Consider the following 113,200-nt stretch of genomic DNA (forward strand, 5'->3'; position numbering starts at 1 on the left):
CACGATGTCTTATGGGAGGAAATTGATCTTGATATTTCCGAAGCCGAGCATATGACCTCCCTGATGAAAATGGCATCGGATATGTTCACCCGCTTGCGTGCCGCGGGCCGCCCGGCATGTGTCAGACTGGTGCTCCGCGGCGAGGCGCCCCGCTTTTGGACGGAGGCGCCCGCAGGCATTGCGGAGGAGCTTCTTTCCGCTTTACAGGAGGTAGAGGCTGAAGAGGAATGTTTCATCTGGCCGCTTGCGATTGAGGATCGGACAGATGAAACAGACACCGTGCCGCCGGATCCGTTTTTTAAAGGGCTTCTTCAGGACATAGAACAATGCGCGGACATGAGCGGTGTATTTGAAGCGCTCGAGCGTCATCCCGTATACCGGCGGCAGATGACTTTATTTACGGATGAAGAGATACTGGACATTAAACGGCAGGCTCAAGCCGTTTTAAAGCGCCAGCTGAAGGAGCTTCAGCGATGAAAATAACGACGATGCTTATTTACCAGTACGGGAAATTTTCCAACCGAAGCTTCCAGCTGTCAGATTCGCCCGTCCAAGTGATTTACGGCTTAAACGAAGCGGGCAAAACGACATTGATGTCCTTTATCAAAAGCGTACTGTTCGGTTTTCCGAAATCAAAAAAATACGAACCGAAAAACGGCGGGGTGTACGGCGGCGTTGTGGAACTGAAGCATGACGATTACGGCGCTGTTAAAATTGAACGCACAAAAGGCGCTGCCGAAAAAGTCAGAGTGTATTTGCCTTCAGGCGAAATCAAGGACGGAGAATGGCTCAAACAGCTGCTTTCCGGTACGGATCGGGCGCTGTACGAAGCAATCTATTCGTTTGATGTATTCGGACTGCAGGAGATTCAAGCCTTTAACCGGGACAAAATCGGCGAGTTTCTCCTGTTTTCCAGCTTATTCGGATCTGAAGCGGCGGCAAAGCTTGACGGCAGACTGGCGAAAGAGCTCGACAGAATGTATAAGCCGAACGGACGGAACCCCCGTTTAAATCAGGAATTGGATACGTTAAAGCGGCTCAGCGCCCAGCTGAAACAGGCGGAAGCTGCAGAAGCGGGCTATCACAGCCTTCTGGAAGAGAAAAAAAGCGCCGGCGGCCTTCTGCAGGATGCCGAAGCACAATTGAAAGATGTAACTGAGGAAATTAAAACAGTAAAAGCGGCGATAGAGGCAAAGCCGCTCGCAGACAAAAAAACAGCGTTGGAAAGCGAACTTTCTTCTTATCCGGAAGCATTGGAGCAATTCCCGAAGGACGGAATGCATCAGCTTGAAAAATACGAATCGCATCTCCATCCGAAAGCGGCCCGGCTTGAAGGGCTTCGGGCAAAAACGGCTGAAATCAGGCGGCAGGCTGAGCTGCTCGCGCCAAATGAGGACCTGCTGCAAAAAGAACGGCAGCTGCAGGAGCTTTCCGGCGAGCAGCATATGTACGAATCACGCGGCGAACAGCTTGCCGCCATCCAATCACAAATCCGGCAGATATCGGCCCGTGTTTCTTCAGGGTTACAGCAGCTCGGCGGCAGACATGAGGAAGACGGCATTCTTTCGCTGAACACCGATTATGAATATGAATGGCGGCTGCAAGAAGCCGTGCAGAGCGCCGGACAGGCAAGAGAAAGAAAAAAACAGCTTGATGCGATTTTCGAACAAGCGCGTCTGGAGCTGGAAGACGCAGAACGAAAGCATGCCGTAACGGCGGAAAACATCTTGGCTCCCGCCGTCAGGCAAGAAAAAGAAGCCGCTTTACAATCATATAAGCAAATGGCTGATACTGATGGAAACGAATGGCAGGCGCATGTTCAGCAGCTGGAAAAACAGCGCGCCAAACAAAAAAAGCTCTTTCTCGGTGCGGGCATTGTGTTCATTGCGATTTTCGCTGTGTTAAAGGAATGGCTGCCCGCCGCCCTTTTTACCGGCGCTTTGATGCTGTATATGCTGTCTGGCATACAGAAGCAGCTGCCGTCAGAAAGAAGAGGGGCCAATCACAAAAAGCAGCCGCCGCCGATCTCAAAAGAAGAGGCTGACATTCTGCAGGAAGAGCTTTGGCGTGACGGCCGGCACCGCCAGCAGCTGATTGCGGACCAAGCCGTGCTTGAACAGAAAGAAGCGGCATATGAAAGAGTCATCCGCCAATATGAAGAATGGGAGGCCGAAATGGCTCCGTCTGAAAAACAGGCGGAACATTTTATGAAGGAACTGGGGTTTTCGGGCAGCCCGTCCCATCTTCTTGACGCATATCATGTGATGAAAGATGTCAAAAAAGAAATTCTGAACAAGCATGAACTGACCATTGAAGCGGGCCGGCTCCAAAAGCTGCAAAGATCATTTGAGGAACGGGTCAAAAAGCTGAGTCCTTCAGACGGCCGGGAGCTGTCCGTAAAAGAAAGATTGCGTGCTTTGCTGGCGCAGGCGGAACGGGCCCGTGAGGACGCAAAACGAAAGCAGGCTCTCGAAACGGATCTGCTGCATGCCCAAGAGCAAATGCGCGAATTAAACGAAGAAGTTCATTACTACGAACAGCAGGTGAAACAGCTTTTTATGGCGGCAGACGCAAAAAACCGCGGACACTTCTGTGAGCTCGCCAGGCTGAATGAAAGCCGCCGGGAAACAGAGAGGCAGCTGCGCGAAATCGATACGCACTTGTCCGGCATAGGCCAAAAACAGCTGGCGCCGTACATGAGCCGTACAGTGCCCGAACTTGAACATACACTCGCTCAGCAGGAAAAAGAGAAAGAAACACTCGAGGAAAAAAGCGCGCATCTCCGTGAGCAGATCGCTTTATTAACGGTGAAGCAAGAGCAGCTGGAGTCCTCGGGGCTTGTGTCCGATTTAAAACAGCAGACAGAAATGCAGAAGGAACGCGTTAAAAAAACAGCTAAAGAGTGGGCCGCATTGCAGACGGTCAGACATGTGATCAGAGAAAAAATGGAGCGGCATAAAAAGGTGACGCTTCCCCGTCTGTTAGAAACCGCCGGCGCATTGTACGGACCGCTTACGGACGGACGCTATCACAAATTGTATTTCTCAGAGGCCGATGATTCCATTATGGTCATGCAGAAAGACGGTACAGTTTTTTCTGCAAGCGAGCTGTCACAGGCGGCATGCGAGCAGCTTTACGCGGCAATCCGTTTTGCCCTTGCGTCAGAACGGGAATCTGCGGTATCACTGCCGTTTTTACTCGATGACAGTTTTGTTCATTTTGACAGGCAGAGGCTGCAGCGTCTGTTTGATGTGCTGAATCAGCTTACAGAAGGCGGGCGGCAGATACTTTATTTCACCTGCCATGAGCATGTGAGCCGGTCATTTCACAACGGACAAGTCATGCGGCTCCTGTCATAAAAGAGTTTATTTTCAAAAAAGAGGTATGTGCTATACTGGTATTATGTAAGATATGGAGGGAGCTTTTAATAGAATGGCAAAAGGTATTATGCTGCACGAGGTCGGCGAGCAGGTCGATCAATACTTTCTGATTAAATCTTCGACTAAAGGAATCGCAAGCAACGGAAAACCATTTCTGACGTTAATGCTGCAGGACCAATCGGGGGATATCGAAGCGAAGCTGTGGGATGCCAAGCCGACTGATGAAGCAACATACGCGGCGCAGACGATCGTGAAGGTAATCGGAGATGTACATCACTATCGCGGACGAAACCAGCTTAAGCTCAGAAACATCCGGCCGGCCGGCGAAAATGAAAATGTCAGCATTGATGATTTTCTGGAAACGGCGCCGATTCCGAAAGATGAAATGATGGAGACCATCACTCAATACATTTTTGAAATGAAAAATCCAAACATCCAGCGGATCACGAGACATCTGGTCAAAAAATATGCCGCTGATTTTATGGATTACCCGGCGGCTGCTAAAAACCACCATGAGTTCGTCTCAGGGCTTGCGTATCATGTTGTGTCGATGCTGAACCTGGCAAAAGCGATCGCCGATCTGTATCCGTCTCTTGACCGGGATTTACTGTATGCGGGAGTCATCCTGCATGACCTCGGCAAAGTAAAAGAGCTTTCAGGCCCTGTTTCCACAACATACACCGTGGAAGGGAATCTGCTGGGACACATTTCAATCATGGTGACAGAGCTTTCAAAAGCAGCCGAAGAGCTTCAGATTGACGCTGAAGAAGTGCTGATTCTGAAGCATTTGATTTTGAGCCATCACGGAAAAGCGGAATGGGGAAGCCCGAAACCGCCGATGGTGAAAGAAGCGGAAATTCTGCACTACATTGACAATCTGGATGCAAAAATGATCATGATGGACAGAGCGCTTGAACGGGTGAAGCCGGGCGAATACACTGAGCGTGTATTTGCGCTTGAAAACCGTTCTTTCTACAAACCGACTTTCCATCAATAAGAAAAAAAGGCCGATCCTTTACGATCGGTCTTTTTTACGTTCAGCTCTCATAACTTGTCTTTATCAGGCATAGCTTAAAATAAAGACTTTGGGTAAAAAGGGAGGAAACAACGTGCTATTTTTTCCTTGGTGGGTATACCTTTGCATTATCGGGATTATTTTCAGCGCTTATAAGCTTTTTACGACAGCTAAAGAAGAGGAAAAGCTTGACCAGTCGTTTATTGAAAAAGAAGGAAGAGTGTATATTGAACGGATGGAGCAGGAACGCGAGCGCCGTATGGCGGCGCCCGAAAATGAAAACGGAGATGCAGAAGAAAATTCCAATCATTCGATCGCATAAAAAAACTGTGCGGCTCACGGAGCCTGCACAGTTTTTTTTATTTAGATTGAGAAGATGATGATGTTGAAGTGTTAAACGTGTCTTTTAAGTCCTTGTCTTCAACTTTTACGTCAGCTTTTTTCATGACTTTTTGAATCGCTGCCTGCACGGCTGAGTTGTCGTTTAGTTTCTGTTTAAGAACTTCTTCTTTCAGTTCTTTTTTCATGTCATCATATTTGCCGCGTTCTTCTGTCTTTTTGATGATATGATAACCGAATTTTGTTTTGACCGGATCGCTGACTTGTCCGACTTTCAGGCCGAATGCTGCTTTGCTGAATGTTTCATCCATTGATTTTTTATCGAACCAGCCAAGGTCGCCGCCGTTGTCTTTTGAGTTGTCGGTTGAGTATTCTTTCGCAAGCGTTTCAAATTTCTCGCCTTTTTTCAGCTTTTTCTCCACTTCGTCAGCTGTCTTTTTGTCAGCGACAAGGATGTGGCTCGCGCGGATTTTACCTTTTAAGCCGTCGTAATATTCTTTCGTATCGGAGTCAGTCACTTTGATGTTGTCTTTCGCCGCTTTTTGTGCAAGCAGTTCGTATTTCACCTGATCTTTCAGGTAATCTTCGCCGTACTGCTGTTTAAGGGCGCTGTACTGATCGCCGAGCTGCGTTTTGTACTCTTTCAGCTTGGTATCGATTTCTTTATCCGATACTTTGTATTTTTTGGCTAATACTTTTTCTTGTACGAGCTGTGTCAGCACACTTGCGCCCGCGGTTTTTTTCATGTTCGTGTAGAGCTCGCCTTTTGTTACATTGCCGGCATCCGTCTTGGCAATCACGTCGTTGTCGCCGCTGCTGCAAGCGCTGAGAGCCAGGACGCTCGTTGCCGTAATAGCTGCTATCGCGATTTTCTTCATTCCTTTAAACACTCCTAATCATCCAAATTAAATTGCATATGCGTATCATAACATATTGTGGCTTTCTGTAAAAAGATTTTAAATAAAGGGCATTCGTCTAGTCAAACTTTTTCCTGATACATACAAATATATTGATCATGAAAAGGAGGTAATGAACCATGGGCGGAGGATATTCAAACGGTTTTGCACTGCTCGTCGTATTGTTCATTTTGCTTGTCATTGTAGGTGCAGCTTACATTTGCTAAGCGAAACGGATCGCTTTTTCCAAAAGCGGTCCATTTTCTTACCCAGGCGCCTAAGCGTTTCTGAAGTGAATTGCATATGATGTAATTGGAAAAATAAAACGTTTTGTAGGAGGTGCTTCTGGAGATGGGTGAAGTATTTGCAGGCGGTTTTGCATTGTTGGTTGTTCTGTTCATCTTATTGATCATCATCGGCGCTTCTTGGATTTACTAAAAAAAGATGGCTGTCCGCGTTAATCCGCCGGCAGCCATCTTTTTTTGCCTGTTTACACAGTAAAGGAGATCTCGACGAACGAAGAGATCAGTAAAATTAAAATAGATACATTAATAAAGCGGAATACCTTATCCTGCCGGTCTTCAGGAATCTCTCTGACAAGGCATAATGTATTTGTGAGCCTGTTTATAAAATAAAGAATAAACAGGGCAGCCACGATAAAATAGAATAAAATGATGGGAGATTCCCCCTCTCTCTGAACTGCTCCCATATTACATTACCAAATATTTATTGAAAAAGATAGAATGTAAGCTGAAAAATCAGCGGGACATCAGGACTCCGGCACTTTTTTTACTAAAATATCAAAGCCGTCGGATTCCTGGTCAATCAGACATGATTTCGGCGCTTTGACCAGGTGCAGCGCAAACAGAAGATCAGGCAGGCAATAGCCCGCATGAATGCTCGAAATCATATAAAAGTAATGGGCGTGTCTCGGGAATGCCAAGCCTGCATAAAATAACACCGGCGTAATGAATAAAAACGGGCTGATCGTAGAAATCAGCATCGTTGTTTTCGGTATGCCTTTCCATGTCGGCATCCGCAAAAAGTACATTTTCATTTCCTTTTTTCTTTTTTTGCAAAACATTGGCAGGACATGTATGACTTTATGTACAAATAAAGTAACGACGAGCAGAACGCAAAAAGCTAATACATGCCCGTCACTTAAACTGATATTCGGACGAAGCAGCCCGAATGCCAAGAAGTTGCATATAAAAAACAGGATCATAAAACCTACAGCAGTCAATAATAAACGAACCGCACCATAATCTTTAATCAGATTAATGGTTTTCCAGCAATTCATCAGAGTCATCCTTCCGTACAAAGATGGAATACAATCTCAAAATAATTTACTCTCTTCAGGAGAAAAAATCAATCCTTTTTTAAAGAAAAAAATAAACCCGGAAAGAGAAGAACAGAAGAGAGCGGTGAAACATGGAAATGTACGGTTTAACCTTTCTTCTCCATTCATTATCAGCTAAAATAAGATTAAAGATAGAAAGAAGTGAAACGGATGGATTCAATGGATCAGCGTATCGGGCGGTTAGAATATTACATACAATTGCTGGTGAAAACGGTGGATATGGATAAGTACCCTTTTTATGCGATGATGATTGAAAAAGGGCTGACCGAAGAGGAAGGTGAAGAGGTCGGGCGGATCTGCCGCGAATTGGAGGACGAGCTGGAGTCGCAAAAAGCGCAAGGCTTTGTGACGTTCGACAAGCTCCTTGCGCTTTTTGCGGGACAGCTGAACGAAAAATTAGATGTTCATGAAACGATTTTTGCTTTGTACGAGCAGGGGCTTTATACAGCGCTGATGGAAGAATTCATCGAGATTATGAAGCACTTTGATTAATTGCTGACCGGTTCCAGCTCTTCAGCCGTTTCATGGGCAGCCGATTCGCCCGCTTTTTTCTTCAGGCTTCCGTCTTCACTTTCAAAATCATTGTTTATGTTTGTCAATGATTTCTCGAATATCTCCATAAAATCTTCTCCGTAAATGTGGCGGATGACACAGGTCAATTCTTCCATCTCCGGAAACTTCCCGAATAAGTGGTAGAGCGGCTGTGAGCCTTTAAACACCGCGTTTCTCGACGGGTCAAACTCCTCTAGCAGACTTTCAAATACTTTTTCCCCTTCTTCTGTTAACTGAATGTACGTGTTCCGCTTGTCATTCAGCCGCTTGGAAAAATTCAGATACCCGCGTTCTTCAAGTTTTTTTGAAAAATTAAATGCAGTTGATACGTGCATAACGCCGAATTTGGCGATTTCCGAAATAGAAGCTCCTTTAAGCTGATAAGCAATCCATAATATATGATGTTCATTAATATTAAGATCGTACGGCTTCAGCCAATTCTGCCAGTCTTTCTCGATAGATTTCCACAGCGCTTTGGACAGCTGCGCCATTTTTTGGGTATAGATTAAAGCTTCTTTTAAATCGTAAGGCGGTTCAACACGATTCAATACAGATCACCTGCTTCACATTTTCTTTTCCTCTATTATGCCAATAAAATAAAGATTAATAAAGATGAAAATTTAAGAATTTTATAATAAATTCTAAATCCGTTGCTGTGAAAGGCTTTAAACCGCAAAAAAAAGTGCGGAACGCAATATGTCCGCACTTTTTTTGGTTGTATAGGATATTAGTTTTGTAAGGTTTTCTCCAGCTGCCTGATTTTCTCTTCAATATCAGCGATTTCCTTTTGGAGATCCTGCTGGTGCGGCTTGATTTCCTCCTGCCACCTTTTAATGCTTGTCTGAAGCTCTCCGCCTACGTCTTTAATGACTTCGGCGCTTTCTTTCGCCGTTTGGACAAGCTGGTCTTTCAGCGCCATTCCGTCTTTTTTTAACCGTTTGATTGTGTTCTCAATTGAATTGCAATTCGCTTTGATTTTGCCCCGCAGCTCTTTTCCGGATGAAGGAGCCGAAAGCAAAACCGCTGCGCCTCCGATCAATCCGCCTACGAAAAGGCCTGTTAAAAGGGAACGTCCGTCAGCCATTTGAAATCACCCCGTTTTTTTTCTCATAAGCTTTTACCATTTTTGTTCAGAAGAATAAACTTCTATACATAGCTTGCTTTATTTTAGCATATTTTTTAAGGGAAAAGGAGGGAGAAGGTTGTCTGTCTTCATGATTGTTTTATCTTGTATGGCTCTTGTCTTTGCGGCGGGCGCCGTTTATTACCTGAAACTGCTCGGCCAGGCCGCTTCTTATCCGCCGAAGCGGGTCGTCCGCCAAAAGGCCATTGTCTGCTCAGCAGGAACCGCCCTCGCATTGTTCCTTATCTTTTTCACAAAACTTCTCGTATGAAACATGCTGAAACACATTAAAAAACCTCTTCCGGCCGGAAGAGGTTTCAGTATGCGGCTATTTTGCCGTTTCAATCATATTGGACCGTTTTAAGATCGTCTGCACAATCGGATACATGATGATAATGGCGATCGCGTTCAGCGCAGCCGCCGGAAGGACGACCGCGAGCACCAATGCCGTGAATCCGCCCGGCAGGCCGACAATCAGAAGGGCCAGCGCCAGAAAGATCACACCGGAGATGAAAGTGCCGGCTATCGTAATGACGGCAGCCGCCGCTGTTTTCACGCTTTTTTTCACCAAAAGCGCCAGTGCGAGAAACAGAAACGCCGTTACCGGTTTTTCAATGATATTCGGAAGCTGTCCCCCCGGAAAAGATGTCGTGAGTGCGGAAATGATTCCCGTTACAATCCCGATCATCAGCACGTTCTGCACACGGGGGAATAACAGAATTCCCATGAACATCATCACAAGCATCATATCGGGTTTCATTCCGAATAATACCGGCGGCATAATGGAATGAAGCACCGCTCCGATTGCCGCAAACAGGGCCATAATGACTAATTCTTTTGTTTTCATACTAAGCTCTCCTCTGCTAAGCTTTTTCGCCATCCAATAATATGCTCGTCATTTATTGCGATGGCCGGAAAAATTGATATGCCAACAGTATATCAAAGGAACTGTCGGGTTAGAAGAAATTTATTCGTTTTCCTGCTGGAACTTTCTCATAAACTGAGCCAGTTTTTCACAATCAGCCAGGCTGACGGCGTTGTAAACAGACGCCCTGCAGCCTCCGACTGAGCGGTGGCCGGCGAGTCCGGTCATTTTTGCCGCTTTCGCTTCTTCAACGAATTTTTTCGTCAGACTGCTGTCGCGGAGGGTGAAGGTAATATTCATGTGAGAACGGCTGTCTTTTTCGGCATGGCCCGCGTAAAATCCGCCGCTTGCATCGATTGTGCCGTACAGGACATCCGCCTTTTCCCGGTTGCGCCGTTCAGCCGCTTCGACACCGCCGTTTTCAGCCAGCCATTCAAGGACGAGGCTCAGCATATAAATCGCAAATGTAGGCGGCGTATTATACAGTGAATCGGCTTTTGTGTGGGTGGAATATTTCAAAATTTTAGGAACGTTGGCGTTTTCGTTTTCAAGCCATGATTTTTTCATGATGACGACCGTAACGCCGGACGGCCCGAGGTTTTTCTGGGCTCCGCCGTAGATGACATCAAACTTTTTGACATCAAATTTTCTGCTCAGGATGTCGCTTGACATGTCGGCTGCGAGCGGAATCGGTGAATTCGGGAACTCTTTCCACTGCGTTCCGAAAATCGTGTTGTTGGACGTAATATGCAAGTAGGCGCCGTCTTTTATCTGTGAGAGGTCCGCTTTCGGTATATGGATGTGGTTTGAATCTGCGCTTGTTGCTGTGACGGATGTGTTTCCGAACAGTTTCGCCTCAGCGAGGGCCTTTTCAGACCATGCGCCCGTCACGATGAAGTGCGCCGTCTTCTCCGGCGTTAAAAAGTTCATCGGCAGCATTGAGAATTGAAGGCTTGCTCCGCCTTGGAGAAATAAAATATCATAATCGTCGGGGATATCCATCAGTTCTTTCAGAAGGGTTTTCGCTTTTTGATGCACCGCGTCATATTCTGTGCTCCGGTGGGACAGCTCCATGACAGACATGCCGGTATCATTGAAGTTGATAAATTCTTTCTGTGCTTTTTGCAGCACATCCAGTGGAAGGGCTGCGGGTCCTGCATTGAAATTCGTTGTACGTTCCATTTTTACGATCTCTCCCTGTTTTCCGCTTTAGTGTAAGAAATAATACAATTATCCTATCACAATTTTTAGATTTTTTTGATATGAAAAAATATTATTTTATGTATTTTATGTTTCGGGCGCAAAAAAACCTCATCCTTAAGATGAGGCAAGCCGTTTTCTGACGGTTGAAGCGATCTCCTGAAGATCGTCAGGCGTATAGTCTTCGGCATGTGTCTTCCAGACGGCTCCGAATCCGTCGCCTTTTCCGTAACGCGGAATGATATGCATGTGAAAATGGAACACGGATTGGCCCGCTTTTTCACCGTTGTTATTGAGAATATTCAGCCCGATCGGCTCGAATTCATCCCGGATGGCGCGCGCGATTTTCGGCACCGCTTCAAAATATTCTTTAGAAAGCTCAGGCGTAAACTCGTACACGTTTTCGATATGTGTTTTCGGAATGACGAGCGTGTGGCCTTTTGTGACCTGGCTGATATCGAGAAACGCAACGACGTGTTCGTTTTCATATACTTTTGAAGACGGAATGTCGCCGGCAATGATTTTGCAGAAAATACAATCGTCCGCTTTGTGCATAGATGGGTTTCCTCCCTGAAAAGAAATATATGTATATTCTCATCGTACCACAAAACTTGCCGAAATAAAAAACAGGATGAACGGCTGGCGTTCATCCTGATGCAGAAGTACGAGCTTTATCACAGAAAATTGAATATGCCTTTTGTAAGCACCTCATTTGTTTTTAAAATGAAGACTTATGGGTCTGCTTGATCATTCCTGGGACAAACACCTCATTTGATTATTTCATCATGACTGAAGAACATCATCAAAGCAGTGTGTGAAGAAATTGTAAGCATAAGACATGTTGATTTTCATCCAACTGTTCTAAGACGTCTTTTATAAACACCTCATTTTCAGTTGATTAAAGCTGTTTCCTTCTACACATATTATGATGTCCGCTGTCACGATAACTATGCAGGCTTTTTTACGTGAGAAAAAAAGGGAATCGTTTCAAATCAGCCTTTATTTTTGGTACTATGAAGAAAAACGAATCAGAAGGGGAGAAATTATGTCTCTGCTATCGGTAAAAGACTTAACCGGCGGTTATACGAGAAACCCGGTTTTAAAAAATGTTTCATTCACCCTTGAGCCGAACCAGATTGTCGGACTCATCGGATTAAACGGCGCGGGCAAGAGCACGACGATCCGGCATATTATCGGTTTAATGGACCCGCATAAAGGCTCGATCGAGCTGAACGGCAAGACGTTTTCAGAGGATAAAGAGGGCTATCGTTCGCAATTTACGTATATCCCCGAAACGCCGGTGCTGTATGAAGAACTGACGCTCAAAGAGCATTTGGAGCTGACGGCCATGGCGTACGGCCTTTCGAAAGAAACGCTTGAAAAAAGGCTTCCGCCGCTTCTGAAAGAATTCAGAATGGAAAAAAGGCTGAAATGGTTTCCCGCTCACTTTTCCAAGGGGATGAAGCAGAAGGTCATGATCATGTGTGCGTTTCTCGCGGAGCCTTCGCTTTATATTATTGACGAGCCGTTTCTCGGGCTTGACCCGCTTGCGATCAATGCATTGCTGGAGCGGATGGACGCCGCGAAAAAAGCCGGATCAAGCGTGCTGATGTCAACGCATATACTGGCGACGGCAGAGCGCTACTGTGACGCTTTCATCATTTTACATAACGGCGAAGTACGCGCAAGCGGAACGCTGGAAGAATTGAGAGAGCAGTTCGGCATGAGAGACGCCGCTCTTGATGATTTATATATTGAACTGACGAAGGAAGACGCCGGCCATGAATAATATGTCTACTATTTGGCAGTCCCGGCTTGAGGAGCATATAAAGGAAACCAGAATGTATATGAAATATATGCTCAATGATCATCTCGTCATTGTCCTGATCTTTTTTATTGCCGGCGCTGCGAGCTGGTACAGCAAATGGGTCAAAGACATTCCCGTTCATTTCCCGTCCTTTTGGGTGATGGCGGTGCTCTTTTCTATCGTGCTGACGGGTTCATACGTCCGGACGCTGTTAAAGGAAGCGGATCTCGTGTTTCTGCTGCCGCTTGAACCGAAAATGGGGACTTACTTTAAGCATGCATTCAAGTACAGCTATCTGTCACAGCTGTTTCCGCTTATCGCTCTGTCGCTTGTATGCATGCCTCTGTTTTTCGCTGTAAGTCCGGGGGCGTCGCTTGCGTCGTATGCCGCCGTTTTTATTCAGATGCTGGCGGTGAAAGCGTGGAATCAGGCCATGGAGTGGCGGATGACATTTATGAATGACAGAAGTATGAAAATGATGGATGCGGTCATACGCTTTATCTGCAACATGCTGCTTTTATACTTCGTCTTACAATCGTTTTATCTGTACGCTGCCGCCGTCTACATTGTAATGGCCGGCCTTTATGTCTATTTCACATCAGCTGCGAAACATAAATCGTTAAAATGGGAAGCTCATATTGAATATGAATTAAGAAGGAAGCAGCGGTTTTACAGAATTGCCAATCTGTTTACCGATGTGCCTCACTTGAAGAAACAGGCAAAACGCCGGGCGTATCTCGACTTTTTGCTCAGAATGATTCCGTTCGAGCAGCGGAAAACGTTCTCCTATATGTATGCGCGGGCCTTTCTTCGTTCAAATGATTATCTGGGCATTCAGGTCAGACTCACGATTATTTTTATCCTGATTATTATGCTCGTTTCCGCCAATCCGTTGATAACGGCGGCGTTAACCGTATTTACCGTCTTTATTACGGGGATACAGCTTTTGCCGCTGTTCGGGCATTTTCAACATCTGTCGTTACAGGAGCTTTACCCGGTCAATCAGAAAGTGAAGCTGAAAAGTTTCTTTTCACTGATGAAATCGGCGTTAACCGTGCAGGCACTGCTGTTTTCGGCAGCGTCGGCCTATGCCGCGGGAGTCAGCGGGGCGCTTTATGCCGCTATCGCTTCAGCCGTCCTGATCTTTGTGATTATGCCTTCGTATATGGGCGGCAGATTGAAAAAGTACGGCAGGCTGTAATCAAACGGGTTTTTGAAACCTTTACGAAAGAAGGAGACGCGGATGACCGGCGATCAGCAGCTGATACAGGAAGCCCTGCAATGGAAAGCGCGTTTTTTGCGTAAGGATTCCATGTTTGAACGTTTTTCTAAAGGCATGCAGGCGAAAATAAATGAGCGGATTCCCGGAAAAATTCATGCCGTCATCACAGAAAGCATTAAAAAAATGACCGAGGCAACAATGGCGGGGTCAAACCTGGTAAAAAGCAAGCGGGATACAAGCGGCATGTCGCTTACAGAAAAAGATGCCCTTGCCAGACAAACTATCGCATCCTATCAAAAGGTGGCGGCAGCCGAGGGCATCGGTACGGGGGCCGGCGGAATTTTTTTTGGGATGGCTGACTTTCCTTTGCTGTTGTCCATTAAAATGAAATGTCTGTTCGATCTTGCCTCCGTTTACGGCTATGATGTGAAAGATAGAGATGAACGATTGTTTTTGCTGTTTATTTTTCAGCTTGCTTTCTCAAGCGGTGAACAGCGGAAACGCATATATTCAATCATTGAACATTGGGATTCAAAAAAGCATGAAGTTGATTGGAGAGTTTTTCAGCAGGAATACCGCGACTATCTGGACGTGGTGAAATTGTTTCAGCTTTTGCCGGTCGTCGGAGCCGCCGTGGGCGGAGCGGCCAATTATAAACTGCTGTCACAGCTCGGCGAGACGGCAAGGCACGTTTATCATTTAAGAATCACAGCAGCCGGTACGTAATGTACCGGCTGTTTTTTATGCCCTATCGGGGGTAGCTCACTGCGGCGCCGATCAGCACCTTGGCGGCGGTCAGCATCGCTTTTTCATTAAAATCAAATTTCGGATGATGGTGAGGGTAAATAGATTCCGCATCGTCTAAAGCGGCGCCCGTAAAGAAAAAAGCGCCTTTTGTATGCTGCAGATAATAGGAAAAATCCTCTCCCGCCATCTGCGGCTCTCCTTCAACGACTTTCGTGACGCCGTCTGTTTCCGCGGCGGCTGCCGCAGCGTGCGCCGCTTCCTCCGGATGATTGACGACGGCGGGATAGCCGCGTTTGAAACGATACTCATAAGAAGCGGAGTGCATGGAACAAATCCCTTTTACGACGGCTTCTATTTCTGCTTCGAGCAGGCTGCGCACCTCTTCATCAAACGAGCGTACGGTGCCTGTGATGACTGCCTGATCAGCAATGGCGTTAAACGGATTTTCAGCGATGAATGAGCCCGCTGAGATGACAGCCGGCTGCATAGGGTTTACACGCCGGCTCACGATATGCTGAAGGGCCGTGACGATTTGAGAGCCGATTAAAACGGCGTCTTTCGTATCGTGAGGGATCGCACCGTGGCCGCCTTTGCCGATGACTTTAATCGTAAAGCCGTCAGCGGCGGCCATTACTGGGCCCGGGCGGCATAAGACCGTTCCGACGGGTTCAGTCGCCCATAGGTGTGTGCCGAAAATGGCATCGACATGTTCAAGGCAGCCGTCCTCAATCATTGATGTTGCTCCGCCGGGAGATAATTCCTCGGCGTGCTGGTGGATCATCACAAATGATCCTTTCAGTTTTTCCCGGTTGTGATAAAGCACTTTTCCGGCAGCAAGCAGAGCCGCCGTATGGCCGTCGTGGCCGCAGGCGTGCATGACGCCGGGAATTTGTGAAGCATAGGGCACATCTTTTTCATCCTGTATCGGCAAAGCATCAAAATCAGCTCTGAGCGCGACACAAGGTCCCGGTTCTCCGCCTTCAATATAGGCTGTGACGCCGTTTCCCCCCACGTTCGTCCGGATGGGAACGCCGAGCTTTTCATAAAACGAAGCGATGAATTCCGGTGTTTTTTTCTCTTTAAAGGAAAGCTCGGGATTCCTGTGAAGGTGACGTCTGATTTCAACCATTTCCTCATACAGCCCGTCAAGCTGAGCGTACAAGCTTTTTTGAAGTGTCGTTAATGTCAAAAGCGGTGCCCCCTCGTCTGCTTTTCCCATGATTGTATAGAAAATGTCAGAAGATTTCAATCTTTTTGCTACGGAAGAATGATGATGGCGGCAATCGTCGTGACGATAAGCCCGGCCGTCACCGGGATAAAGTTTTTTCTGGCAAGCTCAAACGGGTCAACTTTACAAATAGCCGCAGCGGGAATAAGTGCCCAAGGGACCAATGTTCCGCCCCCGACCCAGATCGCTGAAATCTGGCCCAGCGCCGTTAAAACGGCCGGATTCGTATGAAGCGCGGCGGAAAACAGCTTTGCCATCGATCCTGCAAGAGAAATACCGGAAAAGCCTGAACCGTCAAGCCCGGTAATCGCACCGACTGCGGTCAGGGCGATGCCGGCGAATTCCCCGGACATCGGAAAGGAATGGGACAGCGCCAGGCCAAGGTCATTGACGATACCCGCAGACCCTTTCGGCAGGGGGGTGTTCAACATACTTTTAAACCCCGCGTCACCAAGATAAAAGAACGCCGCGATCGGAATGACGGGGCCGAATACTTTAAAGCCGAATTGAAAACCGCCGATAAAATACTCAGTGATCTTTTCTAAATGCCGCTGCTTATGCACGATGAAATGAATGATCAGGAGAATACCGATCGCCGTTCCCCCGACGAGTGCCGTCGCATCATTTCCCTGCAGGCGGTAGACGATCATGCAGATAATATCGGCGAGGAAAACAAGCGGAATGAGAACAGCCAGAGTCACCCTGAGTTTTTTCGGGAGATACATGCTTGTGTCCAAAGAACCGGAGCTGTCAAAGGAGAGGGGGACCTGCGTTTTTTTTCGCTCCCGCATGATGAGAAAAAAAGCGGTGATTGTCGTCGTTAACCCCATGATTAAAACGAGCGGAATACTAGCCTGCATGACATCGCCCACAGGAACGCCCGCGGCATCGGCTGTCAATTTCGGCGCCGCCTGAATGACGTAATCACCTGATAAAGCGAATCCGTGGCCGAACAGGTTCATCGCCATTGCCGCGGCGATCGGAGAAAGGCCCGCCCGGATCGCCGCAGGAAGCAGCACAGCGCCGATCAGCGCCACACCGGGTGACGGCCAGAAAAAAAGAGAGATGGCAAACATCAGGCAGCCGATGATCCAATACGCGGCAGCCGGCCCCTTCATCAGCTTCGCAAACGGAGAAATCATCGCTTCATTAATACCTGTTTTGGTCAAAAGTCCGCTCATGGCCACGATAAAACAAATAATAAAAATCGTCGGCAGCAATTCCCCGGCGGCATACGTGAAGCTGTGAAACAGGCTGCTGACCGAAGCGGAGAATGAATGCGTCGTCCATAGCGCAATCACAAAAATACCGGCAAGTGAAATAAAGGTTGTATCTTTTCTGAGAAGCATAAAAACGATAATGGCCGCGATAAAAGCAACATAAAGCAGGTGTACCGAGTAGACGCCGATCCCCAATTGAACCACTCCGTTTATAAATAGGATTGCTACAGGTTATTCATAGGCGGACGGAAGGTGCAAAGGGGAGGCGGAAAATCGGGACTAAAAAAGCCGGAGAATCTCCGGCGGTTTTAATCTATAGCGTAATAAGCGGTTACATAAGACGGACGGGAGAAAATGGACGTCGTGTCGATGCCGGCTGATGTTCCGCGTTTTTTATGGGCTTCCTGATAAGAGTTTGACTGCTGCCAGCCCTGAAAGGCTTTTTCCTCTTCCCACAGGGTCAGGATGACATACGTATCGCCTTCAAGCGGCCTTAATACGCGGATGGCTTCAAAGCCGGGTTCATTTTCCACTTTGCCGGCGCGGTTTTTAAACCGGTTTTCAAACAGCGGACGGCCTTCCTGGGTAACGGCGATGTTATTGAGGACGGCGTAGCCCGGATGTTTGATTTCCCCGACACTGTCGATGCTTTCATAGGAATGGGGCGCCTGAAAAACGGTTTCGCCATTTGTCTCATGGATTAAAATCGCATTTTCCTCTCCTTGCATCAGCACCATATTCTCATTTGGGTGTTTCTTTGCAATCGTTTTTAAAAAATCGGCTGTCCCATATGTAATATAAACCTTCATATCAGCCACCTCCTGCTTGCTAGTATAACAAAAGAGTGGTATAAGTTTCTATTGGCGACTCATTCTGACATAATTCGAAACAATATTTCCCATACTACAAGTTAAGAAAGGCGAGGTGACTTATGCTGAAAAAGAAAAAAAGATTCTTTATTCCGGCTGTAATTGCGGCGGTAACCGCTTTTCTCGCGTTAATCGGATACATTATCATTATATTTCTCGGCCATTATGTCATCGATGAAAAGAAATTAATACTGCACGCATCTTCAAAAATCGTCGATCAAAACGGTGATGAAATCGCGAGTCTTTATACGGAAAACCGCGAACCGGTATCCATTCAGGAGGTTCCTGAAGATGTGAGAGATGCCTTTATCGCCGTTGAAGATAAACGATTTTACGAACATCACGGCATTGATGTAAAGTCTGTCGGCCGGGCGATGTTCCGGGATATTTTAGCGGGCGGCAAGGTGGAGGGCGGAAGCACGATCACCCAGCAGCTGGCGAAAAACATTTTTCTGACTCATGATAAAACATTTTTGCGCAAAACGAAGGAAGTCATTATCGCCATCAATCTTGAGCGTGATTACAGCAAGGATAAGCTGCTTGAAATGTACTTGAACCAGCTCTATTTCGGCCATGGCGTTTACGGCATTCAAGCCGCGTCTCACTACTATTTTAATAAAGAAGTAAAAGATTTAACCGTTGCAGAAGGCGCCGTTCTGGCGGCTATACCGAAGGCGCCTTCCCTTTATTCGCCGATTCAGCATCCCGGCAAAAATAAAGAGCGGCGCGATACGATTCTTTCCATGATGAACGATCAAGGCTATATCAGCGCAAAAGAAGCCGTCAGAGCCCAGGGCCGGACATTGGGGCTTCATATCAAGAAAACATCTGAAACGCCTTGGTTTGACAGTTATATCGATCTTGTCATCAAGGAGGCGGAATCCCGTTATTCGATGTCAGGCGAACAGCTTCTTCAAGGCGGCTATACGATTCGGACATCGCTTGATTCCAAACTGCAGAAAACGGCATATACGCTCATGAGGGAAAGCGGCTATTTTCCGGGAACGGATCAGGCGGCGGAGGGAAGCGCCGTCTTTATTGATAATAAAACCGGAGGCGTCCGCGCGGCGGTCGGCGGTCGCGACTATGTGACAAAAGGATACAACAGGGTAACGGCGCCGCGGCAGCCGGGCTCAACGTTTAAGCCGCTTGCCGTATACGGGCCCGCCATGCAGGAGGACAAGTTCAAACCATACTCGCTTCTTCAAGACAAACTGCAGTCTTACAACGGGTACGAACCGAAAAATTATGACGGACAGTACAAGGGGCAAGTGACGATGCAGGACGCGATCACCTACAGCATAAATGCGCCCGCTGTCTGGACATTGAAGCAGATCGGCGTGGATACGGGAAAATCGTATCTTAATAAAAACGGCATAAACATTTCTGACAACGGACTCGCGATTGCGCTGGGCGGTCTGTCAGAAGGCGTCACCCCGCTTCAGCTGGCCGGAGCTTATCATACATTTGCGGCAAACGGAATGTATACGAAGCCATTTTTTATAGAGAACATCACGGACGAAGACGGAGAAACGATTTCCGGGCCTAAAAACGGCAAAACGCGCGTCTTCAGCGGACAGACGGCATGGAATATGACGAGGATGCTTCAGCAGGTCGTAAAAGAAGGAACCGCTTCACAAGGCAGCTATCAGGGCGGCCTTGCGGGGAAAACCGGCACGACGTCATTTACCGGCGTCCCCGGCGCCACGAAGGACGCCTGGTTTGCGGGATACACTCCCGGACTGACGGGAGCCATCTGGATGGGGTATGACAAAACAGATAAAGCCCATTACCTGAAAGGCGGAAGCCAGTATCCTGTCAGACTCTTTAAAGATATCGTCACAAAAGCGGGGGAAAACGGCAAAACATTCGAAAAGCCTGAAAATGTGAAAGAACTGGGAAGCCCGATTGAACTGAAAGCGGTGAAGTCCCTGTCGGCCGGTTATACATTTAAGGCGATGGGACTGATTACGGTTCAATTAAAATGGGATGCTCAAAAGGATGATCGGGTTGTTTACCGAATATATGAAAAGAAAGACGGAAAAGACAAGCTTCTGGATTCGGTGAAAGGAAAAGGCAGCTTTGACATACCATACGCCAATCTGTTTTCAGGGGCTTCATACAAGGTCGTTCCATATAATTCACAGACGAATCAAGAAGGAGAGGGAACGGAATACGTTCAGCCGAAGCTTTTCTCTTCTTAATGATGAATTCGGCGATTTTTTGAACATTAGGCCTCAATTCTATACCATTTTGAAAAAACAAGGTATAGTGTAATGGGCGAAGAACACGAACGTATGGTTGCAGGAGGAAAGGTGGAAATTCAGATGAGTAAACGAGAAGCGTTTAATGATACGTTTTTAAAAGCGGCACGGGGAGAAAAAACAAATCACGTCCCTGTCTGGTACATGAGACAGGCGGGGAGGTCACAGCCGGAATACCGCAAGCTGAAGGAAAAGTACGGCTTAGTCGAAATTACGCATCAGCCCGAGCTGTGCGCGTATGTGACGAGACTTCCGGTCGAGCAGTACGGAGTGGACGCTGCCATTTTATATAAAGATATTATGACGCCTCTTCCTTATATCGGAGTGGATGTTGAAATTAAAAACGGAATCGGCCCGGTGATCGATCAGCCGGTGCGCTCTGCTGCGGATATTGAAAAGCTCGGCGAACTGAATCCCGAACAGGATGTTCCTTACGTGCTGGAAACGATCAAATTACTCGTAAACGAACAGCTGAATGTCCCGCTCATCGGTTTTTCGGGAGCGCCTTTTACGCTGGCCAGTTATATGATTGAAGGCGGGCCTTCTAAAAATTACAACAAAACAAAAGCGTTCATGCACAGTATGCCGCAAGCGTGGCAGATGCTGATGGACAAGCTCGCGGATATGATTATCGTTTATGCAAAAGCGCAGATTAACGCCGGCGCAAAAGCCATTCAGATTTTTGATTCCTGGGTCGGCGCGCTGAACCGCGAAGATTACCGGCAATTTATAAAACCGGTGATGGACAGAATTTTCCGGGAGCTTTCAGCAGAACAAGTTCCGCTGATCATGTTCGGCGTAGGCGCAAGCCACCTGGCCGGAGACTGGCATGACCTTCCTCTTGACGTCGTCGGTCTTGATTGGAGACTCAGCATAGATGAAGCCAGAAAACAAGGCATCACAAAAACGGTTCAGGGCAATCTTGATCCGTCGCTTCTTCTTGCGCCTTGGGAAGTCATCGAGAAAAAAGCGAAAGCGATTCTTGACCAGGGTATGAAAACGGATCGGTTTATTTTCAATTTAGGACACGGCGTATTCCCTGATGTAAACCCGGAAACGCTGAAAAGGCTGACGGCGTTTGTGCATGAATACTCCGCGGCTAAAATAGGGGAACAATCTTCCTGAGCAGATCGTTGGTGATAAGAAGATTTTCCTGTCAAAATCAAGATAGACAGACCATCAAAAGAGGTGTTTAACAAAATGAGCAGCAAAAAGAAAATGGGACTTCTCGTTATGGCTTACGGAACGCCTTACAAAGAAGAAGACATAGAACGTTATTATACACATATCAGACGCGGAAGAAAGCCGGAGCCGCACATGCTTCAAGACTTAAAAGACAGATATGAAGCGATCGGAGGCATTTCGCCGCTTGCAAAAATTACGAAGGAGCAGGCGGAGAAGCTCGGACAGCGTTTAAATGAAATCCAGGACGACGTCACATTCAAAGTGTACATCGGATTAAAACATATTGAACCGTTTATCGAAGACGCGGTGGCGGACATGCATAAAGACGGCATTACAGAAGCTGTCAGCCTGGTGCTCGCCCCTCATTTTTCAACATTCAGCGTCCAGTCATACAACAAACGCGCCAAAGAAGAAGCGGAGAAGCTTGGCGGCTTGACCATCAAGTCGGTTGAAAGCTGGTATGATGAACCGAAATTCGTTGATTATTGGGTCAGCCAGGTGAAGAAAACGTATGAATCAATGCCGAAAGAAGAACGGGATGACGCGATGCTGATCGTCTCAGCGCACAGCCTTCCTGAAAAAATTAAAGAATACGGCGATCCGTATCCTGACCAGCTGGAGGAATCCGCAAAACTGATTGCCGAAGGCGCCGGAATTACCGATTACGCAGTCGGCTGGCAGAGCGAAGGGAACACCCCTGATCCGTGGCTCGGGCCGGACGTGCAGGATCTCACGCGCGAGCTGTATCAAAAGCATCCTTATAAAGCATTTGTATACGTGCCCGCAGGCTTCGTTGCCGATCATTTAGAGGTGCTTTACGATAATGATTACGAATGCAAAGCTGTGACCGATGAAGTCGGCGCAAGCTACTATCGTCCGGCTATGCCGAACGCACAGCCCGAATTTATCGACGCGCTTGCAGCGGTCGTGCTGAAAGAGCTGGACAAGTAGAACTAAACGGTAAAGAAGGCGATAAAAATGAGTGGCGATAAAAAACATCTGGTCATCATCGGCGGCGGCATAACGGGATTAGCCGCCGCCTTCTACATGGAAAAAGAAATCAAAGAAAAACAGCTGCCGCTTGAGGTCACCCTGATTGAAGCGGGCCCGAGAGCGGGCGGCAAAATTCAGACGGCGCATAAAGACGGCTACATCATTGAGCGGGGGCCGGATTCTTTTCTCGAAAGGAAAAAAAGCGCTCCCCAGCTCGTCAAAGATTTAGGGCTTGAGCATCTGCTCGTCAACAATGCGACCGGCCAGTCTTACGTGCTCGTCAACGAGACGCTTCATCCGATGCCGAAGGGCGCGGTGATGGGCATCCCGACAAAAATCGCTCCGTTCATCTCCACCGGCTTATTCTCTGTTCCCGGAAAGGCGCGGGCGGCACTGGATTTTGTTCTGCCTGCGAGCAAGCCGAAGGAAGATCAGTCTCTGGGTGAATTTTTCCGCAGACGCGTCGGTGACGAAGTTGTTGAGAATTTAATAGAACCGCTTTTGTCAGGGATCTATGCCGGAGATATTGATAAGCTGAGCCTCATGTCCACATTTCCGCAATTCTATCAGACTGAGCAAAAGCACAGAAGCCTGATTCTCGGTATGAAAAAATCGCGTCCGCAGCCTTCAGGACAGCAGCTGACAGCCAAAAAGCAGGGGCAGTTTTTAACGCTGACGACAGGGCTTCAAACGTTAGTGGAGGAGCTGGAAAAGCAGCTTACGCTGACAAAAGTGATGAAAGGCACGAAAGTCACCCATATCGGCCGCGAGGAGAAAGGATATTCCGTGACGCTTGATAACGGCAAAGTGCTTCATGCGGAAGGATGCATTGTAACAGCGCCGCATAAAGCCGCGGCGAAAATGCTTTCTGATCTGCCGGCGGTTTCATGTCTTAAAGACATGCATTCTACGTCCGTCGCCAACGTCGCCTTAGGTTTTCCTGAGGGAGCCGTCAAGATGGAGCATGAAGGTACGGGATTCGTTATCTCAAGAAACAGCGACTTCTCCATCACGGCCTGCACATGGACGAACAAAAAATGGCCGCATGCGGCGCCGGAGGGCAAAACACTCCTCAGGGCGTACGTCGGAAAAGCCGGAGATGAATCCATCGTAGATCTTTCAGATAACGAGATCATTAACATCGTAATGGAAGATTTGAAAAAAGTAATGAATATCAAGGGCGAGCCGGAAATGACCTGTGTGACCCGCTGGAACGAAAGCATGCCGCAGTACCATGTCGGTCATAAAGAGCGCATCAAAGAGTTCAGAGACGCGCTGAGAGCTTCCTATCCGGGTGTATACGCGACGGGCGCGTCTTTTGAAGGGGTGGGCATCCCAGACTGTATCGACCAGGGAAAAGCTGCCGTATATGATTCACTGGCTTATTTATTTGAAACGTACCAGCCTCCGTTATCTTAAAACGGAGGTTTTTTTGCATGTTCCCGTTCTGTAAAGGGAACACCAATAAAAAGAAAAAACATTTGAATCTTCTTTGCGACTGTGATAAGTTATCTTATGTACAAAATGACTAAAACGTTCAAACGGTCAATTTAACGAGGTGGGAAACATGTCCGTCGATCGGAAAAAGCTCATTCTGGAAGCGGCAACGAAGTCTTTTACACAATTCGGCTACAAAGCAACGACAATGGATCTGGTGGCGAAGCTTGCAAATGTGGGAAAGGGAACCATCTATACGTTTTTCAAAAACAAAGAAGAACTGTTTGATGACATTTTCACCACTATTTTAAGAGAAATGAAGGAACACGCCGATGAAGCGATGAAACCGGAGCTTTCATTTCACGAAAATGTCCACCGGGCGCTTGTCGCGATTTTGGAATTCAGAAAAACACACCAGCTGACGATTAAAATTTTTCAGGAGAACGCCGAGATTGGTACAATAGCCGTTCAGGATGTCATTGCGAAAATGGAGCGGGCCATTCTGTCATATATTAAAGAAAAGATAGAATATGCCATTGAAAACGGGAGCATTAAACCGTGCGATCCGGAGCTGACCGCTTTTGTCATGCTTAAGCTTTACATCGCGCTGATATTTGACTGGGAAAAAAACCATCCGCCTCTTGAAAAAGAGACGATCGCCGAATTGCTGGAAATGTATGTTGGTCAAGGATTATCTAAATAGATGATCCTTCACTTTTTAGGTGCCGTGACCGTTTTGTCAAATGAGTCAGTTTGCGGAAGGAGGCAACAGGGTTGAATACAATAAAAAGCCAGTGGAAAGACATTGTAACGAGCAAGAAACTGTTAATCCCCATCATTGCCATATTATTCGTTCCGCTGATTTACAGCGGAGTGTTTTTGAAGGCGTACTGGGACCCGTACGGCACGGTGGATCAGCTGCCGGTAGTCGTTGTCAACCAGGATAAAGGGGCGGACTACGAAGGGAAACATCTTCAGATCGGTGACGATCTTGTGAAAGAATTAAAGAAAAATGATAATTTTGATTGGCATTTTTCAAGCGATCTTGATCAATCGTTAAAGGACTTATTAAATGCTAAATATTATTTAGTGGTCGAGATTCCTGAAGGTTTTTCGAAAAACGCCAGCACGGTAATGGATAAAAATCCGAAAAAGCTGGATCTGAAATATCATACGAACGCCGGATCCAACTATGTCGGGGCGACAATCGGCGAAAAGGCAATCGATAAACTGAAAGCCTCCGTGTCGAAAGAAGTGACAGAGCAATACGCAAAAGTCATTTTTGACAACTTTAAAGATATTGCCAAAGGACTCGGCAAAGCCAGCAGCGGCGCCAAGAAAATAGACGATGGCACGAAAAACGCGAAAGACGGCAGCGCCAAGCTGAAGGAAAATTTAGCGAAGCTTACTGAAAGCACCGCAACCATCAGCGATAAAACGCAGCAGCTTACCGACGGAGCGGCGAAAGTGACAAGCGGGATTCAAACGCTTAACAGCTCTATCGCAAAACTGCAGAGCGCAAGCGCCGACATTCAAGACAAATCGGGACAGATTGCTTCAGGAGGAGGCGAGGTGGCCAGCGGGCTTAAAACGAGCCTTGACGGGCATAAGCAGCTCCAGCAAAAGCTTCCGGATTTAACGAATGGATTAAGCGCATTAAACAGTAAGGCGCAGGAAGTATCGCAAAAAGCGGCGGCATTTGAAGATGCGATCAATTCAGTCAACCTCTCAGATATTGAAAAAGCGGTTGGGGAGCTTGAGCAGACTGAAAAGGAATTGCAGCAGTTTAAGAAAAAGCTTTCCGATCTGAAAAACAGCCTGGATGCCCGGGATGATGCGGTCAAAAAGGTGATTCAGGACAGTGATTTCTTAACGGGTGAGCAAAAAACGAAACTGGTTCAGCTTCTGAATGAGAAGCTTCCGAAGGCTGACCTTCCGGATTTAGACAATATCGTCAGCCAGCTTCCGTCCGGCGGAGATGTTCAGCTTCCGGATATGTCAGTTATAAAAAGCGCGCTGGAAGATGTAAAAGCGAAGGCTGATCAGCTGAAAGCACTGCCGCAGTCCACATCGAAACTGTATAACGGCGCGGCGGCGGTACAAGACGCGATTAACCAGCTGACAGCGGGAACTGACAAATTATACAGCGGAGCGCAGACCGTCTTTGAAAGCCAAAACAAACTGACGGCCGGTATCGGCGAATACAACAGCAAGTTCAGCCAGCTCAAATCAGGATCAGAAGCGTTAGTGTCAGGGAGCGGCCAAGTGTCAGGCGGCTTAACGAAACTGCTTGACGCACAAAACAAAGTCCATGACGGTTCGTCCCAAATTGAGCAGGGCCAAGCGTCACTCGGCACCGGTTTAAGCAAGCTTTTAGACGGCACCGGACAATTGTCCAGCCAGCTGAAAGATGCGGCCGATCAAACCGGAGACATTAAGACAGATAACAAAACGTACAGCATGATTGCCGATCCGGTAAAAACAGACGATAACGCGATTCATTCCGTGCCTAACTACGGTACGGGACTGACGCCTTATATCCTGTCTATGGGCTTATATGTCGGCGGATTGATGCTGACGGTCGTATTCCCTCTGACTGAAGCTTCGGGCCGTCCGAGAAACGGGTTTGAATGGTTCCTCAGTAAATTCAGCGTCATTCTGCTCGTCGGACTGATTCAATCTGTTATAGTCGCCACGGTTCTGTTAAAAGGAATCGGGCTTGATGTGGAAAGCACTTGGAGATTCTATCTCTTTACGATGATTACCAGCATCGCGTTCTTGTCCATGATTCAATTATTAGCGACCACGATGGGAAATCCGGGACGCTTTATCGCTGTCATCATTCTGGTGCTCCAGCTCGGGGCAAGCGGAGGAACCTTCCCGCTTGAACTTCTGCCTGGATTCTATCAAGTGATTCACGGGGCACTGCCGATGACGTACAGCATTAACGGATTCCGTGCCGTCATTTCAAATGGCGATTACGCCTACATGTGGCAGCAGGCATCGATTCTATTGGGCATTGCCGTTGTCATGATCGCGCTGACCATCGTGTACTTTACGGTGCAAAGCAAAAAAGAACACAAAGCGGAAGAAGAAATCACAGCATAAGAAAAAGAGGCCCTGGGCAAATGCTCGGGGCCTCTTTTTTCAGCTTTCGATCATCGTTCTATTAAAATCCCCATCTCACCAGCAATCCGGTATACGTCAATCCGCCGCCGAACCCGAATAATACCAGTGTCTGGCCTTCCGACAGTTTTTTCGCTTTCACGGCTTCATCCAAAGCGAGAATAATAGAAACCGATGAAGTGTTTCCGTAATATTCAACGCTTGTCAATGTCCGTTCAAGCGGGAAAGGAAGTTTTTCACAGATGGATTCGATCATCCGCATGTTGGCGCTGTGAGGAACGAACCAATCCAGATCGTCTTTTGAAAAGCCGGCTTTTTCTAAAAGGACATTGCATTCCTCAGGCACGGTTCTGACCGCCCATTTATATACTTCGCGCCCGTTTTGCACCATGTTTCCTCCGCCCTTAAGCGGCTCGCCGTTTAATTCTGCGCTCAGCCCCGTGCGATACAGCACGTCCGCGCCGCTCCCGGCCGTTCCTTGCACGGCTGCCAAAAAGCCCGGCGCTGATTCGTCGCGTTCCACCAATAAGGCGCCTGCAGCGTCTCCGAAAAGGACGCAGGTCGTCCGGTCAGTATAATCCGTTACTTTTGATAATGTTTCACCGGCAATCACGATCACTTTTTGATGAGAACCGGCGGTGATTAATGCGTCTGCGAGCTGAAGGCCGTATGTGAGTCCGGCGCATGTGGCGTTAATATCAAGGGCGCCGGTGTGAGGCCAGCCGAAATGAGCCTGCACGCGTGCCGCAGTGCTTGGAAACGCATAGTCCGCCGTCGTTGTAGCGACAAGGATCATATCGACATCATCAAGGATCCCGCTGTATCGTTCTGCAAGGTTTTTCACCGCTTCGATACATAAATCCGATGTGAATTCATGTTCGCCGGCAATACGTCTTTCCTTCATGCCGGTACGCTGGACGATCCATTCATCAGATGTATCGACGATGCGCTCCAAATCCGCATTTGTTAATCGGCGTGCCGGAGCATATGTACCGATTGCTGTAATTTTAGATTTTGACATGATGAATCACTCCTTTATAAGCAGATTATAACACCAGATATTAATACTTGGTACTAATTTTAATAAAAAAACCCAAACAGCATCCGCTGGTTGGGGAGCATGAGACATCTATTTATAAAACGGGCTTGTGTGATATTACCAATGACGGCAGCAGTGGCGGCGGTGATGGCGGCATGAATGATGATGCTTTCTTTCCTTTTTCTTCTTACAAGGTTCTTCTTCTTTTTTCTTCTTGCAGGGATCTTTGTCTTTTTTACAGCACCAGAAGGAGTCTGCATCAAACCAATCATCCTCAAACCAATCCTCAAACCAATCCTTATGAAACCTTTTCCGCTTATGCGATTTACGGCTGATCATACATTTCCCTCCTATCCCCATGCTCCCTTCATCTTATGAAAAAAGAGAAGGAAAAGATTGGACGGGTTGTGGATCAAAAGAGTATATTTTAAGAAGAATCAAATTGATAGGAGGAATGACCTGTGGCAGATATGAAACATACGATGGAACTGATTAAAAAACTGGTGTCGATTCCGAGTCCGACGGGCAATACATACGAGGTTATCGCCTATACAGAAAGTCTTTTAAAAGACTGGGGCGTCTCCTCTTACAGAAACCGCAAAGGCGGTCTTTTTGTCACGATTCCCGGCCGTGATGACAAGAAACACAGATTGCTGACGGCGCATGTCGATACGCTCGGCGCGATGGTAAAGGAAATAAAGGCGGACGGCCGGCTGAAGATTGACTTGATCGGCGGCTTCCGATACAACTCGATTGAAGGGGAATATTGCGAGATCCAAACTGCTTCCGGCAAAACCTATACAGGTACCATTTTAATGCATCAGACTTCAGTGCACGTCTACAAGGACGCCGGCAAGGCAGAGCGGAATCAGGAGAATATGGAAGTCCGCCTTGATGAGCCTGTCCGGACGAAGGGGGAGACCTCCAATCTCGGCATCAGGGTCGGCGATTTCATTTCATTTGATCCGCGCGTGCAGATTACACCGAGCGGTTTTATAAAATCCCGGCATCTTGATGATAAAGCGAGTGTGGCCCTGCTCCTGAACTTAATCCGCCGCATCACAGAAGAGAAAATCGAACTTCCGTATACGACGCACTTTCTGATTTCTAATAATGAAGAAATCGGCTACGGCGGCAATTCCAACATTCCGCCTGAAACCGTCGAATACTTGGCTGTTGATATGGGAGCGATCGGCGACGGCCAGTCTACGGATGAATATACCGTCTCTATTTGCGTGAAGGATGCAAGCGGCCCGTATCATTATCAGCTCAGAAAACATCTGGCCGGGCTTGCGGAGCGCTATGGCATTGATTATCAGCTTGATATCTATCCGTATTACGGTTCTGATGCCTCAGCAGCCATCCGTTCGGGCCATGACATCGTCCACGGGCTGATCGGCCCGGGAATTGACGCGTCACACGCCTTTGAACGCACGCACGAATTATCGCTTCTTAATACGGCGAAGCTTTTGTACCGGTACGTTCTATCGCCGATGGCATAAAAAAACCCTGCGCGGAAAAGTTCCGTGCAGGGTTTTCGTTTAACCTGAGATGGTTGTGTTTTGTTCTGTTTTGGCGAGGCTCATGACCTTCGCGCCTTTAGCGGGATCATACTGGCCTTCCCATTTTGACATCACAACGGATGCCAGCGCGTTTCCGGTCAGATTGACGACCGTACGGGCCATGTCCATAATCCGGTCAACACCGGCGATGAATGCAAGGCCTTCTGCAGGAATGTTGAATGCGCCTAGTGTCGCAAGCAGGACGACGAAAGAAGTCCCCGGCACGGCAGCCATTCCTTTGGAAGTGACCATCAAGACAAGCACAAGGGTAATCTGCTGCCAAATGGACAAGTCAACGTGGTATACCTGAGCGAGGAATATTGCGGCGATAGATTGGTACAGCACAGATCCGTCTAAGTTAAAGGTATATCCGATCGGCACAACAAATGAAACAATACCTTTCGGACATCCGATTTTCTCCATTTTTTCCATAACACGAGGGAGTACAGTTTCGGAGCTTGACGTACTGAACGCCAATAAAATTTCATCCTTCATATAGGCGAGGAATTTGAAAATGTTAACCCCGGCAAGCTTTCCGACGATTCCGAATACAACAATGAGAAAGAAAGCCAAAGCTACATATACTAAACCGACCAGTTTACCGAGTGAAAGCAGGGAACTGAGCCCAAATTTGGAAACGGTAACACCAATCAATGCAAAAACACCAAACGGAGCAACTTTCATGACCAGGTTCACAACGTGGAACATCGCATGAGAAACACCTTCAAAGAAGGCCAATACGGGCTTTCCTTTTTCACCGATTGCCGAGATGCCGAGTGCAAACAGCACGGTAAAGCAGATGATGGCAAGCAGATCTCCTTCGGCCAATGATTGGAAGAAGTTTGTCGGTACAATATGCAGGAATGTGTCCGCGATAGATTTATTATTTTGTTCTTTTTCTGTTTCAACATATTGACTGATATCTGTTTTTTGAGCCTCATGTATATTAACGCCTGTTCCCGGATGAAAAAGATTTGCCAAAGCCAGTCCGAGAATGATGGCGAAAGTGGTAATGATCTCAAAATACAAAATCGTTTTGAAGCCTAATTTTCCGACCTGTTTTCCGCTTCCCGCGCCGGCAACGCCGATGATTAAGCTGGAGACGACGATTGGAATCACGATCATTTTGATTAAGCGTAAAAACAAATCGCCGATAGGCTGTAAATAAGTTGGAACAGCAGGATTGCCATACCAGATGACACCGACTACAACCCCTAGTATGAGTCCGACGAAAATTTGCGTCGCTAATCCAAAACGTAATTTTTTCATAGATTACCTCCCGAAGAAAAAAGTGCAATAAGTATCTAAAAAGATAGCTATTAGAACAAATTATAATAGAAAAGAAAACAATTCGTCTATAAAAAATTATAGATTGAAAATACTGAATTGTACAAAACATACAGATAATTGCTAATAATGGTGGATAACGCCCTATTCAGAAAGTACGGCGCCGGCCGAAAAATAAAGGTGCCGCACACTTTTGACTGTGCGGCACCCTATTGTCACATATCCTTTATTTTCAAGCAATCGTCACAAACATTTCCATAGCATTCATGCTGTTCAGCTATTTCTTTGCCGCATTCCGCACACTTTTTACCGGGCAGATTTCTAAAAAATTCTGTTATTTTATCCAACATACCCATCCCTCTTTCGTTGTGTTGTCTCTACATTGTATTATAACAGTTAACGAAAATCAACGGCTGTTTTGGCACAATGTTTAAAACATGCAATTTATACGAAAAATAGGTATATTGAAGGAAAGGATCTTTTATCTTAAACATTCGGAGGATGCTATGAAAGTTACAGTTATTGGATGCTGCGGCGGGTTTCCGGCCGCAAATGAAGCAACTTCAGGCTATCTGTTTCAGTCCGGCGGTTATTCTTTGCTCGTCGATTGCGGAAGCGCCGTATTATCAAAGCTGTTTGCCTATGTACCGGCAGAAGAGCTTGATGCCGTGATTTTGTCCCATTATCATCATGACCACATCGCTGATATCGGACCGCTTCAATTTGCCAAGCAGGTCGGCTCATTTCTTGGAAAAGGGACGGATGCGCTGCCGATTTACGGGCATGATGCTGATATAGAACAGTTTGAGCGTCTTACATACAAAACGCATACAAAGGGAGTGGCCTATCAGCCGGACCGTCCGCTTTCTGCCGGGCCGTTCACGATTACCTTCCTGAAAACGGTGCATCCGGTCACTTGTTATGCGATGCGGATTACTGACGGTTCCGCTTCCGTTGTGTATACGGCTGATTCAAGCTATCAGGACTCGTTTATTCCGTTTGCGGAAAATGCCGATCTGCTGATCTGCGAGTGCAATTTTTACGCAGACCAGGACGGCACGTCAGCCGGCCATATGAACAGCTTGGAAGCCGGGCGTATCGCGAAGGAGGCGGGAGCGGGGGAGCTGATTCTCACGCATCTGCCTCACTTCGGCGAGCACCGCAAGCTGAAAGAAGAAGCGGAAACTGTCTTCGGGGGCGAAGTGAAAATCGCGGCCTCCGGATTGAAGTGGGAGAAATAGAGGAGGAGCACCATGTTATTTATTGATAACCAAAACATAACCGATCCGAGGATCAACCTCGCGATCGAAGAATATTGCGTGAAGCATCTCGACCCTGAACAGACATACCTGCTTTTTTATGTCAATCAGCCGTCGATTATTATCGGAAAGAATCAAAATACAATAGAAGAAATCAATACGAAATACGTAGAAGATAACGGAATCATTGTCGTCCGCAGACTGTCAGGAGGCGGCGCGGTTTATCACGATCTCGGAAATCTGAATTTCAGTTTTATCACAAAGGATGACGGAGACAGCTTTCACAATTTTAAAAAATTCACCGAACCCGTCATTCAGGCGCTGCGCCAGCTCGGTGTGGAAGCTGAATTAAGCGGCCGCAACGACATTGTCGCAGATGGCAGAAAAATTTCCGGCAACGCTCAATTCTCGACGAAAGGGCGGATTTTCAGCCACGGAACATTAATGCTGGATTCGGCCATTGACCATGTGGTGTCAGCGCTGAAAGTAAAAAAAGACAAAATCGAATCAAAGGGCATTAAATCAATCAGAAGCCGTGTCGCCAACATCAGCGAGTTTCTTGATGACAAAATGACGGCCGATGAATTCAAAAAGCACCTGCTTCACCATATTTTTAATACAAATGATCTTTCCAAAGTGCCGGAATATAAGCTGACGGATGAAGACTGGAAAGCGATCCGGAAGATTTCTGAAGAGCGTTATCAAAACTGGGACTGGAATTTCGGCAGGTCGCCGGCATTCAATCTTCAGCATTCCAAACGTTATCCAGTCGGATCAATTGATCTGCGCCTTGAAGTGAAAAAAGGAATCATTCAAGACTGCAAAATTTTCGGTGATTTTTTCGGTGCGAAAGATGTGAGTGAAGTCGAACAGGCGCTGATCGGAAAACAGTATGACAGAACCGCGATCAGGGAGGCGCTGGCCGGAATTGAGCTGAAACAGTATTTCGGCAAAATAGAGCTGGAAGACTTCCTCGAACTGATTTATTAGAACACTTGCCGAACCGCATGATTTGAATCAGCGCCCGTTTTTATGAAATGATAGAACCATAATAGATAGGGAGGGATCATGATGAAAGTATTTCTCATCGGAGCAAACGGACAGATCGGACAGCGGCTGACCGGGCTGTTTCAACAAGACGGCACCCATACGCTTCGGGCGATGGTCCGGAAAGAAGAGCAGAAAGAAGCGCTTCAAGCTGCGGGAACAGAAGCCGTTCTTGCGGATCTCGAAGGAAGTGCGGAAGACATCGCGAAAGCCGCCGAGGGCTGTGATGCGATGGTTTTTACCGCCGGATCAGGCGGAAGCACCGGATATGATAAGACGCTTTTGATTGATCTTGACGGAGCGGCAAAAGCGATAGAAGCGGCAAAAAAAGCCGGCATTAAGCGGTTTATTATGGTGAGCGCCCTTCAGGCTCATAACCGGGCCAACTGGAATGAATCGCTGAAGCCGTATTATGCCGCTAAACATTATGCGGACAAAATTCTTGAAGCAAGCGGTTTGACGTATACGATTATCCGTCCCGGCGGACTATTAAATGATCCCGGCACGGGAAATATCAATGCCGCCGCCGATTTAGAAAGAGGCTCCATTTCAAGGGACGATGTCGCCAAGACCGTTATCGAATCCCTTAATGAACCGAATACGTTTGAAAAGGCGTTCGATCTGACGGCGGGCAGCACGCCCATCAGAGAAGCGCTGAAACAATTATAGTTTCCGGTTTTACGGCACTCGGGGCTTTTAGCCCTTGAGTGTTTTTCTATATTTTTCTATAATGAAAGTGAACGTTTATACCGGAGAAGTGAATGACTATTCATTCATTACATTTTTAAAGGGGTGGGAAAATGAATCTGGTTTCCAAATTGGAAGAAACGGCATCACAGAAACCGGAAAAACCAGCTTGTCTATTTCAAGATCAGTACATGACGTATGAGGAGCTGGCAGGTAAAATTGAAGCATTTGCAAACGGATTGGAAGACAGGGGAATGAAAAAAGGGGATCATCTCGCTTTGCTGCTCGGAAATACGCCTGATTTTGTCATTGCGTTTTTCGGCGCGTTAAAAGCGGGAGTTGTCGTCATACCTGTTAATCCGGCATACACACCTTCAGAGATCGCATATATGATGAAAAACGGCGATGTCAAAGCGATCGCCGGCATCGACCTTTTAATTCCCGTATTTGAAAGCCTGCACGGCTCACTGCCGCTAGTGGAGCATATCATTATCAGTCAGACCGCAGAGAACGCTCCAACGACAGAAGACCCTCAATTGCGCTTAAAAATGACAACGTTTACAAAAATGCTCCGTCCGGCGGAGCGCACCAGAACCTATCCGACATTGTCCCAAGATGATACTGCCGTCATTTTATATACCTCAGGGACGACGGGAAAACCGAAAGGCGCCATGCTCACCCATCAGAATCTTTTTTCCAACGCAAATGATGTCGCCGGATACTTAGGAATGAATGAGAAAGATAAAATTGTAGCCGCCTTGCCGATGTTTCACGTTTTTTGTTTAACCGTTTGTATGAATGCGCCTCTGATGAGCGGAGCGTGTGTATTAATCGAGCCGCAATTCAGCCCGGCCTCTGTGTTTAAACTGATTAAACGCCGGCAGGCAACTATTTTTGCAGGCGTTCCGACGATGTATAACTACCTGTATCAATATGAGCACGGCAAGGCGGAGGATTTTGCGTCTATCAGGCTCTGCATTTCAGGCGGCGCTTCGATGCCGGTCGCTCTGCTGCAGACGTTTGAACAAACCTTTAATGTCACCATTTTGGAAGGATACGGACTTTCTGAAGCGTCTCCGGTTACTTGTTTCAATCCGTTTGACCGGGGGAGAAAGCCCGGCTCAATCGGGACGAATATTTTGCATGTCGAAAATAAAGTCGTTGATACGCTCGGTCGAGAACTGCCCGCCCATCAAGTGGGGGAATTGATCGTGAAAGGGCCGAATGTGATGAAAGGCTATTACAAGATGCCGGAGGAGACGGAACACGCGCTGAAGGACGGCTGGCTGTACACGGGTGATTTGGCGAAGCGCGATGAAGACGGTTATTTTTATATCGTCGACAGAAAAAAAGATATGATTCTCGTCGGCGGATACAACGTCTATCCGCGCGAAGTAGAAGAAGTGCTCTACAGACATGAGGGCATTAAAGAAGCCGTGGTCATCGGCGTTCCTGACGCCAAAACGGGGGAAGCGGTGCATGCTTATATAGTGCCTGCCGATGGTGAACTGACAGAGCAGGCCGTTGTTGATTACTGTGAACAGCATTTAGCAAAATATAAGCGCCCGGCGGAAGTGGTTTTTCTTGATGAGATTCCGAAGAATGCGACCGGGAAGCTGCTGAGACGGGCGGTTCGGGACATGCTTCCGAAATGACAGACGAAAAGCGAAGCCTGAGGGCTTCGCTTTTACATGAACTGATCCGGTCAGCTCTGCGATTCTTCCTTCATGATGCTTTGCACAAGCAACGTATCATGCCGGGTCAGTTTGTAATACGTGTTTTTATACTTGTACGTCATATAATTGCCGCTTTCGAGCCACATGCTGAATGAATCAATACGGTCTTCATGGTATTTGACCGTTCCGTTGTAATCGGGAGACACGCTTTTGGTCAGTTTGACTTGTTTTCCTTGGTTCAAGATATCGAGCATATCTTTTACATTCTGCCTGTCTTTAATTTTGATTTCTTTTTTTCCGTGCTCAGACAGAATAATCAGATCTGCGTTGCTTGATGGAAACACATCGCCGGTCCGGCTGTATACATAGAAGAAAGCAATAACCAAAAGGGCGATTACTACAATAAATGCGATTATTTTTTTCATATTCATCACTCCGTCTTTTAGTCTTTCCCGCTTCCTGTTGTTCCATTCTTTTCTGTTGTGAAAAGATTAACATCCGTTTCGGAGGCTTGGTTCTATTTATTTGCATTTATGCTTACAATAGGAGTAAGTCATAAGGGTAAGGAGGGTGACTTCCATGCGCAAATGGATTGCGGCAGCGGGACTTGCCTATGTGCTGTACGGCCTTTTTTTCTATTGGTATTTCTTTATGACAGGAGACTCCGCGGTCCCGGAGGCCGTAAAGGGAACGAAAGCCGATCCGGCCTCGTTTATGGACCCGGGCCGCCTGGCAGCCGCTGAAAACTATTCAAATGTAAAGGATTTTCTGTTTTTTATCGGGGCGCCGTTAGATTGGTTTTTATTTTTTCTGCTGCTCATTACTGGGCTTGCCAAAAAAATAAAGCAATGGCTGGAAGCAGCGGTGCGCTTTCGGGTGCTGCAAATCGTAAGCTTCGTATTTGTCATTTCACTCATCGTTACGGCGGCTTCGCTTCCGCTTGAGTGGATCGGATATCGGGTTTCGCTTGCGTATCATATTTCGACCCAGACCGCAACAAGCTGGATCAGAGACCATGTCATTGATTTCTGGATCAGTTTTCCGCTGTTTGCCGCGTGTGTGCTTGTGTTTTACTGGCTGATCACAAAGCATACAAAAAAATGGTGGTTTTACGCTTGGTGTCTGACCGTGCCGTTTACCCTGTTTTTGTTTTTCCTGCAGCCGGTCGTCATTGATCCTTTATACAATGATTTTTATCCGCTGAAAGACAAGGAGCTGGAAAGCAAAATTTTGTCACTTGCCGACAAGGCCGATATTCCCGCCAGCCATGTTTATGAAGTGAATATGTCGGAGAAAACGAACGCGCTGAATGCGTATGTGACGGGCATCGGTTCGAATAAACGCATCGTTTTGTGGGATACCACTCTTAACAAACTGAAGGATCCGGAAATTTTGTTCATTATGGGGCATGAGATGGGGCACTATGTGATGAAGCACGTGTACATTGGACTTGCCGGGTATCTGCTGCTGTCATTGGCCGGGTTCTATATCATTGACAAGCTTTACAGGCGGCTGGCGAAATCCTTCAGCCGGATGCTTCATATAGAGGGGCCTAAAGATCTGGCCGCTCTCCCGCTGTTATTGCTGCTCATATCGGTGCTCAGTTTTGCTTCTGATCCGATTACGAATGCCGTCTCCCGGTATCAGGAAAACGCCGCCGACCGTTACGGCATCGAGCTGACCGGAAACCGGGAAGCGGCGATTGAGACGTTTCAGGACTTGGCCGATACGGGACTGAGCCGGGTCAACCCGCCGTTTCTCGTCAAAATTTTCAAAGGGAGCCACCCGTCGATTATGGAGCGGATTGAACATGCGGAGGAAGAAAAATAATAAAAAACCGGCGGGGCCAAGGCCGACGCCGGTTTTTTATGTTTTACTGAGCTGCCGCCTGTACGTTGATCAGCCCTTTTCCGTAGTAGAAAGCATCACCAAGTTTTGTAGTGGTGTTTTCTAAACTGCTGCGGACTTGAGTGGTTGTCCAGTTCGGGTGCTTAGAAAGAATTAAAGCAGCCGCTCCGGCAACGTGCGGAGATGCCATTGACGTACCGTTGTATGCTCCGTATTTGTTTCCGGGAAGCGTGCTTTGGATCGATACGCCAGGTGCCATGACATCAAGCTCAGGCCCTACGCTTGAGAAAGATGCTCTTTGATTGCTGCTGTCAACAGCGCCGACTGCAATGACAGAAGGGTATTTACCAGGATAGCCCACTGTGCTTGAGCCGCCGGAAGTGCCTTCGTTACCGGCTGCCGCAACCACTACGACACCGGAAGCAACGGCTTTGTCAACTGCAGCTTTTAACGCTGAAGAACCAGAAGGTCCGCCGAGGCTCATATTAATAACGTCCATTTTGTTTGCGATCGCCCACTCAATTCCGTTAATGATCCAGCTGTACTGGCCGGAACCGTCAGCGCCGAGAACTTTTACCGCGTAAAGGGATGCGCTTGGCGCAACGCCTAATACACCGATTGAGTTATTAAGAGCCGCAACTGTGCCGGCAACGTGAGTACCGTGAGAGTTTCTGTCTTGGAAAGGATTTGTTTCAGAAGGAACCATGCTGGCTCCGCCTGCAACCTTTAAATCAGGATGAGAAGAATCGATACCGCTGTCGATAACCGCTACTTTAACATTTGATCCGGTGAAGCCTTGAGAGTGCAGAGCAGGGGCTTTGATTTGAGATACGCCGTAAGGCACGGATTGCGCGTACGCTTTTGCAACGTGATCTTCTTCAACGTAAGCGACGCTAGGGTCTTTTTTCAGCTCTTTTACAGCTTTTTCATTTAATGTAGCTGAAGCCGCGTCTACATATTTGAATTGCTTCTGTACTTTTCCGCCTTTTTCAGAAATGACATCTTTCTTCTTAGCGGCGCTCATCGTGCTCATTGTCTGTTTGAACCCGACAATATATTTCTTTTCCCCGTTTGATTTTCCTGCCGCCTGGGCAGAAGACGTGCTGCCGAACGCCATCGTAAAGATTAACGCTAAAGCAAACAGCAAACTGATCCATACCTTTTTGCCTCTCACTCTTTATCCTCTCCTTTTTTTCATTTGCAGAATAACCAATAGACAGACTATTCTGTGGATTAATTGTATAGTATGGAATAATATTTTAGTAGACCCAATTTTTTTCATCCCGTTTTATTTCTATTTAGGTATATCAACTCTCTTTCATTTAGTAGGAACCCGAAATATTTAAATTTTAATGGAAAAAACCGATGGAAGGACATGAGTAAATGTACACAAGCGCAATGACTCGCTTGTTTACTGGGTCGAATGTTTTGCTTCCATTTTTGGATGTTGAACCAAAAACAGGATAAATGTCACTTTTTGTTGAATGCAGAAGACTGATGGACGTGAAAACAGAATGAGAAAAAGCTCCGGCATGAATCAGTCTTTGGCTTCCTTGATGGAGAATAGCCATGAAACCATTTTATAAAAATAATGATTATGAATATCATTGATGCTTATCTTGATCATGATATAATTGCGGAAAAACGAAAGAGGGGAACAGATGAAACGATTCAGTATGCTGATGCCGATCTTGGCCGTCCTCGTCATATCGGCATGTTCAGGGCCGGAACATGAGACTGCCATCAGACATGATCTGGGGACCTCACATGTGCCAGCGCATCCGCAGCGCGTCGCCGTGCTGAATCCGGGCTTTAATGATACCCTCCATGATCTCGGCATAAAGCCTGTGGCTGCGGCCGATAACCGGTCACATCCCGACCTGAAAAAGATCGCTTCGCTGAAACCCGATCTCATCATTGCAGACTCAAGCCTGCACAGAGGGATATACCATAAGCTGACGGAGATCGCTCCGACAATCGCTTTAAAAAATGAAGATGCGGATTATCAGGATGCGGTTGACGCCGCCCTTACCATTGAAAAGGCGGCCGGTAAAGAGGGCATCATAGAGAAAAAGTTGTCGGCTCAGGAAGAAAAGCTGAATGACATCAAAAGAAAACTGGATGCAGAAGGCGCCTCGATTTTAATAATGAACGCTGTAAACGGCAGCTTTTCCGTAAAGGATGATCAATTTTTTACGTCCCGGCTTTTAACGCTCGCAGGGTTTACCTATGCGGTCCAGACAGCTTCCGGCGGAAAATCTGAGCCTATCAAAATGACACCCGGGGGGCTTTTGCATATCGATCCTGATTACATCGTGCTGTTGGGCGGAGAGAAAGAGTTCCAAAAGAATCCGATCTGGAAACAGCTTAAAGCCGTGAAAAACAGACATGTTTACCGCGCGGACAGGGCGGTTTGGACGGAACGCCGGAGTATTGACGGTGCGGACGCCATATTACTTGATCTGCAGGAAAAAATGCCCGCTAAAAAGGCCCGGCACTGAATGCGGGCCTTTTTGCTATGCTTCTGAAAGGTGGCTGCTTACATTGTAATCCTTGACGCGCCACTGATCTTCAATCCGTTCGATATTGCTCAGACAAGCATTGACAAGCTTTGCGTTTTGTATGTCGGTGTCACCGTCAGAAATGGCGGACAAGAGGGCATGAATGGCTGCGCCGTGAGCGACGATCAGTACTTTTTGATCAGGGAAGCGCTCCTGAACTTTCACTAAACCGGCCAGCATTCTGTCTGTCAGCTCCTCTGCGGTCTCCATGTTCGGATAGTTTTTATCCGGATAGCGCTTCGACCGTTCCGGTAAAGACATTCCTTCCGCATCCCCATAGCTCCGTTCTCTGAAATCTTCCATGACGACGATAGGAAGATTCAGAAATCCATTAATGATGTCGGCTGTTTTTCTGGCCCGTTTCATCGGGCTTGACACGATGACATCCCATTTGAAACCTTTTAAGTATTCTCCTGTTTCTTTCGCCTGACGCTCTCCCGTCGCATTTAACGGAATATCGGATTTGCCTTGAAGCTTCTTTTGGGCGTTCCAATCAGTCTCTCCATGTCTTACTAAACAAACGGCAGTCATAAAGTCTCCACTCCGATCATTTTTTATCGATATCATCTATTATACTGCCGTTACGTTAACACTTCAAAGAGAAGCGCCAGTCCGACTCCGCCTCCGCTGCCGATCGCTGCTGTTGCAAAGCGGGCATCCGGCCGCCTTTTTGCTTCATAAAAAAGCCGGGTGACAAGCGCCGCTCCGGAAGCCCCGTACGGATGTCCGACGGCCAGAGCGCCGCCCCGGACATTTATTTTAGAATACGGCACTTGAAGCTGCTGTGAAAAGACGCATATTTTGACGGCAAACGCCTCGTTTATTTCGTATATATCAATGTCATCAGGTGACAGGTCCCGCTCCTTCAGCAGTTTTTTGACGGCATACACCGGAGCAGCTGACGGATAATGCGGATGGACGCCGCTTACCGCGCTTCCGATAAAACGCAATCTCGGCTTTAAACCGAGAGACCGCGCTTTTTGTTCTTCCATCACACAGACTGCCGCCGCCCCGTCAGAAATTCCGCAGCTGTTGGCGGCGGTGACAGAGCCTCCGGGCTGAAAGACGGGTTTGGCGCGGGCGATGAGAGGCTCCATGTTCCGCTTTTTTTGCATGTTTTCGTCAGCGGCGAATCCGCGAATGGGGAGGATCTCCCGGCGGTACAGGCCGTCTTCGTGCGCTTTGACGCTCCGTTCATAGCTGAGAAGGGCATATTCGTCCTGCATCTTTCTCGTTACCCCGTAAGCCTGTGCCGTATACTCGGCTGCTATGCCCATATCAGGATCGCCGATATGTTCTGGAGAAAAACGCGCGCGCGATGAGAAAGGGGAGCGGCTGCTGCTCTCCGCTCCTCCCGCGATATACGTACTCCCTGCGCCGGCTTTTACAAAATGACACGCGATTCTCACGGCATCAAGCCCGGAGCCGCACTGTCTGTCGATGGTCGTCCCGGACACGCTCAAGGGAAGTCCGGCCGCCAAGGCTGACAGCCGGGCGAGGTTTCCGCCGCGGCCCGTCGCATTTCCGATCAGGACTTCATCAATGTCTTCGGGTGTGTTCCGGCTCAAATGGCGGATCAGCGGAGCGGCTAAATCCTCAGGAAGACAGTCTTTTAACAGGCCGTTTTCCCGGGCGAAAATCGTCCGTTTCGCATCCGTAATTACCGCTTCCATTCCATCATGTCCTTTGCCTGTTTTCGTATGGCGGCACGGGCGATCTTTCCGCCGGCTGTTTCCGGTATTTCTGAAAACAGCCATTTTTTTGGGATTTTATATGCTGCCAGCTGTTCGCGGCACCGTTTCTTCAGTTCCTTTACATCCGCATGTCCGTCGATTACCGCAACGGCGATGCTGCCCCAATAGGCATCAGGCACACCGGTTACGGCCGCTTTTCTGACGCCCGGACAGCCGTTGAGCACACGTTCAATCTCTTCAGGAAACACGTTCAGGCCGCCGGATACGATCATCCCGTTTTCACGTCCTTCGATATATAGATAGCCGTCACGGTCGACATACCCCATGTCATCAACCGTCATCCATCCGGAATCATCAGGCTTTGCGCCGCCGATGTATCCCGAAAATTTCATCGGGCTGTTCACAAAAATCTTCCCCGTTTCGCCCGGCATGCAGCGTTCTCCTCCGGGACGGCGGATTTCGATTTTAACATGATCAAACGGCCGGCCCGCCGCATTTGGCTTTTCTGCGCCGTCTTCAGGCGATAAGAAAGCCACGAAACTCAGTTCGGACGTTCCGTAAAAATCATATAACCGCAAATGAGGATAGCGGTCTGACAGCGCTTGTTTAGACGAAGCCGGCCAGTCTGCGCCGGAAGAAATCACCTTGAGCGGTTTATCCGGAAACGCTTCTGCCGAGAGCAGGGCGTCGGTCATTGTCGGTACGGTATACAGAACATCAGCTTGTCTCAGCCAGTCTTTCATTCCGGCCGGATTGAATTTTCTTTGAAGGATGACGGTTCCGCCGATAAACAAAGTGCTGACGGCGCCGTATAAAAAGTGTGATGAGCGCAGCGTGCCCGGTACCAGCACTTTGTCATCAGGGGAAATGCCGAATTCACGTTTCGTACAAGAAAAGCTCTCCAGCCACGAACGGTGGGAGCGGGTGAAGGCTTTCGGTTTTCCGGTCGAACCCGAGGTGAACCCAGTATAAAAGGGCAGGCCGGCGTTTTTGATAAAGGCGCCTTCTGTTTTCTCTGCCTCGATATAAGATCTGCATTCATCCCACAGAATGACGGGTATTTTGACACCGTTCAATCTGCCGCTCAGCCGGCGGTCACAGATGACGAGATCGGTTTTGCTGATGTGCAGCTGATCCGCGAATTCCGCCGCTGTCGAGCGGGGATCTAACGGAACCGCCGTGCAGCCGGCATGCGCCGCCCCTGCGAATAGTTGTAAAAAAGGGATTTCATTCGGCAGTAATATTGCAATGTTTTTCGGCTTACCTGAAAGGCTGCCAAGCCAGTTTGCGGTCTGGTTTACAAGTTTATTCCAAGTTTGATAGTTGATCTGATCTGTTTCTGTCTGAATGGCGATTTGTTCCGGCGCTTGTCCGGCTGTTTCTGAATATGATGATGTAATCATGGTGAGTAAAATCAGCTTCCTTTCGTCGGCAAAAGCCGGCTTGCTTGAAGAGTTTTTCTGATTCTTACGGCTGCGAATGAGGCTGCGGCCGCTTTAAGCAGATCTCCCGGCACATAGATGAGGCTGAGTTTTACGGCAGTCAAGATATCAATGTGCATCATAAAAGCCTGAACGGGAATGCCGATGACATACAAAAACAGCACGCCGAACAAAAACTGTCTGATAAACAAATGGGGTGCGCTGGCTCTGCGAAGGTTTCGGATGCTGAGGCTAAGCAGGAATGCCGCAAGCGGATATGCGATGAGATACCCGGCGCTCGGCCCGAAAAAAACCCCGAACCCGCCTCTTCCGCCCGAAAGGAGAGGCGCTCCGCATGCCACAATCAGCAAAAACAGCAATTGGCTTAAAAACGCGGCTTTCGGTTTTAAGATGCTTCCTGATAAAAGCACACCGATCGTCTGGAGTGTAATCGGAACCGGCGTAAAGGATAAGAAAAGCGGGGGGAGCAGCCCCAAAAGTCCCATAATGGCGGTAAACACGGCAATATGCATCATTTCTGTCAATTTCATTATGTATTCCTCCAGCTTATCAAAATATGTTTATACAATAAATCGAGTCTTTATATATGTCAACATCATTATATTTTTAGTTTACATTAAAAAGACCGGCCCTTTATAAAAAAGGCCGGTCGGTTTGTCTTTATTCTTCTGTGAGGATAACAAGTGAATCAACGGATGATGCAACATGGGAAACGGCGCGGCTGACTTCTTGAAGGCCGCCGAGAAAAGCCTGTAAATCAACGTCGATTTTGCCTGTCTGATCTTTGCTCGTTTTCATGCTTTGGACGATGTCATCAAACAGACGGTTGATCTGCGTCATTTTTTCTTTCGTTTCACCCACAAGTCCGTTTACATCTTTAATGTGTTTGGACACAATGTTGATTTGTGTATTGGTATTGTTCACAAGCTCTGATACGGTGGAAACGGTTTTTTTCGTATCCTCTGAAAGCTTTCTTACTTCCGTTGCGACAACGGCGAAGCCTTTGCCGTGCTCCCCGGCTCTCGCAGATTCTATTGAAGCGTTTAATGACAGGAGATTCGTTTGCTCGGCGATCCCCGTCACGATGCCGAAGATTTTTTCGATTTGCTGGGCAATGTCATTCAGCTTATCCATTTCTTCTTCAATATGCAGAAGGCTGGCGTCGATTTTATTCAATTGCTTCTGCTGGCTTTCAAGTTCTTTTTTTCCGCCGATTGACTTTTCTTCTACATGTACGGAAGTGACGGTGCCGGCTTTTGACGCCTCGGAAATGTCCTCTGATTTATCGACCAGCTCCTGCACGGCTCTACTCGTTTCTGAAAACAGATCAGCGAGTGACCCGGATGTTTCCTGAATTTTTTGATGAAGACGGGCTTTCTTTTCTTCTTGCTCGTCCCGCTGGCAGTTATATTCGGTCTGGAACGCTTCAAGGACGAGCTGCTGTTCGAGATTCAGTATTTTCGTCGTCGCTTTGATCGCTTTTAAAAGCTCATGCAAATCCGGGATGGAAGCTTCATATATATTCATCATCGACAGAAGCAGATCCTGAAACGCCCCCATATACCATTTTGGTTCAAGGCCGATCCGCAAATGAATGGAAGCGATGCGCTGTCTTTTCTCAATGAACTCATCATCTATCGTGCCGGCGAACATTTCGTGGATGTGACGGCGTAATGTTTTTTTCAGGCGCTCGACCGTGCTGTGGTCGTTAATGATCGTCATTAATGATTTTTCGTGATCCAGGTTTCGATAAAAGGAATCGACGATGGTGGAAATATGTTCTTTGATTAACGGCTGCAGCTCTTCAAGCACATGAAGCTCTTCGTTTCCAAGCCTGACCATTTTCAGCTGCTTTTTGACATCTGCATATTGATTTGAAAGCTCGATGCGTTTTTTGCCGTCGGCTTCTGAAAAATAAGCTGTTTCTTTTTTGCTGTCTTTTTTAAATAACAATATTAGTTCCTCCAGATATTCTCTTTTTCTTTTTATCGGTTTGGAAGGAACTTGAATGAAGGAATCTGGTAAAAATATTTTAAAGCAAAAAAATAAAACCATTCATACAGAATGGTTCAGTTAATCTTGCGTGATGCGCTTCAGCGGCTTGATGGCGGGACCTTCGGCAACCCCGCCGTCAGGTGTGAACCGGGAGCCGTGACAAGGGCAGTCCCACGTCCGTTCGCCGTCATTCCATTCAACCTCACAGCCTAAATGGGTGCATGTCGTGTCGACAAGATGCAGGCAGCCTTTTTCATCTTTATAAGCGCCGGCCCGTTTGCCGTTTACCGTTACGATTTTTCCCTCTCCGGGCTGAAGGGACTCAGGTGAAGCGTCCGGCCTTTCAAGTTTGCCCGAGATAAGGTGTTTGGCTACGTCGGCATTATAGGAAATCAGTTTTTTCAGCCCCGGATCTGCGTGGAAACGTGACGGGATAAACAGGCTGGAGAACGGGTTCTTTTTGTTTTGGATATGATCAGCCAAAAGCTTCGCCGCAAGGGCTGAGCTTGTCATGCCCCATTTTTTAAAACCGGTCGCCGCCAAAATATATTCTTCATCGCCTGAGATTGGACCGATGAACGGGATTTTGTCAATGGTGACAAGGTCTTGTGCAGACCAATGATATGGGATGCTTTCGACTCCGATTGTGTCTTCTGCAAATTGTTTCAGCGCTTCGTAATGCTCGGACATTTCTTTTCCTTGGCCTGTTTTGTGGCTTTCGCCGCCGACGAGCACCAGTTTTTCACCGTTCAGCTCTGTATAGCGCAGTGATCTGGACGGCTTGTCTATGCTGAGAAACATACCGTCAGGATACGCTTGCTTCGGTTTTACCGCGAGTACGTAGGATCTGCTGGCATACATTCTGGCGGCATAAAGCCCTCCGCCGTCATAAAAAGGAAAGTGGGAGGAGCAGACAATGTAGCGGCACTTGATGCCGTGTCTGTTTTTCGTGACCACCTCAGGCTGCGGTTCTTTTTTAATGTCAATTGCCGCCGTCTGTTCAAAAATCCGCGCCCCATTTTTGACCATCTCTTTCACAAGCGCCGCGCCATATAAAAGCGGATGAAATTGCGCCTGATTCTTCATGGCAAGGCCGAGCCTGCAATTAACGGGGACGGGAAGTTCTTTCACAAGCTCATGTTCAATGCCGAGCTTGGTGTAGGCTTCCTGCTCGCTGCGGATTTTTTTGACGCCGGCTTCCGTATTCGTGTAAATATACGCGTCTTGTTCAATCAGCCTGCAGTCAATCGAAAGGTCCTTGATGATCTGCTTCATATCTTCCATAGCGCGAAGATGGGCTTCGAAATACAGCCTTGCGCTGGTCAGTCCGATCTGCTGAATAAGATCGGCATAGATGAAATCATGCTGGGCGGTGATTTTTGCGGTCGTGCCCGCGGTCGTCCCGTTTAAAATCCGGTCTGCTTCAATGACAGCGACACGGAAGCCTCTTTTCGTCAGTTCGTATGCAGTTGTCAGGCCTGTAATTCCTCCGCCGATAACCGCAACGTCGCATTCCGTATCTTCAGTCAGGGCGGGAAAGGAAGGAATGTCAGCTGTTGCTTTCCAATAGGAAGCAGATTCCTCGTTTGAAAAAGCAGTCATTTCAAATTACCTCCTCTATTGTATATTCTTAATTTTTCCAATAAGTCTATATTCATACATGAAAGTCGTATAAGATGCTCAAATTACTCATAATATAGTAATTAATGTAAAGGAGTGATCAAAATGGCGAATCAGAAGAAGAAAACCTTGCCGCCGCAGCATCAAAACCGGCAGCCGGGCTTTGAATATGTAATGGACCCGCGCCCTGTGTTTGACAAACCGAAAGCGGCGAAAAAACTTGAAGGAAAAACTGCGATTATCACGGGCGGAGACAGCGGAATCGGACGCGCCGTATCCGTTTTGTTCGCGAAGGAAGGCGCAAATGTGGTCATCGTTTACTTTGATGAGCATCAGGATGCCGAAGAGACGAAGCAATATGTAGAAAAAGAGGGGGCAAAGTGTCTGCTGATCGCAGGTGATGTCGGCGACGAAGCCTTTTGCAACGATGTCATCCGTCAGGCGGGCCAAGCCTTTCCCTCTATTGACATCTTAGTCAACAATGCGGGTGAGCAGCACGTGCAGCCGGGGATTGAGAAAATCACGAGCCACCAGCTCATCAGAACGTTTCAGACGAATATTTTTTCAATGTTTTACTTAACGAAAGCCGCGCTCCCTCACTTGAAAAAAGGAAGTTCAATCATTAATACGGCCTCCATTACCGCCTACAAAGGCCACAAAACATTGATTGACTATTCAGCGACAAAAGGGGCGATCGTCACGTTTACAAGATCTCTGTCCCAGTCTCTTGTCACTCAGGGCATCAGGGTGAACGCAGTGGCGCCGGGGCCGATCTGGACGCCGCTCATTCCGGCGAGCTTCTCGGCGAAGGAAGTGGAAGTCTTCGGCTCAGACGTGCCGATGCAGCGCCCGGGAGAGCCTGTTGAAGTGGCACCGAGCTATTTGTACTTAGCAAGCGATGATTCTTCCTATGTCACGGGACAGACAATTCATGTGAACGGCGGCACCATCGTAAACGGATAATATAAAAAAGCCAATCCATATGGATTGGCTTATTCACTCTGTTTGAGTGCAGCATATTCTTTAGAAAGCGTAAGGAACGCTTCTTTATTTTTATCATCAAGCGCTTTATCAATCTGTTTTGTCAGCGTGTGGAGCCGGCGTTTATACAAGGATTCGTCGAGCACCATTTGAATGTAAATATCGGCCATTGTCACATCGAATTCATTTGCTTTTTGCGTGTTGCGGGACTTCATGAGCTCAGTGTACGATTTTTTCTCTTTCATAAAGAATCCCCCCAATGCCTTTTTTATAGTATATGGATAACAGCCGGAAAAATCAATTAATTTTTATAATCTTTAGACAACTAATACTTGGAAATATATCGACATATCCTGCAAACTGACGAAAAATTGAAAAATAACATTGTATAAATGTTGTGAAAAGGAAATTGAAAAATAATATTTAAGTAGTAAATTAAGACTAAATTATATCTTTAAAAGGTGATTTTTAGCTATATTCAAAAAAAACCTGTCGTTTTCCAATGACAGATGATAGATTATTAGTATAAATTTTCAAGAAAAGGATTGGAGGCTGCACATTATGTGCCAGAAAACACACGCACCCTTAGAAAGCTACGAAGTAAATCGTTCAACCATCGCTGTTTTGCCTGAGGAAATAGACGGTAAAATGGGGTCGAAGATCATTGAAAAAGATTGCATTCTATATGTCAGCATGAAGCCGATTCACATCATTGACAGAAGCTGCCGCTACTTTGGCTCCAGCTATGCCGGGAGAAAAGCGGGAACATATGAAGCGATTAAAATTTCTCACAAGCCGCCGATTATGGTGGACCCTTCAAATCACATCTTTTTATTCCCTACACTTTCTTCTTCAAGGCCTCAATGCGGCTGGATATCTCATGTGCATGTTAAAGATTTTCAACCGACCGCATTCGATGATACAGCGGTCACATTCTCAAACGGCAAAACGATGGAGCTGGAAGTATCTTATCATTCTTTTGAGAATCAAGTTTACAGAACCGCCTATCTCAGAACCACTTTTCAGGACAGGATGGGCAGCCATATCCCGAAGCGTCAGGAATTCATGCTGTACCCGAAAGAAGAGCGGACTAAAATGATTTACGACTTTATTTTGCGGGAGCTGGGGGAGAGATATTAGAGAAAGCTGTGATGTGAAGGGACGGGCCCTTTCCTTTTTGGAGAGGGCTTTTTTGATTTACATGCCCGGGCAGAGTTGTATCGTCTCCGTCTGTTGGCTATGATGGTGGAAAGAGTTATGACATTATATTTTAGGAGAGATGGGCATGGATGTATTTGCAAAATATGTATCAGGAATCGACAATCCGGATCACCGGCTCAAACTAGAGGAAATCCTGTCTTGGACGGCTGACCGATTCCCGAATTTACAACCGCAGATCAAGTGGAATACGCCGATGTTTACTGATCACGGCACCTTTATTATCGGCTTTGCAGCAGCGAAACACCATCTAAGTGTTTCCCCCGAAGAAGCGGGGATTGCGCACTTTGCCGATGACATCGCCCGCGCCGGCTACAGCGCCACTTCCCGTTTGTTCAGAATTCAATGGACTGAACCGGTGCATTATGATCTGCTTGAAAGCATGATTCAATTTAATATTCAGGAGAAGGCAGACTGTTCAGCGTTTTGGCGGAAATGAACGAAAAAATATTAAAGCACAAACCTGATCAGGAGCTTTTTTATGAAAAGTAATCCTAAGGGATTTGCGTTTCCGGCGGAGGATCATCATGCGTTCATCGCCTGAATACCCGGGTTCGGCGAAAACGGCTTTTCCTTCAGGCGAAATCTTCGCGGTAAAGTGCGGGATTGACATAACGAAACGCACGATGGCAGGAATCGTGCGTTCGGAATTCTTTATTTGACGACAGACATGCTGACGCTGCTGCCTGACACCGTCACTTTGGCAAAGTCCTGTGTATCCACCACAGGTGTGACTGCTTTATTGTCGATCGTGATGTTTGTAAAAGCTGTTGAGAAGTTTGATTTGATGTAAGGGCGCTGATCCTCTGATGTGACCGCAACGGTGGCGAGCGCTTTCCATTTTGAGACCGAACCTACATTTGTTTGTGCGAGTTCTGAGATGATGCGGCCGGTGTACCCGTCATTATTCGTGCCCCAATATGTGGCGCGGGTATTACCGTTCAGATTTTTGTAAATGGTCAGCTGTACGGTGCTGCCGGGCCGGAAGCCTTTCGTATAGGTGAATTGGCTTTCTCCTTCCAGATACCGGACCTGGCTTTGCCCTTTTGAGCCGACTTTCATGATCGGTTTCCATACATGATACGTTTCACTGTACTGAAGCCCGATATCGGCCTCCGTGCCTCCGGTAAATCCTGAGTAAATATAGGCTGTCCCATTTGACACCTGAATCGAGCTCGGAAGCTGAATTTTCGTGACGAGAACAGAGCCCGTACTGTTCAGGTAGGCCCTTCCGCCGATTCCTTTGCTGAGCTGGGACGCCGCTTCTGCCGTATTGGGGCTGATGACCCCTGGAATATCCGCAGTACATACACCGAATAGAACGGCTGAAGTGAGCACACCCGCAAGAAGCCCTTTTTTCACCATCATTTCTCCTCCTATCATCATAGTCAGATAGCGCTATCAATTCATATTATAAAAGGTTTTGGAAGAAATTCCATAAAAGAGATCCAAACAAATGTAAATCGAAACTTTTTTCCTATTTATCTTGTAAATGGAGATTATTTGAACTATGCTATGTTCTGCAATACCGCATCACTCAGGAGAGGGGATAGATAGAGTATGAAAAAGACGGCAGCTGTGCTTTTGTCTTTCGGTCTGGTGTTCGGATGTTCATACGGGGCGGGGCAGACGGCAGAAGCGAAAACAAAGGTGAAAACGTATCAAAACTGCAAGGCGCTGAATAAGGTGTATAAGGGCGGCGTGGCCCGGACGTCAAAAGTGAAAAACAAAGGCGGCAGAACAAAGTACAAGCCGTATGTCTCAAAAGCGCTTTACGATGCAAATAAAAGACTTGATCGTGATAAAGACTATATCGCATGTGAGAAATAAAAAAACAAGCCTCTTTAAAGAGGCTTGTTTTTTTACATTGATTCGATGGTGACGGCGGTTCCGTATCCGATTAATTCGGATGTGTTCTGTCCGGCGGTCAGTTCGAACCGCAGGCCAACGATGGCGTTCGCTCCGAGCTGCTCCGCTTCTCTGATCAGCCGTTCTTTCACCGCTTTTTTGGAGTCTTCCAGCATTTCGGTATAGCTTTTTAATTCGCCGCCGACAACAGATTTTAAGCCTGCAAGCAAGTCTTTTCCGATGTGACGGGACTGGACGATACTGCTTGTCACCAGGCCTTTTACTTCCGTAATCTGTTTTCCGGCGACGGTTTCAGTTGTTGTCATGATCATGCGGCTTTCCCCCTCCATGTGTCTTACCGCTATTTTACCATTAAGCCGCCTTTTCGGCTGCGCTGATTTGTTTTTTTCTGACTGCGGCACTGACTGCAAACATGACGGCGGTGTTTAAAATCAGCGCGATGATGCCTGTATTCATGTCTTTCACGATTTGCGGAAGAAACGGAAAGAGGGTTCCGATGGTTGATTCGGTCAGCGTGATGAAGGCGACCGTCCCGACCCCGGCCGCTATGCCGGCAAAAGCGCCGTGGCTTGTGATAAAACGCCGCTTCGGCAGGCTGAATAAAAGCGCGGGGAAAAGCTGGGTGACAAGGCTGTAGCCCATTAAAAGCAAGGTGACGATGGTATTTCCGCCTTTCAGCGTAAAATATACGGAAATCAGCGCAATAACGGGTACGGCATATTTTGCGAGCCGTGAAACTTTTTTGTCAGTCGTGCCGGGCCGGATTGCTTTGTACACATTTTTGGCGAACAGCGTGCTTGAGGCCATGAGTATCATTGAACCGGGGACAAGCGCCGTCAGAATGCCCGCCGATCCGATCAGTCCGACAAACCAAGGATCAAAGGTTTTCACTGACAGCTTTAATAAGGCGAGATCCGTGTCCGCCCCTTTTAAACCGGGCACCTGCAGAATCGCCGCAAATCCGGTAAAGATGACAAACAGCAGGACAAGCTGATAAAGAGGCATGATGATCGCGTTTTTCCGAAACACCCGCGGATGCTCCGCCGAATAGGAAGCGGCAAAGGTATGGGGCCACATATAAAAGCCGAGAGCGGTCAGCAGGACGGTTGAGCTGAACCATGAAGGGCTCTGTCCGGTTTCAGAAAGTGTAAGAAATCCGGGTTTTGCGGCGTCGATTTGTTTGAACATCTCCGCAAAACCGCCGTAGTAATGAATGGGAAGATAAATGCCTAAATACAGGACGATGCCTAAAATCATGATATCTTTGACGACTGATATCCACGCTGAACCGTGGATTCCTGAAATCATCACATAAATCGTGATGGAGACAGCGCCGATCCAGACTGCGGCTGATGGCGGAATCTGGCCGTACGACGTTGCTGAAACAATTAATCCGAGCCCTTTCAGCTGCAGGACGAGATAGGGGATGAGAGATGCGATGCCGACGAGCGATACGAGAATGCCGAGGAGCGGGCTGTTGTATTTTGAAGTAAAAAAATCAGATTGCGACATCAGTTTGTGCTGTTTGGCGTATGTCCACACGGCAGGCAGAAGCCAATATGACAAAATGTAGGCAAGACAGCCGTAAGCGATAATGTAAAAGGCGGGACCCCCTTTTCCGTAAGCCCATCCGCTTCCGCCGAGGAATGTGAAGGTCGTGTAAATTTCTCCCGCCATTAATAAGAAGACAAACATCGTGCCGAAGCCGCGTCCGCCCACCGTCCATTGTTCAAGGTCCATCTTTTTTCCTTTTCGGGCGCGGATTCCGAGATATACACAAAACAGGAGCACGGCGGCCATTACGGGAAATGCGGCGTTCATTCCGTCTCACCCGCCTTGTTTTCTTTGTCCAATTTGTAAACCGCAGCCATCAGAACAGAAGTCAGAACCGCCCAGATGACGACATATGCGAGAATGAAAGGCATTCCGAAAACATAAGGCGTCACCCGGTTGGCGAATGGAATGCCGGCGAGAATTCCGAAAAAGGGCAGAGCAGCGAGAACATGAATCAGTTTCATAACATTCCTCCTTTTCATTGAAAACAGCGTGTCCCGAATTATAAAGAAAATCATGTCGAATGTATAGTGTGAATAGTCTGAATTTTATTGATTGAAAGGAAAAGCAGTCCCGGCTGCTTTTTAAATGGCTGCAAGAGACAGGTAATATTCCAATAAGGCGGTTACCTGTTCCCGTATTCTCGGGTTGAAATAACGGTGTTTTTCTTCATAGCCGTTAATGGTGCATATATAAAGCGTAAATGCTTCATCTCTTTGGGCTTCGTATATTTTGATTTTACGCTTTCTTAACTCTTTTCGAACATCACTCAAATCCTTTTGTGCTAATTTTAAAGAGCAGCTGATAAGCTGTTTATAGGGTTGTTTTAATTTGAACGGGCACGAATCAAGCGCTTCGAGATCCCGATTCAGAATGGCGGCTGCCATGGGCAGAAACAGCCCTTTTTCGATGAGGTCGCGGGTGCCGCTCCGGATGTCAGGCATAAATACTCCTTCTTTCTTAAAAGAGAACATTTGTTCTTATTTTATACTCGCTTACACGATATTTCAAGTCGGAAAATCTCGTAAACATTTTCGTTTTTTGGAGATAATGTGTAGAATAAGGATAGACAAACTCGTTAAGGAGTATAAACGTTGGAGCAATTTTTATCATATTTCACTGAGGAACAGCTGACGGAATGGTTCCAAAGCTATAGAGCTTTCGGCCCGGCGGCTGCGGTTTTACTGCCTTTTATTGAAGCGTTTCTTCCGTTTTTGCCGCTTGTTGTATTTGTGGTGGCGAATACGAATGCATTTGGACTGTGGGAAGGTTTTTTTCTGTCGTGGCTCGGATCTGCGGCAGGATCACTGCTTATGTTTTATGCCGTCCGCCGTTTCGGACAGAAAAGAGCTTTCGGTTTCATCCGCAGGCATCAGACCATAAGGCGGATGATGCTGTGGGTTGAGCGGCACGGTTTCGGTCCGCTGTTTATATTACTCTGCTTCCCCTTTACGCCGTCCGCTGCGGTTCATATCGTTGCCGGCCTGTCACGGGTGGGGGCGCTGCAGTTTGTATCAGCCGCCGCTATGGGGAAAATGGTCATGATCTTTATGATCAGCTTTATCGGGTATGACCTTCACGCGCTCTTTACACAGCCTTTCAGGATGGCGGGCGCCTTAACGGTGATCGCGGTGCTGTGGTATGCAGGAAAGCATATCGAACGGCGTTTACAGACGAGGATCAGTCAGCATGAGAAAGACGGAGGGAGACAGGAATCTTGAAAAAACGATTTTGGTTTATAGCCGGCGTGCTTATCGTTGTTTTGGCCATACAATTAAAAAATGCCATTTTTATTGATTATAAAGTCGAAGGAATCAGCATGAACCCGACCTTTAAACAAGGAAATGAGCTGATAGTCAACAAGTTTTCCCATCGTTACAAAACGATCCGCCGTTTCGATATTGTCCTGTTTAAAGGCCCGCACCACAAAGTGCTGATCAAACGTGTCATCGGGCTCCCGGGCGAGTCGATCGCTTACAGGGAAGACCAGCTGTATGTGAATGGAAAACGGGTTTCAGAACCGTTTTTAAAACCGTTAAAGTCATCATTGTCCGCAGGCAGCCATGTGACCGGTGATTATACATTGAAGGAAACGACCGGGCGCAAAAGCATACCGAAGGGACAATATTTCGTTATTGGCGACAATCGCATATACAGCCTCGACAGCCGCCATTTCGGACCGATTAAGGATAAAGACATCGTCGGGGTCATCAGTGAATCAGACGCCAAGTGAACGGCGTCTTTTTTTCGGAAATGATTGTCAAAAAGCAGAGGAAAGACTATAATGGAGATTGTTACGCGTGAAACAAAAATCAAGCGTTTTATTTTTGATGATTTTGTTGCGCGTGTAACAATAAATATGAAAGAAGGCTGATGAGATGGAAACACAGGCTGCCATTATCGGGGGAGGTCCGGTCGGGCTTATGCTTGCATCAGAACTGGCGCTGGCCGGAGTGAAAACGACTGTCATTGAACGATTGAAGAAGACGGTGCCCTATTCCAAGGCGCTTATTATGCATCCGCGCACACTGGAGCTTTTTGCAATGAGAGGCATATTGGAACGCTTTTTGGATAAAGGGACGAAGGTGTCATCCGGCCATTTTTCGATGCTGGATACACGGCTGGATTTTTCCCGGCTGGATTCTAAGCAGAATTATTCGTTAATGCTGCCTCAGGCTGATACGGAGCGGCTCTTGGAAGAATATGCATCAAGTTTAGGCGCAGATATTATCCGCGGGGCGGAAGCGGTGTCCGTTACCCAGACGGATGACGGAGTGGAGACGGTGTTCCGGGATGAAAGCGGTATCCGCACCCTGCGCAGCTTATATGCCGCGGGTACAGACGGAGCGGGGAGCATTGTCCGGAAACAGGCGGGCATCGCTTTTTCGGGCACTGATGCCGACTTAATAGGAACCCTCTGTGATGCCGTTTTGAAAACTCCGCCTGAATCTGCCTTTTTTTCAACGTGCCGTCTGGCGGGATCGGTTGTCATTGTCCCTCTTACGGACGGACTTTTCCGCGTTCTGATCGTTTCTCCGCACGTCCCGCAAAAGCGGAAGGAAGAGCCAGTCACAGAAAAAGAGCTGAAAGAAGACCTGCGGCGGATATGCGGCACTGATTTCGGATTGAGTGATCCGGTGTGGACGTCAAGGTTCGGCAATGCCGAGCGTCAGGCCGAACAATACCGCTCAGGCCGGGTTTTTGTGGCCGGTGATGCGGCGCATATTCATTTTCCCGCAGGCGGCCAAGGGCTGAACACGGGGCTTCAGGATGCCTTCAACCTCGGCTGGAAGCTGGGGGCGCAAATGAAGGGAAAAGCGGCGCCTCATCTTCTGGACAGCTATCATCAGGAAAGGCACAGCACAGGAAAAGAAGTATTGCACAATATAAAAACCCAGATCAAGCTCATGGATTTTACCGAGTCAGGGATGGCATTAAGAGATACGATGACCGCTTTGCTCGATTTTCAGGAGGCCAACCGTTTATTGGCGGGAAAAGTATCCGCGCTTGATCTGCATTATGAACCGGACCCGGAGCTTGCGCCGCATATCCTGAACGGAAAACGGCTGCCTGATATAGAGCTGACTCTTCATGACGGCCGGCCGGCCCGGCTGTATGATTTTCTTCACAAGGGCGGCTTTGTGCTGCTGTCATTAAGGGGAAGCATTCCCGCCGGTATTGATACGGACAGCGTGGCAGCTGTCAGGGCGGAGCTTGCTGAAACACGTGCCGGCTGGGATGATGTCCATTCTGTTTTGATCCGGCCGGACGGCCACGCGGCTTGGGCGGCCGGCGGCTCGGGACGTGAAGCGGAAGAAGCCGTACTGGCCGGTTTGGAGAGATGGGGACTTATCTGATACGCTTTTTTGCGCCTGTATGATTGTTTCTTCCGTAACAAAACGTTATAGTAAAAGAAACAATCCATACGGAAGGGTGACTCAGCAGTTGGACAGAAGACAGCCAGACCATGCAAAACACATGATTCTTGAGGGGCTGACAGACATTTTCCACGAGCAGGAGAGGTGTCAGGAGGATATCAGGGCGTCATTAGCCGGACGGATGGACGAACTCCGAGAAGAAAACGGCAAAAAACTTCAGCTGACCTTGACGGAAATACACATTTTATCTTGTATCGGAGATCATGAACCGATCAATGTCACATCAATAGCAGATAAAATGAAGACGACAAAACCGACCGTGTCGAGAAGCTGCGCGAAGTTTTTGGAAGCCGGCTTCCTGCGCAGAACCCGGCTGAGCGACAATAAAAAAGAAGTCTATTTCCGGCTGACTCCTGCCGGAAAAGAGCTGCATTCCCTTCATCATGAATACCACGAAATGATAAAAAAGCGGTTCTTGGCGTTTTTGGATCGCTATACAGACGAAGAACTGTTATTTGCTGAACGGCTGTTCCGTGATCTTTCAGCAAACTGGCGCTCTGTAAATGGCGTCGGGCAGCTGTTGAAATAAAAAAACACGCATCCTTATGCGTGTTTTTTTATCCGGCTCATGTTCCTCTTTCTGCCCGGCCTCTATCGCCGTGCGCCTTTTTCAGCTGAGAAAGGTGGTGCAGCAGGCGATAGAAGGGCGGAAGCATGGCGATGACGAGAACGATCCTGATGACCTGAACCGCGACGACGAAAGTCGAGTCCTCATGCAGGGTGATCGAAGTCGCCGCCATCTCAGCGATTCCGCCGGGAGAGAAGGCGAGAACGGATGTAATCATGGAGATGCCCGTTAATTTAGAAACGGCAACCGCACTCAGAATCATTGCGGCGATTAATCCGACGGAGGAAATAAATCCGATCGTAAGCACTCTGGACACGCCGGTGAACATGCTTTTGTACATTTTTGAACCGATTGTGGCGCCGAGAAAAATTTGTGACAGCTGGTTCGCTTCCGGCGGCCACCAGGCCAGCATGTCTTTTCCCGCTAAAGCTGACACGCCGATTTCCGCGGCAGCAACGCCGATCATACTGCCGAGCAGCCAAGGCGCGGGAAATTTCAGCCGTTTGGCGGCCTTACTTGCAAGCCAGGCAGCCAAAATAAATCCGGCCGTTAACAAGACGGGAATAAGGCCCGGATGTGAAGCTCCTGCTGAAACGGCTCCGGCTGATGTCTGAGCCGTACCGTTTTGTTTGGTAAATAAGAAAATGACGAGAAACGGTATTGTCATGACAACCAAAAGGACACGTGTCAGCTGAATGAGACTTACAATCGCGGTGTTTGCGCCGACTTCCTGGGCGATACCGGGCATGGCGGATAGACCGCCCGGCGCCGTGCCTACAAAGCTTGTCATCATGTCCGTCCGGCTGAACCGAAAGAGCACATATCCGGAAACAAGCGCCATCGCGATAGAGAAAATCAGCATGAAGCCTACCGGAAGCCAATGATCCCGTAAAACTGAAAGAACGGACAGGTTCAGTTTTTGGCCGAGTTCGATGCCGAGAATCATTTGTCCCGCCGCAAGCCATCTGCGGTTAATCCCTCTTCTGTCAGCCGCCATGAACAGCCAGCGGGGCCTCGTCATGGAGAGGATGCAGCCGGCGGCAAGCGTTCCGAGCATCCAGGCGATCGACATTCCTGTAAGCGAAAGAAGAAACCCCCCTGCCGCACTGATGAGAATAAACCAGATATCCGTAAGGAGATGTTTGTCTTTCTTCAATGAAAACCCTTCTTCCTGAAACATTCATATTAAATTGTTAAGCTCGTTAACCTTACTATTACTATAGTATAGATTTTGAGATAAATAAATGATGAATTATTTCTCATAATCCATTCATTTTTCTTATCATAAACAAAAAAAGCTCCGGAGAAGGGGGGAGCGCACCCTACTCCGAAACCTCGCCGGCCTTTCCTTTCCACACAAGGGTCAGGCCCAGACCGAGACATAAGACCACGCCTGCGAAAAGAAACGGGAAGTGAATATTCATATCAAATAAAATACCGCCCAGAGCCGGGCCGAAAATGGTGCCTAAACTCGTGTATGTTGAGTTCATTCCGGCGACAAATCCCTGCTGATTTCCTGCGATTTTCGATAGGAAAGTGGTCAGTGCCGGGCGCAGTAAATCAAACGCAAGGAATATAATGCAGGTGACAGCAAGCACGGGCAAAAATCCTGACATCACCGTAGAAACGAAAGCCAGCACAGCCCCGATGACCAGACAAAGCTGAATGACTTTTTTCTCCCCGAGGAAGTTGACAAGCTTGCCGAATGCGAGCACTTGGATGATGACCGCAACAATGGAGCTGAACGTAATAATAACGGCGATATCCTTTGGCGTAAAGCCGAATTTATGGTTTGTAAATAAACTGAACACCGTTTCGTACGCTGACAGCCCGAATGCCAGCACAAAGACGATGATAAAGGCGATCAGGTAGCTTGGGTGAATCGACTTTTTCAAATCTTTTAAGAAGGTTGACTCTTTGACGCTTTCCATCTGCTGGGCGCGTTCCTCTTTAGTCAATGGCTCTTTCAGCATAAAGACAGAGGAAATCACTGCGATAAATGCAATTCCCGCCGCAAAGAAAAACGGCATACGGACACCGTGATCGGCAATAAATCCTCCTATGCCGGGCCCGATGATAAAACCTGTGCTGATGGCGGCAGATACATAGCCCATCGCCTTGGATCTTTCCTGCACTGTCGTAATATCTGCGACATACGCTGTAACAGCGGGCATGATAAAAGCGGCGCTGACGCCCCCCAGCACCCTTGCAAAGTACAAAACGCAGACATGTGTACCCAACCCGAAGGTCAGCTCGGATAATGCGAACAGAAACAGCCCGGCGAGAATCATGATTTTTCTGCCGAAGCGGTCAACCCATCTTCCCGCAATGGGGGATGCGATTAATTGCGCGACGGCAAAGGCAGCGACAAGGTATCCCATTGTGCTGCCTGTCAAGTGCATCACATTCATAAACAGCGGCATAACGGGAATAATTAACCCAATCCCTAAAAACGCAATAAATATGTTGCTTAATAAGATGATGAGTACAGCTTTTTGTTCTCTAATCGGTTTTTGCATGTTGTTTCTCCTTTGTCAGCTGTCCTGATTCTGTTGATCGGCATTGATGACTCCGTGAATAAACACAGAGATGGCTTCTTTTTGTAATTCTCTTCTTTGCTGAATGGAATCGTTTTTATATAACACATCCAAACCGTAAAAGACAGACAGCAGGATTTTCACTTTTGATTCGACATGATGAATGGACCAGCTGCCGTCTTGATTTCCCTCTGTTAAGATATCTCTCATCACATCGTCATATTCAATATCAATTTTGTTGAGACGTTTTACGACCTCCTCTGACGTAAACGCGCTCGCATAAAACTCTTCACTTGCTCTCATCAGCGGGTAATTGATGCTCATCCGGCTGAGCAGTTCTGCAAAGCCCGTCAGCTTTTCGGCAGCGTCTTTCAGGTCGGCTTCCATTTCCCTCCACGTCTCAATCATCACGCGGTGATCCTCTTCCATGATATGAAGAAACAGAAACTCTTTTCCTTTAAAATGATGATAAAGATTGCCTTTGCTGATCTCGGCCGCCTCTAAGATATCCCGGATTGAGGTTTCTGAATAACCTTTTTTTGCAAATAAGTCACGCGAAGCGGATACGAGCTTTTTCTTCGTCTTTTCGCTCTTTCCGGCGCCGCCTTTTGTATTTGTCACATCACACAAATCCTTTCCGCCAAGTGAGGCTCGGTTCCTTAAAAACCGACCGGTTGGTTTATTTTATTATAAAGTGTTTTTGCTGATTATACAATGAAGAAGTTGTCCGTTTTTTAGAGAGGATTACGCAGCTCGAAAAATAAACCCCATTCTCTCCTATTGAAAGAACGGGGTTTGTCTGCGGCCTGAATGCTCCCGGCGGGGGAGCGTTATTTCCCGGTATTTGCCTGGGTGTAGCTCGTGTTCGGCGCGTTTGATACCGTTCCCCCTGTATGGTGGGAAGGAGAGTGGGCCATATCGTATAAAAACCAGACGGCATGACGCTGCTCGTCAAATGCTGTTCGGGCAAATAACCGCTTCGCTTCCGGGTGTACCGCTCTATCGGATGCCTGCAAATAAAAATCATTCGTTTTCTGCTCATCATAAAACGCCGCCCTCAGTCCTTCTCTGTATGTGTGCGGACAATGTTCCGTCTGTTTCGGCGTCAACTGGTTTCCGGTAATTGAAGTATACAGTGAAGAGAAGGCGTGCAGGTGGCGCATTTCTTCCTCTCTGATATGTTCGATTCGTCTTCTGATTTCTGCGGTCGGCGCTTTTTCGGCTAATATCGAGTAGCAGATCACAGCGCTGTATTCGCCGTTAATGGATTTTATCAGATCTTTTATAAGAACAGAGTCGTCGCCGCAGACGGCTGTATAATGAAAAAAATTCTCGTGCATTGGACTCACCCCCGGATATTTATAGGGTATTATACGGCGATAGCCCGTGACATGTGCGGATGTCATGCTTATTCTTGATCAAGCGGCGATGTGATATGGTCATTATATGTATCGACAAACAGCCGGCCGTTGCTTCCGCGCACCGCGTATACGACCTCTTCGGGTGTAAGGTTTCTCTTGTCCAATTCTTCTCTGAGCCATTTTTCCGATACGTGGTTTTCTTCGAAATTCTTCGTCACCAGCTGGCCGTCCATAATGAGCTCAACGGCAAAGTTCTTTTCGTGTCCTGCAAAAATGCCGAGATCCTGTCTTGTAACGGGCGCGAATTCCGGTTTGACCTCCACTGACATGCTGCCGTTGGTTTCAATGATGGCCGTCTGAACCTGAGAAATGTCAAATACATCATTTACACGAAGCTGCTGGTTCAGGTAGTCGAGGGTATAGCGCATCGTTTTCATATTATGCTCAAGTATTTTTCCGTTTTGAATGATGATGGTCGGTTTGCCCGCAAAGAAACCCCTGGCAGTTCTGTTTTTCATAGAAAGATATGCGACAAGATAAATGATGACCACGAAAATCGTGTAAGCACTGACAGTAAAATGAATCGGCAGTTTTGTATTAAACGACAGATTGGCTGTGATGGCGCCGAGCGAGATGGCCGCAATGAAATCAAAAAGCGTCATCTGTGATATGGTTTGTTTTCCGAGTATCCGGGCGCCGATAAACAAAATGCTGAACGACAGAATCGTTCGCACAATCACTTCGAGATATTCTGACATGATATTTAATCCTTTTTGTCTTTAATTTGGTCAAAAACGATATTTTTTAAAACAGTCATCCCGTTTTTACCAGCAGATGAGATTGGTCATTTTCGTCAACTTTCGATAAAATGTAGAAAGATAAAAAGAGAGGGGTCTTCTAATTTGGGTGTTGAGTTTTTAGTAGGCAGATCGGGGAGTGGGAAAACGAGGCTGATTATCGACAGCATTCAAGATGAACTGCGCCGGGAGCCGTTCGGGAAACCGATCATTTTTCTAGTCCCGGATCAAATGACGTTTTTAATGGAATATGAGCTTGCTAAAACGCCGGATATCGGCGGCATGATACGCGCTCAAGTGTTCAGTTTTTCGCGTTTGGCGTGGCGCGTGCTTCAGCATACCGGAGGCATGAACCGTCCGTTTGTGACGACGACGGGTGTGCAGATGCTGTTGAGGAAGCTGATTGAAGAGCATAAGCACGATTTTAAAGTGTATCAAAAAGCGAGTGACAAAACCGGGTTCACTGAGCAGGTGGAACGGATGCTGACAGAGTTTAAGCGTTACTGTGTTGAGCCTGAAGACGTCCGCCGCATGGCCGAAAGCGGAACGGCGTCAGAATATCGCGGAGAGCGGATGCTGTCTGAAAAACTTCATGATTTAGGCATTTTATATCAGCAGATGGAAAGAAGCCTCGCCGGCCACTATCTGCATTCAGAGGATTATTTGACGCTGCTCGCCCAGCAGCTTCCGTTAGCGGATGTTGTAAAAGGCGCCAGAGTTTACGTCGACGGCTTCTATCAATTTACACCGCAGGAATTAAGGGTGCTGGAGCAGCTGATCATGCATGCTGAACATGTGACATTCTCGCTGACGGCGGACAGCCCTTCGGGAGAACAGGCACCGGATGAGCTCGATCTGTTCAGAATGACGGGAAGCACGTACTATAAGCTTTATCAGACGGCAAAGGAATTGAATGCCGATATTTCCTGCAAGGAACTGCATGGCACGAAACGGCATCAGCATGTGCCGGAACTTGCCTGTTTAGAATCGCAGTACGATGTGCGTCCCGCCGCGGCGTATACCGGCAGGCAGGAAGCGTTTACCGTCATACAGGCGCAAAACAGAAGAGCCGAGCTTGAGGGTATTGCCCGGGAAATTCAATCGCTTGTCCGGGACGGAGGATACCGGTACCGGGATATGGCGATTCTCATCCGCCAGCCGGAAGATTATAAAGATTTGCTGAAGGAAGTGTTTGCAGATTACGGGCTTCCTTATTTTATTGACGGAAAAGCTTCTATGCAGCATCACCCGCTTATAGAATTCATCCGTTCAAGTTTGGATGTCGTAAAGGGGAACTGGAGATATGAAGCGGTGTTCCGCTGTGCGAAAACCGAACTGTTATTCCCGCTTGATCAGCCGGTGCAGAAAATAAGAGAGCAGGTCGATCAGCTTGAAAACTACTGTATCGCCTACGGAATTAAAGGGGAGCGCTGGACGAACGGCGAGCGGTTTGTATACAGGCGCTTCGTATCGCTCGATGAGGATTTCGCGCAGACGGATCAGGAAATAGAGATGGAGCAAATGCTGAATGAGACGAGAGAATGGATGGCCGCGCCCCTTGTCCGGCTTCAAAACCGGATGAAAAAAGCGAAAACGGTTCAAAGCATGGCGGAAGCTCTTTATCTCTTTTTGGAAGATACCGATGTTCCCCTGAAGCTGGACCGGAAAAGGCAGCAGGCCGAAGAGTCCGGAAACATGATTGAAGCGCAGCAGCACGGCCAGGCATGGGATGCCGTTATCCAGCTTCTCGAGGAGTTTGCCGGCATGATGGGTGAAGATGAAATGTCTTTGGCGCTGTTCCAGCAAATGCTTGAAACGGGAACGGAATCACTTTATTTTTCTTTAATTCCCCCTGCGCTTGACCAAGTGTTTGTAGGGAATATGGACCTGTCAAGAATGTACGGCACGTCCTGCACGTTTGTCATCGGGGCCAATGACGGCGTTCTTCCGGCGCGCCCGGATGAAAACGGCGTGCTGTCCGATGATGACCGGGAGTGGCTGAGAGCGGTCGGAGTGGAGCTGTCTTCCGCGGGGCGTGAGCGGCTGCTTGATGAGCATTTTCTCATCTATATGGCGCTGTCAAGTCCGTCTGACCGTCTGTATGTGTCATATCCGATTGCCGATGCGGAAGGAAAAACGCTTCTGCCGTCAATTGTTGTAAACAGGCTTGGTGAGCTGTTTCCCGATCACCAGGAAAAACTGTCGGCTGCTGATCCCGAGCAGGTAAGCGAAGAAGAGCAGCTTCAGTATCTCGTCAATAAACAGGTGGCGCAGACGTATACGGCAAGCCAGCTCAGGCTGTGGACAAGAGAGTATGAAATCAGTGATGTATGGTGGAGCGCATACAATGTGCTGATGAAAGAGCCTGATCACCGGCGCGCGAAAAAGCTGTTTTCAAGCCTGTTTTTCCGCAATGAGGCGAAGCGTCTTGAACGTCCTGTTTCGCGCCAGCTTTACGGCGAGCACATTAAAGGAAGCGTCTCCCGGATGGAGGCGTTTAATGCCTGCCAGTTTTCTCATTTTGCATCTCACGGGCTTCAATTAAAAGAGCGGCAGTTTTTCAAGCTGGAAGCGCCGGATATCGGACAGCTGTTTCACTCCAGCCTCAAGCTGATTTCAGACCGGCTTCGTGAGCAGAAGCTGGAATGGCGCGATCTGACGAAAGATCAGTGCCGGAATTTCTCCTATGAAGCGGTGGAACGGCTTGCGCCAAGGCTGCAAAAAGAAATTCTGCTCAGTTCAAACAGACACTTTTATGTGAAGGAAAAACTGCAGAAGATCGTCACGCGAGTCTCAGGCATATTAAGCGAGCATGCGAAGGCGAGCGGTTTCGTCCCGATCGGCCTTGAACTCGGTTTCGGCGGAAACGGTCCGCTGCCTCCGCTCACTTTCACGCTGAAAAACGGCTGTACGATGGAACTCGTCGGCCGGATCGACCGCGTGGATAAAGCGGAAAGTTCAAAAGGCCTGCTGCTTAGAATCGTGGATTACAAATCAAGCGACAAGGGGCTTGATCTGGCTGAGGTATATTACGGGCTCGCTCTGCAAATGCTCACGTACCTTGACTTATCGATTACACATTCAGCGGATTGGCTCGGCATGAAAGCGACACCCGCAGGCGTTTTGTATTTCCATATCCATGATCCGATGATTCAGGCCAGTCTGCCGATGGGGCTAGATGAAATCGAGCAGGAAATTTTCAAGAAATTTAAAATGAAAGGTCTTCTCCTCGGTGACCGGGAGGCAATCAGCCTGATGGACACGACTTTGGAGGAAGGACGTTCAAATATCATTAATGCAGGTTTGAAAAAGGACGGTTCTTTAAGATCCGATTCAGCCGCAGTCAGCGAACAGGATTTTCATCTCCTGACAGACCATGTGCGGCGGACATTTGAACAGGCGGGCGAAGCGATAACGGACGGGCTTGTGTCCATTACCCCGTATAAGCTGAAAGATAAGACGCCTTGTACGTACTGTGCATTTAAATCGGTGTGCCAGTTTGATGAGTCTCTTAAGGAAAATGAATACCGCAGCCTGAAAGCGGAAAAAGACGGCACCATACTGGATTGGCTGAAAAAGGAGGCGGATGATGATGCAAATTCCTAAACCGAAAGACAGCATATGGACGGATGACCAATGGAGCGCCATCGTTTCTTCCGGCCGCGATATTCTGGTCGCTGCCGCAGCCGGATCAGGTAAAACCGCCGTGCTCGTGGAACGGATGATCAAAAAGATAACCGCGGAGGAAGATCCGGTTGATGTTGACAGGCTCCTTGTGGTGACCTTTACAAACGCCTCAGCAGCGGAAATGAAGCATCGGATCGCTGAAGCATTAGAAAAAGAGCTCGCCAAAAATCCGGGATCTCTCCATATCAGACGGCAGCTCTCTCTATTAAATCGGGCGAGCATTTCGACGCTGCACTCTTTCTGTCTGCAGGTGCTTAAAAAATATTATTATATGATTGATCTTGACCCGGGCTTTCGGATGGCTGATCAGACGGAAGGCGAATTGCTCGGAGACGAAGTCCTTGATGAGCTGTTTGAGGATGAATACGCAAAAGGGAGTCAGGCGTTTTTTGAGCTTGTGGACAGATATACGACGGACAGGCATGATTTGGATCTTCAAGATCTCGTCAAGCGAGTGTACGAGTATTCACGTTCTCATCCTGATCCGGAAGCGTGGCTGAAAAGCTTTGTCCGCCTATATGATGTGACGGAAGAAAGCAAAATGGAAGAGCTGCCGTTTTACGAGTATGTGAGAGAAGATGCTGAAATGGCGCTCTTCGGGGCAAAGCAAAAGCTTGAAAAGGCGCTTGAACTGACAAAAGCGCCCGGCGGGCCGGCGCCGCGCGCTGATAATTTTCTGGACGATCTTCAGCAGATAGAAGAGCTGATCAGCTGCCGGCATGACTTTGAGGCGCTGTATGAACGGGTTCCCGCGGTCACATTTAAGCGGGCTAAGGCGGTAAAAGGTGATGAATTTGACAAGGCGCTTTTGGATGAAGCGACCGATTTGCGAAACGGCGCGAAAAAACTGATCGAAAAATTAAAGACCGATTACTTTACAAGAAGCCCGCAAGATCATTTAAAGAGTTTAACAGACATGAAGCCTGTCATTGAAACGCTCGTTCAGCTCGTGATTTCGTACGGAAAACGATTTGAAGCGGCGAAACAAGAAAAATCAATCATTGATTTCTCAGATTTGGAACATTACTGTCTGGCGATTTTAACTGCGGCTGATGAAGACGGCCGGCGGGTGCCGAGTGAAGCGGCAGTTTATTATCAAGAGCAGTTCCATGAGGTTCTGGTTGATGAATATCAAGATACCAATCTTGTGCAGGAATCTATTCTCCAGCTTGTGAAAAGCGGGAATGAAGAGGCGGGAAATCTGTTTATGGTAGGCGATGTCAAACAATCGATCTACCGATTCAGACTTGCCGAGCCGCTGCTGTTTCTCGGGAAATATAAAAGGTTTACAGAGAGCGGAGAAGGCGCGGGGCAGAAAATTGACCTGAACCGAAACTTCCGCAGCCGCTCCGATATTTTGGACAGTACGAATTTCTTGTTTAAGCAGCTGATGGGCGGCAAAATCGGCGAAGTGGACTACGATGAACAGGCGGCATTGAAGCTCGGTGCGTCGTATCCGCCGAATGACGCGGCGGATACGGAACTGCTGCTGATTGACAGTGCTGATGATGCAGACAGCTCCGAGGATGTCGAAGATTTTGAAACCGTGCATTGGGAAGCAAAAGCGATAGCCGGGGAGATCCGGAAGCTTGTCTCATCTCCGTTTAAGGTCTATGACGGCAAAACCAAAACACACCGGAATATCCAGTACCGGGATATCGTGATTTTGCTGCGTTCCATGCCTTGGGCGCCGCAATTGATGGAAGAACTGAAAAACCAGGGCATTCCGGTGTACGCCAATTTGACGTCGGGTTATTTTGAAGCCGTGGAGGTGGCTGCGGCGCTTTCGGTCTTGAAGGTGATTGACAACCCGTATCAGGATATTCCGCTTGCTTCAGTACTGCGCTCGCCCATTGTCGGCTGTGACGAAAATGAACTTGCGCTGATACGCCTGGAAATGAAAAAAGCGCCGTTTTATGAAGCGCTGAAAGCATATATAGCGAACGGTGACAGACATGACGAGCTGTATCAAAAGCTGAGAACATTTTATGACAATCTGCAAAAGTGGCGGTCATTCTCGACGAATCATTCGGTAGCTGAGCTGATTTGGGAAGTATACCGCGATACAGGATATTTTGATTATGCAGGCGGCATGCCTGGCGGAAAGCAGCGCCAGGCCAATCTGCGCGTCTTGTATGACCGGGCGCGCTCGTACGAAGCGACGGCGTTCCGCGGGTTATTCCGCTTTTTGCGGTTCATTGAACGGATGCAGGAGCGCGGCGATGATCTGGGGACGGCGCGGGCGCTCAGCGAGCAGGAGGATGTCGTTCGGCTGATGACGATTCACAGCAGCAAAGGACTTGAATTCCCCGTCGTTTTCACCGCCGGACTCGGCAGAAGTTTTAATATGATGGATCTCAACAAATCATACCTGCTTGATAAAGAGCTCGGTTTCGGCACGAAGTATATTCATCCGGAACTCAGAATCAGCTATCCGACTCTGCCGCTTGTGGCGATGAAGAAAAAAATGCGCAGAGAGCTTTTATCAGAAGAATTGCGCGTGTTATATGTAGCGCTGACAAGAGCGAAGGAAAAGCTGTTTCTCATCGGTTCCTGCAAAAACCGGGAAAAACAGCTGGCCAAATGGCAGGCGCAAGCGGACAGGGCCGATTGGCTTCTCTCTGAATTCGACCGCTATCAGGCGGCATCTTATTTGGACTTTATCGGGCCGGCGCTTATCCGCCACCGTGACATGGAGGCGCACAGGCCGCCGGGTCTTTCAGCTCCGGAGGATATCGCGCACGACCCGTCGCGTTTTCACATCCGGATGCTGCAGCAAAGTGAACTGCTGGAAGATAACCCAAAAGAACGGGCTGAAGAAAAGAGCAAACGTCTCAAGGCGATTCAGCAGGGTGAGCCGATTCCTGATTCGTTTTCATTTGATGATCAGGCGCGCCGTCTCCTTGAATGGGAATACCCGTACCGAGAGCTGACGGCTATCAGAACGAAGCAGTCAGTTTCTGAGCTGAAGAGAAAGCAAGAATACGAGGATGAATACAGCGGCCGCTCCCTCATCAAACCGTCAGGGGACACTCTTTTATACAAGCGTCCCAGTTTTATGATGAAAAAGGGGCTGACGGCCGCGGAAAAAGGGACGGCGATGCATACGGTGATGCAGCACATACCGCTGACGCACGTTCCGACTGCCGAAGAAGCGGAGCGGACGGTTCGGACGCTTCACGAAAAAGAGCTGCTGACAGAAGAGCAGCGGGACGCTATTGATATCGACGACATTATACAGTTTTTCGAAACTGAAATCGGGAAAGACCTTCTCGGGGCGCGGCGGATTGATCGGGAGGTGCCGTTCAGTATGGCGCTTCCGGCCGGCGAGGTGTACAAGGATGCCGAAACGGCCGGTGAACCGCTGCTCGTACAGGGGATTATTGACTGCCTCTACGAAACGGCGGACGGACTCTATTTGCTGGACTATAAAACGGATCGGATAGAGGGGAAATTCCGGAACGGATTTGAAGGCGCGGCCCCGATCCTGCAAAAAAGGTATGAAACACAAATCGAATTGTATACAAAAGCGATTGAACAAATTACAAAAACGAAAGTGAAAGGGCGTGCGCTCTATTTCTTCGATGGAGGTCACGTTCTTACACTGTAATAAGATCCGAAGCTCCTTTTTGGAGCGGATCTTTTTTTCTATCAGAAAAGTGAGGTGAATGCGGTATGCGCATTTTACATACAGCTGACTGGCATCTCGGCAAAACGCTTGAAGGCAGAAGCCGGCTGAGTGAGCAGGCCGAGGTATTGGAAGAGCTGAATACCATTGTCAAAGAAGAAAACATTGATGCGGTCATTATGGCAGGAGATGTATTTGATACGGTCAATCCGCCTGCGCTCGCTGAGCAATTGTATTATGAAAGTCTTTCCGCGCTTTCTGACGGCGGAAAACGCCCGGTTGTCGTCATTGCCGGAAACCATGACAATCCTGACAGGCTGGCGGCGGCTTCTCCGTTAACAGATGAGCGGGGCATTCATTTAATCGGCTATCCGCGGACAGAACCCGTCCATATCGAGGTGCCGTCGGCGGGCGAGCTGTTAGCCGTAGCCGCGCTGGCCTATCCGTCAGAAGCGAGATTAAACGAAGTGCTGTCTGATACGTTTGAGGAAAAGCTTCTTCGCGATCATTACGATGTGAAAATCAGAGAGGCGTTTGCCCGCATGTGCGGTCTGTGCCGGGATGATGCCGTGAAAGTCGCAGCGAGCCATATTTATGTCGCGGGAGGAAATCAAACCGATTCAGAGCGTCCGATTGAAGTCGGGGGCGCTTACACGGTCGCTGCTGAAAGCCTGCCGGCTGATGCGGCTTATGTGGCCCTCGGCCATCTCCACCGTCCGCAAACGATTAAGCGCGCCAAAACGGCTGCCCGCTATTCCGGCTCTCCGCTGGCATACAGCTTTTCAGAAGCCGGTTATGCCAAATCGGTGACGGTGGTAGAAGCGAAGCCTGGCGGAGAAGCGAAGTGGGAAGAGATTTTTCTGTCCTCGGGTAAACCGCTCGTCAAATGGAAAGCGCAGGGGCTGAGCGAGGTTCACGGCTGGCTTGATGAAGGGCGTGACCGGAATGCCTGGATCGATCTTGATATCCATTTGACGGATCAGCTTTCTCTTGAGGAAATTCACCGGCTGCGAAAGGCGCATCCCGGCTTTATCCATATCAGGCCGGTTTTTGAAGAAAAAGAGACAGGCAATGACCGGATTGAAGTGAAGCACATATCAATTGAGGACCGATTTAAGAAGTTTTATGAAAAGCAAACAGGCGGCGCCGTGCCGGATGAGGAGATGGTCAAGCTGTTTTTAGAGCTTGCGTCAGCAGATGATGAGGAGGATGCGACATGAAGCCGATTCTGTTAACGATAAAAGGGCTTCACAGCTTCAGAGAGGAACAGACGATTGATTTTGCCGGACTGTCCGGAGCGGGTGTGTTCGGAATTTTCGGCCCGACGGGAAGCGGAAAGTCGTCGATCCTTGATGCTATGACACTCGCTTTATACGGAAAGGTGGAGCGCGCCGCAAATAATACGCACGGCATCCTGAACCATGCCGAAGATCAGCTCGCCGTCTCTTTTACATTCGCGCTTCAATCAGGCCACCGGGTGTCCTATAAGGTCGAGCGCGTATTTAAGAGAACGGATGAAACGAAAGTGAAAACCGCCCTCTGCCGCTTAATTGAAATCAAAGATGAACAAACCGTGCTTGCTGATAAAGCGAATGAAGTGAACAAAAAGGTGGAAGAGCTTCTTGGCCTGACCATTGACGACTTTACAAGAGCCGTCGTGCTGCCGCAAGGGAAGTTTGCCGAGTTTCTGTCGCTTAAAGGCGCGGAAAGAAGACATATGCTGCAGCGTCTTTTTAATCTGGAACAGTACGGGGACAGGCTTGTCAAAAAACTGAGGAAGCGCGCGCAGGAAGCGGCGGCGAAAAAAAATGAAATGCTTGCCGAACAATCCGGGCTCGGAGACGCGGGAGAAGATGCGCTGAAGCAGGCGGAACAGCAGTTTCACGAAGCGAACGAACGGCTTGAAGCAGCTGAGAAGAAACGGGTCCGGGCAAAAGAGCGTTTTGAAAGTCACCAGGAGATTTGGAACCTGCAGACAGAAAGAGATGAATATGAGCACCGCCTGAAAAAGCTTGAGGAAAGGCGCCCGTATATCACGGATTTGACTGAGCGTCTTAAAGAGGCGGAAACCGCTCTCGCCCTTGAGCCGTACGCAGAACGCTATTCGGAAGCCGTACGCCGGCAGCAGCGGGCCGAACAGGAGCACGAACTGGCCAAACGGAAATCAGAGACGGAAACCGCTTCATTTACCCGGCAAAATGAAGCCTATGAAGCGTGGCGGGTTCATAAGGCTGAACAAGAGCCGAAGCTTGTCAAGGAAGAAGAATTGTATCAAAGACTGTCAGCCGTTGAACAAAAGCTGCTTGAAGCGAAAAAAGAAGCGGAAAAAACAAAGGCGGAGCACCGCAAAAAAGAGGAAGAATACGAAGCCGCTTCGAAACAGCTGAACGCAGTGAAAGACCGCCTGATCCGCGGCCAAAACAGGCAGAATGAGCTGAAAGAAGAGCTGAAGGCAGTTCAGGTGACCGCTGATGAACGGAAAAAATGCCAGACCGCCGCACAGCTGGCAGCCGGCTTTCAGCAGACACAGGAACAAATCACGAAAGAACGGGCCAATCTGTCAACGCAGATGAAGAACATGGAGAAGCTGAACGGAGAAAGCGAGGCGCTCAGCGCAAAAGCGAAAACGGAAGAAGAAGACATTACGCGCGCTTATCAAACGCTTCAAACCGTTTACCATATGGTTTGTGAAACGGAACGTTCACTGAAAGCCGCGGCCGAACGGGCCGGCAAAACGCAAGCCGACCTGCGCAGGCGCTCAGAGGAAGCGAGAACGGCTGCATTAACGAAAGAATTATCGGAAAAACTGATTGAAGGAAAACCTTGTCCTGTATGCGGCTCGACGCAGCATGACCGTCCGCGCTCCGCTCATGAAACACATTCGCCAGATACGGATGTGCAGGAACGTTTGCAGCAGGTTGAAGCGCTGCTGTCCGAGGCGGCGGCTCTTTCTCAGGAAGTGCTGACAGCCAAGGTTGCATTAGAAGAGCAGTCGGGGCGTTTTACCGAAGAATGTCCGTTCCTGCAAAGCGCCCGGACCCCGGAGCTGGAAGCCGCTTCTTCCATCAGCGGGCGTCCGCTTGATGAAGCGTTCAGCGCCGTCCGCTTGGGATGGAAACAAATGAAGCAGGATATGCTGTCGGTAAAAGAGAAGGTCACGAGACTGATCAGCGCGTATCAGCAGACGGTAAAACAAGCTGAGCAGCTGGCTGAACGAATCCGCTATGAGGAAAAAGAAGCCGATCGCCTCAGACATTCATTACAAGAGCTTGAATCGCTTTCAGAAAGCCGCTTAAATCAGTACAACGAAGTCTGCGGGGATATTCCGGTAAATCAGGTTGCCGCCTGGCAGGCTTCTATAGACGATAAAGACCGGCAGGCAGAAGAGTTTGAGAAGCGCATTGAAACGAGCATCGCATTTCTCAAGGAACATGAAGAAGAGAAGGAGCGGCTACAGGAGAAGAAGCATCAGCTTGAACGGGAACGGCTCGAGCTTCACTATGCATCAGAGCGCCTGCAGCAGGTGATTGACGAGTATGAACAAGAGCTCGGCACGGCAGCAGAAGAAACATCAATTTCCGCAAAGCTTGAAGCGGTGCGGCAGGAATTACAGCTGTTAAAAACGAAAGAACAGTCCTTATTCGATGCGCTGAAGCAGGCTCAGCAATCACTGAATGACGCAAAAGGCCGGGAATCCGGAAGTCTCATGTCACTGCGGGACGCTGAATCCGCCCTTGAGAAAGCGCAAAATGACTGGCGCGTGAGATCAAAAGATACCGGGTTTGCCGAGCCGGACCAAGTCAAAAAAAGCCTGCTTCCGCAAACTCGCGCTGAGGAAATGAAAACAGAAATTGATGAGTTTCTCGACACCTCAAAGCAGCTTTCGGCAAATATCCGCCGTGTCACTGAAAAATTAGCTGACCGCCGGGTAACGGAAGAAGAATGGACAGCATCGGTTTCTCTGCTGAAGCAGGCGGAGGCTGAGTCAGCCGCAGCCATGGAGGAAAAGGGCGCCCAGGCAAAAGCCTTTGCGGTTATGCAAAAACAGCATAAGCGCTTTAAAGAAATTGAAGCCGAACTGAAAAGCTGGCAGACGCAGATTGACAGACTTGATAAGCTGCAGTCTGTATGCAAAGGCAATACATTCGTCGAATTTTTAGCGGAAGAACAGCTGGAAAGCGTGGCCCGGGACGCCTCTGCCCGGCTCGGAGCACTGACAAGGCAGCGGTATGCCATTTTAGTCGATTCAGAAGGCGGCTTCGTTATGCGCGATGACGCGAACGGCGGCGTCAAACGGCCTGTATCAAGCCTTTCTGGGGGGGAGACGTTTCTGACATCGCTGTCGCTTGCGCTTGCTTTGTCCGCCCAAATTCAGCTGCGGGGTCAATACCCGCTGCAATTTTTCTTCTTAGATGAAGGATTCGGGACGCTTGACCAAGGGCTTTTAGACACCGTTGTCACAGCGCTGGAAAAACTGCAATCGGATAATTTGTCCGTCGGGGTGATCAGCCATGTGCAGGAGCTGAGAGCGCGCCTTCCGAAAAAATTAATCGTTCATCCATCCGAACCAGGCGGAAAAGGCACCCGGGTCACATTGGAGATCATGTAAGAAAGGAGAAGGGATTATGGCCGATTCTGCCGAAGGCACATGTGAATTATGCGGCCGCCGCCATGTGCGGCTGACAGAGCACCACTTGACGCCTAAGGAAGAAGGCGGGACATTCCTTCCGACCGCAATGCTCTGCATCCCTTGCCATAAACAGATTCACGCCCTTTATACGAACCGGGAGCTTGCGGCAAGGCTTGCGGGAATAGAAGAGCTGCGGCATGATCCGAAACTTGCGCGGTTTGTGAAATGGATCAGAAAACAGCCGCCGGAAAAGCTTGTGAAAACAAAAAAAGCAAATGAACGAAAAAAATGCTGAACAAAAAAGCAGCCCTCTCTTTAAAGAGCGGCTGCTTTTTATGCGTTTCCGGTCACATTCTGATCGCTGACATCGGGGTCTATATAGTTTGTCGCATTGACAACGTTGTTTAATAACAGGAAATCTCCGGTATTGCCTGCTCCCGAACCGAGCGCAGATTTAGAAGAGCTTTTTGGAGAAAGGTAAAAGGAATCACCAAAGTTTACGACTCCGCCCGATATGGAATTGATAGCTATAGGTCCGGTAATTGCTGGCATAAACGACACCCTTTATAGAAGTCTCACCGTCATTATATGTCAGGGCTGCGGCGTTTGTGAGCTCGGTGACTCGATCTGCCTAATATGTTTCAGCCTCGAATCGCCCAGCACGACCGACGTTGATCCGATTTGAACCACGGACGCTGACGATACCCCTTGGACTTTCACATTTCTTACCCGAATCGAAGGGTTTTCATGGCTGAATGCACTTTGAACTCCCGTTTCCGGTAACGGCATGACGACCGGCTGCCGAAAGATCTGGTATTCTTTTGTGTTAAACGATCCCTCATCGTCTCTGTATACAGCAACACTGCGCTGATCGGCCAATACTTTGACTTTCATATTGATTTCATTCGAATCGCCTGCTTGAAAAACACTCCCGATCCCGATTGAATTGATTTTGGCGTTCCTGAGGCGTGAAATCCGCTTTAACATTATTCCTGAGCCAGCGGCACAAGAGGCCCGATAATGAGAGATTCCGGAGGTGTATCAAAGATGGAAGACAGATAGACGGACTCGGTGTCGCCGATTAATAATAGGGAAGAACTGGACACACCGGTAGACCGGATGTCGCCGACTTCAATATTCCGGTTAATCACTGTAAAAATCATGACGGATCATCACCTTTCATTTCACCTGGTATGTGTTTAATAAAATGCTCGACGGCCCTGACAATATCACGCTTCACGTGTTCGGCAATCTGCTCTGCGTATTGCGCGGGCGTCGTGTTTTCTTCTTTCTGGACTTGGGACAGGTAATACTTAATACGGCTGTCCATCTGCTTTCTGATATCTTCTATAATATGATATTTGTTCGTTTCGTCCAGCCTGCTCTCATACTGTGTTTCGAGCTGCTCTAACAGCACGGGGATTTCTTCATTCAGGTACATATCGACGTTTTGGCGGATTTGCTGCATTTGCTGGCCCGCCTGTTCCTGCTGCATCATTCCGACCTGCGGAGTTGTCTGGCCGACTTCAAAATTTTGCACGGCATTCGGATCAGTCGGATTCAATCCGATATTCAGCGTTCCTTCCAGCCGTTCAATTTTCAGCTGATCAAATTTATATTCGAGCCGATCAATCCTTGTGGAAGGCTGCTGTTTCAGCGTTGATATTTCACTCTGAAATTCTTTCAGCTGCCGTTCGAGCTCCTGAATCTGAAGCGCCTGCTGCTGGACGAAGGAATTTAAATTCTGCAGGTAGGATGAAACCGATTGATCATACATGACATTCACCTCGCGTCTCGTTTCCTTCATTGAACTACCGGCTTGGCGGCTGGAGCGGTACAAATGATGAGGTGCCGGGGCCTCCCCCTGTTGTTACAGTCTGCTGCCCCGCGGTGACAGGCGGCGCCGGCTCTACATAACTCCCTGTGTTATACAGATTGGAAAGAGATTTAATTGAACCGGCGCTCCCGATTTGCAGTATGGAGGAATTGCTGACAGATTCTACACGCATGTAATTGATATGGATCGACTGATTGACGTAAAAATTCATACGGCGCCTCCTTTATGCGTTACCTGCCATCGGCTGATCAATTACATCATTATCGTACACATTCGTTGAATTCCTGTAATTCGTCAGTGTGAGATTGTCTCCGGTATTAAAGCTGCCCGCTCCGGCAAATGTCTTAACCTCTGCTTTTGGAGAAATGGTGATGCAGTCGCCTATATGAACGACTCCGCTCGTACCGACGGCATTAATTTTAAACGCTCCGACAATTGCGGGCATACGAGCACATCCTTTTCGTGAAAATTTTAAGGGAATACACTCCAGGAGCTTATTTGGGCTGCCTGCCTAAAATAGCTTATGACAAACGCACATTTTTGTGAGCGGAAAAAACTTTAGACATAAAAAAACAAATGGTTCAGATCTATATACATATCATGTTTATGAGAAAGCCTGTTTTTTTCCTGCTGTGTAATCCGGCTGAATCTGTGCGGCCGGGTTCATTCCGCCGTCTTTCGTTTGTTGGATAAGCCCGCCCCGGCACCCGTTTAAGAGGCTGTCCAGCTCCTGGCTGCACCTGATGGTCTCCGTCGCATTGATTCCGAATTTTTGCGCTGTCTCGAATAAAGTCAATCTTTTTTCTTCAATTTTTCTGTTCATCGTGCGATCTCCAATTCTCGATTATTTTGGAAAACATAGGATGATAATAGTATAACCTATTTTGGCTGGGAAGGTTTTATTTCGTCAATATGACTAAAAAAGTGACAATTTTTGATACTCTTTTACGATGATTTTCAGCCTGTTCAAAAGAGGAATTTCCCGCCTGCAGAAAGAATACATTAAAGATGCCAGATTTAAAAATGATGGGGGATTAACATGAAATTTGCGACAGGGGAACTGAACAGCCGGAAATTTGTCGGTCTGATCATTGATGATGACAAAATCTTAGATCTGCAAAAGGCTGAAAAGAAACTGTTTGAACTTGAGACGATTCCGGGTTCGCTGATCGAGTGCATTCAAAAGGGGGAAAAGTTTGTCGCGCATGCCGGACAGCTTGCGGAATGGGCGAAAAAACCGAATGATGAGTCGGGTTCATTTATGTATGCGCTGTCTGACGTGAAGCTCTGCGCGCCTATTCCGAGACCTTCAAAGAACGTGATCTGCATCGGGAAAAATTACCGTGATCATGCCGTTGAAATGGGAAGCGAGGCGGATATCCCGGAGCATCCCATGGTTTTTACAAAAGCCCCGACCGCCGTTACGGGTCACGGAGAAACGGTGAAAAGTCACTTGGACGTAACAGAGCAGCTTGATTACGAAGGGGAGCTTGCGGTTATCATATCAAAAAGCGGATCGCACATCTCCAAAGAACATGCGCTCGATCATATATTCGGCTATACCATAGTAAATGATATAACAGCGCGCGATCTGCAGAAAAAGCATCAACAGTTTTTCATCGGCAAAAGCCTTGATACGACATGCCCGATGGGACCGGTTATTGTACATAAGTCAGCTGTCAGTGATCCGCAAAGCCTGCAAGTTGAAACGCGGGTCAACGGGGAACTGCGCCAATCAGGATCAACGGGCGACATGATTTTTCCGATTGCTGAATTAATCGAGACGCTGTCAAAAGGAATGACGCTTGAAGCCGGGGACATTATCGCGACGGGGACGCCGTCCGGTGTCGGGAAAGGATTTAAGCCGCCGACATTTTTACAGCCGGGAGACCGCATTGATATTACAATTGAACCGATCGGCACGCTGTCGAACCAAATCGGATAATTGAGTGTTTTTCTTGAGAATGATTATGCTCACAGCGGCTTGTTGTGGTACCATAAGTGAGGCAGATTGATCTGATAGGGGGAATTGAACATAATGACACATTGGCATATTACTTCATGGGTCGTTGCGCTTATCCTGGTGTTTGTCAGCTACGGGCTGTATGGCTCCGGAAAAGCGAAGGGCGCAAAAATAACGCATATGATTCTGCGCTTATTCTACATTATTATTATTCTGACCGGCGCTGAACTGTTTGTCCGTTTTGCGAATTGGAACGGAGAATACGCCGGAAAAATGCTGCTCGGCATCATTACCATCGGACTGATGGAAATGCTCGTCATCCGCAAGAAAAAAGGCAAATCGACCGGAGGACTGTGGATCGGTTTTATTATCGTGCTCATCCTGACGGTGCTTCTCGGCCTTCACTTGCCGATCGGCTTCCACATATTTTAATCAATCGCTTGAAAACCCGGATGCAATCCGGGTTTTTTTATTTATGCATACATTCTGCGCACTGTGCCGCTGAATGAGAAATGCCGTGACAGGGGATGTTGATGAGGCGAAGGAGATGTGCAGGATGCCAAAAGCGTCAATCACTCTTGTGACCCAAAAGCTCATACGCCGGGCGTCAATCAGCGTGAAAAACAAAGCTAAATACATCAGGCGGCACCTCTTTAAAAGGCACCGCCTGTTTTTTACGCTGTTCCGCCGTGTTTGGCCGCTGAATACATAATGGAGCGCCGCCCGTCAGATGCCGTCCATTCAAATCTGTCATGCTTACCCGGGCTGCCGCGGTGATGCTGCAGGGCGCATTGGGCGTCATCTGCCGAAAAGTGATAAAACGAGACCCCTTCACCGGAAAACAGCGTCTGATTGTAGGAAAATACGCAATCATATACAGACAGGCCGAACCCGTGCAGATGGCTGAGAAACAGCAGAAACGTTTCATCGTCCAGCGAATCGAGCAAGGTTAACAGCGGCCGTTTGACTGCCTTCTCATACCGGATCTCTTCTCCGCCGAACAGGGCAACCGTGTCTGCGCCGATTTCGGCTGAAGCGCCGTGAATCCGGGCCGGCTGCCATCTGCCGTCACGTTTCATCAAGACGGCTGCGTTTCCTAGACTGTCTGCCAGCAGGATATCACCCTCATCGTTTTCGACGAGACAGATGCCGTCTTCTATTATCAGAGTGCCGCGCCCCCATTTGTTTTTTTCTGAGAAAAGCTGTTTTCGTTTCATATCCGTGCCGGTCTCCTTTGTTTGTTTCTTCTCTTCCGTTCTTTCCAAATCAGGCTTGTCTCATACAACTCTTAGTGGGACAAATCAACTATCTGCGTTTCTTTGCATAAACTGGGTAAAGTGCTGATAGAAACGAATTTGATACCGACAGAAACGGGATTGGAGCTGATATCACATGTGTGGAATTGCGGGTTGGGTCGATTTTCAAAAGCAGCTCGTCCAAGAGAAACATATTATGAACAATATGATAGACACTCTTTCAAAACGAGGGCCTGATGATTCAAACGTCTGGGGAGAGCCCCATGTTTTATTCGGACATAAACGACTTTCGGTCGTTGATATTGAAGGCGGCCGCCAGCCGATGGGCTGCACGCATCAAGGGGAAACGTACACCATCATTTATAATGGCGAGCTGTATAATACGGAAGAATTGAGGAGGGAGCTGCAGGCGAGGGGCCACCGTTTTGAGCGGACCTCTGATACAGAAGTGCTGCTGCACAGCTATATTGAGTGGCGGGAGGAGTGCGTTGACCGCTTAAACGGTATTTACGCTTTTGCCATCTGGGATGAAAAACGGGAGCGGCTGTTTGGGGCAAGAGACCGGCTCGGCGTCAAACCGTTTTTTTATAAAGAACACGGCTCTTCCTTTCTGTTTGGATCGGAATTGAAGGCCATCCTTGCCCATCCGGATGTGAAAGCCCGCACAGACAGCAGCGGACTTGCGGAAGTTTTCGGGCTTGGGCCGTCCAGAACACCGGGCTGCGGGGTATTTAAAGGAATTCACGAAGTGCGTCCTGCTCATGCGTTCACTTTTTCAAAGGACGGTTTGTCCATATGGCGTTATTGGAATGTAAAAAGCGAAAAGCATACAGACAGCTTCGATGACACCGCAGCTCACATTCGGTACTTATTTCAGGATGCAGTAACGCGCCAGCTCGTATCTGACGTGCCGGTTTGCACGTTTTTGTCCGGGGGGCTTGATTCGAGCGCAATTACCGCGATAGCCGCCGCTCATTTTGAGAAAGAAGGCAGAGATCCCCTCCATACTTATTCCATTGATTATGAGGAGAACGACAAATTCTTTAAAGCGAGTTCATTTCAGCCGAATGATGACGGCCCGTGGATCGATAAAATGACAGCTGCATTCGGCACACAGCACCATAAGTGTGTGATTACGCAGGATGAGCTTGTTGAACATCTGGAGGAATCCGTTCTCGTCAGAGACCTGCCGGGCATGGCGGATGTTGATTCCTCGCTGCTGTGGTTCTGCCGTGAAATTAAAAAAGATTTTGTCGTGAGTCTTTCCGGGGAATGCGCGGACGAAATTTTCGGCGGATATCCATGGTTTCACACCGCCGCGGAAGAAGACGGATTTCCTTGGATGAGATCCACTGAGGAGAGAATCACCCTCTTGGACGAAAAATGGCAAAAACGGCTGAACCTAAGAGAATACGTGAATGCGAGATATGAAGAAACCATTGCGGAAACGCCGCTGTTAGACGGTGAGACGGGAATAGACAAAGCGAGACGGCAGCTTTTCTACTTAAATATGCTTTGGTTTATGACAAATCTGCTCGACCGCAAAGACCGCATGAGCATGGGAGCAAGTCTGGAAGTGCGCGTGCCGTTCGCCGATCACAGACTTGTAGAATACGTCTGGAACATCCCTTGGGAAATGAAAATGCACGGCAACAGGGAAAAAGGCATTTTGCGGAAGGCGCTTGAAGGGCTGCTTCCGGAAGAGGTTCTGTACCGTAAAAAAAGCCCTTATCCGAAAACCCATCATCCGAAATACACGCAAGGGGTCACAGAGTGGCTGAAAACGATTTTGCAGCATAAAGATTCCGTGCTTCACACCCTGCTGGACAGAAAGAAGCTGGAAATGCTGCTGGAGACAGAGGGTTCGTCTTTTCAGGTTCCGTGGTTCGGCCAGCTGATGAAAGGCCCGCAGCTGATCGCCCATCTTGCCCAGATCCATACATGGTTTGAGGCGTACCGTATCGATATAGAAGAATAACAGTGCCGCGACCGGTTTCCGCTGAGGATATCGGTCTTTTTATTGTGAAACATATGGTACACTAAAAAACAGAGGAGTGATATCATGACCGAATACGAAACATGCGCGCAGCTTGCCGAGGCGCACTTTCCTTTATATAAACGGATTTTTTCATCTCTGCCGCCAAAAAACAGACGGGCCGCGTGGGCGGTGCTGGCTTTGTTTCATGAAGCTGAGCAGCTTGCGGATGTCCGGGAGTTTGAGGGATTTGAACAGGCAGCACAAGACTTTATGAACGGGACAGGCGCCGACGGCTTTTTGTGGAAAGCGCTCGCCGATGTGAGGCAGCAATTTGCGCTCGAAGAAGAACCGTTACGTGAGTTTATCGCCGGCCAAAGGTCTGACAGAGAAAAAGAGACCTGCCAAGAGTTTGATGACCTGCTGATGTACGCGGGCCAAACAGGCGGAGCCCTCGGCCTGCTTCTGCTGCCGGTTTGCGCTCGCCGAAATCAAGAGAAACTCCGCCATGCAGCCGTTTCATTAGGAGCTGCCATTCAGCTGAGCCGGGTTCTCACCGGGGTCTGTGCGGATGAGCGGATGAAAAAGCGCCTTCCGCGTCAGGTGATGGCGCAATTCGGCTATACGGAAGAAGAGCTGGAGAACCGCACGATCAACAAAGCTTTTGTGAATGTATGGGAGTATATCGCATTCGAAGCCGATGCGTATTTTGAGGAGGCGTCTGAAGAGCTGGAGCTGTTTCCGTTATACTCAAGGCCCGCCGTTACCGGTTTGCTGACTCATTACCGGTCAGAGCTCGAAGGCATGAGAAAACGGCTTTCTCAAGCATAAAAAAAACGCCCCGGCTCCATAATGAAGCTTCGGGGCGTTTATGCAATCCCTTTTTGAATCCAAATCCGTGACCGCCATCTTCTGTACATGAGAATGCCTCTGACCCATTCATCCGCGATAAATGAAATCCAAATCCCCATAAGCCCCAATCCGAAATGGATGCCGAACAGGTAAGCGAGAGGCAGACCGATGCCCCACATGGAAATCATCGCCATATAGACGGGGAATTTTGCATCTCCGGCAGCCCGGAGCGAGTTGATGATAATGACATTAAATGAACGGCCGGGCTCAAGAATGATCGTCATGGCAATCAGCATGCTCGCCGTCGCAATAATATCAGGGCTGCTTGTGAAAATTCCGATCAGCTGCTTTGAAAACAAGGTCATGATAACCGATGTCATTGCGGCAATGCCAAGCGCCCAGTACAGGCTTTTCATACAGCGGTCATAAGCGTCGTCAAACTGTTTGGCGCCGATGTACCTGCTGATCAAAATCTGAGTGCCTTGGCTGATCGCCGTTCCGAACAGCAGGATAAACATGGTGATGTTTTGTGTATATACCTTTGTTGTAAGCGCCTGGGCGCCCATAATGGCGATAAAATAAGTGACAACCATTTGTGAAATGTTATAAGACAGCTGTTCACCTGCAGACGGAATCCCGATTTTCAGGAGTTTCCGCAAGTGCTCTTTATGAACGTGAAAGATCTTTTTCCATGTAAGACCGAGTCCGATACGTTTTTTGACGATCACAACCATAGCGATCAGTCCGATGATCCGCGCGATGGACGTTGACATCGCAACTCCGGCGACGCCCAGCACCGGCAGGCCGAGCGGCCCGAAAATGACAAGAAAGTTTCCGGCAATATTTAATATATTCATCCCAATCGTAACGAACATCGTATCTTTCGTATGGCCGTAGCTTTTTAAAATGGCGCTGAACGTCATAATCAGTGCCTGAATAAATGACAGCCCGCCGACCACTTGCAAAAAGACTTTGGCATCCGGCATCAATTCATCGGAAAGACCCATGACATGAAGCAGCGGAACGGCCGCGAAAAACACGGCGGCGCTGATGGCGAGACTGATGACGAAGTTCGCTCCTATCGATACATAAGCCACTTCCTGCGCTTCTTTTTTCTGTTTAGAGCCTAAAAACTGCGAAATTACAATTGTTGTACCCGTTGCGATAAAGCTGAACATCACGATAATTAAATTTAAGATCTGATTGCTGACGCCCACGGCCGCCACACTGTTGTCAGAGTATTGGCTAAGCATAAGAGTGTCGGCGTTTCCCATAAACATATATAATGAAACCTCAATAAAAATCGGCCAAGTCAGCGCGTATAATGAGAGTTTGTGATCAGAAGATTGTTTGAATGCAGCCCGTTTTAAAATCGCTTGTTTCATTTCTTTTAACCCCTTTCCTGACAAAATCAACGTTTAACAGTGTACCTCCATTTTCTTATAATAAAAAGGGAGAGAAACGAAACTTCTTGCAAAAATCCGACTTAAAAAGGAGGGCCGAAAATATGACCTTTCTCGAGTTCACTGTCCCTCCGTTCCCGGTCTTTATCGCTGCGGGAGAAGGGGTGTTCAAAAAAGGCGAAACCCATGTGAGACGGGTCTTCCCGGTGTTTGATCTGCTGTATGTGAAAGAAGGAGTCCTTCACATTACAGAAAGCGAAAACGCCTTTTCCGTTGAAGCCGGAGAATATATTCTGCTCTCTCCCGGCCTTGAACATTACGGAACAAAAGGCAGTGAAGAAACGACCTCCTATTCGTGGCTTCATTTTGAGGGAGCGGATTATGAGGTGGCGGAAACAGCCGGTAACAACTGGGCGGAGCTGAGGCGGAAAAAAGGCAGTTTTGAAGAGCCGGCCCGCTACCGCCTGTCCTTGCCGCAAAAAGGAAAAGTGAGGCGCCCGCAGTTTATGGCCGGGCAATTCAGTGTCCTGACAGATGACAGCGCTGAGAACTCCGACCTGCCGCTGAGAAAGCAAATTTTGTTTGAGGAGCTGCTGCTTCACCTTCAAAAGGAAGCGTTCCAAATACCGTCCGCACAGGAAAGAGTCGCATGGGAGGCCGCCCGGTACCTTCAGGAGCACTATCAGGAGAAAACAACCATCAAAGCGCTCTCTTCGGCTCTTCATTACAATCAAGACTATGTGACCCGCTGTATGCAGCAGGTGCTCGGCGTCACGCCCGGCCAGTATATGAACAAAGTCAGAATGACGGAGGCGAAGCGTCTTTTGTCCGCAACCAATGACAAAATGGGGGCAATCGCGGACGCCATCGGCATGGAGGACCCGACCTACTTTTCTAAACTGTTTAAACAGATTGAAGGCATTTCGCCGCTTGAATACCGCAAATTCGTAAGCCGGAAAACGGACTGACCTAAAACCAGAGAACAGAAGAGGGATCAGCAAGCATGAAGATGCCACGATTAACTTAGAAATCGGGATCGTAGCCACGGAATCTTTTAAAACCGGAAGGCCTGTAAAGCTTACCCCAGGCGCTTCCAGCTATGCCTTATGATAGATTCGAAGTAAAAAAGCAAAGGCTCAGCTGGCCTTTGCTTTTTTATGATTCGTATGAAAAAAAAATGTAGTCAGTCGGCACGCCTTTATACCCCATTTGATGAAGCATCGCCGTTATATTGCCGCGATGGTATGTGCCATGATTCACAACATGGCGGATCACATCGGCATATGTCGTCTGGAGCGATCCCAGACGCGGATGGGAAATGGAGATCGGACTTTCCGGGTTCTCCAATTTTCTTAAAAATTCATTGTATTCTTTGTCCAGCTCAGTCATTCTATGTTCAATCGCCGCAAAATCTCCGCCGAGCTTTTCAAATTGGTCAAATTGCGAGACGATTTGTTCGTAAGTTTCTCCGTAAAGCACGTGAAGCCAGATGAAATCAGCCCGGTATATATGCACAAGCACGGCGTTCACAGTCGGAAAAACACTTTGCAGTTTCTGCTGTATGCTTGCCGCAGGCACGGTCTTCAGATGCTGGATGACTTCCTTATTCGCCCATCTGTGATAGTGATAAAGCTTTACAATGTCTGACACTCCAATTCCCCCTTTTCCTTTCGATACATTCAACATGGCTTGGGAGAATTCCTTTTATCTGAGTAAAAGCGACGCAAAATAAAAAGCCGCACCCCACATCACCAATGCCGAGCAGCCGGCCTCCTGTATACGCCGTTTCGTTTGATAAAAGGTCACGTCACAATGGCCCCGAGCGCTTCTGCGAATGTAACGGCATGCGCCGGAGAGATTCGGCATCCTTTCAGCTTCTCAAGTGAGACATGCAGGTGATCAAATGTGCACGTGCTGATATCCATGTTAAAAAGGGACGTGCCGATGAAGTTTGCGCCGTTCAGATCACATGCCTCAAGATCTGTGTGTTCAAGCGCGGCATCATTCCACTCGCTTTCTGTAAGAGTGCACGTGTCGAACCGGACATGCTTCATATTGGAATAGCTGAAGGAACTGTAATTTGCGAGGCAGTCTTCAAACCGTACGTTGCGCATGGCAGCATCTGCCAGATTCAAGCCGAGAAGTTTTGAATACTGAAAGACCGTTCTATGGATGATGCTTCCGCTGAAATCTGCGTTTGAAACATCACATTTTTCAAACAAGACATCCGTACATTCCATATGTCTGAAAGAGACATCTGTAAAAACGGTATTTCTGAAAATGACTTTTTCGGCGCGCAGGCCGTGCAGTTTGCCGCTTATGATGCCGTTTTCAATGACGGCTTCTTTGATCTGATCGTCTTGAAGCGCTTCAGCGAAAGAAAGCACCGGCAGCTCTTTCGGGATTTTCGGTTTTTGGATCGTATTCATATCATACTCCCTTTTCATAAAAAATAGCTGATCAGCAGTTGACAGATATCGTTTCATACCCGGTGTCCTTGCCGAATTGCATGTTGCTTTATGAACAAAGGGTAATAAAAAAGCGGAGAGGCGTCAATACGGAAGCTGATGAAAAAGCCCTCAGAGGATGCTTCTCTGGGGGCTTTTTCTGTTTCAGGAGAGTTCTTTATACATGATCACATGGGGGCCGATGCCGGGTATGTCAAAGGGGCCGCCGGTGCTTTGCCAGCCGAGCTTTTCGTAATACAAGCGCCGCCCCCATTCCGGCCAGTTTCCGTTCTGCATAAGCGATTAACGTGCTTCGCGCTTTTTGCGTCCGATATTCCTCATGCGCCGCCATGCCGCGCGGTACGCCGTGTCTTCTGCTGTGATAAAAAGCCGCCTGTCACATCAGGCGGCTTCTTGATTATCAATGCAAATATACATCGGCCCGTTTTTCATCCTTTTGCTTAATATAAGCAGCAAGCTCTGACGTCAAATCAGAACGGAGAAACGGGGTGATTAAATAAATTCCGTTGAACAGTTCGCACGCCGTGTCAAGAAGCGACTTGGCGATGGCGAGGCCCTCGGCTTTCTGCTTCCGCTTGTCTTCGCCGGCGAGCGCCATTTTTTCGCGGATGCTGTCAGACAGCTTAATGCCCGGGATTTCATGATGAATGAACTCTGCATTGCGGCTGCTCGTTAACGGCATGATTCCGATATACACCGGTGTTTTGAGATGTTTTGTTTCATGATGAATGTCAATGAGCTGCTGCTCTGAGTAGACAGGCTGAGACACGAAGTAGTCAGCGCCGCACTCGATTTTTTTCTCCAGCCGTTTTACGGCCTTATCCAAATGACGGACATTCGGGTTAAACGCCCCGGCTACGGAAAAGTTTGTTTTCTTGCCGAGCGGTTTCCCAGATAAAGAAATGCCCTCGTTGAATTGTTTAATCAGCCTGATCAAGTCAAAGGATGTTAAATCATAGACGGAGGTAGCCCCCGGAAAGTCGCCGATTTTTGAAGGATCGCCGGTGATGGCTAAAATGTCGGTAAGCCCGAGCGTATCCAGCCCCATTAAATGTGACTGAAGGCCGATGATGTTGCGGTCTCTGCATGTAATATGGACGAGAGAACGGATATCAAGGCGCTCTTTCAGCAATGAACCGCAGGCGGCATTGCTGATTCTCGGTGTCGCCAATGAATTGTCGGCGAGCGTCAGCGCTTCTATGCCGGTTTCCTTTAATTCAGCCGCCGCTTGCAGAAATTTGTCAAAATTCAATTTTTTCGGCGGGTCAAGCTCTACGATAATTGACCGTTTTTGCGCGGCGATTTCGTTTAAACCCGGCTCGGTCCGTTCATCCCGGACGGAGATGACTTCTTCTTCCCGTCTGATTTTCACTTCTTTATCAGTGACCGGTGAAAGTCCGCGAACCGCTTCAGCCATGGCTCTGATATGGTTGGGCGTCGTGCCGCAGCAGCCGCCGATAATGCGAGCGCCCTGAGTGCGGAATTGTACGGCGCTTTCCCGGAAATAGGCATCGTCCGTATCATAAACAAGCCGGCCTTCTTCTAAGGACGGAAGGCTGCTGTTCGGATAGACCGATAAATAAGCGTCACGGAAAATCGGCACTTCGGTGAGTGCTTCAATCATATGGTACGGGCCGAGCCGGCAATTGATTCCCGTTATATCAGCGCCGAGATCGGCAATTGACCTGAGAGCTTCCCGAAGCGGCGTTCCGTCCTGAAGCACGCCCTGTTCGTGCATGGATACGTTCAGCATGATCGGAAGTTCCGTTTCTTTTCTGGCGATCTTCAGCACTTCGCGCGCCTCTTCTAAATCATAGTATGTTTCCAAAAGCAGGCCGTCCGGCTCTTCGTGCAGCAATAAATAAAGCTGCTCCCGAAAGCTGCGTTTAATCTCTTCAAGGCTGTAGGCGTTTTTGTTAAAGGTGCGGATGCCGCCCATCGTTCCCAATACATAAGCGCCGTCTGAGGAAGCGCGCGCGATTCTGACCGCCTCCTGATTGATTTTTTTCGTTTCATCCTCAAGGCCGTATCTGGAGAGCTTAATAAAATTCGCGCCGTACGTGTTCGTCTGGATGATATCTGCACCGGCTTCCACGTATGCCTTATGTATCCGCTTGATCTCATCGGGCTTAGATACATTCAGTTCCTCAAAACATCTGTCAATGCCGTAGGAGTAGAGGAGAGTGCCCATCGCGCCGTCTCCGATTAAAATCCGTTCTTCTAAGTCTTGTAATAGTCCCATTGTTTGCCTCCTTCATCACATTCAGCAAGGAAAAAAGAGAAATAAAAAAAGTCTTCTTAAGAAGAAGACTTTGTAATCATTTGTCTCTCTTCTTATCTTCCAAGCTGTTTTTAGCTTGCTGGATTTAGCACCTTGGTCATGGTTTGGGTAAACCACTACACCGGTTGCTGAAGCGTCGTCGGGCCAGTCCCTCGGCTTCTCTTGATAAGAACGTTCATGTAATTGTCATGGGTTTCCAAAACTTAACTGTGAAAATCCCTTTCTCCAAATTTACCGAAAATAGAGACAATAATCAATAGGAATCACATAATTTATCTGAAATTAATAAATTGAACGTCAATCGGCAGGTCTGCTCCGCGGACGGCTGCAATAATCTGCTGCAGATCATCTTTATTTTTTCCGGTGACGCGCACTTGGTCGTCCTGAATCTGCGACTTAACCTTCAAGCCGGAGTTTTTAATCACCGCGTTGATTTTTTTTGCGTTGTCTTTATCAATGCCCTGTACAAGCTTCGCGCGCTGGCGCACCGTGCCTCCCGATGCATTTTCGATTTTGCCGTATTCAATGTTTTTCGTCGGCACATCCCGTTTAATCAGCTTGCCGCTCAGCACATCCTTGAGCTGATTCAATTTAAACTCATCATCAGAAATCAGAACGAGTTCTTCCTTTTCTAAAGTTACATCGCTTTTAGATCCTTTAAAGTCATAGCGCGTGCCGATTTCTTTCAGCGTCATCTGAATCGCATTCTGCACTTCAGGAAATTCAACTTTGGATACAATATCAAAAGAACTTTCTTTTGCCATGAGAAAACCTCCTATAACATTTCACTTATGTGTTGATTATAGTAGAATAAAGAGAAATGTCCAACAGCACAAAGCATGAATTTGTGCGAATTGGAAAAAATGAGAAAAACATCAGCCTCTGACGGGCGAAGCAGGAAGGACGATAACATGAAACCAGGGCAGCAGCTCACGCTTAGTATAGATCACCAGACCGATTTCGGTTATTTTTTAACGGACGGCGAGGATACGGTTCTTTTACATAACAGTGAAATCACGGAGGATATCGAAGACAGAGATGAAGTGGACGTATTTATTTACGTCGACCATCAGGAAAGACTCGCGGCGACAATGAAAAAGCCGCTCATCAGCTTTTATGATTACGGATGGGTGGAAGTGACGGACGCAGTGGAAGATATGGGCGTATTCGTCGACGTCGGTCTGTCGAAAGACGCGCTTGTCGCAACGGAGCATCTTCCTCCGTACAAATCCGTCTGGCCGCAAAAAGGCGACAGACTGTATTGCATGCTGAAGGTGACAAGCCGCGGACGCATGTTTGCCAAGCCGGCGCCTGAGGATATCATCAGTGAATTATTTACGGACGCAGAGGAAGACGTCATGAATAAAGACTTGACAGGCACGGTGTACAGACTGATCGCATCTGGCTCTTTTCTGATTACAGATGAAGGCATCCGCGCGTTTATTCACCCTTCAGAAAGAAAAGATGAGCCGAGACTCGGCAGCCGCGTGACAGGGCGTGTCATCGAGGTGAAGGAAGACGGCTCCGTCAACATGTCGCTGCTGCCGAGAAAGCAGGACGCGCTTTCGGTTGACGCAGAAGAGATTCTGACCTATCTGAGATCAAGAAACGGCGCAATGCCTTACGGAGACAAAAGCCATCCTGACGATATCCGCGAACGGTTTCATTTAAGCAAAGCCGCCTTTAAGCGGGCGCTCGGGCACCTGATGAAAAACGGCAAAGTGTATCAGGAAAACGGCTGGACATACGAAAAACAATAAATGTTCTGCAAAAACATCGGTGAACAAAAACCGATGTTTTTTATTTCCTCAAAATCCGCTATATTCTGCATTTTATTTATCAGGTCCGCCGGTTTACTATGTAACGGGCGCACTTATGGCCGTACAGAAAAAACAGCCCTCTTTTTCCAAGGTAAGAGGGCTGTTTTGCATTTACAGATGATCCGGTTTTTTTGAATTCTGGTTTTTTCCCGCCTGCCGGTTTTTTTCGGCAAGCCGGTTCTTTTTTTGATTTAAGGCGTTATTATCCAGCGGTTTTTTGTCATCATCTTTCATGCGGCAAAGCCTCCCTTCTTTACGATAGGATGCCCGCCGGCATTGGAAATTATGGCTTCAGGAAAAAAATCGCGAGCGTTCCCGGCCCGGAGTGGGCGCCGATGGCGGAACCGATTGAATGAAGAATGATCTCTTTCGGACCGAACGCATCTTCAATCATCTCTTTCATGCGAAGCGCCGTCTCTTCATTGTCGGCATAGCTGATTCCGACCGTTTGATCCGGCCAATCGCCGCCTTCTTCCTTCATCATTTCTAAAATCCGTTTAAACAGTTTCTTCTGTCCGCGCAATTTTTCGAGCGGCACGAGTCTGCCGTCAGCCACATGCAGGATCGGTTTGATGTTCAAAAGCCCGCCGACAAAAGCGGACGTTTTTGAAATCCTGCCGCCCCGCGCGAGATAAGCGACATCATCGACCGTAAATATATGTTTCATCCGTGCGCAAAAGCTCTTTACAGACGTTTCGATTTCTTGTATTGTATTCCCGTTAACACAGAGTGTTTGCGCATGCATCACCGCGAGGCCGCAGCCCAATGAAGCGCATTTGGAATCTACAATCCGTAAATCAAAATCGGGAAATTCCTCTTTGATTTCATTGGCGACCATCACGGCCGTCTGATAAGTGCCGGAAAGACCTGAAGAAAAGGCAATGTAAATCGCCGGCTCTCCCAGTTCCGCGTATTGTAAAAATACTTTTTTTATCGTATCCGGTGATGCCTGGGATGTTTTCGGGACTTTCCCATCCCGCATCGCTTGAAATATATGATCCGCCTGAATGGTGACCGCGTCCTCATATTCGTTTCCGTCGAGTGTTACGTGCAGCGGAATGAACCCGATCCGGTTTTCTTCAATGTAAGATTTCGGCAGATCAGAGGCGCTGTCAGCAATAAGGTGAACTGTCATCATAATTCCCTTCTTTCCATTTGGTGAGAGTGATGCCAACTATATCATATAAATGTGGCAAAATAGTGTTCAAAACTTTGTTTTAAGGGAAAAGCTAATAATGAAAATGAGCGGAGGAGCAAGCCATGGTACTTGAACAAGTGAAAAAATTAGCAATCGTCGTCATCGGCGCGTTTCTATATGCGGCGGGGCTGAATTTATTTCTGATACCGGCGAATGTATATGCCAGCGGTTTTACCGGTGTCGCCCAGCTGCTGTCAAGCGTCGTTGATCAATACGCCCCTTTTTATATTTCGACAGGAGTTCTCATGTTCCTCTTAAACATTCCCATCGGTGTGTTAGGGTGGCTGAAAGTCGGCAGATCATTCACCGTATACAGCATATTAAGTGTAGCGCTGACGTCCGTCTTTATGGGAATTCTCCCGGAAATGAGACTGTCGCACGATATTCTCCTGAATACCGTATTCGGAGGAGTCATCTCAGCCATCGGCATCGGTTTAACGCTGAAATTCGGCGCGTCTACAGGGGGTCTTGATATCGTGTCGATGGTGCTGGCCAAATGGAAGGATAAACCGGTCGGCACGTATTTCTTCATTTTGAACGGGATTATCATTTTGACGGCAGGATTATTGCAAGGATGGGAGAAAGCATTATATACCCTTGTCGCTCTTTATGTCACAACAAGGGTGATTGACGCCATTCATACCCGCCACATGAAACTGACCGCTATGATCGTTACGAAAAAAGCCGATGAAATCAAAGAAGCGATTTACGGAAAAATGGTCCGCGGCATTACGACGGTGCCGGCAAAAGGCGCTTACACAAACGAACAGAAAGAAATGATGATCATCGTCATCACGCGGTACGAATTGTATGATCTTGAGAAAATCGTGAAAGAGGTCGACCCGAAAGCCTTCACAAACATCGTGCAAACGACGGGGATCTTTGGTTTCTTCAGAAAAGACTGATAGGAGCGGATAGAATGAAGTGGCTGTTTGGCCTGTTATTACCGGTCATTTTACTGATCGGGTGCAGCAGTCAATCCGGGCAGAAGGAGCCCGCTGAGGAGGTATCCGGAGAGATGAATGAACAGCAAGCGGAATTAGCCGTAAATCCTGTGCAGATGGATCAGCAGATCGAATTTCAAATGTCTTTAAAAAACAAAAGCGAAAGTCCGATCGATTTCACATTCAGCTCAGGGCAGAAATTTGAATTGACCGTACATGATCAACAGAACAAAGAACTGTACCGCTATTCAAAAGACAGAATGTTTACCCAGGCGTTTCAGACCATGACCTTAATGCCGAATGAAACGTATGACTTTTCAGATGTGTGGAAAAACGCGTCCGGACCGGGGACATACACGGTCACCGTGACGTTTTTAGGAAAGTCCGATCAGATCGGAAAAAGACTGAAAACGGTAAAAACATTTGAAGTAAAATAAAAAAGCGGCGCCCTCGTCCAGACGGGGCGCCTTTTTTTATTGCAATTTCTCCAGCTGATCCTGAAATTGGTGCAGCTGCTGACGTTCTGCATCCGTCGAATTGGCGTACGCGGAAGACACGGCATTTTTGGCGCGTGAGACAGCTTTTTCCCGGTCGCCGTCTTCGAAACCATTAGCAATCATGACAGCCTGCTGGACAAATGACTTGGCTTGAGAGAACAGTTCGTTTCTCATTAAAAGTCAACCTGTCTTTCGGCTGCGTCTTTTGCTGCATCATGCTGTGCTTCCTCTAATGTAGACCGATATGGAAATCTTGCGTCATGAAGACTGACAGAGTCCTTGCCTTGCTGAATAAACCGTTTTGATTTGTTTCGTTTACCCATTGCAATGTCCCCCTTCCATATTTAGACGAGATGAGTCGTCTGTTTTAGTATGGGCGGAAGGCTTCGGGTTATGAGCGGGAAAATCTCATAGGGAGAAATAGGATTTTAAAAACCTGGCGATTCCGTTCGCTTCATTTGAACCCGTGACGCGGTCAGCAGCCTGTTTGACTTCATCCGTGCCGTTTCCCATCGCGACGCCGCACCCGGCGAACCGGAGCATTTCAAGATCGTTGTCTTCGTCGCCGAACGCGATGATCCGTTCTCTCGGCACTTGGTAATAGTCGCTGATTTTCTTCAATCCGACCGCTTTATTCATCCCGTGTTTAATAATTTCAATCACATGCCACGGAGCTGCCCATCTTCTGTGGTCAATGACCTCGGCGTGCACATCGGATAAATGAGCGCGTATGTCCGCTACGTCCTCTTCCTTCGCGTGAATCAATACGGACGTCACATCCTCTTTGACCGTTTCACGCAGATCACCGAACGTGACATTCGCCGTGTTCATATGAAACGCCTCGATTAAATGCTCATCATGATAATGAAAATACACATCATCAATGACCTCAGCGAGCACATTATGTATTTGATAGGTTTCTGTAAGTTCGGCAAGCTGTCTGACCACATCGACAGATAAAGACGTATGGTAGCGTCCCCATGACTCGTCTTTCGGATGGTGGACAAACGCCCCGTTAAAATTGACAATCGGTGTTGTCAGCCCAAGCTCGTCATAATACATTGAACTGGAACGGAAAGGGCGGCCGGTTGAGATGCAGACATGATGGCCCGCTTCTTTCAGCGTCTGAATCGTCCGTGCCGTTTCAGGGGAAATGGTTTTATCATCTTTTAATAAAGTTCCATCCAGATCTAAGGCGATGAGATAAGGTTTTGTCTCCATAAATAACTCCTTTTGTCATATGATTTGCTGTTTTTATCTTATGTACAGTGTAGCTTTTTACCATCTTTATTGTCTACATGTTACACTTATGATTATGGTTATCCTAAGGAGGGAGTCAACGTGATTCTTATTGATCATCAAACCGTATCAGGCATTCCGTTTTTACATATTGTAAAAGAAGAAAATCGGGACCGTCCCGCTCCCCTTGTTTTCTTTATTCACGGTTTTACAAGCGCGAAGGAACATAATCTTCATTTCGCTTACCTGCTTGCTGAAAAGGGCTTCAGAGCCGTGCTGCCGGAAGCTCTTTACCACGGTGAACGCGCTGAACAGCTGTCAGCGGAAGAGCTCGCTGTCCATTTTTGGGACATTGTATTAAATGAAATCGAGGAGCTTGACGTGCTGAAAAAGGATTTTGAAACGCGCGGTCTGATTGAAGACGGGCGGATCGGTCTTGCGGGCACGTCAATGGGCGGGATAACGACATTCGGCGCGATGGCTGCGTATGATTGGGTCAAAGCAGGGGTCAGTCTGATGGGAAGCCCGAACTACACGGCATTTTTTCAGCAGCAGATTGACCACATTCAAAAGCAGAATATCGACATTGACGTCACAAAAGAACAGGTCGATGAACTGTTTGCGCGGCTCAAACAGTTCGATCTCAGTCTGGAACCGGAAAAACTCCGCAGCCGCCCGCTGCTGTTCTGGCACGGCGTTCAAGACAAAGTCGTTCCGTATGCACCGACCCGCGGCTTTTATGAAACGATTAAACCTCATTACAGCAGCCGGCCTGACCATCTTCAGTTTCTGAAAGACGAACGGGCTGATCATAAAGTCCCGAGATACGCCGTTTTAGAAACAGTCGCCTGGTTCGATAAGCATTTATAAAGCACAAAGGTGTTAACAAAAGCCGTTTTTACGTTATACTGAGGAAAAAGGAGTGATGGAACGTGGAAGAAGCATTAAAAGAAAACATCATGGGCGCCTTGGAGCAGGTCGTTGACCCTGAGCTCGGCGTCGATATCGTCAACCTCGGCCTCGTATACGACGTCGATATGGATGACGACGGCCTGACGCACGTTACAATGACACTGACATCAATGGGGTGCCCGCTCGCTCCGATCATCGTCGACGAGGTGAAAAAAGCGCTCGCTGACATTCCGGATGTAAAAGAGACGGAGGTTCACATCGTCTGGAATCCGCCGTGGACGAGAGACAAAATGTCACGCTACGCGAAAATCGCATTAGGGATTCAGTAATAAGAAAATGCACCCCGGATTTTAGGTACACCCTAAAGTTTGGAGGTGCTTTTCTTTTGTCTGCATAAAACCTTTATATATAAAACGTCATATGGGGTTTATCTTTTTTGTAATAAGACAATCTGTCTTGGAGTGTGCCTGTATGGAATTCAAATTTATGTCCATCGGGATCAGTAAAATAAATTGATTTTTGATCCTGCTGATCTCTGGGCCGTCCGTTTAATATATTTACATTTAGATTTTCCAGCCTTTGTTGTATTGCATCAAAATCGCTTGGATCAATTGAAAAAGCCGTATGTGTGTAGGATTTATGTATTTCATTTCTTGGAATATCTTCTTCTAAGTTCAGCGCAAGCCAAAGCCCATTCAGATCAAAATATGCTGTTTTTTGCCCTTTAACCAGGAGTTGTGCATGAAATACTTTTTCATAAAATTCTATGGATTTTTCCAAATTTGAAACAGAAAAAAGAAGATGATTGATTCCTTTTATGTTCACGTTCCCACCTCATTTAACATGTTTATAATATATAAAGATGATATACCAAAAATTTTCGGCTGGCCATAGCAGGCCGGCGTGCGGAAAAAAGGGCAAATCACTAAAAAACTCCGAGTGTTCCAGCATTCGGGGTTTTTTTTCGGTATCGGGATAAAAAGGAAAAAAGAGGGCGGAAGTCGTGATATAATAGACCGGCTGCACGCGAGGGAGGAACATATGAAGAAAAAAATACTTCTCATTATCCTTAGCATCCTTGTTTATACGGCGCTGTTCGCTGTTTCTGTCTTCCACAAAGAGCGGCATCAGCAGGCGGAAACAATGACGGATGTCAGCCGTCTCATGCCGGTGAAAATTAAGCAGACGGTCAAAGGAAAAGAGAAAGAAACATTGGTCGAAACGATTAAGGAAGCAAAGAGAAAGCATCTGAAGATTTCGATCGCAGGCGCCCAGCACTCAATGGGCGGCCAGACGTATTATGAAGACGGTATCGTTCTCGACATGACGGGATACAACAAAATACTCGGTCTCGACCGAAAGAAAAAAATCATCAGAGTGCAGGCGGGGGCCACGTGGAATGATATTCAGCGGTATGTCAATCCGTACGGGCTCGCGGTAAAGGTCATGCAGTCGCAAAACATTTTTACGATCGGCGGCTCACTGAGCGCCAACGCTCACGGCCGGGATATCCGGTACGGCTCGCTGATTGATACGGTTAAATCGTTTCATCTTTTAAAGGCGGACGGCAAAATCGTTACGGTCACCCCGAAAGATGACCTGTTTTCAGCCGTCATCGGCGGGTACGGCCTGTTCGGTGTGATTCTTGACGCAGATATTGAGCTGACAGATGATGAGCTATACGAAATGAAAACGAAACGCATGAACGCTGATACATACAGTCGATATTTTACCCGGCATGTACAGCACAATCCTGCCGTGCGCATGCATCTTGCGCGGATTGCTACAGGGGATAAAGGCTTTTTGCGCGATATGTATGTGACTGATTACACGCTCTCAGACAATCAGAATGAATTAAAGCAGCACAATGACCTGAAAGAAGATGAGCATCCGGGGCTGACGAAATTCGCGCTCGGCCTCTCCCGCCGGTATGACTGGGGAAGAAATTGGCTCTGGTCGGCCCAGCAGTCTTATTTTCTCAGCCAAAACGGCGTGAAAATCTCCAGGAATAATGTCATGAGGTCAGAGTCGAAATTTTTGGAATATGAAAACACGGACAACACCGACGTGCTTCAGGAATACTTCGTGCCTGTCGGCGAATTTGCGCCGTACATTCATGATTTGCGCACGGCGCTGTCACACGAAGATCTCAATCTCGTAAATATTACGATCCGCTACGTGCAAAAAAATGAAAAAGCCGACCTATCATATGCAAAGGATGATATGTTTTCGCTCGTTCTATTAATCAATGAAGGATTTTCAAAAGACAGCCAGGCGAGTGCGGCGCGGATCGTCAGAAAAATGACGGACACGGCATTGCGCCACGGCGGCAGCTATTATCTGCCGTATATGCTGTACCAAACGAAAGAGCAGATGCGCGAGGCGTATCCGAAGACCGACATGTTCTTTCAGAAAAAGCGCAAGTATGATCCGGATGACTTGTTTATGAATTATTTTTATCAGAGGTACAAATCATGAAACACAATCATTTAAAATGGCTGATCCTGTCTCAGAGCAGTGTCTTTTTTGCCGGCAGCCTGATCTTTCCTTTTTATATTTTATTTATTAAAAACATCGGTTCCAGCTACACGCAATTCGGTCTCTCATACGGCTTGTTCGGCCTGAGCGGCGCTTTGATCCATCCGCTGCTCGGCCGGCTGTCGGCAAGACTTGATCCCCGCTGGTTCCTTATGGCGAATTCGTGGGGCATGGCGGTGCTTCTCCTGACGCTCCCGCACATCACCGGCGTGCACCAGGTTTATGTTGTACAGGTGCTTTTGGGCCTGTTCGGCGCCATGCAAAAACACGGCGAAAAAATAGTGATCGCCGATTACACCGACGGCGGGGAGCGGGGGAAAAAAGTCGGCAGCTACCATTTTTGGACGGCCGTATTTTCTGCTGCCGCCATCATTCTGGGCGGCTTTCTCGCTGACTTCTTTACGGTTCACATTATTTTTTACGCAAGCTCTGTGCTGTTTTTTATAAGCGGGCTGATGATGCTGAAGAAAACAGGCTGATTGAATCAGCCTGTTTTTTTGTCGGCAAAAACAGATGGAAAATGAATAAAAAATATTAAATATACAATTGAATTAATTTTTATTCATGTTATAATGTTAAATAATTTCACAAAAACCAAGAAGGTGAACCCGTTGAAAATTGGTATTATAGGCGCAACTGGCTATGGAGGCGCCGAACTTGTCAGGATTCTTAACCATCACCCTTATACAGATAATTGTATATTATATTCATCGAGCGATGAAGGAAAGGCATATGATGCTTCATATCCGCATTTGAGAAATATAGCGCCGCAATCACTTCAGCCGCTTCATATAGAAACGATTCGCAACGAAATTGATGTGATGTTCATAGCCGCGCCGCCCGGCGTTTCCGGGGAGTGGTCGCCGAAGCTGGCGGAGGCAGGCATTCCGGTCATTGATCTTTCCGGCGATCTGCGGATTCAAAACCCGGCCGTGTATGAAAAGTGGTATAAGCGGCAGGCCGCTCCGGAAGAAACAATTCAAAACGCGGTTTACGGTTTAGCCGAACTGCAAAAAGAAGAAATTCAGAATGCAAAGCTGATTGCCAATCCGGGGTGTTTTCCGACGGCTGTGCTTCTCGGGCTCGCTCCGCTGGCGAAAAATAAGCTTTTACAAGATTCATTTCTGATTGTTGATGCGAAGACAGGCATATCCGGCGCCGGCCGAAAAGCTTCCATGGGCACTCATTATTCTGAGCTGAATGATAATTTCAAAATTTATAAGGTTAATGAGCATCAGCACACTCCGGAAATTGAACAGCAATTGGCGGCATGGCAGCCCGGCACAGGTCCGATCACGTTTTCCGCTCATTTGGCGCCGATGACAAGAGGCATTATGGCGACGATGTATACCGACGCCCCTCCGGGAATGTCTTCTGCACAATTAAGAGAGTTTTATTCCGAATTTTACAAAGATTCATATTTTGTCAGAATCAGGCCGGAAGGTGAATTCCCGGCGACGAAAGAAGTGTACGGCAGCAACTTTTGTGACATCAGCGTCACTGTGGATGAACGAACAAACCGCGTGACCATCGTTTCTGTCATAGATAATCTGATGAAAGGCGCCGCCGGGCAGGCGGTTCAAAATTTAAATATCATGAATGGCTGGCAGGAAGAAACGGGACTTATGATGACGCCAGTCTATCCATAGAACGAAAGAGGGATTCAAAAATATGATTCAGCTGAGTGAGAAAATCACGAAAATCAAAGGCGGCGTATCTTCGCCGAAAGGGTTTGAGGCAAAGGGCGTCCACTGCGGGCTGCGGTATTCAAAAAAAGATCTCGGGGCGATTATCAGCGAGACGCCTGCAGTCAGTGCAGCGGTATATACGCAGAGCCATTTTCAGGCAGCACCCTTGAAAGTGACGCAAGAGAGCTTGAAAAAAGAGGCCGTGCTTCAGGCTGTTATTGTCAACAGCGCGATTGCCAACGCCTGTACGGGAGACCAAGGTTTAAAGGACGCTTATGAAATGCGGGACGGATTCGCAAGCCAGCTCGGGATCGAGCCGGAGCTTGTTGCGGTTTCATCAACCGGGGTGATCGGCGAGCTGTTAGACATGGATAAAATTCAGGCGGGCATTGAGCAGCTCGGTCAGGCGCCTGCAGTGTCCGGAGCTTTTGAAGAAGCCATTTTGACGACGGATACAGTGACGAAACAGACGTGTTATAAACTGGTGATCGGCGGAGACATCATCACGATCGGCGGAGCGGCGAAAGGCTCCGGCATGATCCACCCCAACATGGCGACAATGCTCGGCTTTGTCACAACGGATGCGGCCGTGGAAGAACAGGCGCTCAAAAACGCGCTCAGAGAGATCACGGATGTTTCATTTAACCAAATTACCGTTGACGGAGAAACATCGACGAATGACATGGTGCTCGTGATGGCGAATGGCTGCGCCGGGAATGATTGCCTGACGGAGCAGCATTCCGACTGGCCGGCTTTTAAAAAAGGGCTGAAGCTTGTATGCGAAGACCTTGCCAAAGATATTGCCAGAGACGGTGAAGGAGCGACGAAATTAATTGAAGCCAAAGTCGAAGGCGCGAAAAATAATCTTGAAGCGAATATCATCGCCAAAAAAATCGTCGGTTCAAGCCTTGTGAAAACCGCCGTTTACGGCACTGATGCCAACTGGGGTCGCATCGTCGGCGCAATCGGTCACAGTGCGGCAAGCGTAACGGCCGAACAAGTGGAAGTTTTCCTCGGCGGTCAGTGTCTGTTTAAACACAACGAACCTCAGCCGTTTTCAGAGACTGACGCCAAGGAGTACTTATCAGGTGATGAAATTACGATCGCAGTCCGCCTGCAAGAAGGCGCCGGCAGCGGCCGGGCATGGGGCTGTGATTTAACCTATGACTATATCAAAATCAATGCGAGCTATCGCACATAACAAAGGGGAGCGGCATGAAGAAAACCATTGTTTTTAAGTGCGGCGGCAGCGTGATCCGCGAGTTATCCGCCGCTTTTTTTCAAAATGTAAAAGAGCTTATGCAATCGGGCTGGAACATTGCCGTCGTGCATGGCGGCGGTCCGGAAATTTCACAAATGCTGAAAACATTGCAAATTGAAACGGAATTTGTCGATGGGCAGCGGAAAACGACCAAACCGGTGCTGGAAACAGCCGAAATGGTCTTGTCAGGAACGGTCAATAAATTTTTCGTAACCGAACTCGCGAAAAACGGGCTGAAAGCTGCGGGAATCTCAGGCAAGGACGGCGGTCTCCTTCAAGCATCCTATCTTGATCAAGACAAATACGGAGAAGTCGGTGAAATCCAAAAAACCGATCCGACCATTATTCAAGCACTAATGAAAGAAGGCATCATTCCCGTTATCGCTCCGCTTTCCATGACAAGTGATTTCGAAACGCTGAACGTCAACGCAGACGCAGCGGCTTCGGCCGTCGCTTCAGCCTTACAAGCCGATAAACTTTTATTTGTCACGGATGTCGAAGGAATTATGGATGGAGAGAACCGGTTGGATACTTTGACGCCGCGGGAGATTCAGACTCTCATCGATGGCGGCGTCATTTCGGGAGGGATGATTCCGAAGGTGAAGTCGGCATTATCGGCACTGAGTGAAGATGTCGCGGAAGTCATGATCGTAAACGGAAAAGGAGCTTTTTTCACCGATCAAGCCTTCCAAGGAACAAAAATCGTCAAGGAAAAGGAGAGCGTGTCATGAGCAGCTTATTTCAAACCTACAGCCGCTGGCCTATTGATATCAAAAAAGCGAAAGGGACAATCGCAGAGGATGAAAACGGAAAAACGTATCTGGATTTTATTCAGGGCATCGCCGTTTCCAATCTCGGCCATTGTCATAATGCGGTGACAGAAGCGGTCAAAGAACAGCTTGACAGCGTATGGCACGTTTCCAATCTGTTTGAAAATGACCTTCAGGAAAAAGCCGCGGCAAAGCTTGCCGAACATAGCGCGGGGGAACTTGTTTTCTTCTGTAACAGCGGAGCGGAAGCGAATGAAGGCGCCATTAAGCTTGCCCGTAAAGCAACAGGAAAAACAAAAATCGTGTCATTCCGGCAATCCTTTCACGGACGGACATATGCGGGAATGGCCGCCACCGGACAAGACAAAATCAAAAGCGGTTTCGGACCGATGCTCCAAGGATTTCACTATCTTCCGTTTAATGATCCGTCAGCATTCAGCACGCTTTCAAAAGAGGATGATATCGCCGCCGTCATGCTTGAGACGGTGCAGGGAGAAGGGGGAGTCCATCCCGCCGATCCGGAATTCATCGCAGCCTTACAGACGTTTTGCAAAGACAGACAGGCGCTGGTTATCATAGACGAGATTCAAACCGGAATCGGCCGGACGGGGAAAGCATTCGGCTATGAGCATTTCGGCATCTCTCCGGACATCATCACCGTTGCGAAAGGGCTTGGAAACGGTTTTCCCGTCGGCGCCGTGATCGGCAAAAAGAAGCTTGGCGAAGCCTTCACGCCGGGTACGCATGGTACGACTTTCGGCGGCAATAAGCTTGCCATGGCAGCCGTGAATGCAACCTTGGACATTGTGTTTCAGCCGGACTTTCTCAAGGCTGCGGCCGGCAAAGGCTCTTTTTTAAAAGACCGGCTGAAAAGTGAGCTGACAGTGCCTTTTGTAAAAGATATCCGCGGAAAAGGGCTATTAATCGGCATTGAATGCGCAGGTTCCGTTTCCGGCATTATCGGAGACCTGCAGGAACGAGGACTTCTCGTGCTTCCGGCCGGACCGAATGTCATCAGACTGCTCCCGCCGCTTACGGTTTCTGAAGAGGAAATGCTCTCGGCCGTCAGTATGCTGAAAGCAGCGATAGAAGCGCATACCGCAGTGAAACGATAATTTTTTTTCGCTATAAGAGTATAAAAATTCATGTTTTTAATTAATTATTCATCAAGAGGTGGGCTTTAGATGAAAGGCTATTTAGTATTGGAAGACGGAACATCATTCGGCGGTGATCTTGAAAAAGAAGCATGCTGTGTTGGCGAAGCGGTTTTTTTCACCGGAATGACGGGTTATCAGGAAGTGCTTACGGACCCGTCATATAAGGGCCAGATCATTGTTTTTACGTATCCGCTGATCGGAAACTACGGAATTAATGAAAAAGACCTTGAGAGTAAGATTCCTCAAGTCAAGGCCGTTGTCGTGTATGAAGCGTGTGAACATTTTTCTCACCATGAAGCAGTCTCAAGTTTGAGAGAGTATTTAAATAAATGGAACATCCCGCTTTTAACCGAAGTGGACACACGGGCCGTCGTCAAAACCATCCGCTCCGGCGGCACGATGAATGCTGCCGTGTCAACAACAGGAGAAGTTCCGGCGGCATCCGGAACAGAAAACCCGGCTGAGCTGGCGCAGGCCGAAGAGATCACCTCTATGGGAGACGGAGACCGGCATATTGCGCTGATTGATTTCGGCTATAAAAAATCAATCGCTTCGTCGCTTGTAAAGCGCGGCTGTAAAGTAACAGTCGTTCCGTATCACCAGATGAACGCCGTTTATGATATTCGGCCTGACGGAATCGTGCTTTCAAACGGACCTGGGGACCCGAAAGCGATTGCTCCGTACATGGACCGGATTAAGGCTTTACTGAATGCTTTCCCCGCACTCGGCATTTGTCTCGGACATCAGCTGATTGCCCTCGCTTTCGGAGGGAATACGTATAAACTGCCGTTCGGGCACAGGGGAGCCAACCATCCCGTTATTGACCGGAAAACGAAACGGGTGTTTATGACAAGCCAGAACCACAGCTACGTCGTCGATGAAGCATCAATTGACCAAAATGAGCTGTCGATCAGATTCCATCATGTCAATGACACATCAGTGGAAGGACTCATTCACAACCGCCTTCCCGTAATAAGCGTACAGTTCCACCCTGAAGCTCATCCCGGACCGGCTGAGAGCGAGTGGATATTTGATGAATTTCTAGAGAAAGTGATACCAGCAAGGAGAGAAATCGCTCATGCCTAAAGATACAACCATTTCCAGCATATTAGTCATCGGCTCAGGCCCGATCATCATCGGCCAGGCGGCTGAATTTGATTATTCAGGAACGCAGGGATGCATGGCTCTGAAAGAAGAAGGATACCGTGTTATTCTCGTCAACAACAACCCGGCAACGATTATGACGGATGAGGCGTTTGCCGATGAAATTTATTTTGAACCGCTCACGACTGAAAGCATCGAAGCCATCATTGAAAAAGAAAAACCGGACGGCCTCCTTGCCAATTTGGGTGGCCAGACGGCATTGAATTTAGCCGTTAAGCTTGAAGAAGCAGGCGTGCTGAAGAAGCATCATGTTAAGCTTTTAGGAACATCAGTGGAGACCATTCAAAAAGGCGAAGACCGGGAGCGGTTCCGGGCTCTGATGAAAGAGCTCGATCAGCCCGTTCCGGAAAGCGAAATCGTCGACAACGAAGAAGATGCCCTCCGCTTCGCTGAGTCTATCGGATTTCCGGTTATTCTGAGACCGGCGTATACGTTAGGCGGAAAGGGAGGCGGAATCGCGAAAACGAAAGAAGCGTTTCAAACGCTGATTAAACAGGCACTGTTGGCAAGCCCGATCAGCCAATGCCTCGTCGAAAAAAGCATCGCCGGTTTTAAAGAAATCGAATATGAGGTCATGCGTGACAGAAATCATACATGCATCACCGTCTGCAACATGGAAAACATTGATCCCGTCGGCGTGCATACAGGAGACTCGATCGTAGTCGCGCCGTCCCAGACGTTAACAGATGAAGAATATCAGATGCTCCGTTCGGCAAGTTTGGCGATTATTTCAGCACTGGATGTGGTCGGCGGCTGCAACATTCAATTTGCGCTGGATCCGTTCAGCAAACAGTACTATGTCATTGAAGTGAACCCGCGTGTCAGCCGCTCTTCAGCTCTCGCATCAAAAGCGACCGGCTATCCGATTGCCAAAATGGCGGCGAAACTTGCCGTCGGCTATACGCTTGATGAACTGAAAAATCCGCTGACGGGCTCTACTTATGCAAGCTTTGAACCGGCGCTGGATTATGTCATCGTCAAGTTCCCGCGCTGGCCGTTTGATAAATTTAAACATGCCGACCGCACACTCGGAACGAAGATGAAAGCGACGGGAGAGGTCATGGCGATTGAAAGAAACATGGAAGCAGCCATTCAAAAAGCGGCGGCCTCCCTTGAGCTGAAAACGATCGGCACCCGCCTTCCCGAACTCGGCGGCTTTACGGTCAATCAGCTGTGGGAATTAGCGGTAACGCCCGATGACCGGAGATTCTTCGTCGTCATGGAACTGTTAAGCCGCGGTGTAACGATAGAAGACATTCATTCTAAAACGAAAATTGACCCGTTTTTCCTTCATGTATTCCAAAACATCATCACATTGGAAAACAAGCTGATGGAAGAAGGAGATCATCTGTCTGTCCCGCTTTTAAAGCAGGCGAAGGTAAAAGGCTTCACGGACGTCATGATCGCGTCTCTTACGGGAAAAACGGAAGAAGACATCCGCGCTCTCAGAAAGAAAGCAGATATCGTCCCGTCGTTTAAAATCGTAGATACATGCGCCGCTGAATTTGATGCCAAGACCAATTATTTCTACTCCACCTATCTCGGAGAAAGCGACGGAGATATCAGCCGAAAAGAGAAAAAACGGGCGCTCATTATAGGATCAGGCCCGATCCGTATCGGTCAGGGAGTGGAATTTGACTACAGCGCAGTCCACGGCGTCCTGACCCTGCAAAAGCTGGGCTATGAAACGATTATGATCAATAACAATCCGGAAACGGTAAGCACCGATTACGAAATTGCCGACAGGCTCTATTTTGAACCGCTGACAGCAGAGCATATTTTAAACGTGGCGGAACATGAAAACATTGATTTTGCCATCGTCCAGTTTGGGGGACAGACCGCTATCAATGCCGCTGAATCACTGGAAAAAGCGGGTGTTCAGCTGCTCGGAACATCCTTTAGAACCCTGGATGCGCTGGAGGATCGGGATCTGTTTTATCGGCTGCTTGATGAGCTTGATCTGAAACATGCCGAAGGGGAAACGGCTTATACGAAAGAAGAAGCCGCGGAAAAAGCAAGCCGCATCGGGTATCCCGTGCTGATCCGTCCGTCTTATGTCATCGGGGGGATGGGCATGATCATCGTGGATTCAGAAGCGCAGCTGTCAGACCTGCTGGAAAAAGAAGCGGGCATGCCGTATCCGATTTTGATCGACCAATACATTACAGGAAAAGAATTGGAGATTGATCTGATTTCCGACGGACATGAAGTATTCGTTCCGACTTATACAGAACACATTGAACGGGCCGGCGTCCATTCGGGCGACAGTTTTGCGATTCTGCCGGGTCCATCCGTCACACTTGATATGCAGCGGGAAATAAAAAAGGCTGCCGAAAAAATTGCGGTAAAACTGGGTTTCAAAGGCATTATGAACATTCAGTTTGTCATTGATGACAAAGGGGATATTCTCGTTCTTGAAGTGAATCCGCGGGCAAGCCGCACGGTTCCTGTCGTATCTAAGGTGATGGGAGTGCCGATGATCCCGCTTGCCGCCAGACTGCTGGCCGGCGCTTCCCTTAAAGACCTCAACCCCGAGGTTCAAAATCAGCATGGAACGGCTGTGAAATTCCCGGTATTTTCTTCTCACGCCATTCAGGATGTTGACGTAAAGCCGGGACCGGAAATGAAGTCGACAGGAGAAGGGATGTGTGTCGCGTTTGACGCAGAAAGCGCCCTGAAAAAAATCTACGCGCATGTCTGGGAGAAAAAAGGAAGCGTCTATCTGGAAGGCGGAGATGAGGAACTGGCACGGCAGGCTCAAGCGGCGGGATTCACCGTGTGCAAAGACTCTTTTGAGGCCTGGGCGGATCGGAAGGATAAAGCGGTCCATATTAATTTCAATCATTCTGAAGAAGCGCGCAAACAGCGGATTGAAGCCATGACGCATGGCGTGACGGTCTTTACTGAACCGGAAACCGCAAAGGCATTTTTAGCAAGCGGCTCCGGCAAACCTCAGCCTGTATCGCTTAAAGATCTTTATCAAAAGGATGTGGCATCATGCACACAGTAAAAGCGGAACATACTTTAACCCATTTGTACGGCAAAGATTTTCTTTCCTTGAAGGATTTCAGCCCTTCTGACATTAACGGGCTTCTGACAGAAGCTTCATTATTAAAACAGCATCCGATACAGCCGATTTTTCAAGGAAAAACATTGGCGATGATTTTTGAAAAATCTTCAACCCGCACGCGTGTATCGTTTGAAGCGGGCATGGCTCAGCTCGGAGGAACAGGACTATTCCTTTCAAGCAGCGACCTGCAGCTTGGACGGGGAGAGACGGTCGCGGATACGGCGAAGGTGCTGTCCGGATTCGTTGATGCCATTATGATCCGCACCTTTGAGCATGAAAAAGTCGAAGAACTTGCCGAGCATGCACACATTCCCGTCATAAACGGGCTGACCGACCGGTACCACCCGTGTCAGGCACTCGCGGATCTGTTAACGATACAAGAAATAAAAGGAGAGCTGAAAGGAGTAAAAGTCGCCTATATCGGAGACGGAAATAATGTGGCGCATTCACTTATGATCGGCTGCGCAAAAATGGGCTGTGACATTGCGATTGCTTCGCCGAAAGGCTATGAAGTAGAGGAAGAGGCGGTAAATGCCGCAAAAGAAGCTGCGGCTGTTTCCGGAGCGGAGATCATCCTTACCGAAAATCCGCGGGAAGCGGTGCGGGATGCAGACGTGATTTACTCCGACGTCTTTACGAGCATGGGGCAGGAAGAAGAGATGCAGCAGCGGCTGAACGTGTTTGCACCGTACCAAGTCAACGCCTCACTCGTCAGTCTCGCCAAGCCTGACTATACCTTTTTGCACTGTCTGCCCGCGCATCGGGAGGAAGAGGTCACGTCCGAGATAATTGACGGCCCGAACTCTGCGGTATTCCAGCAGGCGGAAAACCGGCTTCACGCGCAAAAAGCGCTCTTGAAAGCTCTTCTTTACAAACAGGATGAACAAAAAAACCGCTGAGCCTCATTCAGCGGTTTTTTAATATTTTCCCGTATACAAGCGCATACTACATGAAAAAGAAAAAGGAGGAAATGACGTGGGACAGCAGCATCAATTCCGACCGGGACAAAAAGCGCCGAATAACGGTGTGTACGTTGAAATCGGAGAAACGGGAAGTATGGTCAAAAATCCGCAAAAAATCAAGCTTACAGCGGGAGAAATGTTTCCTGAGACTTCAAATCACAACAGATTATGGACATATCAACGAAAACCGTGAACAGAAAAAAACCTGCTGAATAGCAGGTTTTTTTAATTAATGCTGGCTTGCATCCTGTTTGACAGGCATGACTTCCGCAAGAACAAACACAAGCACCGCGATAACCACGGCGATAACGGATGATTGCTTGAAGTTGTATGCCGCGCTGTTCATGGAGGCGATCAAATAACAGGCCATATGTGTTAAAAGGAACGTCCAAATAAAACCGATAACTAACCGCACGTTTCCACCTCGTCCTTCATTTTATTCTACGTTGTATCATACCATACATAAGGCGCGGGCGGAAGGTCAATTTCGCATCAAAAAGCCCCGCCCTAAAACTGACTTTTTCCCGCCTGTCCGGCCGTCTGACAGAAAATACGGTCCCCGCACCGGTATAATAGCCAAAACATAGAAGCAACTAGGGGTTTAACTGATCCGTTTTCATTCTTCTTACATATGATAGCCAATAGAGAAACTAGGAGTAAAAGGAGGCGGAAAGGCATGGGGATAACGGAAAGATTTTTCCAACTCGGATCTGAGCTGAACGTCATCCATCTGCCGTATCGGCCGAACGGCTTCTGTATCTTTATTCTTGGGGACAGAACTCACTTTGTCAGCGGGGATTCAAGCTTTTGGCTAGAACATGAAGGGAGAAACCATCTGTTAAATACGCTGCGTGACAGAGGTTATACAATCTTCAACAGTAATTTATACGGCAGGCACTGGGGATCGGAAAAAGCCGCCGCTTACGCCAGGCAGCTGATTCATTATGTGCTGAAACAAGAAACCCTCAACCCGAAGATACACTTGCTTGCAGAAGGCATGGGCGCTCTCATCGCCGATCAACTGCTGCAATCTTCGCCGGAGCATATCCGTTCAGCAGCAATGTTAGATCCTTGTCTTGACCTTCAAGCCCATTTTGAATCAGAGAAAGAAAATAAGTTTTTTTATAAGCAGTTTCTGAGAGAAACGGCTCAAAGCTTCGGTGTTTCTGAAAAAGAGGCAAGCTCGCTGACCTATCAGACCATCACCGGCTGCCGCACCAGCGTGCCGGTACATATATGGCAAAGAACGACCGGAGCGCCGTATCCGTATACCCTGCATGCGAACGCATATAAAGAAGCCCGGGAAAAGACCGGAAGCAAGACTGATATCACATATCACATGCTTGAGAATCCGGCGCGGATGTACAGAGCCATCTGCCGCTTTTTCCGCAGTCATGAAAAAGACCTGTAGTGAATAGTATACAACAGCCATCTCTTTTCAGAGGGCTGTTTGGCTTGTGCGTGAATGAAAAACCGGAAAGGCGGCATATATGATGAAGACAGCGCTGATCATTGGAGCAGATGAATTTCTCGGCCTTTCATTATGCGAACGGATGATGGATGAAGGTGTGCATGTTGATGTCATTTTGGATGAGCCGGAGGACAAAACGAGGCAGCTGTATTTAGAAGAACGTTTAATGTGGCTCGGGAGAAACGGGCTTTTTCAAATCATAGATGAAATCGGTGACAAGGAATACGATCGAATCTGCGTTCAATACGGGAGCGGATGTCTGCCTGAAGACAGAACGGAGCCTTTATATTGGATTGTTTACAACGAGGATCACGGAGACTGGGAAAAAAACGGCCAGCGGGACACGGTTAAAACGATTATTCTTCCGCCGCTTTACGGCCCGTGGACGGAAGCGAAAGAAGATGGCGAAAGCAGGGTCTTTTTAGAAGACGCAGCCTGCGGTCTGATGAATAAGCTTCAGGCGGACGGCACAGAGGAAGAAAATCAGGTTATTACCCTGGAAATAATAGAAAAAACGCAAAAAACAGAAGCGGAAGAAAAAATTCAAGAGTGGAAAAGACAATTTTCATCAACATTCGACAATTTTTAAGAAATACCTTCCATGTTATGTGCATTACCGCTACAATAAATGTATATCAATTATACATGTTATGAGTAAAAAAGGGGTTGAACACGGCTTGATCACCAGGCTTGTCATGGTCTTTTCTGTCCTCCTTTTATTGAGCGGATGCGCACAAGCTCCGTTTAAAGGGAAAATTGAGAAGGTCGGAATGCTTTTTCCCGATACCATCAGTGACCTGGTATGGGGCACAAAAGGTTACAAAGGTTTATTAGCGATACAATCTGAATTTAACGTTGACGTTTATTATAAAGAAAATATCAGATCTGATGAAGATATTTTAAAAGCGATAGATGATTTGCATAAAAAAGGAGTCAATCTTTTATACGGGCACGGAAATGAATACGAGGAAATCTTCAATATGATCAGTAAGGATTATCCCGACATGGAATTCGTCGTCGCAAACGGAACGGCGAAAAACGATAATGTCACAAGCGTTCATCTTATGGGAGAAGCGATGGGCTTTTTTGGGGGAATGACGGCCGCCCATATGTCAAAAACGAATGAGGTCGGCGTCATCGCCTCGTTTTTATGGCAGCCTGAGGTAGACGGCTTTATTAAAGGAGCAAAATATGAAAAGCCCGATATCACCGTCAATACTGAATTTACGGACCATTGGGATAACGGCAATGAAGCACTGCATCTTTATAAGAAGTTAAAAGCAGAAGGCACGGATGTTGTATATCCGGCCGGAGACGGGTATAATGTTCCTGTCATTCAGCAAATTAAAAAAGACGGGCTTTACGCCATCGGCTATGTCGCCGAGCAATCGAACCTGGGCAAAAACACGGTGCTGACAAGCACCGTGCAAAATGTAGACAAAGCCTATACAATAATCGCCGAGCAATATAATAACGGCACGCTCAAGAGCGGAGATCACGACTTCGATTTCAGGGAAGGAGTCGTTGAAATGGGGACGTTCAGCCCTCTGGTGGACAAAGCATTTCAAGACAAAATCTCAGACCTTGTAAAAACGTATAACCGAACAAATGAACTGCCGTCAAATGAATAGAGGTGGATACACATGCAGCATGAAAAGTCTCTTGAATTTATGCAGATCGCAATGAAATACCTGCCGGAAGCAAAGGCGGAGCTTGAGAAATCCGGCATTGATCTGTCTATGGAAATGATTCAGCCGTTTATGGATCTATTTACATCGGTCATGGCGGAAGCGTATGAGCTTGGCAGATCTGATGCCGGAGAGCTGAATAAATAAAGAGAGCCACTTTTTCATGAAGTGGCTTTTCACATGATTTTTTTCTTTATAGCGGATACCATCGATCCAAGCCCAAGGTCTTTAAATACTGGCTTTAATTGATCCAGAGAGTTCATGATGGAACCGAGCTGATTCATGACGTGATTGTAATCGATCTCCTGCTCTTCGTTTTCTTTCTGAGGCTGCTCCGGGTTTTCTTCCGGTTCTTTATCCCGGTCCCCGGAATTGCCGAACATCATTTTAGTGAAAATATCCATAATAAAGCCTCCTTTCATCTTCCTTTTATACTATGAAGATCAGGAGCCGATAGTTTAGACGAATATATTGCCAACAGAAAAAAAATAGGGTAGAATTAGTACCTGATACTAATAATTGATCATAACTAATTAGTTTTAAATTCATTATAAAAAGGAGTATTTCCTATGAAAGCTGGAATTCTTGGTGTCGGCCGTTACATCCCGGAAAAAGTGCTGACAAATCATGATCTTGAACAAATGGTAGATACATCGGACGAGTGGATTCGTACGAGAACAGGTATAGAAGAAAGAAGAATTGCCGCTGAAGATATGTATTCATCCGGCATGGCCGCTGAGGCTGCGCAAAAAGCGCTTGATCAGGCGGGCATTTCCGCTGAGGAGCTTGATATGATCCTCGTGGCGACGGTCACTCCCGACCAGTCTTTCCCTACTGTATCCTGTATGATACAAGAAAAGCTTGGGGCCAAAAAAGCGTGCGCGATGGATATCAGCGCCGCATGTGCCGGTTTTATGTACGGTATCGTAACCGCCAAACAATTCATTGAATCGCAAACATACAAACATGTCCTTGTGGTCGGAGTCGAAAAGCTTTCAAGCATTACTGACTGGGAAGACCGCAATACGGCTGTTCTGTTCGGGGACGGGGCCGGAGCGGCTGTCATCGGACCGGTCAGCGACGACAGAGGCATACTGTCATTTGAGCTCGGAGCAGACGGTACAGGCGGTCAGCACTTGTACTTAGATGAAAAAGGGCATACAATCATGCATGGAAGAGAAGTATTCAAATTCGCCGTCCGGCAAATGGGTGAATCAAGTGTAAATGTCATTGAAAAAGCCGGTCTTTCCAAAGAGGACGTAGACTTTTTGATTCCCCATCAGGCAAACATCCGCATTATGGAAGCGGCACGGGAACGTTTGGAGCTTCCGGTTGAAAAGATGTCTAAAACAGTCCATAAATATGGAAACACATCCGCAGCATCCATTCCGATTTCATTAGTAGAGGAACTGGAAGCAGGTAAAATTAAAGACGGCGATGTCATCGTCATGGTCGGTTTCGGCGGAGGATTGACATGGGGCGCCATAGCGGTGCGCTGGGGACGATAGAAAAAAGGTGAGGTGCACACATGATGAGTAAAAAAAGAGTAGTCGTTACAGGACTTGGAGCCTTGTCTCCGCTTGGCAACGACGCCGAAACAAGCTGGAAAAATGCAATTAGCGGCGTATCCGGAGTCGGACCGATCACACGTGTGGAATCGGATGAGTATCCGGCGAAAGTAGCTGCTGAACTGAAAGATTTCAATATTGAAAACTACATGGATAAAAAAGAAGCGAGAAAAATGGACCGCTTCACGCAATATGCTGTCGTAGCCGCGAAAATGGCTGTTGAAGATGCCGGTCTGAACATCACAGAAGAGATCGCGCCAAGAGTCGGCGTTTGGGTCGGTTCCGGAATCGGCGGCCTTGAAACGCTTGAATCCCAATTCGAAATCTTCCTGACAAAAGGGCCGAGACGGGTCAGCCCGTTCTTTGTTCCGATGATGATTCCGGATATGGCGACAGGCCAAATCTCAATCGCTCTCGGAGCAAAAGGAGTTAACTCCTGTACGGTGACGGCATGTGCGACGGGGACAAACTCTATCGGTGACGCGTTTAAAGTCATTCAGCGCGGCGATGCCGATGCGATGATTACGGGCGGAACGGAAGCGCCGCTGACAAGAATGTCATTTGCGGGCTTCAGCGCAAACAAAGCCCTTTCTACAAATCCTGATCCGAAAACGGCAAGCCGCCCGTTTGATAAAAACCGTGACGGCTTTGTCATGGGAGAAGGCGCGGGGATCGTCGTACTTGAAGAGCTTGAGCACGCGCTTGCCCGCGGTGCGAAAATCTACGGAGAAATTGTCGGTTACGGCTCAACGGGTGATGCTTACCACATTACCGCGCCTGCCCAAGACGGGGAAGGCGGTGCGAGAGCGATGCAAGAAGCAATCAAAGATGCGGGCATCGAGCCTGAAGAAATTGATTACATTAACGCTCACGGCACAAGCACGTACTACAATGACAAATACGAGACAAAAGCCATTAAGACCGTTTTCGGCGATCATGCGTACAAGCTTGCCATCAGCTCGACAAAATCAATGACGGGCCATTTGTTAGGCGCTGCCGGAGGAATTGAAGCCATCTTCTCCGTCATGGCGATTAAAGACAGCGTTATCCCGCCGACGATTAACATCGAAACACCTGATGAAGAGTGTGATTTAGATTATGTACCGGACAAAGCGCGCGAGCAGGATGTTAACATCGTTCTCAGCAACTCGCTCGGCTTCGGCGGACATAATGCCACTTTGATCTTTAAAAAATATCAATAATACAGTTTTTTGACCGGCTGCCTGAAAAAGGCGGCCGGTTTTTTTTGTGCGTGCATATGATAACAACAAGAGGAGGCGAACCGGTATGAGCGTCAAGCAGACATATAAATGGATGGAAAAGGCAGCATCCATGAATGATTTGGCCCCGCACCTTTTGCCGCTTTTTTCAGGGGCCGAAAAGAAAGAGTGGAAGCCGATACTCGGGATGCTGCAAAACCACGGAATGTTCCGCCATCTGAAGGACGGCGTTAGGACCAGTAAACGGCTGAAAGAAAGAGGAAGCTACAGCCATATCCAAAAGGAGGAAGCTTATTTAAAGGAGAAGTGGAACGGGCCGGACGTGCCGATCGTTGTTTTGCCCGTTGATGAACGAAACCGGAAAATCCGTCTGGAATTCGGGTCAAAATCCGGTCTTGCTTTCCGGGACAAAATGTTTCTCTTCTTATCGTCGGATAGTTCCAATTCAGCTGTTTCCGCCCTTATGACACATGAATATAATCACGTCTGCCGGTTAGAACATGTGACAAAGGACGAAAAAGATGAGACATTACTTGATACAATCATGATGGAGGGGCTGGCAGAATATGCTGTATATGAGCGGTTCGGCTCAAGTCTTACGGCGGAATGGACGTCCTACTATACGTCTGAGCAGCTTGATTTTCTGTTTGAAAAAAGAGTCAAGCCGAACCTCCGATTAACGAGA

The 113,200-nt window shown here is 48.0% G+C and carries 120 protein-coding genes, 2 pseudogenes and 1 riboswitch (2 of these 123 running past the window's edge); of the genes and pseudogenes, 65 read left to right on the top strand and 57 right to left on the bottom strand.

Features of this window, described 5'->3' with window-relative positions:
* The 4 genes from AD710_RS12860 to AD710_RS12875 all read left to right on the top strand — a co-directional run.
* On the top strand, positions 1-477 hold the end of the coding sequence (locus AD710_RS12860) for a metallophosphoesterase family protein (RefSeq protein ID WP_049628206.1). It extends 747 nt beyond the left edge of the window; 477 of the gene's 1,224 nt are visible here — the last part of the coding sequence; its start codon lies off the left edge, out of view; the stop codon is at positions 475-477.
* Complete coding sequence (locus AD710_RS12865) at positions 474-3,359, top strand: ATP-binding protein (RefSeq protein ID WP_049628207.1); 2,886 nt, start codon at positions 474-476, stop codon at positions 3,357-3,359. The genes AD710_RS12860 and AD710_RS12865 overlap by 4 nt, the downstream gene beginning before the upstream one ends.
* 73 nt (positions 3,360-3,432) lie before the next feature.
* On the top strand, positions 3,433-4,377 hold the full coding sequence (gene yhaM, locus AD710_RS12870) for a 3'-5' exoribonuclease YhaM (RefSeq protein ID WP_049628208.1): 945 nt from the start codon (positions 3,433-3,435) through the stop codon (positions 4,375-4,377).
* 112 nt (positions 4,378-4,489) lie between these two features.
* Positions 4,490-4,717, top strand: a complete 228-nt coding sequence (locus AD710_RS12875; RefSeq protein WP_013351703.1) for a sporulation YhaL family protein — start codon at positions 4,490-4,492, stop codon at positions 4,715-4,717.
* Between the two features lie 37 nt (positions 4,718-4,754).
* On the opposite strand, the gene AD710_RS12880 is transcribed toward AD710_RS12875, so the two are convergent.
* The gene (locus AD710_RS12880) at positions 4,755-5,612 is read right to left on the bottom strand and encodes a peptidylprolyl isomerase (protein WP_049628209.1); all 858 of its coding nucleotides are present in this window, start codon (positions 5,610-5,612) and stop codon (positions 4,755-4,757) included.
* 158 nt (positions 5,613-5,770) lie between these two features.
* Here AD710_RS12880 and AD710_RS19220 point away from each other — a divergent pair, with 158 nt between their 5' ends.
* Positions 5,771-5,857 (top strand): YjcZ family sporulation protein, encoded by an 87-nt coding sequence (locus AD710_RS19220; RefSeq protein ID WP_016938346.1) that lies wholly within the window; start codon positions 5,771-5,773, stop codon positions 5,855-5,857.
* A 124-nt stretch (positions 5,858-5,981) separates the two neighbouring features.
* Positions 5,982-6,068, top strand: a complete 87-nt coding sequence (gene yhzE2 / locus AD710_RS12890; protein ID WP_013351705.1) for a sporulation protein YhzE2 — start codon at positions 5,982-5,984, stop codon at positions 6,066-6,068.
* 52 nt (positions 6,069-6,120) lie between these two features.
* On the opposite strand, the gene AD710_RS12895 is transcribed toward yhzE2, so the two are convergent.
* Both AD710_RS12895 and AD710_RS12900 read right to left on the bottom strand, forming a co-directional pair.
* Positions 6,121-6,339 (bottom strand): hypothetical protein, encoded by a 219-nt coding sequence (locus AD710_RS12895; protein WP_003155245.1) that lies wholly within the window; start codon positions 6,337-6,339, stop codon positions 6,121-6,123.
* A gap of 60 nt (positions 6,340-6,399) precedes the next feature.
* Positions 6,400-6,930, bottom strand: a complete 531-nt coding sequence (locus AD710_RS12900) for a DUF3267 domain-containing protein (protein WP_016938345.1) — start codon at positions 6,928-6,930, stop codon at positions 6,400-6,402.
* A 210-nt stretch (positions 6,931-7,140) separates the two neighbouring features.
* Here AD710_RS12900 and AD710_RS12905 point away from each other — a divergent pair, with 210 nt between their 5' ends.
* A complete protein-coding gene (locus tag AD710_RS12905) occupies positions 7,141-7,482 on the top strand; it encodes a YhaI family protein (protein WP_003155243.1) in 342 nt (113 codons plus the stop codon).
* On the opposite strand, the gene AD710_RS12910 is transcribed toward AD710_RS12905, so the two are convergent.
* Positions 7,479-8,090 (bottom strand): HTH-type transcriptional regulator Hpr, encoded by a 612-nt coding sequence (locus AD710_RS12910; protein WP_016938344.1) that lies wholly within the window; start codon positions 8,088-8,090, stop codon positions 7,479-7,481. The two genes, AD710_RS12905 and AD710_RS12910, sit on opposite strands and share 4 nt — an antisense overlap.
* A gap of 179 nt (positions 8,091-8,269) precedes the next feature.
* Positions 8,270-8,626, bottom strand: a complete 357-nt coding sequence (locus AD710_RS12915; protein ID WP_049628210.1) for a YtxH domain-containing protein — start codon at positions 8,624-8,626, stop codon at positions 8,270-8,272.
* A gap of 118 nt (positions 8,627-8,744) precedes the next feature.
* On the opposite strand from AD710_RS12915, the gene AD710_RS12920 reads away from it, so the two are divergent.
* Entirely contained in the window at positions 8,745-8,936 is a 192-nt protein-coding gene (locus tag AD710_RS12920) for a membrane protein YhzF (RefSeq protein ID WP_007409223.1), read from the top strand.
* A gap of 57 nt (positions 8,937-8,993) precedes the next feature.
* Here AD710_RS12920 and AD710_RS12925 read toward each other — a convergent pair whose 3' ends face one another.
* The 3 genes from AD710_RS12925 to AD710_RS12935 all read right to left on the bottom strand — a co-directional run bounded on the left by AD710_RS12925 (position 8,994) and on the right by AD710_RS12935 (position 11,285).
* Positions 8,994-9,512, bottom strand: a complete 519-nt coding sequence (locus AD710_RS12925) for a tryptophan transporter (RefSeq protein ID WP_016938343.1) — start codon at positions 9,510-9,512, stop codon at positions 8,994-8,996.
* A 120-nt stretch (positions 9,513-9,632) separates the two neighbouring features.
* Positions 9,633-10,712, bottom strand: a complete 1,080-nt coding sequence (gene serC / locus AD710_RS12930) for a 3-phosphoserine/phosphohydroxythreonine transaminase (RefSeq protein ID WP_049628211.1) — start codon at positions 10,710-10,712, stop codon at positions 9,633-9,635.
* Between the two features lie 135 nt (positions 10,713-10,847).
* A complete protein-coding gene (locus AD710_RS12935; protein WP_007409220.1) occupies positions 10,848-11,285 on the bottom strand; it encodes an HIT family protein in 438 nt (145 codons plus the stop codon).
* 490 nt (positions 11,286-11,775) lie between these two features.
* Here AD710_RS12935 and ecsA point away from each other — a divergent pair, with 490 nt between their 5' ends.
* From ecsA to AD710_RS12950, 3 genes are read left to right on the top strand one after another with little or no spacing between them, the layout of a single operon-like run.
* Entirely contained in the window at positions 11,776-12,519 is a 744-nt protein-coding gene (gene ecsA, locus AD710_RS12940; protein WP_016938341.1) for an ABC transporter ATP-binding protein EcsA, read from the top strand.
* Positions 12,512-13,738, top strand: a complete 1,227-nt coding sequence (locus tag AD710_RS12945) for an ABC transporter permease (protein WP_016938340.1) — start codon at positions 12,512-12,514, stop codon at positions 13,736-13,738. Before ecsA ends, AD710_RS12945 begins: the two co-directional genes overlap by 8 nt.
* Before the next feature lie 42 nt (positions 13,739-13,780).
* Positions 13,781-14,485 carry an EcsC family protein gene (locus AD710_RS12950; protein WP_047476700.1) on the top strand — a complete coding sequence of 235 codons (705 nt, stop codon included), beginning with the start codon at positions 13,781-13,783 and terminating at the stop codon, positions 14,483-14,485.
* A gap of 22 nt (positions 14,486-14,507) precedes the next feature.
* On the opposite strand, the gene AD710_RS12955 is transcribed toward AD710_RS12950, so the two are convergent.
* The 3 genes from AD710_RS12955 to hmoB form a co-directional block, all read right to left on the bottom strand.
* Positions 14,508-15,695, bottom strand: coding sequence for a M20 family metallopeptidase (locus AD710_RS12955; protein WP_049628212.1), 1,188 nt, complete (start codon positions 15,693-15,695; stop codon positions 14,508-14,510).
* A gap of 68 nt (positions 15,696-15,763) precedes the next feature.
* Complete coding sequence (locus tag AD710_RS12960; protein WP_049628213.1) at positions 15,764-17,149, bottom strand: hypothetical protein; 1,386 nt, start codon at positions 17,147-17,149, stop codon at positions 15,764-15,766.
* Positions 17,150-17,262: 113 nt separating this feature from the next.
* Positions 17,263-17,763: a heme-degrading oxygenase HmoB gene (hmoB, locus tag AD710_RS12965; protein WP_016938336.1), complete on the bottom strand. Its 501-nt coding sequence runs from the start codon at positions 17,761-17,763 to the stop codon at positions 17,263-17,265.
* A gap of 122 nt (positions 17,764-17,885) precedes the next feature.
* On the opposite strand from hmoB, the gene AD710_RS12970 reads away from it, so the two are divergent.
* From AD710_RS12970 to AD710_RS12995, 6 genes are all read left to right on the top strand, one after another.
* Positions 17,886-20,027, top strand: a complete 2,142-nt coding sequence (locus AD710_RS12970; RefSeq protein ID WP_049628214.1) for a transglycosylase domain-containing protein — start codon at positions 17,886-17,888, stop codon at positions 20,025-20,027.
* A 123-nt stretch (positions 20,028-20,150) separates the two neighbouring features.
* Positions 20,151-21,212 (top strand): uroporphyrinogen decarboxylase, encoded by a 1,062-nt coding sequence (hemE, locus tag AD710_RS12975; protein WP_029575331.1) that lies wholly within the window; start codon positions 20,151-20,153, stop codon positions 21,210-21,212.
* A 75-nt stretch (positions 21,213-21,287) separates the two neighbouring features.
* The gene (gene hemH / locus AD710_RS12980; RefSeq protein ID WP_016938333.1) at positions 21,288-22,223 is read left to right on the top strand and encodes a ferrochelatase; all 936 of its coding nucleotides are present in this window, start codon (positions 21,288-21,290) and stop codon (positions 22,221-22,223) included.
* 27 nt (positions 22,224-22,250) lie between these two features.
* Positions 22,251-23,684, top strand: a complete 1,434-nt coding sequence (hemY, locus tag AD710_RS12985; protein WP_016938332.1) for a protoporphyrinogen oxidase — start codon at positions 22,251-22,253, stop codon at positions 23,682-23,684.
* Positions 23,685-23,832: 148 nt separating this feature from the next.
* Positions 23,833-24,405 carry a TetR/AcrR family transcriptional regulator gene (locus AD710_RS12990; RefSeq protein ID WP_016938331.1) on the top strand — a complete coding sequence of 191 codons (573 nt, stop codon included), beginning with the start codon at positions 23,833-23,835 and terminating at the stop codon, positions 24,403-24,405.
* Positions 24,406-24,476: 71 nt separating this feature from the next.
* Complete coding sequence (locus tag AD710_RS12995) at positions 24,477-26,810, top strand: YhgE/Pip domain-containing protein (protein ID WP_049628215.1); 2,334 nt, start codon at positions 24,477-24,479, stop codon at positions 26,808-26,810.
* 61 nt (positions 26,811-26,871) lie between these two features.
* Here AD710_RS12995 and fabHB read toward each other — a convergent pair whose 3' ends face one another.
* Both fabHB and AD710_RS13005 read right to left on the bottom strand, forming a co-directional pair.
* Positions 26,872-27,849 carry a beta-ketoacyl-ACP synthase III FabHB gene (gene fabHB / locus AD710_RS13000; protein WP_049628216.1) on the bottom strand — a complete coding sequence of 326 codons (978 nt, stop codon included), beginning with the start codon at positions 27,847-27,849 and terminating at the stop codon, positions 26,872-26,874.
* Between the two features lie 135 nt (positions 27,850-27,984).
* Positions 27,985-28,206, bottom strand: coding sequence for a hypothetical protein (locus AD710_RS13005; protein WP_016938328.1), 222 nt, complete (start codon positions 28,204-28,206; stop codon positions 27,985-27,987).
* A gap of 131 nt (positions 28,207-28,337) precedes the next feature.
* Between AD710_RS13005 and AD710_RS13010 the strand changes: the two genes are divergently transcribed.
* Complete coding sequence (locus AD710_RS13010; RefSeq protein ID WP_049628813.1) at positions 28,338-29,369, top strand: M42 family metallopeptidase; 1,032 nt, start codon at positions 28,338-28,340, stop codon at positions 29,367-29,369.
* A gap of 39 nt (positions 29,370-29,408) precedes the next feature.
* Here the strand turns inward: AD710_RS13010 and AD710_RS13015 are convergent, their stop codons facing one another.
* Together AD710_RS13015 and yhfH are read right to left on the bottom strand one after the other, a co-directional pair.
* Positions 29,409-30,698, bottom strand: coding sequence for a glutamate/proton symporter GltT (locus tag AD710_RS13015; RefSeq protein WP_016938326.1), 1,290 nt, complete (start codon positions 30,696-30,698; stop codon positions 29,409-29,411).
* A gap of 233 nt (positions 30,699-30,931) precedes the next feature.
* Entirely contained in the window at positions 30,932-31,066 is a 135-nt protein-coding gene (yhfH, locus tag AD710_RS19230) for a protein YhfH (protein WP_016938325.1), read from the bottom strand.
* 156 nt (positions 31,067-31,222) lie between these two features.
* Between yhfH and AD710_RS13020 the strand changes: the two genes are divergently transcribed.
* The 4 genes from AD710_RS13020 to AD710_RS13035 all read left to right on the top strand — a co-directional run bounded on the left by AD710_RS13020 (position 31,223) and on the right by AD710_RS13035 (position 35,364).
* Positions 31,223-31,957, top strand: coding sequence for an MBL fold metallo-hydrolase (locus AD710_RS13020; RefSeq protein WP_047476707.1), 735 nt, complete (start codon positions 31,223-31,225; stop codon positions 31,955-31,957).
* 12 nt (positions 31,958-31,969) lie between these two features.
* Complete coding sequence (gene lplJ / locus AD710_RS13025) at positions 31,970-32,965, top strand: lipoate--protein ligase (protein WP_049628217.1); 996 nt, start codon at positions 31,970-31,972, stop codon at positions 32,963-32,965.
* An 81-nt stretch (positions 32,966-33,046) separates the two neighbouring features.
* Complete coding sequence (locus AD710_RS13030) at positions 33,047-33,691, top strand: SDR family oxidoreductase (RefSeq protein WP_049628218.1); 645 nt, start codon at positions 33,047-33,049, stop codon at positions 33,689-33,691.
* A gap of 131 nt (positions 33,692-33,822) precedes the next feature.
* A complete protein-coding gene (locus AD710_RS13035) occupies positions 33,823-35,364 on the top strand; it encodes a fatty acid--CoA ligase family protein (RefSeq protein WP_049628219.1) in 1,542 nt (513 codons plus the stop codon).
* Positions 35,365-35,414: 50 nt separating this feature from the next.
* Here AD710_RS13035 and AD710_RS13040 read toward each other — a convergent pair whose 3' ends face one another.
* Positions 35,415-35,810 (bottom strand): YhfM domain-containing protein, encoded by a 396-nt coding sequence (locus AD710_RS13040; protein WP_049628220.1) that lies wholly within the window; start codon positions 35,808-35,810, stop codon positions 35,415-35,417.
* A 154-nt stretch (positions 35,811-35,964) separates the two neighbouring features.
* Between AD710_RS13040 and AD710_RS13045 the strand changes: the two genes are divergently transcribed.
* On the top strand, positions 35,965-37,215 hold the full coding sequence (locus AD710_RS13045; protein WP_049628221.1) for a M48 family metallopeptidase: 1,251 nt from the start codon (positions 35,965-35,967) through the stop codon (positions 37,213-37,215).
* A gap of 43 nt (positions 37,216-37,258) precedes the next feature.
* On the opposite strand, the gene AD710_RS13050 is transcribed toward AD710_RS13045, so the two are convergent.
* A complete protein-coding gene (locus tag AD710_RS13050; protein WP_016938318.1) occupies positions 37,259-38,407 on the bottom strand; it encodes a S8 family peptidase in 1,149 nt (382 codons plus the stop codon).
* Between the two features lie 487 nt (positions 38,408-38,894).
* Here AD710_RS13050 and AD710_RS13055 point away from each other — a divergent pair, with 487 nt between their 5' ends.
* Positions 38,895-39,734 (top strand): ABC transporter substrate-binding protein, encoded by an 840-nt coding sequence (locus AD710_RS13055; RefSeq protein WP_049628222.1) that lies wholly within the window; start codon positions 38,895-38,897, stop codon positions 39,732-39,734.
* A gap of 15 nt (positions 39,735-39,749) precedes the next feature.
* Here AD710_RS13055 and AD710_RS13060 read toward each other — a convergent pair whose 3' ends face one another.
* The 7 genes and pseudogenes from AD710_RS13060 to AD710_RS13085 all read right to left on the bottom strand — a co-directional run bounded on the left by AD710_RS13060 (position 39,750) and on the right by AD710_RS13085 (position 46,527).
* Complete coding sequence (locus AD710_RS13060; RefSeq protein WP_049628223.1) at positions 39,750-40,325, bottom strand: histidine phosphatase family protein; 576 nt, start codon at positions 40,323-40,325, stop codon at positions 39,750-39,752.
* Between the two features lie 50 nt (positions 40,326-40,375).
* Positions 40,376-41,467: an acetyl-CoA C-acyltransferase gene (locus AD710_RS13065; protein WP_016938315.1), complete on the bottom strand. Its 1,092-nt coding sequence runs from the start codon at positions 41,465-41,467 to the stop codon at positions 40,376-40,378.
* The gene (locus AD710_RS13070) at positions 41,455-42,891 is read right to left on the bottom strand and encodes an acyl-CoA synthetase (RefSeq protein WP_049628224.1); all 1,437 of its coding nucleotides are present in this window, start codon (positions 42,889-42,891) and stop codon (positions 41,455-41,457) included. The genes AD710_RS13065 and AD710_RS13070 overlap by 13 nt, the downstream gene beginning before the upstream one ends.
* Before the next feature lie 11 nt (positions 42,892-42,902).
* Positions 42,903-43,460 (bottom strand): biotin transporter BioY, encoded by a 558-nt coding sequence (locus AD710_RS13075; protein WP_049628225.1) that lies wholly within the window; start codon positions 43,458-43,460, stop codon positions 42,903-42,905.
* Positions 43,461-43,590: 130 nt separating this feature from the next.
* Entirely contained in the window at positions 43,591-44,232 is a 642-nt protein-coding gene (locus AD710_RS20365; RefSeq protein ID WP_395941030.1) for a methyl-accepting chemotaxis protein, read from the bottom strand.
* Positions 44,233-44,397: 165 nt separating this feature from the next.
* Positions 44,398-44,985, bottom strand: a pseudogene (locus AD710_RS20370) (protoglobin domain-containing protein); the annotation flags it as partial.
* Between the two features lie 18 nt (positions 44,986-45,003).
* Positions 45,004-46,527, bottom strand: coding sequence for an FAD-dependent oxidoreductase (locus AD710_RS13085; RefSeq protein WP_049628226.1), 1,524 nt, complete (start codon positions 46,525-46,527; stop codon positions 45,004-45,006).
* Positions 46,528-46,650: 123 nt separating this feature from the next.
* Between AD710_RS13085 and AD710_RS13090 the strand changes: the two genes are divergently transcribed.
* A complete protein-coding gene (locus AD710_RS13090) occupies positions 46,651-47,508 on the top strand; it encodes an SDR family oxidoreductase (protein ID WP_007610477.1) in 858 nt (285 codons plus the stop codon).
* 29 nt (positions 47,509-47,537) lie between these two features.
* Here AD710_RS13090 and AD710_RS13095 read toward each other — a convergent pair whose 3' ends face one another.
* The gene (locus tag AD710_RS13095; protein ID WP_045925286.1) at positions 47,538-47,771 is read right to left on the bottom strand and encodes an IDEAL domain-containing protein; all 234 of its coding nucleotides are present in this window, start codon (positions 47,769-47,771) and stop codon (positions 47,538-47,540) included.
* Positions 47,772-48,087: 316 nt separating this feature from the next.
* Between AD710_RS13095 and AD710_RS13100 the strand changes: the two genes are divergently transcribed.
* From AD710_RS13100 to AD710_RS20230, 3 genes are all read left to right on the top strand, one after another.
* Complete coding sequence (locus AD710_RS13100) at positions 48,088-48,666, top strand: competence protein ComK (RefSeq protein ID WP_016938309.1); 579 nt, start codon at positions 48,088-48,090, stop codon at positions 48,664-48,666.
* A gap of 145 nt (positions 48,667-48,811) precedes the next feature.
* Entirely contained in the window at positions 48,812-49,183 is a 372-nt protein-coding gene (locus tag AD710_RS13105) for an iron chaperone (RefSeq protein ID WP_047476728.1), read from the top strand.
* An 88-nt stretch (positions 49,184-49,271) separates the two neighbouring features.
* Positions 49,272-49,406: a hypothetical protein gene (locus AD710_RS20230; protein ID WP_016938307.1), complete on the top strand. Its 135-nt coding sequence runs from the start codon at positions 49,272-49,274 to the stop codon at positions 49,404-49,406.
* On the opposite strand, the gene AD710_RS13110 is transcribed toward AD710_RS20230, so the two are convergent.
* Positions 49,399-50,109: a YrpD family protein gene (locus AD710_RS13110; RefSeq protein ID WP_016938306.1), complete on the bottom strand. Its 711-nt coding sequence runs from the start codon at positions 50,107-50,109 to the stop codon at positions 49,399-49,401. The genes AD710_RS20230 and AD710_RS13110 overlap by 8 nt on opposite strands.
* A 195-nt stretch (positions 50,110-50,304) precedes the next feature.
* Here AD710_RS13110 and AD710_RS13115 point away from each other — a divergent pair, with 195 nt between their 5' ends.
* Complete coding sequence (locus AD710_RS13115) at positions 50,305-50,574, top strand: excalibur calcium-binding domain-containing protein (RefSeq protein WP_016938305.1); 270 nt, start codon at positions 50,305-50,307, stop codon at positions 50,572-50,574.
* A 32-nt stretch (positions 50,575-50,606) separates the two neighbouring features.
* Here AD710_RS13115 and AD710_RS13120 read toward each other — a convergent pair whose 3' ends face one another.
* The 4 genes from AD710_RS13120 to AD710_RS13135 all read right to left on the bottom strand — a co-directional run bounded on the left by AD710_RS13120 (position 50,607) and on the right by AD710_RS13135 (position 53,111).
* Positions 50,607-50,924: a YbjQ family protein gene (locus AD710_RS13120; protein ID WP_016938304.1), complete on the bottom strand. Its 318-nt coding sequence runs from the start codon at positions 50,922-50,924 to the stop codon at positions 50,607-50,609.
* A gap of 40 nt (positions 50,925-50,964) precedes the next feature.
* Positions 50,965-52,434 (bottom strand): sodium:solute symporter family protein, encoded by a 1,470-nt coding sequence (locus AD710_RS13125; protein WP_049628227.1) that lies wholly within the window; start codon positions 52,432-52,434, stop codon positions 50,965-50,967.
* On the bottom strand, positions 52,431-52,631 hold the full coding sequence (locus AD710_RS13130) for a DUF3311 domain-containing protein (RefSeq protein WP_003155162.1): 201 nt from the start codon (positions 52,629-52,631) through the stop codon (positions 52,431-52,433). The genes AD710_RS13125 and AD710_RS13130 overlap by 4 nt, the downstream gene beginning before the upstream one ends.
* A gap of 120 nt (positions 52,632-52,751) precedes the next feature.
* Positions 52,752-53,111: a YhjD family protein gene (locus AD710_RS13135; RefSeq protein WP_016938302.1), complete on the bottom strand. Its 360-nt coding sequence runs from the start codon at positions 53,109-53,111 to the stop codon at positions 52,752-52,754.
* Between the two features lie 150 nt (positions 53,112-53,261).
* On the opposite strand from AD710_RS13135, the gene AD710_RS13140 reads away from it, so the two are divergent.
* From AD710_RS13140 to AD710_RS13155, 4 genes are all read left to right on the top strand, one after another.
* Positions 53,262-53,888, top strand: a complete 627-nt coding sequence (locus AD710_RS13140; protein WP_016938301.1) for a TVP38/TMEM64 family protein — start codon at positions 53,262-53,264, stop codon at positions 53,886-53,888.
* Positions 53,885-54,400: a signal peptidase I gene (lepB, locus tag AD710_RS13145; RefSeq protein ID WP_045925291.1), complete on the top strand. Its 516-nt coding sequence runs from the start codon at positions 53,885-53,887 to the stop codon at positions 54,398-54,400. The genes AD710_RS13140 and lepB overlap by 4 nt, the downstream gene beginning before the upstream one ends.
* A gap of 145 nt (positions 54,401-54,545) precedes the next feature.
* Positions 54,546-56,024, top strand: a complete 1,479-nt coding sequence (locus AD710_RS13150; protein ID WP_049628228.1) for a monooxygenase — start codon at positions 54,546-54,548, stop codon at positions 56,022-56,024.
* A gap of 88 nt (positions 56,025-56,112) precedes the next feature.
* Positions 56,113-56,634, top strand: coding sequence for a MarR family transcriptional regulator (locus AD710_RS13155; RefSeq protein ID WP_049628229.1), 522 nt, complete (start codon positions 56,113-56,115; stop codon positions 56,632-56,634).
* 37 nt (positions 56,635-56,671) lie between these two features.
* On the opposite strand, the gene AD710_RS13160 is transcribed toward AD710_RS13155, so the two are convergent.
* The 5 genes from AD710_RS13160 to AD710_RS13180 form a co-directional block, all read right to left on the bottom strand.
* Complete coding sequence (locus AD710_RS13160; RefSeq protein ID WP_016938296.1) at positions 56,672-57,829, bottom strand: AbrB family transcriptional regulator; 1,158 nt, start codon at positions 57,827-57,829, stop codon at positions 56,672-56,674.
* Between the two features lie 166 nt (positions 57,830-57,995).
* Positions 57,996-59,192 (bottom strand): MFS transporter, encoded by a 1,197-nt coding sequence (locus tag AD710_RS13165; RefSeq protein ID WP_016938295.1) that lies wholly within the window; start codon positions 59,190-59,192, stop codon positions 57,996-57,998.
* Between the two features lie 15 nt (positions 59,193-59,207).
* Positions 59,208-59,831 (bottom strand): TetR/AcrR family transcriptional regulator, encoded by a 624-nt coding sequence (locus AD710_RS13170; RefSeq protein ID WP_049628230.1) that lies wholly within the window; start codon positions 59,829-59,831, stop codon positions 59,208-59,210.
* A gap of 209 nt (positions 59,832-60,040) precedes the next feature.
* The gene (locus tag AD710_RS13175; RefSeq protein WP_049628231.1) at positions 60,041-60,550 is read right to left on the bottom strand and encodes a ferritin-like domain-containing protein; all 510 of its coding nucleotides are present in this window, start codon (positions 60,548-60,550) and stop codon (positions 60,041-60,043) included.
* Positions 60,551-60,618: 68 nt separating this feature from the next.
* A complete protein-coding gene (locus AD710_RS13180; protein WP_032864839.1) occupies positions 60,619-61,329 on the bottom strand; it encodes a DUF421 domain-containing protein in 711 nt (236 codons plus the stop codon).
* Positions 61,330-61,473: 144 nt separating this feature from the next.
* On the opposite strand from AD710_RS13180, the gene addB reads away from it, so the two are divergent.
* The 5 genes from addB to AD710_RS13205 all read left to right on the top strand — a co-directional run bounded on the left by addB (position 61,474) and on the right by AD710_RS13205 (position 73,608).
* Positions 61,474-64,974 (top strand): helicase-exonuclease AddAB subunit AddB, encoded by a 3,501-nt coding sequence (addB, locus tag AD710_RS13185; protein ID WP_049628232.1) that lies wholly within the window; start codon positions 61,474-61,476, stop codon positions 64,972-64,974.
* Positions 64,961-68,665, top strand: a complete 3,705-nt coding sequence (addA, locus tag AD710_RS13190) for a helicase-exonuclease AddAB subunit AddA (RefSeq protein ID WP_049628814.1) — start codon at positions 64,961-64,963, stop codon at positions 68,663-68,665. Before addB ends, addA begins: the two co-directional genes overlap by 14 nt.
* A 65-nt stretch (positions 68,666-68,730) precedes the next feature.
* Positions 68,731-69,903, top strand: a complete 1,173-nt coding sequence (gene sbcD / locus AD710_RS13195; RefSeq protein WP_047476740.1) for an exonuclease subunit SbcD — start codon at positions 68,731-68,733, stop codon at positions 69,901-69,903.
* Positions 69,900-73,292 (top strand): exonuclease subunit SbcC, encoded by a 3,393-nt coding sequence (gene sbcC, locus AD710_RS13200; protein ID WP_049628233.1) that lies wholly within the window; start codon positions 69,900-69,902, stop codon positions 73,290-73,292. Before sbcD ends, sbcC begins: the two co-directional genes overlap by 4 nt.
* A 16-nt stretch (positions 73,293-73,308) precedes the next feature.
* Positions 73,309-73,608: a hypothetical protein gene (locus AD710_RS13205; RefSeq protein WP_049628234.1), complete on the top strand. Its 300-nt coding sequence runs from the start codon at positions 73,309-73,311 to the stop codon at positions 73,606-73,608.
* A gap of 38 nt (positions 73,609-73,646) precedes the next feature.
* On the opposite strand, the gene AD710_RS13210 is transcribed toward AD710_RS13205, so the two are convergent.
* The 7 genes from AD710_RS13210 to AD710_RS13240 form a co-directional block, all read right to left on the bottom strand.
* The gene (locus AD710_RS13210; protein ID WP_045925297.1) at positions 73,647-73,865 is read right to left on the bottom strand and encodes a spore germination protein; all 219 of its coding nucleotides are present in this window, start codon (positions 73,863-73,865) and stop codon (positions 73,647-73,649) included.
* 39 nt (positions 73,866-73,904) lie between these two features.
* Complete coding sequence (locus AD710_RS13215) at positions 73,905-74,300, bottom strand: spore germination protein GerPE (protein WP_049628235.1); 396 nt, start codon at positions 74,298-74,300, stop codon at positions 73,905-73,907.
* Positions 74,300-74,476, bottom strand: coding sequence for a hypothetical protein (locus AD710_RS13220; protein ID WP_045925299.1), 177 nt, complete (start codon positions 74,474-74,476; stop codon positions 74,300-74,302). The genes AD710_RS13215 and AD710_RS13220 overlap by 1 nt, the downstream gene beginning before the upstream one ends.
* Positions 74,473-75,090: a spore germination protein GerPC gene (locus tag AD710_RS13225; RefSeq protein ID WP_045925404.1), complete on the bottom strand. Its 618-nt coding sequence runs from the start codon at positions 75,088-75,090 to the stop codon at positions 74,473-74,475. The genes AD710_RS13220 and AD710_RS13225 overlap by 4 nt, the downstream gene beginning before the upstream one ends.
* Positions 75,091-75,124: 34 nt before the next feature.
* Entirely contained in the window at positions 75,125-75,361 is a 237-nt protein-coding gene (locus AD710_RS13230; protein ID WP_007409164.1) for a spore germination protein GerPB, read from the bottom strand.
* Positions 75,362-75,373: 12 nt separating this feature from the next.
* Positions 75,374-75,595: a spore germination protein gene (locus tag AD710_RS13235; RefSeq protein ID WP_003155135.1), complete on the bottom strand. Its 222-nt coding sequence runs from the start codon at positions 75,593-75,595 to the stop codon at positions 75,374-75,376.
* Between the two features lie 159 nt (positions 75,596-75,754).
* The gene (locus AD710_RS13240) at positions 75,755-75,973 is read right to left on the bottom strand and encodes an aspartyl-phosphate phosphatase Spo0E family protein (RefSeq protein ID WP_016938281.1); all 219 of its coding nucleotides are present in this window, start codon (positions 75,971-75,973) and stop codon (positions 75,755-75,757) included.
* 216 nt (positions 75,974-76,189) lie between these two features.
* Between AD710_RS13240 and AD710_RS13245 the strand changes: the two genes are divergently transcribed.
* Both AD710_RS13245 and AD710_RS13250 read left to right on the top strand, forming a co-directional pair.
* On the top strand, positions 76,190-77,095 hold the full coding sequence (locus AD710_RS13245; RefSeq protein ID WP_047476747.1) for a fumarylacetoacetate hydrolase family protein: 906 nt from the start codon (positions 76,190-76,192) through the stop codon (positions 77,093-77,095).
* A gap of 93 nt (positions 77,096-77,188) precedes the next feature.
* The gene (locus tag AD710_RS13250) at positions 77,189-77,545 is read left to right on the top strand and encodes a YisL family protein (RefSeq protein ID WP_045925301.1); all 357 of its coding nucleotides are present in this window, start codon (positions 77,189-77,191) and stop codon (positions 77,543-77,545) included.
* Positions 77,546-77,787: 242 nt separating this feature from the next.
* Here AD710_RS13250 and AD710_RS13260 read toward each other — a convergent pair whose 3' ends face one another.
* Positions 77,788-78,330, bottom strand: coding sequence for a DUF2777 family protein (locus AD710_RS13260; protein WP_049628815.1), 543 nt, complete (start codon positions 78,328-78,330; stop codon positions 77,788-77,790).
* 175 nt (positions 78,331-78,505) lie between these two features.
* Between AD710_RS13260 and asnB the strand changes: the two genes are divergently transcribed.
* Positions 78,506-80,347 (top strand): asparagine synthase (glutamine-hydrolyzing), encoded by a 1,842-nt coding sequence (asnB, locus tag AD710_RS13265; RefSeq protein ID WP_049628237.1) that lies wholly within the window; start codon positions 78,506-78,508, stop codon positions 80,345-80,347.
* 84 nt (positions 80,348-80,431) lie between these two features.
* The gene (locus AD710_RS13270; protein ID WP_049628238.1) at positions 80,432-81,175 is read left to right on the top strand and encodes a squalene/phytoene synthase family protein; all 744 of its coding nucleotides are present in this window, start codon (positions 80,432-80,434) and stop codon (positions 81,173-81,175) included.
* A gap of 38 nt (positions 81,176-81,213) precedes the next feature.
* Here AD710_RS13270 and AD710_RS13275 read toward each other — a convergent pair whose 3' ends face one another.
* Complete coding sequence (locus tag AD710_RS13275; protein WP_049628816.1) at positions 81,214-82,581, bottom strand: MATE family efflux transporter; 1,368 nt, start codon at positions 82,579-82,581, stop codon at positions 81,214-81,216.
* 122 nt (positions 82,582-82,703) lie between these two features.
* On the opposite strand from AD710_RS13275, the gene AD710_RS13280 reads away from it, so the two are divergent.
* The gene (locus tag AD710_RS13280; RefSeq protein ID WP_049628239.1) at positions 82,704-83,567 is read left to right on the top strand and encodes an AraC family transcriptional regulator; all 864 of its coding nucleotides are present in this window, start codon (positions 82,704-82,706) and stop codon (positions 83,565-83,567) included.
* A 187-nt stretch (positions 83,568-83,754) separates the two neighbouring features.
* On the opposite strand, the gene AD710_RS13285 is transcribed toward AD710_RS13280, so the two are convergent.
* The 5 genes and pseudogenes from AD710_RS13285 to AD710_RS13305 form a co-directional block, all read right to left on the bottom strand.
* Positions 83,755-84,249, bottom strand: coding sequence for a DinB family protein (locus AD710_RS13285; protein WP_049628240.1), 495 nt, complete (start codon positions 84,247-84,249; stop codon positions 83,755-83,757).
* A gap of 152 nt (positions 84,250-84,401) precedes the next feature.
* Complete coding sequence (locus tag AD710_RS13290) at positions 84,402-85,028, bottom strand: pentapeptide repeat-containing protein (RefSeq protein ID WP_049628817.1); 627 nt, start codon at positions 85,026-85,028, stop codon at positions 84,402-84,404.
* A gap of 183 nt (positions 85,029-85,211) precedes the next feature.
* A pseudogene (locus AD710_RS20085) lies at positions 85,212-85,404 on the bottom strand (GNAT family N-acetyltransferase); the annotation flags it as partial.
* Positions 85,405-85,467: 63 nt separating this feature from the next.
* On the bottom strand, positions 85,468-87,309 hold the full coding sequence (locus AD710_RS13300; protein WP_016938271.1) for a bifunctional homocysteine S-methyltransferase/methylenetetrahydrofolate reductase: 1,842 nt from the start codon (positions 87,307-87,309) through the stop codon (positions 85,468-85,470).
* A gap of 89 nt (positions 87,310-87,398) precedes the next feature.
* Positions 87,399-87,520: riboswitch (SAM riboswitch) on the bottom strand.
* Positions 87,521-87,620: 100 nt separating this feature from the next.
* The gene (locus AD710_RS13305) at positions 87,621-88,112 is read right to left on the bottom strand and encodes a YajQ family cyclic di-GMP-binding protein (protein WP_012117263.1); all 492 of its coding nucleotides are present in this window, start codon (positions 88,110-88,112) and stop codon (positions 87,621-87,623) included.
* 99 nt (positions 88,113-88,211) lie between these two features.
* On the opposite strand from AD710_RS13305, the gene AD710_RS13310 reads away from it, so the two are divergent.
* Positions 88,212-89,108 (top strand): CvfB family protein, encoded by an 897-nt coding sequence (locus AD710_RS13310; protein ID WP_176465387.1) that lies wholly within the window; start codon positions 88,212-88,214, stop codon positions 89,106-89,108.
* 171 nt (positions 89,109-89,279) lie between these two features.
* Here AD710_RS13310 and AD710_RS19605 read toward each other — a convergent pair whose 3' ends face one another.
* Positions 89,280-89,402 (bottom strand): hypothetical protein, encoded by a 123-nt coding sequence (locus AD710_RS19605; RefSeq protein ID WP_016938268.1) that lies wholly within the window; start codon positions 89,400-89,402, stop codon positions 89,280-89,282.
* A gap of 49 nt (positions 89,403-89,451) precedes the next feature.
* Complete coding sequence (locus tag AD710_RS13315) at positions 89,452-90,303, bottom strand: DegV family protein (RefSeq protein WP_047477747.1); 852 nt, start codon at positions 90,301-90,303, stop codon at positions 89,452-89,454.
* Positions 90,304-90,428: 125 nt separating this feature from the next.
* Between AD710_RS13315 and AD710_RS13320 the strand changes: the two genes are divergently transcribed.
* Together AD710_RS13320 and AD710_RS13325 are read left to right on the top strand one after the other, a co-directional pair.
* Positions 90,429-91,271: a YitT family protein gene (locus AD710_RS13320; protein WP_003155101.1), complete on the top strand. Its 843-nt coding sequence runs from the start codon at positions 90,429-90,431 to the stop codon at positions 91,269-91,271.
* A 14-nt stretch (positions 91,272-91,285) separates the two neighbouring features.
* Positions 91,286-91,747: a BsuPI-related putative proteinase inhibitor gene (locus AD710_RS13325; protein WP_049628241.1), complete on the top strand. Its 462-nt coding sequence runs from the start codon at positions 91,286-91,288 to the stop codon at positions 91,745-91,747.
* A gap of 36 nt (positions 91,748-91,783) precedes the next feature.
* On the opposite strand, the gene AD710_RS13330 is transcribed toward AD710_RS13325, so the two are convergent.
* From AD710_RS13330 to AD710_RS13335, 3 genes are all read right to left on the bottom strand, one after another.
* Positions 91,784-91,981, bottom strand: a complete 198-nt coding sequence (locus AD710_RS13330; protein WP_013351795.1) for a DUF3813 domain-containing protein — start codon at positions 91,979-91,981, stop codon at positions 91,784-91,786.
* Positions 91,981-92,130, bottom strand: a complete 150-nt coding sequence (locus AD710_RS19870) for a hypothetical protein (protein WP_016938265.1) — start codon at positions 92,128-92,130, stop codon at positions 91,981-91,983. The genes AD710_RS13330 and AD710_RS19870 overlap by 1 nt, the downstream gene beginning before the upstream one ends.
* An 85-nt stretch (positions 92,131-92,215) precedes the next feature.
* Positions 92,216-93,028 (bottom strand): Cof-type HAD-IIB family hydrolase, encoded by an 813-nt coding sequence (locus AD710_RS13335; RefSeq protein WP_049628242.1) that lies wholly within the window; start codon positions 93,026-93,028, stop codon positions 92,216-92,218.
* A 120-nt stretch (positions 93,029-93,148) separates the two neighbouring features.
* Here AD710_RS13335 and AD710_RS13340 point away from each other — a divergent pair, with 120 nt between their 5' ends.
* Positions 93,149-93,916 carry a prolyl oligopeptidase family serine peptidase gene (locus tag AD710_RS13340; protein WP_049628243.1) on the top strand — a complete coding sequence of 256 codons (768 nt, stop codon included), beginning with the start codon at positions 93,149-93,151 and terminating at the stop codon, positions 93,914-93,916.
* Positions 93,917-93,978: 62 nt separating this feature from the next.
* The gene (locus AD710_RS13345; protein WP_003155088.1) at positions 93,979-94,287 is read left to right on the top strand and encodes a metal-sulfur cluster assembly factor; all 309 of its coding nucleotides are present in this window, start codon (positions 93,979-93,981) and stop codon (positions 94,285-94,287) included.
* Between the two features lie 73 nt (positions 94,288-94,360).
* Here the strand turns inward: AD710_RS13345 and fosM are convergent, their stop codons facing one another.
* Positions 94,361-94,783, bottom strand: a complete 423-nt coding sequence (gene fosM, locus AD710_RS13350; protein WP_049628244.1) for a FosM family fosfomycin resistance protein — start codon at positions 94,781-94,783, stop codon at positions 94,361-94,363.
* Between the two features lie 216 nt (positions 94,784-94,999).
* Between fosM and AD710_RS13355 the strand changes: the two genes are divergently transcribed.
* From AD710_RS13355 to AD710_RS13400, 10 genes are all read left to right on the top strand, one after another.
* Positions 95,000-96,436, top strand: coding sequence for an FAD-binding oxidoreductase (locus AD710_RS13355; RefSeq protein ID WP_049628818.1), 1,437 nt, complete (start codon positions 95,000-95,002; stop codon positions 96,434-96,436).
* Positions 96,433-96,975: an MFS transporter gene (locus AD710_RS13360; protein ID WP_016938260.1), complete on the top strand. Its 543-nt coding sequence runs from the start codon at positions 96,433-96,435 to the stop codon at positions 96,973-96,975. The genes AD710_RS13355 and AD710_RS13360 overlap by 4 nt, the downstream gene beginning before the upstream one ends.
* A 132-nt stretch (positions 96,976-97,107) precedes the next feature.
* Positions 97,108-98,145 (top strand): N-acetyl-gamma-glutamyl-phosphate reductase, encoded by a 1,038-nt coding sequence (gene argC / locus AD710_RS13365; RefSeq protein ID WP_049628245.1) that lies wholly within the window; start codon positions 97,108-97,110, stop codon positions 98,143-98,145.
* Positions 98,146-98,167: 22 nt separating this feature from the next.
* Complete coding sequence (gene argJ, locus AD710_RS13370; protein ID WP_049628246.1) at positions 98,168-99,385, top strand: bifunctional ornithine acetyltransferase/N-acetylglutamate synthase; 1,218 nt, start codon at positions 98,168-98,170, stop codon at positions 99,383-99,385.
* A gap of 14 nt (positions 99,386-99,399) precedes the next feature.
* Positions 99,400-100,176, top strand: coding sequence for an acetylglutamate kinase (gene argB / locus AD710_RS13375; protein WP_049628247.1), 777 nt, complete (start codon positions 99,400-99,402; stop codon positions 100,174-100,176).
* Entirely contained in the window at positions 100,173-101,330 is a 1,158-nt protein-coding gene (locus AD710_RS13380; RefSeq protein ID WP_049628248.1) for an acetylornithine transaminase, read from the top strand. Before argB ends, AD710_RS13380 begins: the two co-directional genes overlap by 4 nt.
* 69 nt (positions 101,331-101,399) lie before the next feature.
* Positions 101,400-102,458, top strand: a complete 1,059-nt coding sequence (locus AD710_RS13385; RefSeq protein ID WP_047477775.1) for a carbamoyl phosphate synthase small subunit — start codon at positions 101,400-101,402, stop codon at positions 102,456-102,458.
* Positions 102,451-105,546 (top strand): carbamoyl-phosphate synthase (glutamine-hydrolyzing) large subunit, encoded by a 3,096-nt coding sequence (locus tag AD710_RS13390; RefSeq protein ID WP_049628249.1) that lies wholly within the window; start codon positions 102,451-102,453, stop codon positions 105,544-105,546. The genes AD710_RS13385 and AD710_RS13390 overlap by 8 nt, the downstream gene beginning before the upstream one ends.
* The gene (argF, locus tag AD710_RS13395) at positions 105,534-106,505 is read left to right on the top strand and encodes an ornithine carbamoyltransferase (protein ID WP_049628250.1); all 972 of its coding nucleotides are present in this window, start codon (positions 105,534-105,536) and stop codon (positions 106,503-106,505) included. Before AD710_RS13390 ends, argF begins: the two co-directional genes overlap by 13 nt.
* A gap of 76 nt (positions 106,506-106,581) precedes the next feature.
* On the top strand, positions 106,582-106,761 hold the full coding sequence (locus AD710_RS13400; RefSeq protein WP_016938252.1) for a YjzC family protein: 180 nt from the start codon (positions 106,582-106,584) through the stop codon (positions 106,759-106,761).
* Between the two features lie 36 nt (positions 106,762-106,797).
* On the opposite strand, the gene AD710_RS13405 is transcribed toward AD710_RS13400, so the two are convergent.
* Entirely contained in the window at positions 106,798-106,983 is a 186-nt protein-coding gene (locus AD710_RS13405) for a YjzD family protein (RefSeq protein WP_016938251.1), read from the bottom strand.
* A gap of 261 nt (positions 106,984-107,244) precedes the next feature.
* Between AD710_RS13405 and AD710_RS13410 the strand changes: the two genes are divergently transcribed.
* The 4 genes from AD710_RS13410 (at position 107,245) to AD710_RS13425 (ending at position 109,874) form a co-directional block, all read left to right on the top strand.
* Positions 107,245-107,979 (top strand): lipase family protein, encoded by a 735-nt coding sequence (locus AD710_RS13410; RefSeq protein WP_049628251.1) that lies wholly within the window; start codon positions 107,245-107,247, stop codon positions 107,977-107,979.
* 82 nt (positions 107,980-108,061) lie between these two features.
* On the top strand, positions 108,062-108,628 hold the full coding sequence (locus AD710_RS13415) for a hypothetical protein (RefSeq protein ID WP_049628252.1): 567 nt from the start codon (positions 108,062-108,064) through the stop codon (positions 108,626-108,628).
* Between the two features lie 88 nt (positions 108,629-108,716).
* The gene (locus tag AD710_RS13420; RefSeq protein WP_045925324.1) at positions 108,717-109,670 is read left to right on the top strand and encodes a BMP family ABC transporter substrate-binding protein; all 954 of its coding nucleotides are present in this window, start codon (positions 108,717-108,719) and stop codon (positions 109,668-109,670) included.
* A 12-nt stretch (positions 109,671-109,682) separates the two neighbouring features.
* A complete protein-coding gene (locus AD710_RS13425; RefSeq protein WP_003155061.1) occupies positions 109,683-109,874 on the top strand; it encodes a ComZ family protein in 192 nt (63 codons plus the stop codon).
* Between the two features lie 29 nt (positions 109,875-109,903).
* Here AD710_RS13425 and AD710_RS13430 read toward each other — a convergent pair whose 3' ends face one another.
* Positions 109,904-110,131 (bottom strand): hypothetical protein, encoded by a 228-nt coding sequence (locus AD710_RS13430; RefSeq protein ID WP_016938247.1) that lies wholly within the window; start codon positions 110,129-110,131, stop codon positions 109,904-109,906.
* Between the two features lie 165 nt (positions 110,132-110,296).
* Here AD710_RS13430 and AD710_RS13435 point away from each other — a divergent pair, with 165 nt between their 5' ends.
* The 3 genes from AD710_RS13435 to AD710_RS13445 form a co-directional block, all read left to right on the top strand.
* On the top strand, positions 110,297-111,235 hold the full coding sequence (locus AD710_RS13435) for a beta-ketoacyl-ACP synthase III (RefSeq protein ID WP_016938246.1): 939 nt from the start codon (positions 110,297-110,299) through the stop codon (positions 111,233-111,235).
* A gap of 23 nt (positions 111,236-111,258) precedes the next feature.
* Positions 111,259-112,497, top strand: a complete 1,239-nt coding sequence (gene fabF, locus AD710_RS13440) for a beta-ketoacyl-ACP synthase II (RefSeq protein WP_049628819.1) — start codon at positions 111,259-111,261, stop codon at positions 112,495-112,497.
* An 85-nt stretch (positions 112,498-112,582) separates the two neighbouring features.
* Positions 112,583-113,200 carry the 5' portion of a DUF2268 domain-containing putative Zn-dependent protease gene (locus AD710_RS13445; RefSeq protein WP_045925325.1) on the top strand. The gene runs 168 nt beyond the window's last position, so the window shows 618 of its 786 coding nt (coding positions 1-618); it begins with the start codon at positions 112,583-112,585; its stop codon lies off the right edge, out of view.

The organism is Bacillus sp. JFL15, from assembly GCF_001184225.1.
In the GTDB taxonomy this organism is placed as follows: domain Bacteria; phylum Bacillota; class Bacilli; order Bacillales; family Bacillaceae; genus Bacillus; species Bacillus siamensis.

Excerpts from the sequence above, each read along its gene's own strand:
- ecsA (WP_016938341.1), top strand. The coding sequence starts at position 11,776 with ATGTCTCTGCTATCGGTAAAAGACTTAACCGGCGGTTATACGAGAAAC.
- AD710_RS13115 (WP_016938305.1), top strand. The coding sequence starts at position 50,305 with ATGAAAAAGACGGCAGCTGTGCTTTTGTCTTTCGGTCTGGTGTTCGGA.
- AD710_RS13075 (WP_049628225.1), bottom strand. The coding sequence starts at position 43,460 with ATGAAATTGACAGAAATGATGCATATTGCCGTGTTTACCGCCATTATG.
- AD710_RS13390 (WP_049628249.1), top strand. The coding sequence starts at position 102,451 with ATGCCTAAAGATACAACCATTTCCAGCATATTAGTCATCGGCTCAGGC.
- AD710_RS13415 (WP_049628252.1), top strand. The coding sequence starts at position 108,062 with ATGAAGACAGCGCTGATCATTGGAGCAGATGAATTTCTCGGCCTTTCA.
- asnB (WP_049628237.1), top strand. The coding sequence starts at position 78,506 with ATGTGTGGAATTGCGGGTTGGGTCGATTTTCAAAAGCAGCTCGTCCAA.
- AD710_RS12945 (WP_016938340.1), top strand. The coding sequence starts at position 12,512 with ATGAATAATATGTCTACTATTTGGCAGTCCCGGCTTGAGGAGCATATA.
- AD710_RS13310 (WP_176465387.1), top strand. The coding sequence starts at position 88,212 with ATGAGAAAAACATCAGCCTCTGACGGGCGAAGCAGGAAGGACGATAAC.
- AD710_RS13015 (WP_016938326.1), bottom strand. The coding sequence starts at position 30,698 with ATGAAAAAATTACGTTTTGGATTAGCGACGCAAATTTTCGTCGGACTC.
- AD710_RS13150 (WP_049628228.1), top strand. The coding sequence starts at position 54,546 with ATGGAAACACAGGCTGCCATTATCGGGGGAGGTCCGGTCGGGCTTATG.
- AD710_RS13250 (WP_045925301.1), top strand. The coding sequence starts at position 77,189 with ATGACACATTGGCATATTACTTCATGGGTCGTTGCGCTTATCCTGGTG.
- AD710_RS13175 (WP_049628231.1), bottom strand. The coding sequence starts at position 60,550 with ATGCACGAGAATTTTTTTCATTATACAGCCGTCTGCGGCGACGACTCT.
- AD710_RS13220 (WP_045925299.1), bottom strand. The coding sequence starts at position 74,476 with ATGATTTTTACAGTGATTAACCGGAATATTGAAGTCGGCGACATCCGG.
- AD710_RS19605 (WP_016938268.1), bottom strand. The coding sequence starts at position 89,402 with ATGAAAGATGATGACAAAAAACCGCTGGATAATAACGCCTTAAATCAA.
- AD710_RS13040 (WP_049628220.1), bottom strand. The coding sequence starts at position 35,810 with ATGAAAAAAATAATCGCATTTATTGTAGTAATCGCCCTTTTGGTTATT.
- AD710_RS12900 (WP_016938345.1), bottom strand. The coding sequence starts at position 6,930 with ATGAATTGCTGGAAAACCATTAATCTGATTAAAGATTATGGTGCGGTT.
- AD710_RS13100 (WP_016938309.1), top strand. The coding sequence starts at position 48,088 with ATGTGCCAGAAAACACACGCACCCTTAGAAAGCTACGAAGTAAATCGT.
- AD710_RS12990 (WP_016938331.1), top strand. The coding sequence starts at position 23,833 with ATGTCCGTCGATCGGAAAAAGCTCATTCTGGAAGCGGCAACGAAGTCT.
- AD710_RS13230 (WP_007409164.1), bottom strand. The coding sequence starts at position 75,361 with ATGAATTTTTACGTCAATCAGTCGATCCATATCAATTACATGCGTGTA.
- fabF (WP_049628819.1), top strand. The coding sequence starts at position 111,259 with ATGAGTAAAAAAAGAGTAGTCGTTACAGGACTTGGAGCCTTGTCTCCG.
- AD710_RS13335 (WP_049628242.1), bottom strand. The coding sequence starts at position 93,028 with ATGGAGACAAAACCTTATCTCATCGCCTTAGATCTGGATGGAACTTTA.
- AD710_RS13410 (WP_049628251.1), top strand. The coding sequence starts at position 107,245 with ATGGGGATAACGGAAAGATTTTTCCAACTCGGATCTGAGCTGAACGTC.
- AD710_RS13030 (WP_049628218.1), top strand. The coding sequence starts at position 33,047 with ATGAAAGTATTTCTCATCGGAGCAAACGGACAGATCGGACAGCGGCTG.
- yhfH (WP_016938325.1), bottom strand. The coding sequence starts at position 31,066 with ATGTTGGATAAAATAACAGAATTTTTTAGAAATCTGCCCGGTAAAAAG.
- AD710_RS12925 (WP_016938343.1), bottom strand. The coding sequence starts at position 9,512 with ATGAAAACAAAAGAATTAGTCATTATGGCCCTGTTTGCGGCAATCGGA.
- AD710_RS13165 (WP_016938295.1), bottom strand. The coding sequence starts at position 59,192 with ATGCAAAAACCGATTAGAGAACAAAAAGCTGTACTCATCATCTTATTA.
- AD710_RS13095 (WP_045925286.1), bottom strand. The coding sequence starts at position 47,771 with ATGAAAGAGAAAAAATCGTACACTGAGCTCATGAAGTCCCGCAACACG.
- AD710_RS13235 (WP_003155135.1), bottom strand. The coding sequence starts at position 75,595 with ATGCCCGCAATTGTCGGAGCGTTTAAAATTAATGCCGTCGGTACGAGC.
- AD710_RS13035 (WP_049628219.1), top strand. The coding sequence starts at position 33,823 with ATGAATCTGGTTTCCAAATTGGAAGAAACGGCATCACAGAAACCGGAA.
- AD710_RS12915 (WP_049628210.1), bottom strand. The coding sequence starts at position 8,626 with ATGGCTGACGGACGTTCCCTTTTAACAGGCCTTTTCGTAGGCGGATTG.
- yhzE2 (WP_013351705.1), top strand. The coding sequence starts at position 5,982 with ATGGGTGAAGTATTTGCAGGCGGTTTTGCATTGTTGGTTGTTCTGTTC.
- hemH (WP_016938333.1), top strand. The coding sequence starts at position 21,288 with ATGAGCAGCAAAAAGAAAATGGGACTTCTCGTTATGGCTTACGGAACG.
- AD710_RS13315 (WP_047477747.1), bottom strand. The coding sequence starts at position 90,303 with ATGACAGTTCACCTTATTGCTGACAGCGCCTCTGATCTGCCGAAATCT.
- hemY (WP_016938332.1), top strand. The coding sequence starts at position 22,251 with ATGAGTGGCGATAAAAAACATCTGGTCATCATCGGCGGCGGCATAACG.
- AD710_RS13125 (WP_049628227.1), bottom strand. The coding sequence starts at position 52,434 with ATGAACGCCGCATTTCCCGTAATGGCCGCCGTGCTCCTGTTTTGTGTA.
- AD710_RS13225 (WP_045925404.1), bottom strand. The coding sequence starts at position 75,090 with ATGTATGATCAATCGGTTTCATCCTACCTGCAGAATTTAAATTCCTTC.
- AD710_RS13380 (WP_049628248.1), top strand. The coding sequence starts at position 100,173 with ATGAGCAGCTTATTTCAAACCTACAGCCGCTGGCCTATTGATATCAAA.
- AD710_RS13275 (WP_049628816.1), bottom strand. The coding sequence starts at position 82,581 with ATGAAACAAGCGATTTTAAAACGGGCTGCATTCAAACAATCTTCTGAT.
- serC (WP_049628211.1), bottom strand. The coding sequence starts at position 10,712 with ATGGAACGTACAACGAATTTCAATGCAGGACCCGCAGCCCTTCCACTG.
- AD710_RS19870 (WP_016938265.1), bottom strand. The coding sequence starts at position 92,130 with ATGGGTAAACGAAACAAATCAAAACGGTTTATTCAGCAAGGCAAGGAC.
- AD710_RS13135 (WP_016938302.1), bottom strand. The coding sequence starts at position 53,111 with ATGCCTGACATCCGGAGCGGCACCCGCGACCTCATCGAAAAAGGGCTG.
- AD710_RS13245 (WP_047476747.1), top strand. The coding sequence starts at position 76,190 with ATGAAATTTGCGACAGGGGAACTGAACAGCCGGAAATTTGTCGGTCTG.
- AD710_RS13210 (WP_045925297.1), bottom strand. The coding sequence starts at position 73,865 with ATGCCAGCAATTACCGGACCTATAGCTATCAATTCCATATCGGGCGGA.
- AD710_RS13130 (WP_003155162.1), bottom strand. The coding sequence starts at position 52,631 with ATGAAACTGATTCATGTTCTCGCTGCTCTGCCCTTTTTCGGAATTCTC.
- AD710_RS13105 (WP_047476728.1), top strand. The coding sequence starts at position 48,812 with ATGGATGTATTTGCAAAATATGTATCAGGAATCGACAATCCGGATCAC.
- hmoB (WP_016938336.1), bottom strand. The coding sequence starts at position 17,763 with ATGAAGGTTTATATTACATATGGGACAGCCGATTTTTTAAAAACGATT.
- AD710_RS13065 (WP_016938315.1), bottom strand. The coding sequence starts at position 41,467 with ATGGAAGCGGTAATTACGGATGCGAAACGGACGATTTTCGCCCGGGAA.
- AD710_RS13300 (WP_016938271.1), bottom strand. The coding sequence starts at position 87,309 with ATGGGACTATTACAAGACTTAGAAGAACGGATTTTAATCGGAGACGGC.
- AD710_RS13425 (WP_003155061.1), top strand. The coding sequence starts at position 109,683 with ATGCAGCATGAAAAGTCTCTTGAATTTATGCAGATCGCAATGAAATAC.
- AD710_RS12865 (WP_049628207.1), top strand. The coding sequence starts at position 474 with ATGAAAATAACGACGATGCTTATTTACCAGTACGGGAAATTTTCCAAC.
- AD710_RS13280 (WP_049628239.1), top strand. The coding sequence starts at position 82,704 with ATGACCTTTCTCGAGTTCACTGTCCCTCCGTTCCCGGTCTTTATCGCT.
- AD710_RS13435 (WP_016938246.1), top strand. The coding sequence starts at position 110,297 with ATGAAAGCTGGAATTCTTGGTGTCGGCCGTTACATCCCGGAAAAAGTG.
- AD710_RS13120 (WP_016938304.1), bottom strand. The coding sequence starts at position 50,924 with ATGATCATGACAACAACTGAAACCGTCGCCGGAAAACAGATTACGGAA.
- AD710_RS13090 (WP_007610477.1), top strand. The coding sequence starts at position 46,651 with ATGGCGAATCAGAAGAAGAAAACCTTGCCGCCGCAGCATCAAAACCGG.
- AD710_RS13240 (WP_016938281.1), bottom strand. The coding sequence starts at position 75,973 with ATGAACAGAAAAATTGAAGAAAAAAGATTGACTTTATTCGAGACAGCG.
- AD710_RS20230 (WP_016938307.1), top strand. The coding sequence starts at position 49,272 with ATGCGTTCATCGCCTGAATACCCGGGTTCGGCGAAAACGGCTTTTCCT.
- AD710_RS13360 (WP_016938260.1), top strand. The coding sequence starts at position 96,433 with ATGAAACACAATCATTTAAAATGGCTGATCCTGTCTCAGAGCAGTGTC.
- AD710_RS19220 (WP_016938346.1), top strand. The coding sequence starts at position 5,771 with ATGGGCGGAGGATATTCAAACGGTTTTGCACTGCTCGTCGTATTGTTC.
- AD710_RS13320 (WP_003155101.1), top strand. The coding sequence starts at position 90,429 with ATGGTACTTGAACAAGTGAAAAAATTAGCAATCGTCGTCATCGGCGCG.
- argJ (WP_049628246.1), top strand. The coding sequence starts at position 98,168 with ATGATTCAGCTGAGTGAGAAAATCACGAAAATCAAAGGCGGCGTATCT.
- AD710_RS13020 (WP_047476707.1), top strand. The coding sequence starts at position 31,223 with ATGAAAGTTACAGTTATTGGATGCTGCGGCGGGTTTCCGGCCGCAAAT.
- AD710_RS12905 (WP_003155243.1), top strand. The coding sequence starts at position 7,141 with ATGGATTCAATGGATCAGCGTATCGGGCGGTTAGAATATTACATACAA.
- AD710_RS13355 (WP_049628818.1), top strand. The coding sequence starts at position 95,000 with ATGAAGAAAAAAATACTTCTCATTATCCTTAGCATCCTTGTTTATACG.
- AD710_RS13055 (WP_049628222.1), top strand. The coding sequence starts at position 38,895 with ATGAAACGATTCAGTATGCTGATGCCGATCTTGGCCGTCCTCGTCATA.
- AD710_RS13430 (WP_016938247.1), bottom strand. The coding sequence starts at position 110,131 with ATGGATATTTTCACTAAAATGATGTTCGGCAATTCCGGGGACCGGGAT.
- sbcC (WP_049628233.1), top strand. The coding sequence starts at position 69,900 with ATGAAGCCGATTCTGTTAACGATAAAAGGGCTTCACAGCTTCAGAGAG.
- AD710_RS13005 (WP_016938328.1), bottom strand. The coding sequence starts at position 28,206 with ATGATCAGCCGTAAATCGCATAAGCGGAAAAGGTTTCATAAGGATTGG.
- AD710_RS12935 (WP_007409220.1), bottom strand. The coding sequence starts at position 11,285 with ATGCACAAAGCGGACGATTGTATTTTCTGCAAAATCATTGCCGGCGAC.
- lplJ (WP_049628217.1), top strand. The coding sequence starts at position 31,970 with ATGTTATTTATTGATAACCAAAACATAACCGATCCGAGGATCAACCTC.
- AD710_RS13290 (WP_049628817.1), bottom strand. The coding sequence starts at position 85,028 with ATGAATACGATCCAAAAACCGAAAATCCCGAAAGAGCTGCCGGTGCTT.
- AD710_RS13070 (WP_049628224.1), bottom strand. The coding sequence starts at position 42,891 with ATGATTACATCATCATATTCAGAAACAGCCGGACAAGCGCCGGAACAA.
- AD710_RS12880 (WP_049628209.1), bottom strand. The coding sequence starts at position 5,612 with ATGAAGAAAATCGCGATAGCAGCTATTACGGCAACGAGCGTCCTGGCT.
- AD710_RS13205 (WP_049628234.1), top strand. The coding sequence starts at position 73,309 with ATGGCCGATTCTGCCGAAGGCACATGTGAATTATGCGGCCGCCGCCAT.
- AD710_RS13260 (WP_049628815.1), bottom strand. The coding sequence starts at position 78,330 with ATGAAACGAAAACAGCTTTTCTCAGAAAAAAACAAATGGGGGCGCGGC.
- AD710_RS12970 (WP_049628214.1), top strand. The coding sequence starts at position 17,886 with ATGCTGAAAAAGAAAAAAAGATTCTTTATTCCGGCTGTAATTGCGGCG.
- AD710_RS13180 (WP_032864839.1), bottom strand. The coding sequence starts at position 61,329 with ATGTCAGAATATCTCGAAGTGATTGTGCGAACGATTCTGTCGTTCAGC.
- AD710_RS13085 (WP_049628226.1), bottom strand. The coding sequence starts at position 46,527 with ATGACTGCTTTTTCAAACGAGGAATCTGCTTCCTATTGGAAAGCAACA.
- AD710_RS13110 (WP_016938306.1), bottom strand. The coding sequence starts at position 50,109 with ATGGTGAAAAAAGGGCTTCTTGCGGGTGTGCTCACTTCAGCCGTTCTA.
- AD710_RS12895 (WP_003155245.1), bottom strand. The coding sequence starts at position 6,339 with ATGGGAGCAGTTCAGAGAGAGGGGGAATCTCCCATCATTTTATTCTAT.
- hemE (WP_029575331.1), top strand. The coding sequence starts at position 20,151 with ATGAGTAAACGAGAAGCGTTTAATGATACGTTTTTAAAAGCGGCACGG.
- sbcD (WP_047476740.1), top strand. The coding sequence starts at position 68,731 with ATGCGCATTTTACATACAGCTGACTGGCATCTCGGCAAAACGCTTGAA.
- yhaM (WP_049628208.1), top strand. The coding sequence starts at position 3,433 with ATGGCAAAAGGTATTATGCTGCACGAGGTCGGCGAGCAGGTCGATCAA.
- AD710_RS13270 (WP_049628238.1), top strand. The coding sequence starts at position 80,432 with ATGACCGAATACGAAACATGCGCGCAGCTTGCCGAGGCGCACTTTCCT.
- AD710_RS13010 (WP_049628813.1), top strand. The coding sequence starts at position 28,338 with ATGAAACATACGATGGAACTGATTAAAAAACTGGTGTCGATTCCGAGT.
- argB (WP_049628247.1), top strand. The coding sequence starts at position 99,400 with ATGAAGAAAACCATTGTTTTTAAGTGCGGCGGCAGCGTGATCCGCGAG.
- addA (WP_049628814.1), top strand. The coding sequence starts at position 64,961 with ATGCAAATTCCTAAACCGAAAGACAGCATATGGACGGATGACCAATGG.
- AD710_RS12950 (WP_047476700.1), top strand. The coding sequence starts at position 13,781 with ATGACCGGCGATCAGCAGCTGATACAGGAAGCCCTGCAATGGAAAGCG.
- AD710_RS13385 (WP_047477775.1), top strand. The coding sequence starts at position 101,400 with ATGAAAGGCTATTTAGTATTGGAAGACGGAACATCATTCGGCGGTGAT.
- AD710_RS13045 (WP_049628221.1), top strand. The coding sequence starts at position 35,965 with ATGCGCAAATGGATTGCGGCAGCGGGACTTGCCTATGTGCTGTACGGC.
- AD710_RS13325 (WP_049628241.1), top strand. The coding sequence starts at position 91,286 with ATGAAGTGGCTGTTTGGCCTGTTATTACCGGTCATTTTACTGATCGGG.
- AD710_RS13305 (WP_012117263.1), bottom strand. The coding sequence starts at position 88,112 with ATGGCAAAAGAAAGTTCTTTTGATATTGTATCCAAAGTTGAATTTCCT.
- fabHB (WP_049628216.1), bottom strand. The coding sequence starts at position 27,849 with ATGTCAAAATCTAAAATTACAGCAATCGGTACATATGCTCCGGCACGC.
- argF (WP_049628250.1), top strand. The coding sequence starts at position 105,534 with ATGCACACAGTAAAAGCGGAACATACTTTAACCCATTTGTACGGCAAA.
- AD710_RS13330 (WP_013351795.1), bottom strand. The coding sequence starts at position 91,981 with ATGAGAAACGAACTGTTCTCTCAAGCCAAGTCATTTGTCCAGCAGGCT.
- AD710_RS13215 (WP_049628235.1), bottom strand. The coding sequence starts at position 74,300 with ATGTTAAAGCGGATTTCACGCCTCAGGAACGCCAAAATCAATTCAATC.
- AD710_RS13060 (WP_049628223.1), bottom strand. The coding sequence starts at position 40,325 with ATGACTGCCGTTTGTTTAGTAAGACATGGAGAGACTGATTGGAACGCC.